Here is a 115,343-nt window from a genome sequence, read left to right as displayed (position 1 = left end):
CCGGCGCCATCAAGGCCACCGCCATGCAGGAAGACGACGTGGCCCTGTTCGCCGCCGAATACTTCATGCAAGCCTACCCGCAACAAATGAAAGAACGCTTCAAACGCGACGACCTGCCCGAAGAAGGCGTGCCCTTCCTGGAAACCATCGGCAAGCAGCGCGGCTGCCTGGGCAGTGGCGGCCACGTGGACTTCGACCGCGCCGCCACCCTGCTGATCAGCGAATACCGCGGCGGCAGACTCGGCCAGCTCACCCTGGAAACCCCGGCCATGGCGGAGAAAGAGCATGTGAAGGTGGCGGAGATTCGTAGGCTGAAAGAGGAAGAGAAGGAGGCGAAGAAGAAGGCCAGGAAGGCGGCGTATAAGGCGAAGGGGGATCAGGGAAAGTAACACATCCTTTTTTAGTCAGTGCCTTTGCCCTGGCGGACTCCGTAGCAGCCCCTCGGCCTGAATGGCAAGCCCGGCAACTAGGCTACTCAGCACATGCTGGAAATCCTATAATGGCAGAGTGAATCGCCACCATTTCGATATCACTCAACCACCCCAACCCTGGATTTGAATGCAGCGAGTTCTCCGCCTTCCATTAGCAGGCCGATCCCTTCTTCAGCCATTTCAAACCACTTATTCTCAAACTCGTTCTCATTGTTCACCGCTGAGAACGCTGTTTTCATACAGCGACGAAGGATGATTGGGTGCCAGTCATTTGGACCTCGCTCGACTTCCCAGTCCTTGACAGTTGTCATTCTATTCACCAGCTCGTGGAATTCAGCGCTTTCATAAAACCGCTTTTTTCTGCCCCACGCGCGATCAACATCCAGAATCACGGCGAAGCTGCCTGCCTCTCCAACAGGCTCTACACCATGATCCCAACCATTAAAGTAATAACCCGCGAAGAAGCTAGGACGCGCCGGTTTCAGCCAGTTGACACCATAACGGCCTTCTACAAAGCCGGGGCGGTTCGTTCCTCTCAGGTAACATTGTTCCGTTGTGTCGCCAGTTTCCAGCCCACCGACCAGCCATTCCCAGTCTTTATCCAGAGCCTTTTTGTGAATGGTATCGAGAAAAGCGAACAGATCTGCGGAAGGATAAGGTAGAGATTTCGCCACTTCCGCCAGATTGGCGGTCGCAACTGCCATATTGCTCTGACGATTACCTCGACCGCTCATACCGAGGAGAACCTTACCCTCTTCTGATATCTCGCTTTCCACATTGACGGCAAGCCCATGCTGACTGCCAGGACTTTCAATCCTGATGGTCGTTCTCTGGATCGTTTCTGTTTTGATGATGGGAGCAGAAAACCAGATCAACGAGGCAGGGGCATCGTCTTGCTGATAGGGGCATACTTCAAGCACCCGGATAGAAAAGTCCGTTGTACTGCTTTGGCTTACTGAGGCCACCCATGTCGCCAATCCCTCTGGCGCCCGGTCACAGGCAATAATGTAATGCAACTGACCATACTGAAGCTGACGGCGGATCTTTGCCGTCAGAGATGATAAATATTCGCTTTTCGGAAAAACCTCACGGACAAGCTGATCAAGGGTCTCTGCGGAAGAATTCGGACCTCGCAGCATCCGGACCTGCTTATCCTCATCCAAGGTGGTAACCGTAGCGCCATAATCAATGATTTGCGAAATCACTTTCCTATCTTGAAGCTCTGGATTGCCGAACCTTTTGACCTCGACGACCCCTACATCCCCCGTATCTGTGAGGAACATAATGTCAGGATACTTCTGTGTACCCGTGATCGCTCTAGCACTTGCCTGGCGAACAATGTGTACATTTCGATAAAAAATGCCTGCATCGTCCAGACATAGTAGATCAGGGTTGGCAACTAACGTGGCTTCCAGCGCACTTTCCTTCATGCCAATATCCTGAAGATTCCTTCGACACCAAGTCAATGGTGGCAGCCCCTCTCGGGTCTGAATCAGTTTTTCTCGCATTACTTCCCTCGTCCTTGAAATTGTTTTCTTAATTCATGCTTATCCCTGGCCTTCATTTCGCCTTCTTTCTCCCCCGCTTCACCGGTTTGGCCGCTGCGCGTTCTGCTTTAATCTTTTCCAGCAGAGCTTCGGCGCTTTTTTCGCCGCTGATCAGGCCCGGGTTGTCCTTGCGCCATTGTTCGGTGAGTTCGCCACGGAAAGCCTTGGCGAGGATGGATTGGGCGAGGTTATTGACCCGCTCCAGGGCGTTGTTGACCTGGGTTTCGATGGTTTCGGCGTAGGCGAAGAGTTGGTCTACGCGGTGGACTATTTCGGTTTGTTCCTGCTTAGGAGGCACAGGAATTGCGTAATCCCTACATATTTCAAGTGTCAAATTAAACTGACCAGCAGTCGCCTTTGCCTTTGATTTTGTTTCTTCCAAAAGTAGGTGATCTCTTAAACATAAAGAAAGATAACCAGATGAAACACCACAAACCGGCCTAAATATACTGATGGCTTGGTTCAAATTCCATTCTGGATAAGTATCAGGAAGAATAGACACCTTCCCCAAAGGGGGGCCGACTATATTCATCAGAACATCGCCAGGGTATGCCCTAGAGCGCTTCAATAATGTTTTGTGGGTTTCCTCTGAAACAAAAGTAGGCTCTATAGAAAAGTCCAAATAGCCATTGAATGTGAGATTGTAAACTTTCACAAATGGAACCTTGTCGGATTCACTCATTAGCCCTTTTTTTGGGGTTGTTCCCTTGGTAATAAGGTCACAAATTTCTTCTGCTCTATACCAACCCCAAGTCGATGAAATACTATATGGAGCTTCCTTTTCTTCGAATCTATGAATATCTAAATACTTCTTATCATGAAGATTGAAATAGCTCTCTCTCTCCATTTTTATTTCTCTCTCAGTAACGGCCTCGCACTGATGAAATGACCTCCACTCCTCCGTCAACTTCCCGCTCACGGCGGCGGCGAGGACGGATTGGCGGAAGCGTTTGAGGATTTTCGGGATGCGTTCAAGGCGGGCTTTGGTGCTTTCCACCTGGGCCAGCAGGGTGTCGAGTTTTTCGGCGATGGCTTTTTGTTCGGCTAGGGGCGGGAGAGGAAGTATAATATTCGACAGCTTCTTCGCATTAACATTTTGCACTGCATTTCCTGCCGACATCGACGCAAGCTGAAGCCAGTAATAGGGTGACTCAAGAAATCGCTTAAGAAATTTTTCGGATAATTTCTCAGATGGTTGAAATCTGATCAGGTATGATGCAAAAACTGACCCTTTTGGGGGATCAGTCAGCAAACTGCTAAAGCCAATGGAGCCAGCACGGGATATCACAATATCTCTATGTTCAAGCTGGTATTTGAGCACATCCTCTGGATCATTTTCACAGAAAGGGACATTTGACCAATTTATCTCCCCTTTCGTTATGTCGGTCGTCCGCAAAAACTTCACTGCACCCTGCAAACTCGATTTAGTCGTATATCCGTATTGAGGTTTACTACAAACTTCGCCTAACTCGGCTCCACACCATGAACCTGGGCAATCAGAGAGATCCATTACTTAACCTCACCCAAAACTTCATTTATAAGAGTCAGAAATTTATCCGCCTCTTCCCCAGCCCCCAACTCCCGCATCAACCCATCCAACTCACCCAACGCCTGCACCAACTCCCCCATAGCCTCCCCCGCCAGCACGCTCGGCTCCGGCAGATTCGCCGCATCCACACTGTCGCTATCTTTCAGCCAGGCAATATCCAGCGAGTCACCTTTGTGGTCGGCGATCCATTCGCGGGAGAAGCAGCGCCAGCGGCTTTTGATGAGTTGTTCGTCGGCGTCCTGGTTTTCTTCGGCTTTTTTTGCATCGGCGCTTAGATCAATTTCTTCGGCGTTGAAGCTGTATTCGCCTTCGGTGCGGTTTTGTGGGTGGAAGGAAGGATGAGCGGCTTGCGCCGCTTCCCCCTCTCCCCGGCCCTCTCCCGCAAGGGGAGAGGGGGAAAACACGGCTTCGAAGGGTTTGAGGTGTTTTTCGCCGAAGGGGGTGCGCTTGCCGAAGCTGGGCATGTTGGTTCTGAGGTCGTAGACCCAGACATTTTCGGTGCAGTTTTCTTCTTGCAGTTTGTCTTTGGCGCTGCCCTTGGTGAAGAACAGGACGTTGGTTTTGACGCCCTGGGCGTAAAAGATGCCGGTGGGCAGGCGCAGGATGGTGTGCAGGTTGCATTTGTTCATCAGGTCGCGGCGCACCTCGGTACCGACGCCAGCTTCGAACAGCACGTTGTCCGGCAGCACCACGGCGGCGCGGCCACCGGGTTTGAGGTTGCGGTAGATGTGCTGCAGGAAGGCGAGCTGCTTGTTGCTGGTCTTGTAGGTGAGGTCATCTCGGGTGATGGAGGCTTCGCCGCCCTTGGCGGTGCCGAAGGGGGGATTGGCGAGGATGATGTCGGCCTTGTCGAGACTCTGACCGACCATACCCAGGGCATTACCCAGGTGAACCACGCCCTCTTTGTCGCCTTCCATGCCGTGGAGCAGGCAGTTCATGAGCGCCAGGCGGCGGGTGGAAGGCACCAGTTCTACGCCGATAAAGGCTTTGTTCTTTTGAAACCTGGCATCCTTGGCGCTGAGATCGAGATAGTCATCGGTCTGGGCGCGCATGTACTGGTCGGCGGCTACCAGGAAGCCGGCGGTGCCGGCGGACGGGTCCTGAATGGTTTCGCCGATTTGCGGGCGGATGCAGCGCACCATGGAATCGATCAGCGCACGCGGAGTGAAGTACTGCCCGGCGCCGGATTTGGTTTCGTTAGCGTTCTTTTCCAGCAGGCCTTCGTAGAGATCGCCGAGGCCATCTTTCTGGGCGCTGAACCAGTCGATCTGGTCCAGGGTCTTGATCATCTGCTCCAGATGGCGCGGTTCGCGCAGGCGGGTCTGGGCGTCGGCGTAAATGGCGCTGATGAGCGGGTCTTCGTGGACCGGCTTGCCGTCGTTGTCCTTGCCGGTGGAAAGGCTGAGCAGGATGCGCTTGTAGTCATTCAGCAGGTTGATGCCGGATTTTTCGTTGAGGTCGGTCCAGCGGCAGCCTTGCGGCAGCGGGTGGTTTTTCAGGGTGCCCGCTTCGGTGTTTTCGTGAACCATTTTGATAAACAGCAGCAACACCAGCTCGGTAACGTAGTCGGAGTAGTTGATGCCGTCGTCGCGGAGGACGTCGCAGAGGTTCCAGAGTTTCTGGACGATATCGTTATTGGTCATGAAGGTGTTTCCGTTATTCCATGGTCGTTATGCGTGCTCGATGAGCAGTTCGCACAGCGGCTGGTTGATGTAGTAGTTGGCGCGACCAATCTTTTCCTTGTGCAGGAAGCCATGGTCGACCAGAAGATCCAGGTAGCGGGTGGCGGTAATGCGGGTAACACCCAGGTCGCTCATTACGAAGTCGATTTTGGTATAGGGGTGATTGAACAGGTTGTTGAGCAGCTCCTGCCGGTAGATCTTGGGCAGCTCTTCACGCATGCGGTGCTTGTAGTGCTGCATGAGCTGCTTGATCTGATTAATCAACTGGATGGTGGTCTGGGAGGTTTGCGCGACGCCTTCCAGCATGTAGAGCAACCAGGGCTCCCAGTTGCCGGTATCCCGCACGGCCTGTAGCTGGGCGTAGTAATCACCCTTGTTGCGGATAATGTAACGGCTGAGATAAAGCACCGGCAGATCCAGCAGCCCCTTGGCTACCAGATAGAGAATATTGAGGATGCGCCCGGTGCGGCCATTGCCATCGTAGAAGGGGTGGATGCTTTCAAACTGGTGGTGAATGACCGCCATTTTCACCAGCTCATCGGCATCACAGCAGGCGTCATCGTTGATGTATTCCACCAGGTTGTTCATGAGTGCATCGATGTCGTTGGCATCCTGGGGCGGGGTATAGACCACGTCCCCGGTCTGGGCATTTTTCAGCTCGGTGCCCGGCAGTTTACGAAAGCCTGCCTTGTTGCGCTCCAGCTGTTGCTGCACGGCGATGATGTCGTGAAGACGCAGCAGCCGTTGGGTACGTGCGACCCGGAAGCCTTCCTGCAGGGCAAAGGCGTAGTCCTGCACTTCCTTGGCGGCGGGGTTGGTGACCGCTTCTGCAAACAGGTTGGCCTTGTAGAGCTCGTCGTGGGTGGTGACGATGTTCTCGATTTCGGAGCTGTCCTTGGCCTCTTGCAGGGTGAGGGTGTTGATCAGGATGGCTTCGTTGGGGATGGTGGCAGCTACCCCTTTGAGTTCGGCCAGATAACGGTGCGCCTCTGCGGTTTTCTTGAGCACGGCGCGAGTTTCAAAGCGCTCGATATCCTCAAGAGGCAGCGGGGTGACGGTGGTCATGGGTGGTGCTCCGTTTCGGCCGTTTTCTATAGGTATCGCGATATCAGGTATAGGAAACCGCAATTTGCTATACATATTCGCATAGTTATATATAGAAAATTCGCTTTTTTATATATATCAGCCTGCATCCTGGGGTGGCCAGATCGCCTCCCCCAGCTCATCCAGCACCGTATCCAGCTGATTTTCCAGTACTTTATCCAGCATTTTGACGCCGCCCTGCTCGCCGAAGCGCTGGTTGACAAAGTCCCGGTCGATGATGACTTCGTGGACCAGTTGCTTGGCCAGACGCTCCAGCCATTTGAGCTGGTTGGGGGCCCAGCTGTGCTGGGCGTAGATGCGGTCCATGGCTTCTGTGACACGCTGCTCGAAGGGCTTGAGAGCTTCGCCCAGAGCGGCGCGGCGGATGTGGCCGACAATGCTGGCGGCGATGTCCTTGTTGGTCTGGTTGCGCACGGCGCTTTGCAGCTTGGCTTCGGTGTAGCCGTTGTTGTCCAGTAGCAGGCGCACTTCCTTGAGTTGCTCGCGGGTGAGGTCGCGGGGCTTGTTGACCACCACGGCCAGGGCGGTGGAATCATTGAGCTGGTGCTTGATGAACTGGTTGAAGCTGTCCAGGTAGTCTTCCGGGCGCTGGTACTTGCCGTAGCTCTGGGTGCGGTCTTTCAGTTCATCGTCGTGATCAGAGATCAGCGGCATGCGTTCGCTGCCGAGCAGCACTTTGACTTCCGCCAACTGGTCGATCAGGCCGCCATGCTGCTGCAGGAAGGCAGCGGCCTGTTTGGGGCCGAGATCGTGCAGCTGTTTGTGGAGAGTTTTCGGCTCCACACCCCACAGCTGCTCCAGTTCGCTGAGCTTGGTTTTGACCTGGGGGTTGGTGTCCGCCTTTTGTCCGGCCTTGCGCAGCACCTGCATGAGTTTTTGGCTGAGCTGGCTGAGCACCACGTCGGCATGGCTTTCGTCCTGCTGTTCCCCGGGGGCGTTAAGGGCCTGCTCCAGGGTATCCGGGTTGGCCAGTTCGTTGACCAGCTGCTCCAGGGTGATGTTCGGGTCTTTCACCAGGGGCTTCATGGTGTTCACGTCATCCAGGGCGGCGTAGATATCCACCGGATCGTAGATGCGGAATACGGTCTTGCCGATGTCGTCGCAGCGGCGGGTGGCGCGGCCGATCATCTGTTCATAGAGGATGCGCGAGCGCACCCGACGCAGGAATACCAGGTTGCAGATAGCGGGTACGTCAATGCCGGTGGTGAGCAGGTCTACCGTAATAGCGATGCTGGGGTAGCGCTCGTTCTTGTACTGGCTGATCAACTGGGACACTTTGTCGCTCTGCCCGGTGATCTTGGCGACGGCGGCCTGGTTGTAAGTGCCGTTGTAGAGCGCTTTAAAGGCATCATCAAGCAGGCGTTTGACCATGTCGGCGTGGCGATCAGTGGCGCAGAAGATCATGGTCTTTTCGTCGCCGAAGGGATCCAGTTCTTTCACCAGTTGTTCGCAGATCACCCGGTTGAAGTTCTCGTTGATGACCTGCTTGTTGAAGGTGTCGACCTCGAAACTCACTTCGTCTTCCAGCTCGGCGGTTTCCACGGCGCCGCTCCGGGTGTTGATGACGGACACTTTTGTACCCTTGTCGAACTTGATGCCTTCTTGGGTGAGCTGGGTTTCATAGCGAATGGGCGGCTCGTGGTCGATAAGCCAGTCGTCGGCTACGGCTTCCCGGTAGGAATAGGTGTAGACCGGTTTGCCAAAAATGTCGCTGGTGTGTTTGGCCGGGGTGGCGGTGAGGCCGACTTTGACGGCATCAAAGTAATCCAGCACCCGGCGGTAGCTGGACAGATACTGGCTGGCATCGCGGGTGGCCAGTTCGCCCTCGGTCATTTCCTGGTCCAGGGTGTACCCCCGGTGGGCTTCGTCGACGATGATGCAATCATAGGCATCCACCGGCGGCGGCGTGTCGCTCATGAACACGCGTTTGACCATGGCCTGCACGGTGGCCACTTGCACACGAGTTTCCGCTTCAGCAGCCATGTCGCCCAGCTCGGCCACGTTATAGATTTTGGACAGTGTCTGGTTCTGTTCCAGGGGGGCTTCATTGAAGGCATCAATGGCCTGCTGGCCTAGCGCTGAGCGATCCACCAGAAAGAGAATGCGCTTGAAACGTTCCGCTTTCAGGAAGCGATACATCAAGCCAATAACGGTGCGGGTTTTACCGGTGCCGGTGGCCATGGCCAGCAGAGCCCGTCGGATGTCCCGTGACAGGGCGTCTTCCACCGCATGGATAGCTTTTACCTGGTAGTCGCGCAGTTTCAGGTAGCCGAAGGGTTCGCTTTGCAGCGCCTGCTCGGCTTTTTCCTTGCTGCGTTTGAGCTGATCCAGCAGGCCTCCCGGGGTGTGGAATTTGGGTAGTGCGCGCTTGGTGTTGCTGGGTGCGCGGACATCCCGAAACCAGGTGCCGGACTGCTCTGCCAGCTGCGGCACATAGGGGCGACCATTACAGGAATAGACAAAGGGCACGTTGTAGTGCGCGTCATTATCATCGGGCCAAGCGATGGTACGCCCTGCCAGCTCGAAGGCGGGCACTAACGGTGCCGCAATCTGAAAGCCCTTACTGTAACGTTCTGCCTGGCGGATCTTGCCCGCCACATTGGTGTTTTCCTTTTTTGCTTCGACCACGGCGATGGGGGTAAGGCCTGCGAACAGCACATAGTCAGCGCGGCCTTTCTTGCCCCCATAGGTGGTGGGCCATTCTGCGATGGCCCGGTTATGGCCTTTCTCCGGTCGGGCACCTTTCTGGTAGGTGAGTTCTTCGCTGTCGGCTTCCCAGCCTTCTTCCTGTAGCTGGTTATCGATGAGTACGCGGGTCAGGGCTTCATCCAGCACGATTTCCTTGCTGGCGGCCTGGGTCTGGGTGGCCACGTACTGCATCTGGCTGGAGGCCGCTTTCTCGCCCTGCTCTTTCAACTGCTGCTGCAGGGTCTGGATGGTTTTTTCGTAATCTTGCTGTTGCTGCTTTAGCGCGGCTTCATGGTCTTCTGCCTGTTTGGCCAGAGCGCGAGACTCTTCATCCATTGCCAGCGCCAAGGCTTCATATTCCGCTTTTTCTTTTTCAATCAAGTCATTGAGCTGCTGACTGGAATCCAGGCTGACGTTGGCTTCCTGCAGCTCATGCTGGAGTTTTTCGATTTCTACCTGTAGTTGACGCTGCTGGGTACTGGGGTCTTCGGGGGGCGTGAAGGGGCCTGGTTTGAAACCGGCTCCCGCCTTGCCGAAAGCACGGTGGAACCAGATGGCCAAGGCGCGGGCCACTTTCAGTCCATCCATGGCTTCGCGGTGCTGGGTGCGGAACTGGTGGGTGGCCTTGTTACCCTCGATACGCAGGGTGTGGAACAACTCTCGTACCACCGGCTCGAAGCGCAGCTCGCGATTCAAGCGATAGAGCAGGTCCGCCTGGGAGGTCTGTTCATCAAAGTCGACACCGGCACGTGCTGCAAGGTGCTGGGTGATTGCTTCGGCAAACTGCCGTAGTTTGATCAAGGTGGTATTTGGGTCGCTGGCAAAGGCCCGCTCCGCCGACGCTGCTAGCTCGACAAAAAGCGGGTCGTGCTCCAGCAGGAAGTCGAAATTGCTCGAGGTGGTTTCCTGTTTCAATGTTTTCCCCACATCCTTTCAGGTGCCGACGATACCCATGCGATATCAGCCACCCTCCTGGCAGCCTGAAGTTTATTCATATTTGTTGTAAACCTTATCACAGGCATGCAGCCTTGCCAGCTATCCCCCACCCTTCTTGCACAACCTGGCTGATGAGATGCACAGCGGATCTCTCTTGATCATCAGCTAAACGGTGCTCAGTAGCAGGTATTGATATCTTTGCCTCGGGCTAGCTGAAAACACACAATCCCTGCAGCCAAGCTTGGCTAATGCAATTCTGGTTATTCCTGACGCGGGTAAGTCAGCCGCCACTTCTCTCCTCCCCTCGTTACTCCCAGGAAACTGTGACTCCACGCCACGCCGGCTTTGGCGGGGTATCATATAGTGAAGGTATAACGTCATTCACAGGGATGGGTTAATCATGAAACTCCAGCATCACCAAAACCGCCTGGCGCTGGTAGCGGCAGCCTGCCTGCTTTTGCTTAGTGCCTGTGGTGGCTCGTCCGGTTCGGATTCACCCGCCCCGGCGACAACGACACCACCCAATAGCAGCACCGATGCCGAATGGAATAACAGCAACTGGAATGAAGGAGAATGGCAATGAGCATTTCACGAATGGCAGTCACTCTAACAGGCTCGCTGGCTCTGTTGTCACTCACCCTGGCTGCACCTTTGTCTGCCGCTGAGGTAAGCGGGCTGACCACCTTTGTGCCCAATACGCCCGCACTGGCAGAAGAGGTGAACGGCAATTTCGACTCAGTAAAGTCGGCCGTGGATGATAATGATCAGCGGATTACCGACCTGGAGGCGAAGGTGGTTGATGGCGCGGTGTCGTTGTCGGCGTTTGCCTTTTCGGAGTGGACCGCCAGCACTAACCCCAGTTCTGCATGCCAGATGGCTCGGCTGGTCACCTATGCTTATTTTGATCTCTTCTGGGCCAAGTCAGTCGGCTGCAAAATGACAGCCCCCCTTCATTTCCCGCAAGGCGCTACCGTGACCGGAATGTCATGTTTGGTCGATGACAGTATTTATGGCACGACCGAAGACACCTTTTTCTCCAACGTATCCTTGCGACGCCTGGACCTGACCACGGCGGATCTGGATGTGATCTACCATATTCCTCAGAGCTCCACCAACGCTGGCCGGCAAACCATGACGGGAACAGCCAACACCCCCACCGCAACGGATCTGGTGATCGACAATACCCAATTTGCCTATACCTTGATGGTGAGTGCCGATTTTGCCGGGGATGTGGCTGCAGGGAACAACCTGCTGCTGCACGGCTGCAAGGTCGAGTACAGCATGCCGTAAGGCGCGATACATGCAGGCAGATGGCCCTAGACTGATTGCCGCTAGATGCGCCAGAAAGCCAGCCAAGCATCGCAAAACGACAGGCACAAAAAAGCCCGGCTGTTTCCAGCCGGGCTTTTTTGACTCTCGATTGGTCGGGAGGATTCGAACCTCCGACCCCTGCGCCCCATGCAAGTGCGCTACCAGGCTGCAGGAAAGACGGGACACCCTCCAGCCGCCGCTCTTAACTCCTGCTTCGGAACCGCATTACCTCGCTGCATTGCGACTCTACAGAGAAGGCAGCCAGCATGAGAGACGCCTCACTCGTACGGTGGGATCTCATTACTGTCGCTGGTCATTAATTGCACTAGGCGCGGGTTGATAAAAAGCTTTTCGTTTCCGGATGCTTTCTCCTGGAGAACCCCGATCCCGGCCAGTTGCTTCAGATAGCTGGAGGCAGTCTGTCGTTTGGCGATCTCTTTTTCTACCAGGTTACCGATTCGGCAATACGGTTGCTCAAACAGTGTTTGCACCAGCTCATGGCTGTAAATCTTTGGCAACTGCTGCCTGACAAAATCTTCTGTCTGAGTGAGTAGCTCTCGCATGGCCGCAATCTTTGCACAGGTCCAAGAAGCCACCTCCTCTACCCCCTTGAGCATGAAGATGATCCACTCCTGCCAGTCACCGGTGCGGGTGACGTGGGTGAGCAGTCGATAATAGTCATTCTTGTGGTGAACGATATAACGGCTCAAGTAGAGGATAGGCAAGGTTAGCAGCTCCTGGTCGATCAGGTAGAGCACATTCACTATGCGCCCGGTTCGACCATTGCCGTCATGGAAGGGGTGAATGGCTTCGAACTGATAGTGGCTAACGGCCATCTTGATGAGTGGGTCTGTGCCATCGTGGGTGTTGAGATAGCTCTCCCAGTTGGTGAGAAGATTACGAATAACGTCTTCCCCTGATGGCGGGGTGTAAATCGTCTCTCCCGAGGCCTGGTTGCCAATAATAGTGCCGGGTACTTTACGGACATCCATCTCTCCCCCTTTGAGGGTGCTACAGACTTGCACGGCGGTATTGGTGCAAAGTGGTTTGCGTCGGAGTAGCTCAAACCCTTCGTACAGTGCCGTCCGATAGCGGAGTGCTTCCTTGGTTGCCGGATCCGCCCCTTGATCTTCCTGCGCAAACTGGAACAGCTTGTCGGTGGTGGTGACGATATTCTCTATTTCAGAGCTGTCTTTTGCCTCCAGAAGAGGCAGCAAGTTAATCAGCAGGGACTGATTTGGGATCAGCTTTCCGGCCTGATTGAGCTCTGCCAGGGCAGCTCGGGCCGGGATACAGGCCTTGAGGATCGCCAGGGTTTCCGTGGCATCGTTTGCGGGCGGAAGCGCGGGCAGCTGGTTGTAGGGTTCGTCCGGGCGCCAATCCATGTACACATTCCTCTAATTTTTCGACATAGGCTGCTCTGTTAAGCAGCCTATGTCGATAGAATCGACATAGCAAGCTCGCAATGTCGAATTAATCATGAAATTTCGACATAAAAGCCCGGTATGTCGATTGAATCGATATCTGCAAAGCGATTAGCTGGCGCAAATTCCACGACAGACCGGGACCTTTGCTTGCGCATTTCTTAACGAAAGCCGGGGCCTTTGCGGCCAGTTTTGAGATTTTGCGGGTGAAATAGTGAGGTTTTCTTGAACGTGGGCGTTTCGCACCTCGAGAGGTGTTATTCGCTGCGCTCACCCTTTGGGCCGCACGGAACGACGTGCGTTACTTCGCTACGCCCCGTTCCTGGCGCAGGATTAGCTTTTCGTGGAACCGCCAGATTTCAGGCACAAAAAAGCCCGGCTGTTGCCAGCCGGGCTTTTTTGTATCTCGATTGGTCGGGACGGGAGGATTCGAACCTCCTACCCCTTGCACCCCATAAGTGTAAAGCACTGTCCGCCTACGTCCACAGAAATCCACTTTATATTTATTTTCAATTAGTTATAGAAACGCGATTAATTGTATTGTCCTACAAAGTCCACTAAAATCCGCCGGAAGCGATTGAGAAACGGCAACCGAACGGCAACCAGAGCGAAACGATAGTACCATTATGTCCAAAATCCTCACCGACAAGCAGCTTGCCATTAAGGTTGAAAAAGTTGCCTGGATCACTGAAGCCTCCCCTCGTGGTCACGGACGTCTATCGGTCCGCCTCCGCCCAACCGGCGGACCACTATTCTACTTTCGCTATTCCGACGAGGACGGCAAACGCCAATACATTCCTCTGGGGGCCTACTCCCGCACAGGGACTAACGGTTTAACCCTGAAAACGGCCCGCGCCAAAGCCAACGAACTCTCCCAGCTGTATCTCACAGGAATCAAGAACCTCACTGAACACCTCGATGCTGAACGCGATGCTGAGAAGGCGATTCGTGAAGCGGAAGTTCGCCGCCTGGAGCAAGAAGCGGCACAAAAAGCGGCCGAGGCCGCTGCACTGGCTTCTCGACAGACCGTTTCCCAGCTCTTCGAGCGCTGGATGGAGATTGACGTGTCGCACCGGAAGGACAAGGGAGCAGAAGTCCGGCGCATGTTCGAGAAAGATGTACTCCCCCTCATTGGCCAGGTCTTCGTCGCAGACATCCGTAAAGGGCATATCACTCAGGTTACCGACGCCATGGCGGCACGGGGAGTCACCCGCATGGTGAAAGTGGTTTTCAGTCTGATGCGACAAATGTTCCGCTTTGCCGTGGATCGGGACATTATTGAATTCGATCCGACAAGCAGCATCCGCAAGGCCAAAATTGGCGGCAAGGAAACGGAAAGAGATCGGGTACTGTCCGAAGACGAAATCTTGCAACTCAAGCAGGCCATACCCAACGCCAATTTGCTGTTCAGCACGCAGTACGCCATCTGGATAGCCCTATCTACATGCTGCCGCATCGGGGAGCTACTCGCGGCTCGTTGGGAGCACCTGGACTTTGATAAGGACACCTGGCTCATTCCCAGAGAGAACAGCAAGAACGGCAAGCCTCACAACATCCATTTATCCCCGTTTAGCAAACACTATTTCCTGAAGTTACGGGAAATCCATGGCAACACCCCGTGGTGCTACCCCAATAGAGAAGGCACCGGGGCTCTGTGCTCGAAAACGGTCACAAAGCAGCTGTCTGACCGCCAGCGTCCCTCCAGCCAGGGCACCATGAGCAACCGCAGCAGCAAAGCACAATCCTTGATTCTGCCGGGTGGGAAATGGACGCCTCACGATCTACGCCGGACTGGGGCCACCATGATGACGGCACTTGGCGTTATTCCAGAGGTGGCTGAGCGCTGCCTCAATCACACGGAAGAAAATCGCATCAAACGCACCTACCAAAGGCACAGCTACACCAGTGAGTGCATCGATGCCTGGCGTCGACTTGGAGAAAAGCTGGAAGAAATCACGAATCAGCCCACCAGCGAGGAGGCTGACAGCCAATCCTGCTCCTTGCAAATGCCATGATCTGTAGTAATTCAGACTTGATCTGACAGTTACCGGTTTTTGGGTATACGGATTTAATGGTTGATGGGGCACCTTCACCCCATCAATCTGATACCACCCTCAGATGGTTGATAGATCGACTCCGTAGTTGAGTTCCTCTGCGAAGTCCGGCAGTCCGTAACCGATGGTTTTCTTGTAGAAAGGAGAGACCTTCGCAGTCGGTGCCTTCTTCTTGTGCTTCGTGGTGTAGAGCATTCGTGCCCGCATCACCTCGAAGGAGTAACCGCGCCCTTCACGGTTCTTGTCCTTGCCCAGTCGGTTGATGGACTCCGTGTAAGCGTTGGTGACGGGCATGTCCGTCTCGAAGTAGGTCATGATCTCTTCGCGCCAGTTTCCCACTGCCCTGACCAGATCGCTCCAGACTTCCTTTTGGCCCTTCGGGATGGTGGCTATCCACTCGTCCAGGGCGGCTTCTGCCTGGAGCCGTGTGGTGGCGTCCCAGATGCCGTAGAAGCGCTCCTTGTGCTCGTAGGCGGCCAGCAGTTGCGGGAACGCGCCTGTCCAGGTCTCCATGATGAGGCGCTCCCGGTCTGAGACTTCGTGAGCGCGTTTCAGCAGGATTTTCCGGTCTCCCTTGAGAGTCCGGCTCTGGGACGGTTTCAGCTCCTTTCTGAGGCCCTTGCGCACTCTCTCTAGGGCATCGTTGGCCATGCGCACCACATGGAACTTATCGACCACGATACGGGCCTGGGGCAGCACAGCCTTGACCGCTGCCCGGTAGGGGTTCCACATGTCCATGCTGACGATCTCGACCTTCTGCCGGTCTTTCAGCTTCATCAGGTAGTTGGTCACCACGTCCTGGCGGCGGGTGGCCAGCAGGTCGAGCAGGGTTCGCTCCTCAATGTTGGTCAGAATGCAGCGGTAGCGCTTGTTCAGGTATAGCTCGTCAATGCCCAGGATGCGGGGCGTCTCGAAGCGGTGCCAGCGCCCCAGGAACTCGGCGCGGGCGTTGAAGATGTCGCGCACCGTCTTCTCGTCCAGGCCGGTCTGTGCCGCCACAAAGGTGTAGGGGTGGTTGAAGGATTCCTTCTCCACGTACTCATGCAGCCGCAGTGTCATACGGAATCCGTCCACCATCTCCGGTAGCTGGGGCCTGAATGTTGTCTTGCAGGCCCGGCAGGTGTATCGGCGGCGGACCACCCAGAGAGTGACCCGCTTGCCGTGGATGGGCAGATCACGATAGGGAGCGTCACGCTTGCCGAACCGTACGAACTCACCCTGCACGCCGCATTCCTCGCAGGCGATGGGATCGGGCACGTCCACCTGGAAGTGCATTTCGTCGTCGGTTGATTTGCAGCCCAGTACTTGGTATTGCGGCAGGTGAAGGATGTTGTCGGGAAGTTCGGTCATGGTGTTGTATAGGCGTAGGTGTCAGTCAGATCCATCCGGCTCGGCATTGGTGTTTGCTTTTTTACCCAACAAGCTGCTGGAAACGAAAAGTAAGGCACCGAGGACAATTGCAATATCAGCCAGGTTGAAGGCCGGCCAATGCCAGTCTCGCCAATAGAAATCAAAGGAATCCACAACATAGCCGCGAAAGACCCGGTCAATCAGGTTGCCCATGGCGCCACCGAGGATAAGACTGTAAGCGATGGCTTCTCCTTTATGACGATTTTCAAGGATCAGCTTGATCAGAAAAATCGAGACCACTACCGCGATTCCGATAAAAAAGTAGCGCTGCCAGCCTCCACCATTCGCAAAAAGACTGAATGCGGCACCGGTGTTCCATAGGTGCACCCAGTTAAAGAACGGGGTCACCGAAACATACTCGCCATAGGCCATTGATTGCTGCACCAGCCACTTTACAGCCTGATCAGACGCTGCCAGCAGGCCCGATATGGACAATAGGGCATACGGCGAGAGCTTTTTGCCAATAATGAGCATTATTTAACCCTTCAACGCCAAAATGCGTCTGGCACCGTTAAGTACAATGCCCCCCGCGATGGTGCCGATAATCAGATCCGGATAATTGGAACCGGTCCACGCGACCAGGGCGCCGGCGGTGATGACCCCCAGGTTGATCACCACGTCGTTGGCCGAGAATATCCAGCTTGCCTTCATGTGCGCCCCGCCTTCCCGATGTTTGGATATGAGCAGCAGACAACTGGTATTGGCAATCAATGCGACGAATGCGATAGCCATCATCACCAGCGATTCAGGCTCACTACCGAATACAAAGCGTCTCACCACCTCTACGAGCACGCCCACAGCCAAGATCAGTTGCAGTACACCAGCAAGATGCGCGGCACGTACCTGCATTTTCACGCTATGTCCAACCGCATAAAGGGCAAGCCCGTACACCGCCGCATCGGCAAAATTGTCCAGGGATTCTCCAATCAGGCCGGTGGACTGGGCGATCAGACCGGCAGTCATTTCCACCACGAACAGAAGTGCATTGATGCCGAGCAACCAGCGCAGGGTCCCGGATTCTTGCTTAGCAGAAGCTGCCGAAAACTCGGCGGCCTTGATGGTCTCCGGATTTGCAGCGACGGTTTCCTGAAGCGAGGCGCCTAGCCCCAAGGTCTTCAGTTTCGAGGTGACGGGCTCGACCTCGCCGTCATGCACGACCTTCAGCCGGCGGTTCGACAAGTCGAAGGACAGCGCCCGAATCTCCTCAAAGCCGTTCAGGGCTAGGCGAATCATTCGTTCTTCTGATGGACAGTCCATCTTCGGCACGGCATAAACACTGATCCATCTCCCTGGCGCCTCGGAGGAGGCCTGTATATCGGTATCCGCTGCGGACGTTGCATCACCGCCACAGGCGCCACCACAGGATTTGCTCATGATACGACTCCACTTGAACAATGTTGTGGTACCATTTAAAACTATAAAGCTACTATAAGGTCAATAGAGTAAAGAATCCGTTGGGGAGGAGGCTGATGCGCATTGGTCAGTTGGCGCAGTTGGTAGGGGTCGAAACACAGACGATCCGCTTCTATGAACAGCAGGGCTTGTTGCCGCCGCCAGATCGGCAGGACAACGGTTACCGTGTCTATACCGAGAAGCATGGTGAGGGGCTGGCCTTCATCCGTCGCTGCAGAATCCTGGGCCTGTCACTGGCTGAGATTCACGAACTACAGAGCTATCAGGACGACCCTCATCAGCCTTGTACCGCCGTCAACGCCTTGCTCGATTATCACATCTCTCATGTGCGGTCGCAGATAACCGCTCTGCAAGCGCTTGAGAAACAACTCGTTTCACTGAGAGCGAGTTGCAACGATGACCGGGAAGTTGAGGCGTGTGGGGTTCTTGCTGGAATTAGCGAAGGAAACATGCACCAGCAGTAGGTGAAGCATCAACCAGATAATCCGATGAGATGCCGGTCTGTCTCACTCTCATGCAAAGGTAAGATCAACCATTTAATCCGCTTACCCCGGTTTTTCAGAAGGTGTCTGTCAGGTCAGGTTCAGCCTACGAACTTTTCCTTCCAGATCGATTTTCCATCCAGCAAGGTGGCTAGCGGGGTTCTGCCACAGCACTTCTTGCCCTGATGGGTGCGTTCATTGTTGTAGTAATCCAGCCATACGTCCAGATCTTCCTGCAGCGCTTCCAGGCTGTCGTAAATCTTCCGGCGTAATGCCGGCTGATAGAACTCCTGCAGAATGGTTTTGTGGAAGCGCTCACAGATGCCATTGGTCTGCGGGTGCCGTGCTTTCGTGCGTGTATGCTCGATTTCGTTCAGTGCCAAATACAACTGGTAATCGTGCTGCTCCACTTTGCCACAGTATTCCGTACCACGGTCGGTAAGGATGCGCAGTACAGGCAGCTCATGGGATGCGTAAAACGGCAGCACACGATCATTGAGCAGGTCGGCAGCCGTGATCGGTGTCTTGGTCGTGTACAGCTTGCAGTGCGCCACCTTGGCGTAAGTGTCCACGTAGGTCTGCTGATATACTCGGCCAACGCCTTTGAACGTACCCACATAGAAGGTGTCCTGTGAGCCCAGATAGCCCGGATGGGCGGTGTCGATCTCACCACAGGCCTCGTCATCTTGCTTCTTGCGCTCAAGTGCCTGCACCTGGGATTCCGTGAGAATCAGCCCTTCCTCTGCCACCTTGGCTTCCAGGGCCTTCAAACGCAGTTTGAAGTTGGCCAGGTCATGGCGCAGCCAGATACTGCGTACGCCACTCGCAGAGACAAAGACCCCACGCTTGCGAAGCTCGTTGGAGACCCTGACTTGCCCGTGAGCAGGCTCTTCAAGCGCATATTGGGTCACGGCCTCTTCCACATGAGGCTCTACGCGATTCTTGGGATTGGGAGTGCGGCGGGTTTTCTCCAGAAGGGCATCAACACCGCCTTCTTCTACTGCTTCCTTGTAGCGGTAGAACGTGTCTCTGGATACGCCCATCATCTTGCAGGCCTTGGCCACGTTGCCAAGCTCATCGGCCAAATTCAGCAAGCCAACCTTGTGTCGGATAATGCGATCATTACTATGAAGCATGAGGGTTACCTTTTGGTTCTGGTTTCAGGTTTAGGCACCTTCATCAGAACCGGTAACCCTCTCTTTTTCAACGAGATGTGTCAGATTTGGTCTGAACTAATACACATGATCCGGCCAGATAAAGCGCTTACTCAAACCAGGAACTCACTTCTTCCAGTGCGATCAATGCCGTGTTGAATTCGATACTCTCCGTATCACTGGCGTAGGACATGGCATCGACGAATCGGCCATATTCATCAAGATATTCGTCATCACCTTCAAGACACGTTATCGCTGCTTGAACTGACGCAAGAAGGGTTGCCTGAGTATCACGTCGCTTTGTCCGCTGATCCTCCTCAAAGGAAGCTTCCACGGTCTCAATGAACATACCCTGAGCATCGCGAACCACCGGCATCAAGGCGGCAATATCATGAAGGTGCCTGACCATGGCAGGATCATCACCCGCTGCCGACCGGTCACGCTTCAACACACGCCAGGTCAATGCGCTTAGCTTATCCGCTGCGGTCTCAACCGGGGACAAGCACAAGATTTCCGCTTCGGGGGCTTCTCCCGCAAACTGCGCCACAAATGACTGAATCTGTCGAAGCTGAGCGTCCAACCTCGGCTGAGTAAAGCTGAACTCAATCTGCAAACCGGTCCGCAACGCCGGATTGCCACCATAATTTTGCGGGTAATCCAGCTCAAACTTCACATAGTTACTGGCGCGGGCCACCTGAGACCGGTCCAGCACAAACAAATCCGCACTTTCAACCGCATCCAGCATGCCTTCGCGGTACGCCCTGCGAACCTTCTTCATCTGGTTGCCAGTCCCCGACTGAAGTGCCAGGCAACGAAAATCCAGGTCCTCGGAAAAACGCTGTATCAAGCCGTAGCCTTTTGACAGGCTGGTGCCGCCAGCAAAGATAGTACGGAAACCATCGCTTTGGTGGCCCGCAATCGATTTCAGAGCCTGAACGGAGTACCAGTCCTTCTCAACAAAAGCAGGGCTGATTGCCAACTCCGCCGCTATTTCATTAACTATCTCGGGATCAGGAAACATACTGGTACTTGATGGACTTGCCATCGTAAGCCATTTTCCGGGAAACACGCCCCTTCACTGCAATCACCCGCCCCGTCGGCACCTGAGTGGAACGCTTACTGTTATAGCGACCCTGCGCGTTCTCAGGCACCACCTCTACATGCAGCTTTTGCGTCAACGCTTCCTTCGCCAGTTCCGGGAGCGGTTTTACAGGTATGACCTTGTTGGTAAGCGAAGAGCGCTTGGCCTTGGCATACAACCCACGACCAAACTTGACCAGCACCTCTTCTGCCACCAGTTCGCGCAAGGCACGGCCCACCTGGTCACGGTCTGACAAATCGTTGAAGTCGCCAGGAACAAACACCGCACTACGACTTCGCCCGATCCGGTATTTCACTTTGCTTTTCAATGAATTGAGGGCCATTTCAAGCCTCCTCACCATAGAGACATTCCCAAATACACGACATTATACCACAAGACCAAAAACATATTTTCATTTATAAATCAATATTTTATATAGATACGCCCAATATTCGCGAAACCCGCCTGCACCCCACAGAGCCCTCGAAACGAACCGTATCAAACCATTTGTGAACGCCAATGCGCTATTTGTCGCCCGCCATTAAGTCCCTCCCGGATTCCAGATTTTTTCAGGCATATATCACCTCCATGAAGCCAGGAAGGAATGGCCTTCCTCGCCCCATTTCATGGAGGTTTCATGATCATTCAATGTCCGTCCTGCCGGTCCATCCGCGTTGTCGCCCTGCAGAATGGCCGCAAGGTAGGTGGCTCTGTCGGCACGGTTGCCGGTGCCGCCAGTGGAATCACCATGGCCACTAACGGGGCTCGTGTCGGTGCGACTGTCGGCCTGGCTTTCGGTCCTGCCGGATCTGCCATCGGCGGTATCGCCGGTGCAGTGCTTGGTGGACTGGCGGGAGGTGTGGCCGGCGGTGAGGCCGGTGCAGCCCTGGGCGCCAAGCTCGACGATACCTATCTCGACAACCTGGAATGCCTGGATTGCGGACACAGCTTCCGCCTCGATGCCGAGTAAGTCCCACTCTCCCCTTACCACTCACACACCCCTGAAGCCCGCCCAGTGCGGGCTTCTTTATGTCCCTTTGGAGGTCTGAATGGATATTCCCACTTTCGTAAAGAACGAGCAGGGCCTGTACCACGTACAGGGCTGCGTGAAGCCCGAGGAGATTGTCAGTACGGCGGCCACCATACTGCTGGATGACCTGACGAGCCGGGAGGCGCTCACTGCGCCCACCGATGTCGCCCAGTTCCTACAGCTGGCGCTGGCCCAGGAGAAGAACGAAGTCTTCTCCGCCATCTTCCTCAACAACAAACACAAGGTGATCAGTTTCGAGACCCTGTTCACCGGCACCATTGATGGCGCGGCGGTGTATCCCCGCGTGGTCGTACAGCACGCCTTAGCGTGCAATGCCGCCGCCGTGATCTTTGCCCACAACCACCCCTCCGGCTGCTGTGAGCCCTCACGGGCAGATCAGCAAATTACCAAGCGCCTGTCTGATGCCCTCGCACTGATTGATGTGCGGGTGCTCGACCACTTTGTGGTGTCCCGTTCCGAGTGGGTCAGCCTGGCCGAACGCGGCATGGTTTAACCCCTTCCTTTCTCATCACCCTCTCATTATTCATTGGAGATTCACCATGGCACATCTTGTCGAAAACATGGCCTATGTGGGCCGCACACCTTGGCACGGGCTGGGCAATCAGCTGGCCAGCCAACAACCACTGGACGTCTGGAGGCGCGAAGCCGGCATGGACTGGGATATCCGTGAAACCCAGGTTCGCTTTATCAGTAGCGAAGCCGGTGCTCTCGGACAGATCTCGTCCTTCCCTGATCAAAAGGTGCTGTTCCGTTCCGACACTCAGGCACCACTGTCGGTAGTGAGTAACCGCTTCAAGGTGGTTCAGCCACGTGAAGTATTGGAGTTCTACCGGGATCTCACCGAGAAGTCTGGCTTTGAGCTGGAGACGGCTGGCATCCTTAAAGGGGGCCGCAAGCTGTGGGCGCTGGCGCGTACCGGGCAGTCCGGCACCCTGGCAGGCAATGATCAAACCAACGGCTACGTGCTGTTGGCCACCGCCTGTGACGGCACCCTGGCAACCACAGCGCAGTTCACCAGTATCCGGGTGGTGTGCAACAACACTCTCGCCGTCGCGCTGAATGGCAACACGCATGCAGTGAAGGTCCGCCACAACACCACCTTCGATCCGCAGGCCGTGAAGAAGCAGCTGGGGATTTCCGTCTCTGCCTGGGATGACTTCATGTATCGCCTGAAGGCCCTCAGTGAGCGCCGCATCACCCGCAAGACCGCCGAAAAGGTCATGCAGACCATCTTCACCGATACCGGCCATCAGCCACCGGGTATGCCGGCGAAGGCCAACGAACAGGCCATGAAGAAAGCCATGGCTCTGTATGACGGTGCCGGTCGCGGGTCGGATCTGACATCCGCAAAGAACACGGCCTACGGCCTGCTCAATGCGGTCACCGAGTTCGTGGACCATGAGCGGCGTGCCCGCAGCACCGACAACCGGCTGGACTCGGCCTGGTTCGGCAAGGGTGCCCAGATCAAGCAACGCGCTCTGGAGCAAACGTCCCTGCTGGTCGCCTGATCCAGGCCTGATCACTTCCCCCTCCCTTTCTCTCTACACCCTTTCAAAAGAAATCTGGAGAACACCATGAATCTGAAATGGCTCTACCGCCTGTGGGCGGTATGGGACTGTCGCCCTATGCCTGCCGAACTGGCATCGGTATGGGGCGCGTTCCTGCACGAAGGCTTGATGTGCCACCCCGGCGATCCTGGCCGGCCGCGCCGGATACTAGACGCCTGGGACAGTGGCTGTATCGAGCTGATCATCGCGTCATGCCAATACCTGGACCCGCTTTGGCAGACGGTCTCCCACATCTGGTATCAGCCCCGTGGCCGACCTGGCATTTTCGAGTACGAAGTGGTCAGTGAGTTAGGCGAGTGGCTCGGTGAGCAACTGCTCACTACCGGCCACCTCCCCAGCGACAAGGAGGCTGAACGTTATATCGAAGCGTTGGTGAATGACTTCTTCGAGATTGGCGAGGAAGCCTCCTCCTCTTCAAGTCGCGCCGCATGATGTCATTCAGGCATCACTCGCAATTACCTATTTCCCCTTACCTTTAGCCCCGGCCACTACGCCGGGGCTTTTCTTTGTCTGGAGTATTCTCATGGCACAACCGAAAAGCACCACACCTGGCCAGCGCCCTGCGCTACGCCTGGTCTCTACCAAAAGCATGAACCGGGAGGACTGGCTGAAGATCCGCAAGCAGGGCATTGGCGCCAGTGATGCGGCTGCCGCTGTGGGCATCAGCCCGTACCAATCCCCCCTCGAGCTGTGGATGATCAAGACCGGGCGGGATGGCCTGCTCCCCGCCCCCGATCCCGATGACATTCAATCGCCGCTCTACTGGGGCACCCTGCTGGAACCTAAGGTGGCGGAGGCCTACGCCAAGATCAGCGGCAACAAGGTACGGCGGGTGAATGCCGTGCTGCAGCACCCGGATGGTGACAAGCCCTGGATGCTAGCCAACCTGGATTACGCCGTGGTTGGTAATGACGACGTTCAGATACTGGAATGCAAGACCACCGGCCAGCACGGCGCCAAGCTATGGGCGGACGGTGTTCCAGAGTACATCCAGTGCCAAGTACAGCATCAGCTGGCGGTTACCGGCAAGCAGGCTGCCGATGTGGCCGTGCTGATTTGCGGTCAGGAGCTGCAGATTCACCGCATCGAACGGGATGAAGCACTGATTGCTCACCTGTACGAGCTGGAGCGGGAGTTCTGGCAGTTGGTGGAAGCGGACACTCCACCGGACCCGGATGGCTCCGACTCTGCCGGCAAGGCCCTGCAAGGGCTCTATCCTCGCGATGAAGGCGAAACCCTAGATCTCACGGCTAACCCAGCCATGGAAGGCGACTTCAATGAACTGCTGGATCTGCGTGACACCCTTGCCCGACTGACCGAGCGGGAATCCACCCTTAAACAACGCATCCAGCAGTCCATGGGGCTGGCCAGCAAGGCTACCTTCACTGTTGGCTCCGTGACCTGGAAGCGCAGCAAGGACTCCACCGCCCTGGACACCAAAGCCCTGCTGCAGGATCAGCCTGACCTGCTCAAACACTACCCAAAGCACAGGGCGGGCAGTCGCCGGTTCCTTGTGCGCCCCAACACCTAGCCAACCCCCAAGCAGCATAACAGCCGGGCCAAGCCCGGCTGAGTACATGCATCTGCTATTCATCAGGAGAATCCCATGATTAAAGGACTCGCGATTACCCCACCCGTCATTGGCCGCATCAGCATCGGTCGCGTAGTGGAAAAGAACGGCAAGCGTCTGCCGGAGAAAGACGACCAATTCACCATCACCACCCAGATCCAGACCCGGGACGGCTGGTTGCCGCACCCGCTGGACGAAGCCCTGCGCCAGGAAGTACAGGGTAAGAAGCTACGAAGCATTCCCGTCACCCTGCCCTTCAATGACCCGGATCTGAACCTGCGAGCGGAGTACACCTTCTTCGAGCGCAAGAGCGGCAGAGCGCTATGTGCAGGTGATGGGGAAGCCTGCCGGCGTCATACCGAGAACGGCCTGGAATCCCTGCCCTGCCCATCACCGGATATGTGCGACTACGGTAGCCATGGGCTGTGCAAGCCCTATGGTCGTCTCTATGTCTGTATCGGAGATGACGATGAACTGGGCTGCTTCGTTTTCCGCACCACCGGCTACAACAGTATCCGTACCCTAGCTGCTCGGCTGCGCTACTTCCACGCCATCAGCGGCGGCAATCTGGCCACCCTGCCCCTGGAACTGAAGCTGCGGGGGAAGAGCACCACCCAGAGCCACCGAGCACCAATCTACTATGTGGATCTGACGCTGAGAGCCGATCAATCCATGAAAGAGGCTGTCACTCATGCCAGGGAAGAGGCCCAGGTTCAGGTAAATCTGGGAATCAATCAGGCAGAGTTGGACAAGGTTGCTCAGGCCGGGCTGATGAATGCGCAGTTCGAGTATTCAGAGGATGAGGGGTTGCAGGTTACGGAAGAGTTTTATCGCAATGATGCCAACCAAGACCCCAGTGCGTCGAAGCAATCATCCGGCCTGAAAGAGGCCCTTTCGGTAAAAGTGAGCGGGGGCGAATAACCCCCGCCTCAACTACCGATAGCGCAGCACCGCCGCTTCCAGCTCAGCCTCTATCTCGTCACGGAATGATGCTGGGCAAGCACGGCGACCTTGGCACCAAAGCCGAGAATCCACCATTTCAGTTCTTCCGTATGCTCAACATCTACCGTCATTTTAATAGCCCCTCGTCATACTGAGCCAGTTTTTGACTCTGATTCAGGGGGGCTAGATTGATAACCAAGGCACTGCGGACCGTATCCCACTCATCTTCTGAAAAGTTCCTATTCAACAAATTTACCAGCAGCTCCTCTTGTCGAGGTTGACCAAAAGCCAAACGGTAGAGCGACAAAATTTTGAGAGCTTCATCCAACCGGGCCTCTTCTCGGCTCATAGGCATCATTGGAACCAGTCGCTCAATTTGCGTGGCCCCTGAAGGAATATGCCAATACGGCGTCAGGTCACTAGTCCGGTTTTTTGAGACATGGTCAATTGCTGAAAACAGGTGTTCCCAATAATCTCCGCTATCACTTGCCTGATCCAGGTCTAAGCCGTGATATTCCTCATATTCAGTAGCCCGGCGACGAACCACCAATGACTTATAACGGTTGACCCGTCCTTCCCTTTGCTCAATATCAATCGGATTTGACGGCAGGTTCCAATGAACCACTCGGCTGCAATACCAGTGAAAATCCAGGCCTTCCTGACCGATCGACGTAGAATTCAACATGAACGGTTTGAATGGCGAATTAAAACCGTCTCGGATGTGCTCAACGCGAACCTGCTGCTTGTCATCGGTAGCGCTCTGAATGCCCAACGGAACAGCAAAATGGCATCGCAGTGAGGCGTTCAGAGTGGTGAAATGACGCTGACCACCGGCGTGGCCCAAGTACTGAAAAGTCACGGATGAAGTCTGAAAGCCCATCACGCCTGCAAACCGTTCTGCTGCCTCGATAGCGGACAGACCGCTGCCCTTCAACAGGTGCCCATATTCATCGATCATGGCCTGAAAACCACCGCAAGCACCGTAGTTCAGGATTTTGCGAGACTTCCAGATACTGCTGAGTTGAGAGGCGTTCTTTAGTCGTCTTCCTGATTGCTTTTCGAGGACGGCAATAGACTCCGGCTTGTTGAAGAGGGTGAGCACACCGAAAGCGACGCCAACGGCAGCCTTTAATTGCTCCGATGGCCCTATATCCCAGAGCCCTGAGAACATGCGAAGCGCACATACTCCAGGCCCTGAGACCGAAAGCAGAGCTAGATAATCAGCCAGATCGTTGGGCATTTTACCCAGCATCTTATGCCCACTCAGAAGCTGCTTCAGGCTGTCCGCAATCTCATCTAGATGTTTCCGCCGACCTACATCCTTTGAGCTTTCCTTCTCTTTCTCCAGCCAATCTTGCCAGTGTTTCAGTTCACCGCTGTAACCACTGACATGATCCAGCAACATACCGGCATACGCATACCAATTATGATCCTCATGGCCCTCAGACTCATATTGGTGCAAACTTTTCAGTCTATCCCCAAATTGCACAATCCGCTGGGCCAGAAGCTCTTCCAGCGCCCTATCACTGCGAGCTAATGTCTCAGCCGCCAACACCCGCGAAGGATAAATCAGTGACCACCCTGTTAGCGCGTTCTTACCCTCAAGGCGAATGAGTGGAACACTCCGTTTCTTATCCTCGACAAAATATTTTGAGCGACCGCCCTTTCTTTTCTGGAGACGTCTCTCCATTTCGTAGGATAGCAATCCACTCAATGCCCGCGGAACCATTGCCCAGGACGAGAACAGCAGAGTTTTGGTGAAGTTCCGATTGGCTTCAAATGCGCCCCGTAAGGGGTAATGGGGAGAGCTTGGGGGAATCCACAACAATTCCTCTACCCTGTCATCGAAGATCCGCTTTACGAGCCCGCGGACTTTTGCGTTCGGTGCCTCTTCTAAGAGGTTCAGTCGAAAATTAGCAATACGTTCCCGGGGCAACCAACTCACAGTGGATTTTCCGAGAGCGGACCGGACCTTGGAGTTCTTTAGATTCCGCTCCAGTCTGTCTCTAAACGAATAGCCACCAAGAAAAGACAACGCCCAGGGAGCCGATTTATAGAACTCCATGAGTTGATGACCGTGCCTTGCCTGGGACACCTCATCGACGGTGTCCGCCAGCCCGGTCATTGACGCAAAGGATTTGATATCGCTTTGGCTGAAGTACTCAGCGCAATCCAAGCGTTCCGATCTAAATACCGAATCAACGTTTTCACCAATCTGTCCCCGCTCGGTACGGGCGATGAAATCCGAAAGGGCTAGTTCAACTCTTTGCTTTTCAGCATCCGAGAGATCCTCTACTGAAAACGAATCATCCCGGAGACGCAGTATCGTCGCTAAAAGATCCTTTCTGGCAAGCTCATACTCGGAAAGCCGTTGCTGATCCGAATTCATCAAAAAGGTCAGCAGGTGGCGTAGCTCTTCTTGATGAGATGCTTCAACTTCATCATCTTCTATGCGACTCAGCGCTTTAAAGGGCGTCGCAGACAACAGCAGGATTTTTCCAGGATTATCGCGCTTGAACACCTCTTGTGCGATAAGGGCGTTTTCTGAATCCTCGGACATGTCCAGGAGGGAATCAAAACGCTGAAATTCATCCAGAATGAATAGATCTGCGTGAATGTGTCGAGCACAGGTTTTCGCCAGCTTGGTCCGCAGTTCCGAGCGCAACTGGTAAAACGAAGCTGAACTGACGTCTACTGTAGCTCCGGCTATACCACTAAAAAGCTCGTTCCAGGTTCCCCCTGAGTCATCCGTTAGACATCCAGACAACCGACGACCAATGGCCTCCAACACATTAATGTAAGAACAACCGGCAAGACCAAGCCAGTCTGCAAGATCCTCCGAAAGCGAGGCCTCAGCTTCAAGATCACTTAGAAATTCATCAACAAGATCTTGGTCCAGCTCGAACGAGCTTTTAAACCTGCGTTTCTGTTCATCCCATGTGCAGTGTTTGACTTTGCTACGCATCAGTCGGTCCAATACCGACGACCATGGCCTCAAAGCGTCGTGGCTCATCAAACACCGAAAGAGGATCTGCCGCTCCCAAACGTTACCATCACTGTTTGTGAGCGAGAACGAGGTGGAGGGGGTCAGTGAACAGACCTCAAGCAACTGGCCATTGGCTCCGTGCCTTTCTTTGGCTGCCAACTCCACCAAACGACCGAACGACGGCTCTCTGACATATTTCTTGGCAAGATTGTCGCTGAACACCGCCAGCTTTTTACGATTTTCGTTTGCCAGAGCCAGGTTGGAACAAATGTAGGTCACGCGAAAAGGTTGCAGGGGCTGTTCGGAATCGTCAGATTCCAGGTTGTGATTTATCTGCCGGCGAAGCATCTGAGCGATGACACCCTTCGCGACAATGGTTTTGCCCAAACCGACTTCGTCAGCAACAAGAACCCGCTCGCTGTGTCCCGCTGAAAAGAAATTTTCAATCACACGTTCTACCGAAGCCTGCTGAAAGTCCTTCAGTCCGGCCAGTGTTTTGTCGATTTGCTCAAAAACCTCACGCATAAAAACCGCCAGTCCTAGCGCTTTTTGGGGGCGAAATGGTGCCACAGTTGATCAAACCGTTCCGGAATGGGCACAGACGTCCCTTCAAGCCGATCGATCATCTTTTGAATTCTCTCAAGCACCTCCGTGTCCCGAGCAGCGGCAAGCATCAACTGCTCAAAAATCGGGGAGTCACCGAACAAGGTGGCCAAGGCTCCCGCCTGACCACTGGCGCCATCAAAGCTAAACCAATCGTTTTTGTCCGGATGTCTTTGCAGGAGAAGACGAATGTAATTCAGAAATTTATCTTCCGTATCCACCAGATGCTCGATAATCCGCCGCTCGCGGTCCGTGCCCGTAGGTAAACGTAGGTCGGTCTGAATAACCAAATGCTCGGTTTCAGCGCTTGCCTGCGAAGTGATTTTCACGGCCAGGAACGCGCTGATCTGGTTTAGATTCAAGTTGTTCCAGCAGATGACGCTGTCGAGAAATCGATTGGACCCACTCAGTGGCAAAAGGCCCACCTCCACCGATAGCCCCTCTGGCAGTTTCGGCATATCATCTATGGAAAGCTCTAACTTAAAAAGTGTGGGATCGCTCTCTGCTTCCCTGGCGGACAATGTCCAATTCGCTTTGATCAGATCAAACGAAAGAACGCGAAACAAATCTCGCTCGCTTTCGCCCTCACTGGCTGGTCGCTCTTCAAACTCGTGCTCCACAAACAGCCCGTTGCCAGGATTATCTTTATCAATCCACTGCTCCAACAACGCGGCCGGCCCAATCAAAGGGCTTTTCCCTGTCAGCCTGACCATTAGCTCAGTATTGCGCGGGTTGGCGCCTGCATTGCCCAGGGCCGCAGCTGTCGCATTTGCAGACCCAAGATGCCAGTGACAGGTTTGCCCTCGCTCCACGACGATCAGTTTTGCGTGAAGATTCTGCCTACCGGTCCCCATCTCCAGACGTTCTTCACCATCAACGACATCCGTATTGATGGAAAAACAGGACCACCCCTCAAGCTTCTCCGGCCCTATCTCATCAAGCTCTTCACCCCGGCTGAATAACCAGTGATTACCCTCTGGCGCTCTTTGAGCCAACTCATCCAAAGCTCCCACGCCACCTACGGAATCCTTCAGAAATGGCGAAACGACCAATATTGAGTCATTAGGGATCAGCATATCCAGTGGCTGGCCATACCTGGGACCACCCGCAAGAATTCTAGGATCTCTAAAATTCTCAGGTGGATGCCAATTGATCCTGCCAAGCTCCTTTCTAATAACCTTGCCAGGCTCAAAGGAAGGAACCTGGAGCAGTAGATCTCTCACCAACTCATCCCACCCCTGGTGGGCGCTGTCAATTGATTCGCGAGAAACCTCACCGTCCAAAGACAAGGCAAGGTCCCAACTTCGATCAAATGTGAGGTTTCGGGAAAGCACGATCAAGCGATAGCGAACCGGACGTTTGGGGGCGGTGTATCGCAGGAGCCAAAACTTCGGATGGAAAGAGGAATAAGCCACATTCCCTGGCATTACCGGCTGAAGCCAGGGCTCTAGCAAAGCAAACAAGCGATTATAGGTGCCTGGTAGCTTTATTTTTCCGGCCTGATAGAACACCTTTAAACGGCCATTCAGCTGACCAACGGCCTCCAAGAGTGCCAGGCGCTCGCCCTGAATTTCGCCTTCCAAGGTATCATGGAAACATAGCGCGACCGGGACGGACAGGAGAGCATCCAGGTCGAGCGTGTAGGTTGCGGCGATGGCAGAATCGAGCTCATACCCCTCGGGAGGCCGCAGCTCCCAGCCATAATCCACTCTTTCGGCTTTGGGGTTCAGCATTCAGCACCCTGGACAATGTCCGCCATGATGATTCGAGCTGTATCCCAACGATAGGACAGCCCACTCATTCCTTGCCACTCTGGCGCTAAACCTGGGTTCTTGAAGAGAATCGAACGACGGCCTTTGTTTCTCTTAGCGCGGCTTTCAACCAGCCTATCCAGACTGCTGACAGGCTGATTCTGAAAAATAGCCTCATGCCACTGCCGCAGAAACTCACGTGAATTCAAATTGATCCGGGCGCCGCCAGCGGTGGCAGCATGCAACCAGTCATCCACACTGGAAGCCGAAAACAGATTTCGATCCCTGATTTCCTCAAGCCATTCGGAAAAAAGCTCCTCACGCTCAGCCACCAACTCATCGTTACCGGATTTCCTCGCAATCAGTGCATTGAACCGGATATGCGCTCCGTATATCGCATCACTGAACTCATTCGCCAGCTCAAGAGTGTGCCTACATTGAGGAGAGACTTCGGCTCTACCCTTCGTCCACGCAACAACCTCGGGGAACGCCAGAGAAGTAGCGGTATCTTCAGCCAGTTCCGGTGCCAAACCATGAATCAGGAACTGGGAGACAACGCTGTTTCGAATGGCAGGGGTATGAGTCAGCTTATCAATGAGAAATCGCGCCTCGGACTCAGATAAATGGATCGCAAGATCCTCCATCCAACCTGACTCAAAGACATCCAGATGTACCACGGAGCGATGCGATATCGCGTCAGAGTCATCGTCCTCATGTCCTGAGGCACGGGACGCCGATTGCGCTTGATTTATCTCCCTGGAAAACTCAGCAAGAGATTTTGCGGTATTCACAACCCCGAACTGGCGGAGACCATTCCAATAAACAGACGAGGGCTTTCGGGCTACGCCCTGTTCACTTTCAACCATTTCCGCGCCGATGATGCCACTCTCAGCCGATCCATGACGCTCCACCAAAACCTTGGCGACCTCGTTTTCCTGCGACTCCAGGTAATCCCTGAGTGATGTCCGGCGTTGAGTCCTGGCATCCAGCTCCATGTAGTCGCGGATAATTCGGGGCACTGTGATGAAATATTTGGCCCGCGTTTGAATGGTCGAGAAGCCGGGAAACAGAAGGTCAGCAAAGGCGTCGCGTATCTGGCCTATTCCTAACTCATCCAAAGTTCCCGACTCCTGCAACATCGCAAGAACCTGCGACACTTTTTCCCTGTCAGTGGATGAAAAATCTACCCAGCCAATACTGCTCATAGCGGTCCCAAATCCCGAGGAGCCCCAGCCTCGGTGTATTCCCCAAGTGCTCCCGCCATCAGAGAATTGACTCGGGCCAAGTCTTGGGCGCTCTGAGAGAAAAATCCAATCGGAACTGGCGCTGGGTATCTCCTTGAGTCTGTGAAGTGATAGAGAACTACAACGAACTTGTCTTTCAAAAGCAGAATCTCGACCGAAGAGAGAAGCTCCGACTCAACAAAGCCAAAGAGCCTTTTTCCGGCCTCCGCATTCTCGCGCCGGGCAATGCTCTTCGCACGCTTGTCCCGATCATCCGGTAATGGCACATAAACCTTGAAACCATTTATGCCAGATTTGTGCTTTGAGAACAGTTCATAAACCTCAGAAAGCGCCTGTCCATGCCGTTCACATTTACCCCACAGTTCGTGGCAAGAAGGCGCCAACCAAATAAATTCGGCTTTCTCAGTCTTCTCTGACATCAGGGCTGATTTCAGCTTTTCGAAAATATCCTGCCAATTGCGCTTCAGCTGCAAAGAACCATACAGGCGCCGCCTCTCAGATTCCGTGCCATGACCCTGCAGTTCATCAATGGCCAGCGATGCCAACCTGCTCGCGTTCAACCCCTCATCCTGAATCAGCCTAAGGGTGAACTCATCTTCAAGCAGATCGGCGACTTTCGAAATTTGATTGATATTGTTGGAGCCGCAGGCAGAACTGAGCGCCTCGGTCCTGGCTCGAATATAAGTCTCAGATTCGGGCAGGCCATCTCGGTCCTCAAACTCGAACTGATAAGTTGCAGCATTTAGCGACAGGACTTCCGGAACCTTCTCCACAAAGTCCTTTCTTTTGCTGCAGTCACTGAATTTGTAAATTTCAGGCGTACCTCCTTGAGGCGCTCCTTTCACCAGATGACCTTTCTTGTAAATGTCGTGAATATTCCTCTGGAAGGATTCTTTTGCAAGCCTCTGAGATTCAGCGACTTGTTCCTGGTCAACTTTCAGCCTCAAGGTTCGACTATCTCGGCCAGACTTGGAATTGTTTCCGAGGTAACTGAAGGTCAAAAGGTCAAAGCAAAAAGGTTTCCGATAATTCGCGATCGATTCGCGCATTGGCGAGGTATCGGTATCAGCGAATAGAGCATGCCCTTTAGCTGTAAGGCCGAGTTTTCCATCTTTCCGATACTCCACTTCTCCGGAACTAAAGAAGCCCGTAAGCGCATGATCAAGCTCTTTGCGTGAGAACCCAAAAAAGTGCGCAACCTCCTGTGGAAGGAAATCCGCCACGTGGAGCAGTTTGAGTAAAAAATCGGGAACGAAAGGCAGACTGCCCCGCTCTACGAGAGAATACTCAATCATATAAAGCTGAGATGGCACGGCGACATCAAGCTCGAAAAGAGGGATATTACCAGTGGACATTTATTTGCCTCCTTTCTGTTTGGACGCGGGAAGAATATTGAAACTTCCCTCACCCTGACGATCGCGAATGTAAGCTGCTACCTTTCCAAGGCCATAGTGACTGTTCTTGCCACTCCAGACTCTCATGTCCCCGACAATAACCAGCCTTTCCATTGCCCGAGACATAGCAACGTTGACGCGGTTGTCTGACCTCAGGAACCCCGGTGTTCTCTCGGGATCTGACCTGATCAAAGACAGAATGATGATACGGTTTTCCTTCCCCTGGTAACTATCAACGGTGTCTATTTTTACTGTCTCCCTGAAATCATCACGCCAGTTCTGGGCCGCAAACTTTCTTTTCAGGAAGCGCTTCTGCTCTGAATACATGCAGATCACACCAATCGTCGGTTCTTTTTCATCTGAGACCGTATCGAGCAACCCTTTACAGAAAACATCGTCGCTCTCAATCTTCTTCAAAAGACTGATGATTTCGTCAGCTTCCGCTTCATTAAACTTACTCTTGTTCCCCTTAGAGTACGCTTTCTCGCCGAGCACACCGGTGTCCAGCCAGGTCACCTCACTTTTTATCGGTAAAGGCGCGCGGGAAAAGCATTCGGGTATGCGACGGTCACCTGTTTCTAGCCTTCCTCCATAGAAGACAGTGGAAACCAAGCCGCCAATCGCTTTATTCATCCGATACTGCATAGTGAGGGTAGCGCCAATGCGTTTCCCATAAGACGACTCAAAGGAACGTTCGAAGTCGCTACGCATGATAAAGTCCAGCTCGTCAGACTTGGGTGCAACACCGAATTCCCGGGCAATACCAAGCTTGTGATCATCCTGATAAGTGGGTGGCAGCTGTCGATGGTCGCCTACTAACAGAATGCGTTTCCCAACTTGCATGGCAACCGCCAATTCACTGGAAGACGAGCGCGCTGCTTCATCAATGATGACCCAATCAAAAGGTGTTTTGTTCAAAGCCAGATGGCTCTGCCCCATCCCGACGCATGTACCGCACACCAAGGTACGAGAACGAACCAGAAACTCATCATAGTTGGAGCTTTTGCTCTCCAAGCGCTCCAGCATCTCTTCAGAAACCCGTATCAATGAGAGACATCGCCTGAGCTCATGAGGCCTTGCTCCGAATTCATTGCAGACGGATTCGTGCAGCTCCAGCAGAAGTTTCTGATATCCCCCTTCCTCGGGAAGGGGTTTGGAGAACAGCTCCTCCAAGGCCCCGGAAAGGATAGAACGGTAGGCCTCGCGCTCGGTCTTCATATCCCTCTGCATCTTGGAATCTAATTCCGTCGACTCCAGATCTTTATCCAGCCTTTCAATCTCATTGATAGGATGCCGGATGCGCTTCTCAACGATCAGCAACTTCTCAATAAAATCCGGATTTACCTGAAGGGATCTGGCTAATGAGGTCAATCGATGAGTCTGTTCTGCCTCAAATAGGGCTTTCCTCTGATTCACCAACGCGCTGGAATAAACATCTTTCAGGCCATCGGAAACCGCTTGATCACTGTTGCTGAAACGGACAACGTCCAGATCAGTATCAAGCTTCCGGCAATGAGACCTTATTCGCTCTACCGCGGTGTTTACCGCCTCGTGAGATTGAGAAACCAACAAAATATTGCTCACATTTTCCCGGCTGACCAGGTAGTGGCAAAACGCTGCAATGAACTCTGTCTTCCCAGTCCCTGGGGGACCTTGCAGAAGACCCACAGGGCCATAAGTGATCAGTTTCTTGAAAGCTTCTTTCTGAGCTGTGTTGAGACCAATCACTTTGCCCGCTTCTCGGTCCTCTCGCTGGTATAGCTCGAAATCTTTGTCTGACGGTTCCTCCGAGAGTTTTACGGGCTCCCTGTCGGAGTTTTCCTCAAAATAAGCGGTGAGATCGGGAATGACCGATAGCTGATCGAGCACGCGTGTAACAGCTCTTTTCCTCCGATCGAGTGACGTTTTATTCTGGGTACTCATCAGATAAAGCGTTTCGTCCGGCTTTACGGATCGAGTCTTGGCCTTATTCTCAACAACAATTTCTTTCCCCGAGCTCTTACGAACATCGACGTAGCCAAGATAGGAGGTCTTGTCGTCATTTTTTCGAACCAGCCGAACCTCATCATCCTTATCAAAGCTTTCGAGAACAGCTCCCTCTGATGAGTAAGGAATACGTATGGATGAGTGATCTCTGGTTGGGGAGGGCTCATCAGAAACCTCTATGGACGGCAGTCCTTCAGTCTCCGTATCGATGATGGTTTTCCATAAACGATTAACTGGGATATCACGCTTTCGAACCTTGTGCGAGGCTTCGCGCGGCTCCTCCTCATGTCCCTGGGAGAAGTCCTGTTTCTCAGTTTCCGTTGTTTTAACACCAGGCTGTGTGGCGGCGCCATGTTCCTCACGAGTTTGATTTTCAATGGACGACTGCTGTACGTCGTCCACTAACGCGAGGAAATCCCCATTACCAGCAAAAAATTGGTTGAGCCCCGAGCAGTCATCGTGACCGTTCTGAGTGAGTTCTAACGCACAATCAATTCTGTACTGGGCACTATTTCTATCCCGCCCCCAAATCTCGTCCTGCTTGTTCAAGAACAACACGCGTCCAAATTTCCGCTCTGAAGGATCGTAGGTGCAGAGAAAATTTCCTCCAATGCCGCTGAATTTTACCGTCAGCATCCGTGACCGCTTACGGTCAGGCTCTACGGTCACCAACAACTCCCCATTATCTGGCAGTATCGTTAGCGGCTCGCTTACCCTTGATGTTTTAATAGAAATTATGGTCCGCTGAACCTTGGGCTCTCTTTCCCTTTGGATCGCGTCGATAAATCGATCAAGAGAAATAAATCCTGCCTGGCTCTCTTGCTCCAGATTGATCAGATCCCGAAGGCTTTGAAGGTCGTCTTCACTGCCGACATCCCACTCCATACCAAGCAATTCTGCGGACATACGCATGACAGCGAAGTTGTCACGCTCATACGGAGACGCATGTTCCCAAGCCGGGCTATACCGAGAGTTTTTTGTCTCGTCCGAATCGATTGCCAGGTCTGGGAAGTCGAAAAGATAAATAAACGCTGAATCTTCAGGCTCTGCAGGCAGCACGACTTTCACGTTATCTGGGTGCAAATCACCATGAGCGATGTCTTGTTCATGTAGGAACGAGATTTGATCACAAAGCCTCTCAATCACTTGGAAGCGCACGTCTTGGTCCAAGTCTGTCAGTTCTGACCAGTGAACTCCCTCAATCAATTGCGAGACCACGAAAGGCTCATCGCGCTTTGCGAGTCCGAACTCATCAATCTTGGGAATGAAGCCCAGTTTTAACTTTTGAAGCCGCTCTACAGTCGTGAGAAATGCAAGGAGCCTTGGTCCGGATCCCAGGTCATCCCCACCAAGATCAAAACCTGGCCATGTCTTTACAACATCGGAGCCTGAGCGATAAACCTCCTTGAGGGGATTATCAACATATTCCTCCTCCATTGGATACACTCGCTCAACACGGAGCGCAGGCTGTCGAAACCTGTCCAACGTACTGTCGTCAAACCTGAAGATTTCGGCATTAGACGGCTGACCTTGGTTCAAAGCGCCGAGTAAGCTTCCAGCATCCGCGTAGCGCTCACTCGGCATCTTCTGAATCGCTCGCAAAATTACAGGGGCATACCATTCTTCACAGTGTTGCACGTCGCCAACAACCCTCTCTAATAGGCTACTGTCAGCCTTGTGAGGAATGTTTTGGGCTTTAACCAAATGCCAGAGCAGTATCCCGAGAGCAAACACATCACGGGTATAAGGAGTAGCTAATTCAATGTCGGAGCCGCTATCCTCAGGTAACTCGATAGCCCCAATGCTCAATTCCTTCCGCTGCTCCCCCACTGTGCCGGCCGGCTGGTAATAGGCTGCGACAAAGTTCGAAAGTGTTATTGCGTTCGACGGGGACAACCAAACACTGTGATCGCCTACGTCCCTGTGGGCGACCTTCGCGCCATGCATCCTCGCAAACTGAGAGACGAGAACCTTGCCTACGTTCAGCCGCTCCTGGATTGAGTAGCCAACTACATGGCTGTTGATAAAAGCATTGAAACGCAAGTGGCCGGTTGGTAGCTCGAACCTCTCGCAAAATTGGCGGGTCATATCATCCTGCGAAGGATTAGACATCGGGCGGAGACAGTTCTTATACAGTTCGGGTTCGATTAGACGAATCTGAGTCAGAACCTCCTGTTCTCTAGAGATTATTCTGTATCGACCTTGAGGTGTTTTAGGTTGGTTGCCGGAGAGCTTGTTAAAATCCCAAAGGCGAAGCAGTCCTCGATCGGACTTGTTCTGGTCATTCACTGCCTCGTACTCGGTGTACGCACCCGCTGGATGGGAGAAGATTTTCTCCTTAGCCCGATAGCCATCCACCACAAGGTCACACTCTTGAACATTGGATTCATCAAAGAGCTGATCAAATACGCCAAGGTAATTATTAAGGCCCTGTTGATCAGGATGAGGACGAAACGTTTTGTTGAATCGTTTCTCATCCGCGAGTTTCAGGAAATCATCCAGTGATAGAACAAAGTCTTTTTCGTTATCTGAAATTCCGGAGAAATCGCAGTTACCGGACATAACAACCCGGTATTCGATTCGCGGCACCTTTTTCCCGGGCAGTTGATGGCGAATTCGATCAATTTTGTTTTTCAGGAGAAAGAACTTGTTTCTTGTTGTGCTGACGGGAGAGCGGCCCCTATCATTTCCATTCTGAAGCCAGCGGTCGCCCAAGCTTGTTATGGTTCCGTGCCATTGTTTCAGCTCGACAACGAGGATGTTCTTGTGAGTAATAATAACCAGATCAAACTCACCGTCCTTGCCTTTGGAGTCTGAAAACCTAAACCCCGCGTAGCCCTTCCAGGGCCAAATCCCGGGCTGAGGCTTGCTTCCTACCAAACTGCTGAGCTGTTGTGCCATGGCAGTTTGGTTTTGTTTTGATTTTCGCTCGGCCATCGACGGTGGTGCACTCTTCTCATCAAATGCCGCCTCCATTTTGCTGATGGCATTCAATTCGTGAATGAGGAGACCTCCGTCCCAAAGCTTGACCTCCATTTACTACTCCCGCTCCTACGGCATTGCCGCACTTCATAAAAAGACCGGTCAAGGAGCCCTGAAAAAGGTTTCCTTACCATCCAGATAGAAAAACTCGTCAACCCAACACTTCTACAAACTCAGCAATTGCCAAAACCTGGCTCTCCTCATCGAGCTCAAGAGTCGTCCGATTCCCTTTAGCGCGGAGTTTGGCAAGAAAAATAAACGCGTGACTGGAAAACGCTGCAACATAATCGAAGTAACTGTGGTCGATAACGCAGGTAAGTGGACCTGAATGTTTGATTAATCGGTACTGCGCAGCACTCTCCCCTGAGTACTGCGTTCATTTTATATAAAACCCTTTATTTTTCGAAAGAAATATCTCAGTCCAGCCAATACTCAAACCGATCACCTAAAATAATAAACCTTCTTTACTGCCTCAAATCATCTAAGAATTCTGAAGCTGAAGATGCACTGGATATCAGCAAGTGATCCCTAGCCCTTGTACACGCGACATAAAGCAAATGCCTCTCGGTCTCGTATACCTCTTCTAGATCTGCATTGTCAGTAATCGATTCGATACGTTGCTGGGAAGGAATCACTTCGTCATCACAGGCCATAACAACGACAGCTCTAAACTCTAACCCTTTAGCTAGGTGCATAGTGCTAACTGTTACTTTCCCCGTAACCGTCTCCATCTTTTCGTCCAGAACCTTATAAGGGAGGCCGGCCGATTCTACGGCTCGCCTTGCACGATGAAGCTCTAATTCGGAACGAACAAACACCCCTATCTCGTGAGCACTTACATCATCTTCAGCCAAGGATCCTAACCACTGACCCACAAAACTGATTTCTTCGTCTTCGGAATTGAACACACGAACATCTGGGTCTGGCCCGTTGAACACTGACACCGTACCCCTTCTATCATCAACATTTCCATCAATATCAGTCACTTCTGGGCCAAGAAGTTGATCTGCTTGTTTTCTAATCTGATGGGATGTCCGGTAATTAATTCTTAGTGTATGAGATCGCCCTCGAATATCCACGCCCAGCGATTTCCAGGAAAATGGCGCCTGAAAAATACGCTGCCCCAGATCACCCGCGAAAAACAAACTATTTTGGCGGTCAGCACCAAGAGCAGCTAGAAATCGTAGCTGGGCCACACTAATATCCTGAGCTTCATCAACTACAGCCACATCGTATGGCGGGTGAGCACGGGAAGAAACCTTATTAGCGAGCTCACTAAAGAGCTGCGACCGAGTGATAAAACCATGCTTATTAAGGTGATTTTTTACGCCAGCGAAAACCTGCCACAAAAGCTTACGTTGCGCCTCAGGAAGGCGGGTTCTACGGCCAAGACGCTTAATTTTCAGATATTCTTCAAGAGAATCAACTTGCCAAGCATCAACGACTTCCTCCCATTCACCCAGCAAGAAACGCTGACCAAACTTCAACCCCTCAATGCCTGCACTATGCTCAACAAGCAAGCCTTTAATTTCTTTTCTATCAGCAATTCTTGCAGAACCGAAATGAGAGCCATACAAACGCTCCCCGACAGCATCAAGAGCAGCAACTTCCAGCCTTTCTCCCAGCCTGGGTTCATTGCTAACCAAGCAGCGTAATTTATTTTGCAATGCATTAGCCAGTGTATCGGAGAATGTTGTCAACAGTACTCGATACTCAGGATTCTGCTTCGCCAGATTAACTGCCCGATGTAAGGCAACAATAGTTTTTCCCGTGCCTGCAGAGCCCGACACCCGGGCCGGACCGTTATACTCCCTCTCAGCAATTTGTCTCTGTGCTGGATGCAGAAAAACTGTCCATTTATCCCACGGGAACTCTAATGCTCTCGCCAACTCATCCGCATCAGTCATAACGCGGAAGCGACGCTGGGCATCAGGATGCTCAAAGGGATCGCCACCTTCAGCAGCAATTACCGGAAGCACCGGTTTTCCGCCTGTCGCTAATTCCAGCAAGGCTTCTGAAGCTTCACCAGGCAAATGATCTGCAATCTGCAGAAGACTATCCTCATCAGCTGAGCGCACATCGTCTAGCCAGTCTTCAGGGACACCGTAGGAAAGTAATGTACTGTCCTCAATTCCAGCAAATACTGGCTGCTTATCTACAGTTACAGCATCCTTTTGAACATAGTTTGGAATCACAACCTCGTGTACGGTTTCACGGATCTCGACCAGCTGCGCTGCACCTGTTTTGGGGTGTGTTTGCAACTTACGGCGCTCAGCCCATTGATATGCCTTGTCATGATGATCGACATAACACAAAAGCAGGCTATTAGCCGTTTTATGCACAATCAGGCGGATATCACGACTCACTCGTACCGACCAAAAATTGGGATCTTTAGCCCTATCCAGCTTATGAAAGCTCATACCTGGGCTGGCCGGATTCATTTGCAAATCAAAAGCTGTAGTTTTTACCTGCTTTTGCTCTTCGCCTGTCAGCCTAGCCAGACTGTTCGTAAACGTATCAGCGATACGAAAGTTCATTAGCTCGTCACCTCAATCGGTACAGCAACTTGATTGGCCACTGCTGTATAGAGATCAACATCGACTTCGGGAGCGCTAATAGAAACGACCAATGCATAACGTACAGGATCGTTGTAGCGCTCTTGCGCCGGCCGAGTCTTCCACCACCCCAATGCAGGATAAATTGCCATAACACCACGGCTGGCCAGATCTGCCGCTGTGCCCTGCCATATATCAGAATGTAACGAGCCTTTATGTCGCCCCTGTTTCCCAATTACCCAGCCAGGATCATTCCCCCCTGTTCGAGTCTGTTCTTCTTCATCCCTGGCCGCAGCATTAATGCGAGCACGAAAATCGGACTCAGACTCAAGGGCTCGCTTCACCTCAAACCGTAACCCGTGCGATTCGTAACGGTAACGAGACGTTACCCCCCGAGCAGAGGGGTTTGGCTCAATGAAGTAAGACAGCGTGACCCGCATTTCAACAGGTGTTTCCCCCAGCGCTTGCAGCTCCTCCAAAGGCCAAGGGAAACGATGTAGATTCATATCCCTCAACTTCGGCTCCTTTCCCTTTTCACGAGCAAAAGGGTTCAATGTGCTTTCGCAAACCATTGTCAGGGAATTTGTAACGCTCCAAAGCGCACGATTTAGGCTGGGCATTCCGAAACCGCAGTGGCGGACCAAATTACCCATTTGGGCTTTCGTTGGCTGACCTGCAGGAGACAAGAATGCTTGCCGCATTGCAGGTGTCCATTCTGCAGAATGCACAATCAATGCTCGAATGGTCTCAGGCCATAGGGTTGGGTATTCGGCCATTAGTTGCGCAGCCATCTTCGCCGCCAGGGCACAGGCTGCACTCGTCGCATTAGTCGTAGTAAACAAGCAATCTGCAGGCTTAAAATTTGTTGTCAGCAAGCTGAGGCTCGGCATCCACGAGGCGCCCAGAGCATTTGTGGCCGCATTTCCTCCCTCAAACACCACATCCGGTTTCAGCGGCCAGTGTGCTTGCCAGGTCTGCGAAGTCGTACTGAAGGGACTCAGCCCTCCGTGAGGCGCAATCGGCTGGTAATCCTGGGCATCAGGCTCAGTAATGTTCACTAACTCAGTAGCCGCACCAACGGTAAGCGCATTCCAGGCTTGAGCGGGATCATGTATGCCATCCGTGCTGTTGCTGTCGGGATACTCAGCCCATGCATTAGGGTCAGTGACATTACCTGCCGAGAGCACAAATAATCGCGGCGTCTCACCTTGACCTTCCGCATCAGATGCCAATCGATCAATCGTGGCTGACCATGCAGAAGGACGGCCACGATCACGATTATCCCGTGCCGTCACAGCCATGCTGAAAACTCGTGAACGTCGAGGCTCGACAATTTCTGGGCGCGCGACAGCCTCTAAAGTCATGTACCCATGATGTTTAGGGTCGGCCCCGTTTGCGCCATTTTCGGGGATCAGTTTGACTGACTCTAGTCTATGCCCCACATGTATCGGATTCGCAGAGGCTAGCTGTACAGTCAAGTCACCGATCAGGGCCAGCCCAGCCATACCAGTACCATGTCCATCGCCATCATCTAACCCCCAAGCTGGTTCCACACTATGGAGATCAGCATTATCAAGTGCCATTTCAAGCAATGGATGCCCGTGATTCACACCAGTATCGAACAAGCAGACATGTGGTACGTCATCACCTACGCTTGGTAGTGTCAGCCTGCTGAGCATTTCATCTAGCCAGGCTGGCTGCTCACCCGGAGGCAAAGAATCAAAGAAATCGGCAGTTTCCTTAGCGCGGCGAAGCTCAGCGATACTATTCAGCGCCATAACTGATTGTTTCATCTGCCCAACGGAGCCATAGGCCACAAGCACCGTGCGCTCAGGGAATTGCAACTCACCAGCTGGAATCCGGAACCCCAGCTCCCCAGCAATCTGGCGGAACTGCTGTAACACCCCTGCCCGATCGCCTCGCACAGGAAGCCACACTTCCCACCAGATATTTTCATCATCTGAATGCGGCAAAGAACTAGGATCATCAGTCCACAAGGCCTCAAGGCTCGCCATGCGAATTTCCGAAATAGCGTTAAGCAGCTTGCTATTCTTGGGACCACTCTTTTTGTCTTTGGATTCATCCAGGTAATCGGCAATCAGGTTCTCAAAGCGCGCCAGCTTACCTTCAGGAACAAAGACAGTCGCATAGGTACGAGCGCTCTCATCGTCATGGCGCACATTGCGCAATTCGATGCCTGAGCGCTCCCGAGCAAGGGACTCAAAAGCCAGCTCGATATCAGGAAAACTCCCAAACTCGATCTGTAGACCGAACCCTTCCTCCAATCCGACTTTCTGCTGCTCAATTTTTGCCGCTTCGACTTGGGGAGCTAACTGTCTAACCTGGTTTAACAATGCAGCGCCATGCGTCTGCCTGTCTTGCACAGGCAGAGCTCCCCCTCCACCACCGCGTGGCGGAGAGGAAAAAGGCTCTGTTTTGCCATTATTCTGAAGAAGAAAATGTCGCTTGCGATCCCCGCCGTTCTCTGCCATCTAACATCCTTATTATGACTACTTTTTTATTCGAAGGCGTTCCACCTGGCTATGCCGCTCTTGCAACGCGTAGCCGATATCCTTTTCAGCGATAGTCGCCCTATCTTCAATCAAGGCAGATTTCATCGCCTCATCTGAGGCGCGGGTGATCTCGGCATAACTTAACCCCATTGCTTTGCTCGCCAAACGCTTCCAAGAAACTCCCTTGGCAGCCATACGGCCGAGACGAGCTTTCAACACACTCGCAATATGTTCCTCGTCGGGCAATTCGTAATGAAGAAGATCATCAAAACGACGAAACAAGGCGTTATCGAGAATATCAGGATGATTAGTGGCCCCAACGATTAGGCTATGGGATGCATCCTGCTCAATCATTTGCAGAAAGCTATTTAAAATGCGTCGGATCTCACCAACGTCATTCGCCAAACCTCTCTGAGAGCCGATTGAGTCAAATTCATCAAAAAAGTAAACGCCGCGGGCTTGCTCGGTGGATTCAAATATTTGCCGCAGCTTCGCCGCCGTCTCCCCCATAAATTTGGTCATCAAACCATCAAGGCGAACCTGGAACAGCGGCAAACCCAGCTCCCCCGCCAAAACCGATGCTGTCATGGTTTTACCCGTACCAGGCGGCCCCATGAGCAACAGTTTTCGCCGGGGCTGCAGGCCATGGGCGAGAATATTAGCTGCATGGCGCTGCTCACGGATGATACGGCTAAGCTGCTGATCAAGCTCATCACTTAAGACCATATCGCCCAAACGGGATTTCGGGTAGCTAACCGATAACAGATTAGCCAGCTCGCCACGAGGACGGCCGATAGGCACCGGCTTGTCTATGCCCGACTCAGCCCCCCTTCGCAGCTTGGCCTGATCGACAAGAGTCCGTAACTCTTTCGCCAGCTTTCCGTGGCCGACCTTCGCCTCATGGGCTGCGAGCTGCATGGCCACCGAATAAAAACGCTCGTCATCACCGTCCAGGTGCGACTTCAACAGCGCTTTGAGTTGCTCAGCACTGGCCATGGTGGTTTCTCCTAGCGGTGAATACAGCCATCATACTCTAAACACCTTCATTACCTCATCCCCCAAGTGATTAATCACTTTCACGGCAATCCGCCCGGAATGGGGCTTTTTAAAGGGCCTAGAGATATCACTGTTAAGTGTCTCCCAAGCCTCAGTATTGATTTCGACCTTGAGTGTCGTCTTGAGAGATTTGTAGGGATCATTAGCACCTAGGAAATAGGCCTGGCGAACGAAAAAAGACTCCTCGTTGTAGTCGGTATCGATAAACCAGCAGGCAATACCGTCGGCAGAGTCGCTGATGACTTCGCCGGTTTGCGGTTTGAATATGTCGACGCCGTTGACTTTGACTTGGATTTGATTGTTTTCAGCATCCAGAATATCAATATCCGGCTCACCGAAGATAACGAAAAGGTTGCCTTTGCCAGTGTTCTTGAGGTCATCCGCCATATGCAGATCAGCGTTCATGCGGGCTTTGAGCACAGGAATGCGGCCAAGTTTTTCGAATTCTGTGGTGTGTGCTTCGTAGTTGAAAGCACAGGCAATCAGGACATCGAAGTCGGCGTCGGCGGCTTCGCGGGCCGCCTGAACTAGGTCCGGGCGGGAGACCGTGCCGAATTCCGGACCGATGAAGATCGCCGCGCGTTTCTCTGCGCCGCCCTCCTCTCCGCCGTCGAAGTACCTGCCTTCAGCGCACACCAGCTCTCCAGGCCAAGGACTGAGGGCGGTAAAGTCAATTTTGTCGTCTTTATGGGCTTGTTGCACCCCGGAGGTTTTGAGGTTTTCAAGAATTATCTGAACGAAATCTCGGCCATCAGAGTAGCCACCGTCATGTTCGGCTACATCATTGGGATCGATAAGCTCATCATTCTCATCTACGCCTAATACGCGGTGCGGCGAGAGACTCTCCACCGTAAAAGGGCCAGCAACACGGACTTTCTTCTTGTCCTCGTAGGGCTTGTCGTAGAGGAATTCATGGTCGGCTTTGGCGGCGATGGAAGCATCGATTTCCTGCTGGCGAGCGATGCGGGCTCTCCACCAGTCGGCGTGGAGCTTCTTGGCGGACTCCGGCCAATCTTCATCCGCCTCACGAGGAATCTCCCAGTCTTCCCACTTCTGGCTCAGGGCTTGATTCAACTGCTCGCGCAAAGGTTCCACTGTTTCTTGAAACTTATCCCAGATCACGTCGATTTCAGCATTATTGACGATAGATTTAAGAGTGATATGCGGCACACGCTCATAGACAAAACCGTGATTGATATGCCCACGCGCGGGCTGACTGGAAAGAGTGCTGCGGGTAATTTCAGCTTCCTTTAATTGCCCTTCTGCACTATCTGCGAGAAGATAATAGGGATAGCGAGCCCCCATAATACGGCCGCGAGCCAAAGCCAGGGAAACCCGGGAAGTATCGATAGTAACCCAGCGCCGGCCCCATTTTTCCGAAACCGCCGCAGTGGTTCCCGAACCACAGGTAGGATCAAGAATTAGATCACCAGGATCTGAAGCCATCATAATGCATCTTTCTACAACTCTCGTAGAAGTTTGAACAACATATAGTTTTCCAGACACACCGGTATCATCCCAGAAGTTGGCAATATGAGTTCCAGGAAAATCCTCCAGATATCGACGATACCTTAAGGTTTTATCTCCTTGCTTAATTCGGTCAGCCTTTCTGAGCCGTGACAAGCCTGACGCATTGGTTTTCCAATTCGTCCTTTTAAATACTTTACCCTGAAAATCAAAAGCAACCGTAGTAGCATCACTTGAACTATCGGAATTTAATGATGTTAATTGATAAAAACGCGCCCCTGATTTCTCAAGGCTTTTCAATGACTGTAGATCTTCCTTTTCTGACTTTACCAATGACCTTTCCGTTAAGTCATCAAATCTTACCTGATCATAGCGCATCCCTGTTCCATGTCCCTCTCCTATCATTTTTCTACTAATTAACCCTCTGTATTTCATTGAGTTTAGTGACTTGGCGAACCAAATTATGTAATCGAAAACAGAATCTATGTACTTCGCACCCATCCCCCCTGTCTTCTTGACACAAATCAGTGATACAAAGTTCTCTTCTCCAAAAACCTCCTCCAACAGTGCTCGTACACGATGTACATTTTCGTCCCCAATTTGTACAAAAATTGATCCTGAATCGGTCAAAAGGTCGCGAGCAACGGTTATCCTATCGCGCAAATAAGTCAGGTATGAGTGGATGCCATCACGCCAAGTATCTCGGAAAGCTTTGACCTGCTCGGGCTCACGTGTGATGTGTTCCGATTTCCCGTCTGTAACTTTATTAGTGGTGGTAGACCACTGAAAGTTAGAATTAAATTTAATGCCATAGGGAGGATCAAAATAGATACACTGCACCTTACCGCGCAGTCCTTCCCGCTCCGCCAAGCTAGCCATAACCTGCAATGAATCACCGAGGATCATGCGGTTGGTCCAGTGCGCATCGTGTTGGTAGAACTCAGTTTTGGCCCCCTCGTCGGGCAGGCCATTAAAGTCTGCAAAGAGGTCCGCCATGGCACCGGCTTGCTCGGCTTCTTCCTCTTTCTCAGCGGCTTCAGTTCGGCGACGCAGATCGTCGATCAGCACCTTGGGATGAACCTTTTCCTGGATATAGAGCGGCGGCGCATTGACCACCAGGTCCGACCAGTCCTGTTGGTCTTTGCCGCGCCAGACGAGCTGGGGATCCAAATCCCTGTTGCGGCTTTCCTTTTCCTCTTCCAGCACTTCGCTGCCGCGCGGGTAGTTCACTTTTACAGGCGCCTGGTCATCTTTTTTCATCACGGACTGGTATTCCGCCGTGGGGATATTCTTTCGCGTTGCGTCATCATGAGTGAGAGCTTCAATGCTCTTGGGTGTTTTAGGTTTTCTCGCCATGTTATTTGTCCTGCTCACTTGATGCTGCCGAAGCGGCAGTGATCATCTTATTAAATTCAGCTTCAACCTTGTCAGCGAAGTCATCCTGCATCTGGAAAACGTCTGTGAATTCAGAAAAATCCCAGCGGCCATAGACATCAAGGTTGTTAACACCAGGAACCCAATAGGCATCCATCGTAGACTTTTTCTCTTTGGCATCTTCACCACGATAGCCCTTAATCTCGACAACCAAATTCAAAGGGTCTTTCACACCACCCCCATCATCGACCTGAACGATGAAATCTGGCCTATATTTTCGGTTTTCCGAGGCGTAGCGATAAGGCACCTCTAGCCCTAAGTTATGGTTTTTCACATAAGACATGACTTTCGGGTGAGCTTCCGCCACACGACAAAATTCAGCTTCCCAATCACTATCGAGAATCACCCAATTGAGCTGGCAACGACGGCCGTCGGTTTCATAACGCTCCGTCTTTGAGGTTGTGAAGTTAACATTGGCGGTAGTGCCTGTGGGATTGTAGGGGTCCAGCACGGCCTTGATTGGCCGCTTACCTTGCTCTGCTCGAGTAATGGCAGCAGTAATACGGTCGCAGGCTACATCAGCTAATGCCTGGTACATGAGCAAACCTGGGTAGGTATCCCCCTTACACACAAGGCAAGAATCCAGCCACTGCTTGGTTATTCGCTTAAGTTGCCCGAAAAGGTGCAGCTTGGGCTCCTCCCCAGGATCACGCCATTTGGTGTAAAGAAGCCGCTGAGTCAGATGAAACAGCAAGGTAGATGGGCGCATGTCGCGGATATGCTCCAGGCTTAAATCCACCGCTTCACCAATAATTCCAGAGTTCTTTGTAATTGATGGGCCAACAATCGCCGGAGTGAGCTCAAATACCGAGTCATTATTAAACTGAGCCATCAAGCGATCTTCTGGCAGCTCAACCCGATAACCCGCTACACGAGGAAACTGGATTTCCAAGTCCTCGCGTTCCGGCAATACTGCTTTCACCTGTATGGTTTCTCGTGGCGGCTGTGGAGGAGCAATCACTGGCTTAGCAGTGAAATCGAATGGAATGCCGAGCACATCGGCATACTCCACACCAAAGAAACCCTCTTCGTTTAGGTCGTAGGACTGGCGCCGCAGTGCACGGCCGATCACTTGCTCACACAACAACTGGGTGCCAAAAGCACGCACCCCTAGCACGTGCGTGACGGTATTCGCGTCCCACCCTTCAGTAAGCATTGAAACCGAGACCACACAACGGACGGATTCACCCAATTGCCCTTGCTTGCCTACGGTATTCATCACCTCGCGCAGCAAGGTCGCATCATCAATGTCCTTGCCAGAACGAATCTGATTGGCCAGATCGCCACCGCGTTCTAGGGCTTCACGCTTGAAGCGTTCAATTTCATCGCTGGCCAGATTTCGAAAGTTTTTGTCCAGGGCATCGCCTGACTCAAGCTGCTCACTATCGATCAGCAGTGTATTAGGTCGAGCGAGAGGGGTGTCATGCTCATCATAGTTACGGAATAACTCCAAGCGACCATTTACAACATTAGATGAGCCATCTTCATTTTCACGGATAAACCCTGAAATGTAATCGTATACCAGCTTTGACGTAGCGGTATTGTTACAAACCACGATGAAGCAAGGAGGAACCTTGATACCAGCCTGCTTCCAAAGTTCATACGTTTTTTCGTAGTGGCCGTAGAGGGCCTGCAGAGCGGTTTGCAGCTCGACAGGGATACTGAGTGGATCGAGCAGAGCCCCTTTACCTCGCCCTTTCTTGGGCATTTTTTTACCAATGTGCTCCCAAAGATTCCGAAACATTGGCATTTCATTGCCGGGGATATTCTCGGCCACAGGAACACGAGGGAGCTTGACGATGCCACATTCGATGGCGTCCATCAGCGAGAAATCGCTCATAGTCCAGGGAAACAACGTCCCCTCGACATAACCAGATCCGCTAAGAAAAAACGGTGTTGCAGAAAGATCAAAAACCCGGCTAACACCCAGTTTACGGTTAATTGCCTCAATACCACTTATCCATAAACGCGCTGCTTCTTTGTTCTTTTCAGCTTCTTTTTTTTCGTCTCCCTTTAATGGATCCTCATCGTTGCTGTCGGGCTTCTCTCGATAGCAGTGGTGGGCTTCGTCATTGATTACGAGGATGTTTTTCAGCCCCATCAACTCCGGCATCACCCGCTGCAGCATCTGCCCTTCGGTTTCCAAAGTATCGAGCTCTTCCCCACCTCTTCCCTGCAGCAACAGACGGCCACCTTTGGAAAGTTCCATGCGCTCGCGTAACTTAAAGGCATGGTAGTTGGTAATCACTATCTTGGCTTTTCCCAAATCCTCCATCATGTCAGTGGGCACAAGCTCACGGCTTTTGTAGTAACTCTCTGGATCGTTGGGAAGTAGTACTCGTAGACGATCTCGAATAGTGATACCTGGCGCCACCAACAGAAAGCCACGAGTAAACTTTTTACTATTAGGTTTACGTACAGCATTTACTGTTTGCCAGGCGATAAGCATGGCCATTACTGTGGTTTTACCAGCCCCTGTAGCAAGTTTAAGCGCCAAACGCATCAATTCGGGATTGGCCTCCCTGTTGGCGTTTTCCAAATGCTCAAGAAACCTCTGGCCAGCTTTGCCTATTTGGGGAGCGACTTCCGTTAGCCAGATAGCCGTTTCGACAGCTTCGACCTGACAAAAGAAAGGCCGAATACCGGAAAAATCATGATGCCTCCAGTGCTGGAGAAGGCGAGCGGTTTCAGGAGTTACCCGCCAATCGGCGGGGTTAGGGATACGCCGCCACTTATCGACTTCTACACGGACAGCGTTAATCACTGCCGTGTGATCGTATTGCTGCTCTTCTGATGACAGGCCCAGGCCTTCGTCAAAAGCCATGGCAGCCTGCTCGCCCGACCCCTTACGTTTTTTGGGCTTTGGAATAGGGGTAATAAATTCCGCCCTACGGCGCTTTTCGATTATTTGCTGGGTTGGCTGACCAGATTTATCCAGCTCCCAGTGTCGTCCGGGATAATCATAGGGAGAGTTGAGAATTGGCTTCTCAAAGAAAGCGTCCGTCATTTTGTTATCTGTCCTGTATTCTGCTTGTCCTGGCTTCAGACTCCGGGTGCTCCAGAGACCCAATGTTGTCTTACAACGAGAAACGCGTTGTGTCGCGTCTACTATTGCCTATCGACCTTCTGCGCCTCGATCCAGTGGACAATATCTTCCTGCCTGAACCGCCAGCTCCCTCCAACTTTGAAACCAGGCAACTTACCCTCTGCTGCCAACCGATAAGCCGTTTTCTCTGCCACCTTCAGGTAGCTGGCAACCTCCTTCAAGGTCCATATTTCATCGGCCATGCTTTCACTTCTCCATACTGAAGAGGTGAGAATAGGGGAAAATTGGGGAATCGTGTACCCCAATGGGCATCACAACCGAAGTCCCTCAACATCCCTCGCCACCACCCCCAGATCCCGCCAGTTATCCGGGTGACAGGTAAACAGCAGGATTTGATGGCGCTGGGCGGCGTCGTAGAGCACGCGCTTCATGGCCTTGAGGCGCTCGGCATCGCTGTGGACCAGGGCATCATCCAGGATGATCAGGGTTGGCTTGTTGGCTTCCTGCAGGAGATCGGCATAGGCCAGCCGGCTGATCAGGGCCATTTGTTCCCTTGCGCCGAAACTCAACTCATTAAACTGCCCACGCTCTTCCCCACCGTGGCCCTGGCGGACCAAGACTTCCGGGATGAGGTTTTCATCCACATTGAGGGAGGCTTCCGGGAACAGGAGGCGCAAGTAGTGATTCAGGTGTTTTTGCAGGGGCGCCTGGAGTTGGCGCGTCAGCTCCAGGCGGTGCGCAGTCAGGCTGGCAAGCAGCAGGTCCAGGGCATTGGCGCGGCGTTCCAGCTCGCGTTTGCGGCGGGCAGCCCGGTCCAGGACGGTTTCCAATTCTGCGCTTTGCTCTTCCATGCCTTCTGCGCCGGCGGATTCAAGGCGAGCCTGAATCTGAATTAGCTCTCGCTGACGTTCATCTTCCTGCTTTTCTGCAGCATCTGCACTTTGAGTGAGACGCCTCACGTCCTGCTCAAGCGCTTCCGGGTTGGCCTCATTGATCTGCGCTTCCCGCTTTTCAATCTGGTCGCTCAGGTGGCGCTCTTTCGTTCGCAGTTCCGTCAGCTGTTCGCCCGCCTGCTTTTCGCGCTGTTTGCGATCTGCGACCTGCAGGTCATTGCTGAGTCGATCCCATTCTTGCCGGGCACGATTTTGGGCCTGCTCCGCCAGCAGCAGGTCACTCTTCAGTGTTTGATGGGCTTCTTCTGCCTCCTCAAGCACCTCTTTGGCTGATTCCAGCTGAGCCTCGGCCCGGGAGGGTGACAGGCTACTCTCGTCTTGTTCAGGCAAGGCCTGAATTTGAGGGACGAGCGCATCTTTACGCGCCTGCTTCAGCTGCAGCCGATCAGAGAGTGATTCCAGCCCTTCCGGCGCCAGCTCCTTGAGAAGAGATTCATCTTGCTGGATAGCTTGTTCCAGTGTCTGCAGCTGCTTGAGTCGCTCTTCGGCCTCAGCGAGGGAGGCAACTTGCAAGCGAGACAGCAGACTCTCCTGCTCATCCGTCAGGCTCTGCTTGGCTCTGGCGATCTCGGCCACATCCTCACCGCCCGGCAGCACGCGCAGGGTGCCAATCCCTTTAATGGCCACTTCACCGGGCTCGATCAGCAAATGCTCGCTCTTCCCTGCCTGGCTCTTCCCGTCCAGAGTGACGCTGTGGTCATCGGTCAGGTCGAATTCCAGCCGGGTTGCCACGGCATCCTGCTGAATGGCCAGACGGTCCAGTTCAGCGACGACTTCCTTTAGACGCTGAATGGTTTGCGGGTCAATCTGACTGGATTGCTGCTTTTGACGGTTTTCCAAAAGCGAAGCATGCAGCGCTTTTGTCCTTTCGAGTTTGCTCTTGTCATTAACCAGTTCGCCCTCAATGCCTTCCAGCTCGCGGACCAGATCCGCCCGTTGCTGGTGCTGCTGGGCCAGCTTTAAGGCCTTGCGAGCGGCCTCGTGGGCCCGCTTTGCCTCTTCGAGAGCCGCTTCACTGGCGGGCTTGCGTTCCTCAAGGTTCGCTTGCTGTTGCTCTGCGACTTCCTTCTCTTGCTGCCGCCGCTCCAGATCCTGCTGCTGGCTCTGGAACCCGGCCAGCAAATCGAGGGTGGCCTGGATACTGGTTTGGCAGTCTTTAAACGCCTGCTGGTCCCGATCCTGCTCTTTCTGCCAGGAAGCGACCTCATTCAATCGGGCTTCTGCTTCTTTGGCTTGCTGACGGTAGCTCTCCCAAAGGCGCTCTGTTTCGGCCTGGGACTGCTCTTCTCTCAGCTGGCCCAGCCGATCTACCTGCTGGCGGTATTGCTGGATGCGATCCTGCAGTGCGTCAAACTGCTCCTGCAACGTGTCCGCGTCGGCAATGGCTTTGGCATAGTTGCCCGTGGCTTTGCCGGTTGTGGTCAGCAGCTTGGCTCTCTCTGCTGTCACCTGGTTGATCAGCTCATCGCCCGTGCTGCTGGTGACTTCGCCCAGGTTACCGCCAAGGGCGGCTTTCAGGTGCTGGCCGGCATGCTCTACCGGGGCCTGGATTTCCTGGCCGGCGCCTTGCTCAACCCACAGCAGACCAGGGATTCCCCAGTGCTGCTGCTTGCTTGCCCCTTTCGCTGCGAATTCATAGCCCAGCAGACTGGAAAGCTTTTCTTCGGCGTCATCGCCACTATAGGGCGCACCATCTACGGTCAGGTCACAGCGCTTCTTTTTGAGGAAGCTCTTCACCAGTTTCCAAGACTGCTCCTCCCATTCGAAGTCCAGCTCCACGGTGGGCACGGCTGCCGAGTCACCCCAGGGCTGCAGATCCTCCACGCTGGAGGATTTATGGCGCTCGAAGAAGGCAGCACGAATGGCACGCACCAGGGTGCTTTTGCCGGATTCATTGGGGCCGGTAAACAGGTTGATACCGGGCTCAAGGCCCTTAATTTCCACGGGTTTACGGAACTGGCGGAGCTGTTCGACCTTGAGGCGTAGCAGCTTCATGCATCACCTCCCTGGGCCTGTTTCTCCAGCAACATGGAGGCGAGGATGGCCATGGCATCTCTGGCCACTTCACCGCCCTCACCCTCCTGCTGGTCACGGAGTTCGGCAATCACGTCTCCCACATAGCCATCGGCATGAAGGGCGGCGATATCGTCTTCCGTGGGCTGTAAGCTCAGGCCTGAAAGGTCATAACCCAGGCTGCGGAAACGGGCTTCCGCTACTGACAGGGCGCGCTCCAGCTGCTGTTTGCCCAGCAGGCTGATTTCGCCCTCCAAACGGAGTTCGACCACAGCCTGTTCAGGCTGCCCCTCAATCCTGGCTATCAACTGCTCCAGATCGGATGAGACTGCCAGTCGCTCTTTCATCTGGATCCAGGGATGCTGACCGATCGACCGAATTTCTACCTGAGGCTCTGCGCCAACCTCAGGGATCTGGACCAGCAATACATTGCCGGGGTCATTCCCTTTAAAGCGATCTTGCTCTGGAGTGCCGCTATACCAGGTGCGAGAATTGATCTGTTTGGTACCGTGCCAGTCACCTAAAGCAAGAAAATCCAACTTTGCTGATTGATAACGCTCCGGGGAAATCGGATTGGTGGCATTCTCGTCTTCCGCCAAAATGCCTTGCACACTCCCGTGCGCCAAGCCGATACGCAACAAGCCGTCTGTCGTCTCGGCATGATCAAACCACTCCGTCAGATCAGACATGGTATGCCGCTGAGTCAGAGGCGCCGGCAAAATGGCAAAGCCAGCGTCACCGAATTCCATCACCTCAGCCGTGAGGGCCAAGTGGGCATTGGCGGGAACCGCCTCCAGCCGCTGCGCACGCGTCCAGACGCTTTCGGCCAGAGCCGCATCGTGGTTGCCGGAAATAAGAATCCAGGGGCCAGAATAAGCGGCCATGGCATTGAACAGCCGGCGAATGGTGCGATCTGAAACCGTCTGGGCATCAAATACATCCCCCGCCACCAGGACGGCATCGACAGTTTCTTCGGTCGCCAAACCCGCGATGCGTTCAATGACGGAAATACGAGCCTCGGCCAACGCCACCGCATCATCCGGTGCAAAGCTGGCGTACTGGCGGCCTATCTGCCAGTCAGCGGTGTGAAGAAATCGAGGCATTGTGGTTCCTGTTGTAAATTCTGCTTAGCAGCCGATGATTATGCCCAGCGATCTCTAAGTGTCGCGATTTTGGCATCACCGCGAAGCGGTCTGCCATCTGGGCCACACAATGCAACGGAGCCTTCAGGCAACCCGAACAACTCTTCAATAGTTGACCGGATGGTATCTACGCGAGCATTGGAGCGAGCAGCCCTTACGCGACCGACTGTCGTTGATGACACGCCAGTGTCGTCGCGTTTATCTACCTGGACTTCCTGATCACGGCCATCTCCAAACAGCTCATCTTCAAGCAGGATGTCGACGTCATCCAAATCTTTATCTGGCACCTCACCGATGCTGATCCAGGTGTTCAATTCATCGGGAATCCATAGGTTACCATCTTCAATATGCATTTCAGGCTGGGTCATATCCGACCGAATGGAGTCAGAGAACTTTGCTCTGGATCCCGGCACTTTGTTCAATTCTTCCAGCAACAGCTCAAGCAGCTTGTCATTGCCTTTCACGCCAATAAAGGCCGACCAGGTGGGCTCATGGAAATTGACACTTTCTGTACAGTACGAATATACGGTGAGCACACCTGAGTAGCCTGTTGCAAGCAACGCCTCTGCCGCCTGCTTCAAATACCGGTAGTAGCCGTGGTCCAGACTATCCTGGTCCACCTCAATGGTTGCCATTGTCCCGGTCTGAAAAGACAGGTTTTCCTTGGGGATACTCGTCGTCATCCTGGCCTCGCTTTGTTGTTTTAGTTGTTTGATGGAATGACCGGATAACTCGCCTAGCCCCAAAGGGTATTCGGGCTATCCATCATAATTTCGATCACCACTGACACCAGTTCGCCCATGATATTCACACTGTCGCGTATCTGGTCGCGGTTGACGCTGCTGTTACAGGTGGCGCCGCCGAATTCCATGAATCCAGTACATCCTAGGCACATTGATTACTCAACAGCTCGTTTATGCCGCCAACATGCGCTCAAGTTCTGCATCAATATATTCATCTACTGCATCGGGATCCAAACTGCCCTGCTGATACCAACACCGCAATTCCTTTAAAGCTAGTGTGCCAAACCTAGCCCAAGCGATGATATTACTTCTCAGCATGAACTGAATTATATCCCCTCCCGATTTCAGCGTTGCATCAGTAGCATCCACAAGACATAGAGATCCATGGGCCACCAAAAGCATTCGCCTCAGCTCAGGATTGGAGGCTGAGGGAAGGCAGTTAGACCATGGTTCCTCATGGTAGAACTTTCTTTTTGCCACCCAACCAATTCGGGTAATTAGCTCTGCGATAAGCACCGGTATTGATAAAGCCATCCCATGCCTAAAATCATAACCCTGCTCAAAAACCTGAACGGACACTTTGGCAAAGGTTTGCTTGTGCTGACCAAACTCACCAAAATCCATAAATTGAAGCAATGAGAAAAAGGGGATGGGTATTCCAGATCCTCTCTCTATTGCACCTGAAGACCCCGCCAAATCTGAAAATAAATGTCCAAGCCAATTAACAAAACCAGAAAACACTTTTGCCAAAAAGTTTCCACCTTTAAGCTCAAAGGTGTCAGTGTCGATAGAAATCAACCTCCCCTCATCGACAAAATGTGCAGTGCTGGTGAATTGATCCAAAAGCGAGAAAAACAAGCCCACAAGATCCGGGGAGTGCGCAAGATTTTTGATATGGTGATTCTTGGTGCTCATTTTGAATAGGCCATCGACATCGCCACCGTGCCGATGATCATAATTAACCTTATATTTTCTTTCCAGAAAACCTATAGCACTAGCTACAGAGTCTTTACCTTCTCTTGGCCCCTTCCACCCATTAATTTTTGCAAACCTCTCAACAGATTTATTTGCCATATCGTCAGTAAAAGATGTCAGCCCCCCCTTTCCAGGAACACCAACAAAAAGCACATCAACAATGCCAGCCAGCAAACCTGCCGTTCCTGCGATCATATAATCATATTTATCGCAGGATGGAGACTTATAAGAAAACTCTTCTTTGATTCTTCTCTCTAGCTCCAACTCCTGGGATTGACTCATCAACCCCTTGTATGGGTTAGAAATATCCACCCCATTAACAAGGGCATAAGCCTCCACTTTATCTAAATACAACTCCCACGAATCAGAATCACCTAAATCGATAGCTTCAATCTCAGGAATAGCACTGATAGCAACATCATTTTCCAACTGACAACCAAAGAAAACTTGCTCAGAAATTTCCGAATCGAAATTATTCACAACAATATCAGGCCTAGCCAGCATATTTTCAGCATCAGCAATAAGGTCATCAAGCAGGGATTCATTACCTTCCATATTCGCTGAAAGATTAGCAACCTCTTCTCCGACCACTGAAAAATGCCGCGAGGCTTTCTCAACCTGGTGCTTTTGTGCCTTTAGCGCCTTTGCCTTACCAATATGAGGGTCATGCTTGCTCACCAAACAGCCCCTTTCCAAATTTTTTCATCTTCCCGGCCGCCGACGTTGCGGCTCCTTTTAGAATCTTACCGGCATGAAAATATCCTATTGCCTCAAAGGCTTTTGAAAGGTTTTCCAAATCCTTTCTCTCGATATCGCTCTTAATTACCAGCTTTCGAAACTCCTTCTTCTCACCCTCAACCTCCTTAACAAACATCCTCTCTTCATAAAAACCAAGAATATAATCATACAAATACTTTTTTGACGGCTCGCCAGTCAAAGAACGCAACTTATCAACATCAATAATTTTTGCACAATGTATTTTCTCTATCCCCCCTTGGGCGCTGTTTGATTTTTCTGACAGAACAGCCCCCGCACTAGTCAGCTGTGACATAAGACCGACCAAATGCTTAATCTTTCTGTCTTGCACACCGTGTTGCGCCAGCAATTCATTCAGTTTTCTGGTAATGAAATTTGCATCCTCCACCAGCATTGAAATGGTTTTCTGGGTTTGCTTAACGACTTCCGTTAGCATCATTTCTCTTCGTTTAGACTTCGATATTTCATCTGCGCCTGTGAGTTTTCTGATCCCCGCATATGCTCCAACTCCGATAAGCACTGCCACCCCTATACCAGTAGCCATACTAGAAAGCCCCAGAACACCGCCCAAACCCAGCGTTGCAAGCCCTGACGTCAAGCCTGCCGCCGACATGCCGACCACTGAGCCTGAAAGATACACCGCCGCCAACGGCACACCCACCGCCGCCGCTTTAGCAGACAGGGCTTTCATGGCTGCGGCAAGTTCGTCATCAGTAACATTTTCACTAAGCATCTTTCGATCATTCTCGATCGCCATTGATGCCAACTCCAGCTCTTCATCCGAGACCTTGATTAGCCCCCTAACTTTCTCCAGAAAAGCAAAATCACTAATCCCTTTCCCTCCAGTACAAAAATGAAGATTAAGCAAATCCTTCGCCAACGAAATATGCACAGAATGCACCTGCCCAGATGGCAACCCCTCATCCATTTCTTTAAAAAGACTATCCAAAGGTGAAATATTATCTATTGATGCCATGTAGGATCTAAGCTCGAATCTGCTTTTTTCGGACAGCTCAAGCCTGGTTATCAACAATAAAATCTCTGCGAACTCAACCTCATCGACCATGCCATCATCATCAAAGGCCATGTTGACAATAATCTTGAGGTACGAAACCTTCACATTTTCGCCCATTTCACTCATGGGCACCATTTGCTTTTCTTCTTCGTAAACATCGAAAGTTTCAACAAGATGTGACAACACCGCCTTTAACTTTACATAGTCACAACTAATAAGGTTTCCTATATATAGTGCATCGCCTTTATGGGAAATAGAGATCTGAAACTTTTGTTTGCGCCCCTCCTCCTTCTCGACATTTATCAGATCCACTTTATTAATATCACTGTATTTAATGTGAACAGGATCCGAGAAAGCCGCCTTGTAAACTATCTTCTCCCCGGTAAAGAAAACACCCTCCTTACCGCTTCCCATAAGCGTATTATCGATAATACCTACAACATTATTAGGCTCACCTTCATACTCAAATGCTCTAATAGCATTGTTAAGCTTTTTTTCTTCTATATTCGGAGCCACATAAATCCGTGCCTCAGACAATTCAGGCAGGTTTTCTCTCAAATATGCGTTCACATTCCCCATGGGTTCCTTTCTCCTTTTCAATTCGCTTTGTTTTTTTAAAATCTGCCTTTCACCTTTGGGGCGCCACCCTTAAGCAGAAACCCAAAATAGACTGGGACATTCATTCTTCCCTACACCACCGGATAACTCGCTTCCCCCCAAAGGGTATTCGGGCTATCCATCATGATCTCTATTACCGCCGTTACCAGTTCGCCCATGATATTCACACAGTCGCGGATCTGGTCGCGGTTGACGCTGCTGTTCCAAGTGGCGCCGCCGTGGACCAGCTGGTTGCGCAGGGTGTAGATGCGGCTGAGGACGATGGCCAGCAGGCGCGGGGTGTCCTGCTGGGCCAGGGCGTGGTTGGCGGCTTTTTTCGCGGATTCAAAGCTTTGCCTCCACTGGTCTTCGGTTTTCTGGCCTTTCTGGTGATCCCAGAAGCAGGAAAACACGTAGCGGTTATCCAGCAGTACGCGGATGGCGTTAGGGTAAGCGTTCCACACCAGCTTGTTCAGGCGGTGGTTGCTGTCCAGTGACTGGAGCTTTTCCAGGAAGGCATTAAAGGTGCGCTGTTCGCCAAGACCTTCGCGGTCGTCGATGTCGGTGGCGTAGGCGGCGTTGAAGGCGATCCACAGGAAGATGAAACGGCTGTCCGGGTCGTTTTCCTGTTCGGCACGGTGGAGCCAGCTGAGGGCACGGTGGACACGCAGGCTCAAGTTATCGGGATAGCTGTCCCGCTCTTGGCGTTGCCGAGCTTTGAGTGTGCTGTAGTTTATCCCCATGTTTCTTCCTTTCCCCTGAATGACATCATTTTGATGTCAATTCGGCCATCCTGGCACACTGTGAAGCTTGTTCATTTTTGTTGTGAACACTATCACATTCTGCCGAGGGGTCTAGTGCCTTTTGGTACTTTTTCATGAGCAAGTACGTCCGGTTGCAGGATCGCCTGCAGGCAGGCTCCTACGGGTGCTTCGCGGCTAACCAAGCGAAGCGCAGGAACGTCGAAGACGGCCCCGAAGGGGTGAGCCCAGCGAATAACCGCCGCTCCTACAAGTCAGCATTCAGCCTCAAACTGGCGAGCATCCTGTTCCAGGGGAGCCTGGTGGTAGCCAAACTTCATCACCTGTTCGAGATACACTTCCATGAAGGCGCCGATGGAACCGAGCATTTCGTATTGGTGGATGTGGCGGAATTCATGGCTGTAGAGCCGGGTGGATTCATAGCCTTTGACGATGTAGAGGGCATGGCCAAGGGTGAGCCCCATGACCTGGCCACTTAGCATGCCGACGCTTTTCGCCAAGCTGAAGACTACCGGATCTTCCTGGAAGGGAATGTTGTCCACCAGCATGACGCGGATACGCTCAGGCTCTGCCACACCGACGCTTCTGGCCAGTTCCATGCCCTCTTCATTGAGCTCGGAGCCCTGCTCCTGAATCAGGTCGTGATGTTTCTTTGCCCACAGAACAACCAGGGGGAGATAGGCGTTTAGATCTTTCATACTCTCTCCTCACTGCCGGCCGATGTGGTTCATCAACGTCTGCGCTTCGCGCACCAGGTCTGGTTTAACACTGCCAAAGACCAGCTCGCATGCAGTGAAAGGGTCAGATGTGGTTTTACCGGTACGGTACAGGTCAAGAAATACCCCCGGGCTGACTTTTCCCAGCGGGATGGTTTCGCCAAGTTGCCCAGCCATGCTCAGCTGACAGGTACGGCAGTACACCAATATTCGCCCTGCACTCGCAGCTTCCTGATAGGGGATGGTCACCAGACTCAGGCCTTCGCGATTTCCGCAGCAGGAACAGTTCACCATGTAGCATCATCCTTGTTGGTTAAGGCCGGCAGCGCGTCTTGGATGGCCTTACGATTTCCTTTAACAATGCAGACAGCGTATTTATCCAATATCGTCATGTCGATACTGACTACATGAACATGTCGCCTTTCGGCATGTGTCGCTTTTTCGCTCACGTTTGTATGAGTCAGGAGCTATCTGTGTCCCGCCCATGCTCCCTCAGTAACCACGGGGTCCGGATCATTGGCCAGTGATGGCGCCCAATCCACGCCCCTCCACTTTTCTGCCCTGGGATCAAAGGGGTTTGCGGAGTCCTGCCGTGGCCTCTTTCTGTTGTACATAAAGAAAGTGGTTTTCGTACTCATGAGACGAACGTAAAGCACCGAAGCTTCAGCAGTGTTCATCCGGTACTGCTCGTTAAAGATCAACGTTTCTCCATCCACGGGAGCACCCTCCCAGAATATCCACCAGTCGTACTTGTAGTGTGCAGGCACCGGGTGAATATTGTTGCCGTACATCCACCAGCACAACGCCACATTGCTCATCTGCTCATACCGCTCAATGTCAGAAAACCTGACGACCCAGCGCGGCAAACCCTCGCGACCTAACATGCCCCATCCCCATTACCCTCCCCTCCTTGCGCGGGACAGACCGGACCACTTCGGCCCGGAACGGCCTTGACGCCATTAACCAGCTTATAAGGGCAAGTTGATTCAGTGGCATTGCCGGACAAACAGGATCGACAGGTTGTCCGGCACCCCCACCTCAATCACCGCTTGCCGCCACCGGTCGACCTGATCCGCTGCTGACAGGCCTGCTTGATGCAACTCGCGGATCTTCCCATCGCCGATGGCATCATGCAGGCCATCGCTGCAGAGCAGCAGGCCGGCGCCTTTATCGAATTCTGCCTCCTGAAAATGCAGCGCAAAGCTGTACTCTTCGGCATCGGCCGTCAGACAATGCGCCAGCCCCTGATACATCTGGGCGTATTCGACGCCTTCTTCGGGAATGACTTCTCCGCTGGCAATCAGCGCATTGAGGATGGTGTGATCCTCGCTTAGCTGACGGCATTCACCCTCAGGGCTGAAGAGATAGGCGCGGCTATCGCCCACGTTGACGATCTCGCAGCGGTTCTCCGTGACTCTGGCGGCCACCAGGGTTGTTGACGAGCCATGGGTGTCACCGCCAGCATATTTGTCTGCCAACTGATCCTGTATTTTGCGAACCTGCTTACCGGTCAGGCGTTCGTGGCTTCCAAAGCGTGACAAGGCCTCAACGACAAACCGGCTGGCCCGTGCGGGCCGGGTACTGGCCGCCACGCCGTCGGCCACGGCCAGTAACACGGGCGCTTCGCCAGTGTGACTGCGAACCTGGACATTACGGGTTTGCAGGATGGACTGCCCGGTCCAGATGGCGTCTTGCTGCTGACGTGAGGCGCCGCCGCTGTGCTGGGTGTAGGCGATATCTAACATGGGCTCTCCATCACAGTGGAATCATGGGAATGCATGGCGACAACGTCACTGAACTTAATGCAGCGACGCCATGAACCCAATGGGTTGCGAAGGCTGTTTTTTATAGCGCAGACAGTCGCGCAGCATATCGACCAGGCAACCCACATCCGGCGGCTCCCTGAGCACCCGGATGCGACGATAGATGGCTGCGAAGTCACCCGGTGTGAGCAGGTCCATGCCTTCCAGCATTTCCCGCTGAGCCTTTTGGCTTGGCAGTTTGATGCCGTAGGCATTCGCCAAATCCTTGAGCAACAGCAGAACGCCGTCCGCATCCAGGCAATCAAAGCGCACGACAAAGTCGAAGCGGCGCATGGCGGCCTCATCCACCCGCTCCAGCAGGTTGCTAGTGGCGACGAAGATGCCATTGAATTGCTCCAGGGACGCCAGGAACTGGTTGACCTGAGAAACTTCCCAGCTACGCTGCGCGTTATGGCGGCTGCCGATGAAGCTGTCAGCCTCATCGATTAACAATACAGCGCCTTCCCGCTCGGCCTGCTCGAAGGCATGGGCGATTTTCTTTTCCGTTTGCCCCACATACATGCCCAGCAGATCTGATGCCTGGCGAACCATCAGCGGGCGCTGGATACGCTCGGCCAGCTCCCGACCCCAGGCTGTCTTGCCGGTACCCGGTGCTCCATGCAGACAAAACCGAACCGGCACCTCCGGGTTGATCTGATCGATGAGACTGGCCACGTCTTCACTTGCGCGCAGGCACTCCCCTCGCCAGGGCAGCCCCTTGTGCTTTTCCACTTTTAAACGCTCTGGTACCCCCATGGCCTCGAAACGGGCATTGAGGTTATGGGTGACCAGGCTTTCTGTATCCCACTTGCCGTCGGCAGCCAGACGGGAGAAGCACATGCTGCTATGCAGCACTGCGGGGGACAGAGATTCCAGCTTGATTACTTGTTCCAGGAAAACTTCAGAGACATGCTCACCGGCCATTGCCTCACGGACCAACCGTTCGCGCTGGGACGGCCCCGGGTTATCCATGTGCAGTACATGGGTGAAGCGGCGCAGGAAGGCCGGGTCCATATCCACCCGGTTGGAAATCCAGATGGTGGGTCGAGGATTGTTCTCCAGCACACGTGTCATGCTGGATTTTTCTGTTTGGCGCCGGGATGGCATAAAGATACTGAACTGACTGTCGCAGAGACAATCCTCGGCTTCATCAAACACCACCAAGGTGCGGCGGTCGTGTGCGATGGCTCTCTGGCAGCCGTTATAGCGCCCCATGCGTCCTTTCACGGAGAGTGCGTCACCGTCACGATCTTCTTCCGGCACAAACGCCATACTCATCTGCAGCGATTCACCAATCACTTTCGCCAGCTCGCTTTTCCCGGTTCCCGGTGGGCCATAGAAAAGCACATTGATGCCCTTTACTCCCTCCTGTACGGAGCGGGTCAGAAGGCGGGAGAGTATCGAGACTTCATCTTTCAACTCCGCATAGTCCTGCAGACCAAGATTGGCCTTGTCCGCTTCCCGATAAAACAAACTAATCAGGTGCGCGTCGGACGCATCCGGAACGTGCAGACTTTCGTGAAGTTCGTCCTCGATTTCGATCATGCAAGAAAGGTCCTTGCCGCGAAATCCTGACGCCATATTGACTCTAATTAACTGGGTGGTCCTTAGCACACCACTCGGTTTCAATGCGGCCTGGACATCCTTCTCCGGGATGTCAACGATACGCGCCAGGAGACTGGTTAACTGCCGCAAGGAGCCGCCTTTCACCAGGCAGCAAGCATTGTTCAGCAGTTCACTCGAATCCTTGTAACAAGCAAACACCAGTAGCCGACGCTCCGCTTCCGTCAACGACAGTCGCTGCCCCAGCTTGACCACGTTCTGATAGAGGTCCTCATCCGCCAGTAGTGCTTCCAGCGGCTGCTCACCAATTACCCTTTCCAGAGCCTGAGGCGGACGACGCAAACGGGCCTCACGGGAGGGAAGAAAGCCGAGCAGCTCAAGAATCTCATCGTTCTCAAATCGCTTCTCATGCCGACACCGGCCAACACTCCATGCCGAGGAATACAAGAGGATCCGGGCAACCCAGTGACGAATCAGCGAGGCGCTTTCCATGGCCCCAGCCTGCGTTGCGGAACCATTATCCATTTTGACATCCATCCCCTTCCTCCTGACTCTGACAATTTCACTCTCTCTATAATAACCGCCAGTCACGTCAGTTTTTGTCGCAGCCTAAACAATAATGGAAGAAAGCATATGGACCGGGACAGTCATGAAAAAGGAAAAAGCGATACAGGCCCTTCAACGGAGCACGAGCCTGACAGACAGTATCTGTAACAACGCCATCATGGCTGCTTGCGCACTGGAGCAGCGTTATTCCGGCCATGCGCCGCCGTGGCAAACAGACTATCCGCCCTTTGAGTTCTGCATGGATATGGATGCCCTGAGAGAGACCGTACTCACCCATAGCGGACGGTTTATTGACGTTGCAGGCTGGTTAACTACTCATGACTTCAGGCCTCTGGATGAGATTGCTGCTATCAGGCATGAGGAGAAAGATATGCCAGAGCACAAGCAAAGCAGTCCGCTTTACCTCCTTGCCATTGAAATGCGAAATCCCTAGGTGGTTGTTGCCGAGGCTCAGCTGGATATTGAAGAAAACCAAGGAGAAGACATGCGGTCTTTCCTCGGGTATCTACTCTATCAATGACCTTCCATCTTCCCGTTTCAGGATCAGCTATTGGATAGCACTCTTTTATCTATCAAGGCTCTGCAAAACAACCTTGACCATCACGCCAGTGGGTGACCCGAAGAAATCGATGAGATAGAAAAACTTCCGGAGCCAACACCCTGGAGAAACAGCTGCTAGCCATCAAGCAGTACCCTTTTAGCCTATAAGGAAATTCGCTACGGGTAATGACTCGCTGCTCTTTTTAGCTCCTGAGAGATATCCTTTCTGATTTTGGCGGGTTTCAGCACTTCTACATTGGCACCCAACCCTAGGATCCACCACTTCAGCTCTTCAGTATTCTGTACCTGCACACGCAGCTCCGTTACACTAGGCTCGATTTTCTTCAAAATCTGGGTTTCATTGACCGGGGTTTCGTACAGGTGATCGGCAGCCCGTCCATAGAGTCGCATCACCAGATTGATGCTATCACCATAGGGAAGATTCATATTCCCTTCCTGTAGGTAGGCATCCAGATCGAATGTCGAGGCACCTTCAACCTCATTATCGAGAACATGTACTTTGCGTAACCGGTGCAGCGCAAGGTGACGGTAATCCTTGTAGTTCCAGAAGCGCACCACCAGGTAGCGCACGGCGCCTCGGTCCACCAGGGCATAGGGATGCACCAAATGAGGCTCATCCTTATCCTTGTACCAGATATTCATCTGCCGATTACGGTACAGGGCGTCATAGACCTGATCCGCAATGCCTGCTGACACTCGGGCCGGCTCCAAATGAAAACCTCGGGGGACATACGCCACCTTGTCCGACCAGTAGCGCTTTCCCATGGGGCGATGGCGCTCAAACCATTTCCTTGCCTCGTTGAATACTGGCTCCAGCTTGTCCAGCACGTCCTTGGCCATAAGTGGCGTCAGGTAGCGCGCCACCAAATCCCAAGTCGCTGCCATCTGTGCGTCCATGCCCGGAATGGACAGGTTTTGTTTCTGAGCAACTGACCAACCATAAGGCATTGCTTTGTCATCACACTGAACCAGCGCCCCAAAAGCCTGGGATTCAGACAACTCCTTGAGATAGCGCTCAATGGAGCGACGTGTAATGTCATGCCCTTCACTGGTTAACCGCTGGTGGATCTCATTGCTGGTGATCTTATGCGGCGACCTTGGCAAGGCCTGCAGCAAGGCAATCACACGGTAGGTCTTATTACTAATGCTGGCGTTTCCTGCCATGTCCAACTCCATGCTGTTGTCATTCTAATTTTTCAGATTATTACGACAGAAACTGACGCCCCTATCAAGATAATTGAAACACCGGACAGGAACCCGGACATCAAATCGATAAGCAGGAGTTTTCACCATGGGGAACAAGTTTTTTCGGATTGTGGGGGTTGCCAGCTACATCCTCGCAGCACTGGCACTGGCCGTGGCTGTTTTCGCCACTATTGCCAGCGGTAGCGCGTGGCTGACGGGTGTAGACGAAGATATACAGCAGCCAGAGATCGGCATGGAGGGCTATCGAGAACACGTTAATCCCGTGGCTAAAAGTGACGAATCAGTGGGTCTCGGTGAGATCGACATAAAGAACCGGGAGGAGGAGAGCAGCGCCATTCAGGAACGCATCAATAACCTGGCCGTGCTGATCAATAAATATGCACGCCTGACCAGACAGAGAAGCGCGAACAAGGAAGGTCTAGATAACTGGCTGCGTTCCCAGGCGGGCAACCTGTCCCATCAAGATTATCTGCGCTTTCTGGATAGTCTGGTCGAAAGCTTTGAGGTTGACCTAGTCAATCCCGCTGAGGATGAAGACTCTTCATTGCTCGTTACTAACATCCCCGGGCTGGAGAACGCCGACACCACCCACATTAACTGGGATAAATACCTGGAATGGTTTACCTGGGAGTACATTACTCGCTACCAAAGCGAACTGGCGCGCATTGAGCAAGAAAAGCTGGGGCAAGCTCAGGCCAAGGCAGGCTCCATTGCCACCTTGATCATTGCCGGAAGCGCCTTCGCCATATTTGTGTTTGCGACGGTGATACTGCTTCTTGTTCGGATTGAGAGTAACACTCGGGATTAGAAGGGCAAATCCCGTCCAAATCGGATGGGATTCCAATGAACAATCGATAGCCGCTAAAGGGATAGCCGAGGGCCGCAACATTTTTATAGGGCATCTTCTCTTCCAAAAGAAAAACAATCGCCTTGCCTTGGTAAGAAAAATCACGCATGAAGAACCATGCTTAATGAATACAGCGATTAAAAAAACGCCCCACTGATTTACGAAATTATAAAACCTCGACAACCAACATAACTCCCTTCAATATAATAAACAAAACCACTAAGAATCAGCATTACGGGAAAATCTAATAAATGGCTAAGTGTAAATATTGTGGATTAAATACAACAGCAGGTGGCTCTTGCTCTAAAAGCCCTAGTAAATATCACGTTGTTGAAGTTCCCGGAAGCTGCATATACTGCGGGAATAGAGTGGGCGCTGGTGGATCGTGCTCTAAAAGCCCGCATCGCTATCATGAAGTTGATGTCGGCCCGAAGAAGTGCATATATTGTGGCGGTTCAGTCAGCGCAGGAGGCGCTTGCCTTAAAAGCCCATCAAAACACCATGTACTTGGACGTTAAAGTAAAGATCTCTAGTACCGTAGATACGAACCGTATCCCATTTTAATAGTGCATACTCGTCTGCCGCCGCAACTGGCGGCTAGAAATCGCAAAACCGCCGTTTATACATGGCGATAACAAATATCGGGAGTGTCAGGGGGGCACTCTTCAACTTGAAGCTGCGTTAAATATAAGCAACGCCATTACACTCCAAGTCATCATCCACACCATCCACCACCCACACTTCCAGCATCTCAGAGAGAAAACCTGCGACAGCATCTTGCATGTTAGACTTTATCGGATTGCCCAAGGATTCTTTGATCTCAAAATGGAGAAAATACCCACAACTGCTAAATCGCGTCAGCAAAGTACCATTTTCACCTGCCCATACTTCCGCTTCCGCGAGTGAATTTTCTTCAGCCGCTCTCGTTCCAACGCCAGGCATCACCCAAGGAGAAAGCTCCTGATCGACATCAAAAGGGTCGATGGGAAAAAGCTTAAAATTTCTGGTAGTCATTTCCACCACTCTAATTTAAACGAATACATCACAACCTTTACTCAACCTCTCCACTTTCAGGTCGAGGCCTCTCTCACTTGAGAATAGCAATATCAATTACTCAACGTTATTCCTCATCGCCTACCATCAACCCCTCTTATCCCACCACTTCCGAGACCCGAGGCGGATCAATGGCAAAGCCATCACCTTCCCAAGTGGCTTCCGATTCTGTCAGCCGGTAACTGTCACCCTGGTTCCAGGTTCTGGCAACGATTTCCTCGATAACATCGGCAATATAAACGCGCGCCCCTATGCTCAAGGCAGGCGGGATCAAGTAGGCAGCCAGCGGCGAGGGATGTCGGTCTCTGTCGTGCCAAATCGTTACCACCACACTCTCGTCTGATTCACTACCTGCAATGCCTGTCGATAGTCTGAAATCCGTATAACTCTGAACATACTTCTGCTCCGTTGAGCAGATTATACCGAACTTGGATTTCACCTTGCCTTGAGGTTCAGTGGAAACAAATAGTGGGCGATAGCCCCTTCTGACGCCATCTTCCAGGGCCGCCAAGGACCGAGCTGTCTGTACGATGGGCAGCCCCCGACGGCTGACACCCTCATAGCCGCAGGCCCGGCTATCTTCTTCAGCTTCCGCGTTGACGACTGTCAGCTCGGGGTGATTCAGACGCAGATGTATACAGGCTTGCTTATCCACTTCACAGACGGCCTGTATCTGCGCTTCGGTGTAGCTATTCACGTCAATAACGCATTTCTGGCATGAACCGCAGTATTTTTTTCTTGCGGGCACAGGCTCCGGTGGCTGCAAGCCCCTCTCTTCGAGCTGGGCCCAGGAATACCATTCTCCTCCCAACTCCAGACCTGGCGGGTTTTGCCCGATGCTCTGCGCCCAGTCCTCGGCCCAGGGCATCAGCTGGTCCCACTTTTTGGATAGCGGGCACGATATCTCTTTGATGAGTTCGCCAGCATCGGTTTCCAGGCGTTGCGTTTTAGGGTCATATCGCATCATTCGTTCCTTCGCGCCTTATCGTCTTGAACCCGTGTTAGCGGGACACCCAGATGTAGTTATCTTTTGTCAGGGGGCGCTCATCCCAGCGGTAAGCCACCAACTTGCCCTGTCGGGCGCTAACCACGCTGTAATCCAAGCAGGCAATGTTGTCTGCCAGTGGCTCAGGCGTACCAGTGAGCCAGTAGTGCCCAACGAATACCGGCTTGTGGTTGTCATAACCGGGCAGAATGTCGGCGGGCACTGGCTGATGCGGAATTCTCTCAATGACATCTGGCGGCACGATAGCCAGATCGCGATAGGTATAGGACCCTTGCACCCACCACTGGGTGCGGATATTGGTGCGAGGGTTGTTGTCTTTGTCGTGAAACCGCATGCCATCCGGCAAGGGTATCTCCAGTCCTTTTAGCACGGTCTCGACAGCCTCGTAGACCGGATGCCCTTTCTCGCAGGCCTGTCGCCAGGCCTCAGGCTTAAGTCGTTGCTGCTCATCCAATGCCGGCTGAAGGGCTTCCAGCTGGTCTGGATGCCAGCAGGCGTGGACCGCCCTAAACCCGGGAAGCTCGATATACAACGGCAGAGTCTTGAACCAGGCGATGATGTCCGCATGGAGCGGGGAGCCTTCCCCTACCTGAGAGAGAAATTCCTGGTGCTGTTTGCGGTTTTTATCGCTATGGGGACGGAGATACTCTCCTGGCTTGGCAGGGTCCGCAGAGGCATAGGCAGCGGCATTGAATTCATGATTCCCCATGATGGCCAGCGCCTGGCCTGCTTCCACCATGGAGCGGGCTATCTGTACGACCTCAATCTGCTCCGGCCCACGATCTACAAAGTCACCCAAAAACAGGACTTTACGCTCTTGATGGCGCCATACGCCCTGCAACTCCCGATAACCCAGCTTGGTGAGAAGGTGTCGCAAGGGTTCGGCGTACCCGTGTATATCCCCAATAATGTCGTACATATCACCTCTTATTTTTTCCATTATCACTGGCTGACCACTGCCTAGTGCCACCGCTTCTGCTAGGAACAGGCCCTTCGCACTCCCCAATAATTTCTCCAGTAACTCCCAGTAAATAGGCCCAGTCTCTCGAATGGAAGAACCAGTATTGCTGCACCCGCCCCCATACCGGCAAATCTCCACCTGTACTTTCCATGTGCTCGCGGATGCGCTGGCCCGCCCGAGCGATCTGCTCATGCAACGGCAAACGCCAGAATGTGGGCTCGAAATCAAGATACCGGAACTGCTCAAGGGCGGCTAACGCGAACAACGGCTGGTTTTTACGGGTAAAGCCGGTATCAACCCAAAGATAGGGTTTGAATGCTGCTACCTGGCATTCATGCTCTCTGAGAATGGCAGCAATCTCTACATCGACAAGCGCTTCGTCCACTCCCAGTGCAGAACATAACGCGCGCAAGAATTCCTCATCGCTATAGCGTAAATCGTAGGCACCATCATTCAGCCCCAGGTGTCTGTCAGCCAACACCTTGTCTAACCGCGCCAGGTTGCGCTCTGTCGGCTGGGGATAGCCCATACTCTTCAATATGTCGACACGATTGCATTCCGACATACGAAGGGAGAGCGATCTTCGCAACTTTCCTATCATGCCAATGCCTCCCGTAAGGCACGCTCCGCAAGCTCCAGGCTCATGGATGCGGCTAACTCTTCACCAAAATACTCGGCAAATACTTGCCTGATCGCTGAATGCAGGGCGATCCCCTCTCCTAAAAGCTTATCGAGCGCACCGGCAATACCATCATATTCATCAAAGCAATCATTTTCCTTGCAGCAGGTGTGCATGGGATCCGTTTTATACAAGGCCTGTGATAGACGCTTCCAGCGCTCAATCGTCTCCATTTAGTCTCCTTTTCCCGGACAGGCTTCAGTGGACAGCAGCTCAGCACCCGTCCTTCCTTGATCATCTGGCCAGAGACGCTGGGCTGACTATTGGCAAGCATGGGACTTGTAACTGCCCCCAGGCACCGCCATTGCGGCGGAGCGAAAACCAAGGCTATGGCGCTCAAGGAGTTTCGTGGTGCGACTCGCGGGATTTCATTTTTTGTTCCCGCGCCCTTATGACCCTGGCCTGCCGCAGTATCTGGTTGGCGCTCAAGCTATCGAGCCCGGTACGCACTTGTTCTGCCGCTGCGGCCAGTTCCTCTGGGCTGGTAGCCGCCACATATTCCTGGCCAATTTGACTGAACGCCACCAGCATCAGGGCCTCGTTGAATTGGCTGTGCAGATCCTCCGGCAGAGACGCTCTTACTTGGTCGATCGTTTGCACAAGGCTCTCTTCGCTCGTACCGTCAATCCTTGGCCCGGCACAGCCAGCGAGCCATAGTGTCGCCATCATGAACAGCAGCCTGACGCATCCTTTCATCCTTTTCCCTTTCTATGCTCTTGGGTAACGCTTCCTTGCCACACCGCATCATTATTGCCGCTGCGGATCCACCAACACATTGCCTTCAACTTCGTACCAATCCCGACCATAGACGAAGGGGATATAGAACCACTTGCGGGTGATGACACCATCCACCAACGCCACACCGCCGGGCTGACTCTCAATGGCGTTGTCCATGGCATTCTTTGCGTCGGGATACAGGCCAGTGGGGATCAAGCTGATAATGTGGATGCTGTCCTCCCCCTTCGCCCTCGTACTTACGCGCTCATAATCCCCCATCCGTGACAGCTCAACATTCTTCGAAGAAATCACGGTAAAATCTGTCAACCGTGTTGCGCAGCCAGTCAGCATTAGTAGCGCCACGACGGGCACAAAAGCGCTAGGTATTGTCTTCATCCTGTCATTCCCCCATCACCCAGTGTTGAAATAAAAAACAGCATCCTTGCTGTAAAGGCCCATCCCTACTGGTTTACAGATGCCACAAAACAGCCACACCTTGTATTCACCAGATTACGCCTTATTATCTACATGACAATACTGGCGACTCGTACACGTCGCCTTTTGGCATATATCGCTTTTTGGAGCACATCCATGGCAAGGGTTGCGGGCAAAAACGCAGCGGATTGGCCGCTGCGCTGGGATCTGTTATTGCGCTACAGACTGATCGAGGTGATCGCCCTCTGGGAGGGGAGACTGACGACCAACCATCTTCAGCGGGCATTCGGTATTGGCAGGCAGCAGGCTAGCAAGGACATTAACCACTATCTTGCTGAATATGCGCCTGGCAACCTGGAATACGACCGCTCCCTGAAGGGGTACAAGCCCGCCAGCACCTTCAAGCCAGTATTCACACGGGGCGTAGCGGATGAATACCTGCAGATGATGCATTCTCGGGAGGATCTCAGTTGTGCCTTTGAGGCCCTGGATGTGCGCGAGCTCAATACCGAAGTGCTGCTTCCTCCTTCTCGTGACCTACGCCCCAGTGTGCTGCGCCCGATTCTCCAGGCCTGCCGCGATAAACTACGCGTGGAAATCCAGTACGCTTCCTTGAGCAACCCGGAGCCGGAATCCCGCATCATTCAACCTCACACCGTGGTGCACAATGGCATGCGCTGGCATGCCCGGGCCTGGTGCGAGAAGAGTAGCGGCTACCGGGATTTCGTATTAAGCCGAATTCAGGATGATCCCGAATTCATCATTCAAAGCGAGCACCACACTGAGCAGGATGATCATGCGTGGCAAGAACGACTCACTCTGCACGTCACCCCGGACCCTCGCCTCTCTGTGGCTCAACAGGACGTGGTTGCGCGGGATTACGACATGACCGATGGAGCGCTGACTATTGAGTGTCGGGCTGCCATGGCCAATTACATTGTGCAACTGCTTAGACTGGATGGATCGCGGCACCGAGGTCCCGAGGCCCAGCAGGTGGTACTGGCCAACGAGGATGAGGTTAAAGGTTGGCTGTGGGGGGCCGGCTAACCGCCAGCCCGCATGCCCTCCTCCTCTAACCGCTGATCCCGCCTGGCAATCTGCTCAATCACCCACTCCTCCACTTCGTCCAGAACCCAGCCCGACGAACGTCCTCCCAGGCTGACCGGTTTCGGGAACGAGCCCTCTTGGGCGTATTTGTAGATGGATGACCGGCCCAAGCCTGTAGTTTCCATGACTTCTTTCAATCGAATGATTCTCATGAGATATCTCCTTCTGCTCATGAGATGAGCCATGGCTGTAAAAAACGGCCACGCAGCTTTCTAGCTAACCTCCCCGGCTATACAGGATATTTCGGCACCCTTGACCAAACTCCTTACTCTCTGCCTTGGCTAGGTAACTCAATCGGTTGAACAGCCCGGCCTCCGTAGCTTCGAACCCCACCCCACTCCGCCTTAAGCGATACACCCCGCCAACAGGGAAATGAACCAGCCCAACAGCCTCACCCATAGTCCATCCCAAAGCTCTAGCCCAGGCAGTCACAATCTTCTTTGCCAGGCTGTCTGCTTGCTCCGCCCTTGGATCTCCAGGTACATCAGGATCAAAGCTCGCGCCTCCACTCCCCCTGCCAGCCGGCATCGCACCTAACCCGCGATAACTCTCGCCATGCAAGAACAGACAAACGTGATAATGGGCCTGCTTGCCAACAACTCGCTCCCTCACAACCACATACTCAATTTTAACTGTTGGAGCCCAGCGACTCTTGCGTCTTCGGCGCTCCATATCGATATTTACCTGAGACTGCAATGACTTAATGAACGAAGGAACCCAACTTCCGCCCCGGACATAACCGTTGGCAGGCAACATTAAATCCACCCTCACAGCCATAGTGCTTGCCTGACTATGGATAGCTCGCTGCATGGTCTGGTGGATACGCTCCAGGTATGGAATGAATAACGGCCCTCTCTGTAGTTGAACCTCATATCCGTTCCAGGGGCCTGAGTGGTGGTAGGTAAGGTTAGTATTGCCTGGGTGACGACGTCTCATTGCTAACTCCTTGAATGTAATGAATCCATAGGAATTAGCTGGTGTGTATTTCTTAACCAGAGATGACTATGTAGGTCTTATCTATCAATTACTTACTGGTATTTTGATCATACTTGTATGTGATATGAATCAGAGGGTAGAGAACCCTCTTAAACCCCTTCTATCAATACTATTACCGGGACCGAAAAGCAGCCCAAGTCGCAACAGTCCTGAGACCCTGTTTCAAATCCACTCCCAAGTTAGGCCACATTCTGACGGCCAAAGCACTTTGCCATCGCACCGAACATCACAGACTTACTCACCCGCAGCCCCCCCTGCATCCTCCCCCGGTCCATCTCCTCTGACTACATGGGGAAATCTCTATCGGCCATCGATCAATCGCTCCAGCACTGACAAGCCCTATTGAATTGACAACTTTCCTAAAAACACCACCGCAAAACTTCATAACTTATTGTTTTTGATGAAAATTCAATATTTAAAAACTTACAAATAACTATTTAACACTTCATAAATACTTTGTTTATACTACATAAATAGCTCTTAAATACCCCATGAATACCATAAGAAGGACCTCCTCCATGCCCCTAAACAAAGGAAAGCCACTCGATCAGCTTCAATCCAGCCCTCGCTCCAAACAGTGGCTGCATAAATTCATTGCCCAAACCCCTGAGCTCCGCTCAACGCTCCATCGCGCACCAGACGGAACACACTTCAAGTTAGACGGACTTAGCGACTCAGATGCTGAGGAAATATTGGAGGTTCGGAACAACAGCTTGCTACCTGAGCCCCAAGTTTCATGGATAATAGATGGCTCACAAAGACAGCTGATCTGGACCCAACTAGCCCTTGAAAAGGAAACAATAGGGGTTCACCCCTTCGTCACCATTCCCGCTGAAGAGCGATCTAATGCGTTGCTACTAATGCTAGACATCTGGCCTGAATCGCTCACGACAAAGAAGGATTTAATCTCTCGAATCAAGGAAAACTGGGTCAATCATCGACTTAAGGATAAGCAGCTCTCCTGGCTTGACCCCAAAAATCAGAAACAACTGGCCTGGGCAATGGACTACTTGGAGCAGCACCGCATGGCACTTCCAATATCGGTGGCAAAACCCGCAACACCAAAGGAAGAATACGACTATGTAGTGGCTGCTTTGGACAAAACCACACAGCTCCACCCTTCCGATCACAAGCTATTTCTTACCGCAATGCGAAAGGCTTGGAGCCAGTACAAGTACAGACATTCAGGCAAAGCCAAAAAGCCGCTTTATCTGTTCATTGAAGAAGAAGCAAAGGAGAAGCTGGATCAAATAGCGAAACAGCAAAAACGATCAAGGCATGACATTGTTGAAGACTGGATTCTGCAAGCCTTCAAGAAAGATGGCCTCTAGCCAACCATTGAGCAAAAGGCTATGCCGGAACGGCAACCAGAACAGGCAGCAGTGGAGAAACGGCAACCAAACGGCAACCAAAACAGTGGAATGCCCAAAAACGAAAAAGGCCGATCATTACTGATCGGCCTAAGTCGTTGTTTCTATTGGTCGGGACGGAAGGATTCGAACCTTCGACCCCTTGCACCCCATGCAAGTGCGCTACCAGGCTGCGCTACGCCCCGAGATGTGCTTGGCAGGCAGAGCTACCAAAGCGGCGGCAATCATAGCGGATTTGGTGGGGGGATGGAACCGATAAAGTGCTGTTTGGTTAGGGTTTGAGCGATGGGGGAATTGTCGGGTTTGTCGCGAGCAGGTTCGCGCCTCGAGAGGCGTACTCGCTGCGCTCACCCTCCGGGCCGCCCTGCGGGCGTTACTCCGCTTATCTACGTTCCTACAGAGGATGGGTGCTTTGTAGAGGGCTGTTCATCATGCAAGCATGATTTCCCACAGTGGCCGGGGTTATCAGTTGGTTACGGAGGGCATGAAAAAGCCCCGGGAGCTAGGCTGCCGGGGCTTTTTCGCCATCGGAGATGGCGGGGAGCGGTTGGTGCTGAATCAGGAGGCTTTCAGGACGTCGAGGACCTCTTCCATTTCCACGATCATCTGCTTGATGATCTGGTGGTACTGGGTGGCCTGTTCCACGTTGTTGGCGCCGGTGAGCTGCTGACGGGCACCGCCGATGGTGAAGCCCTGATCGTAGAGCAGGCTGCGGATTTGGCGGATCATCAGCACGTCTTGGCGCTGGTAATAGCGACGGTTGCCACGGCGCTTGACCGGCTTGAGCTGGGGGAATTCCTGCTCCCAGTAGCGCAGTACGTGCGGTTTTACGTCACATAGGTCGCTGACTTCACCAATGGTGAAATAACGCTTCCCTGGAATCGCCGGCAATTCGTCGTTATGACTTGGTTCCAGCATAGTCCTCAACCCGTTGTTTTAATTTTTGTCCTGGACGGAAGGTGACAACCCGGCGGGCGGTGATGGGAATTTCCTCACCGGTTTTCGGGTTGCGTCCTGGCCGTTCACTCTTGTCCCTGAGATCGAAATTGCCGAAGCCGGAGAGTTTCACGGGCACGTTGTTTTCCAGCGAATGGCGGATTTCTTCGAAGAACATCTCCACCATTTCTTTCGCTTCACGTTTGTTCAGGCCAAGCTCTTCGAACAAACGCTCGGCCATGTCCGCTTTGGTCAGCGCTCCCATCAATAGCTCCCTAACCCTTCCTTAATCAGTCCCTTAAGGCGGCGTTAAACTGTTGTTTTAACTGGGATACTACGGCATCCACCAGGTCGTTTACCTCTTGATCCTTAAGAGTGCGTGAACGGTCCTGGAAGGTCAAGCCCAAAGCGAGGCTTTTGCGATTTTCCCCGATGCTATCACCTTGATATATATCAAAAATCCGCACCCCTGTGAGACGTTCGTCACAGGCGTCACGGACCGCCGCGACCAGCTCACCGGCCGGGACGCTGTCTTCCACCACGAAGGCCAGGTCGCGACGCATGCGTGGCTGGTCGGAGACGCCGGCAAAGTGCGGCAGTACGCCGTCCAGCAGCGGGGCCAGGGCCAGTTCGAAAGCGTACAGCTGTGCGGGCAGATCCAGATCCGCGGCCAGGCGCGGGTGGATGCGACCCAGGTAGCCGACCACTTCGCCGTCACGCTTGAGCGCAGCAGTCTGGCCCGGGTGCAGGGCCGGGTGCTCGCCGGGGGCGAAGCTGAAGGCATCGGCGTCGGACAGGGTCAGCAGGGCTTCCACGTCGCCTTTCAGGTCGAAGAAGTCCACCGGGCGCTTGCCTTCCCAGTTCTGCGGCTGGGCGCTGCCGTAGAGCAGGCCGGCGATCATGGGGGTCTGCTCCAGCCCCTGCTCAGTCGGCACGAAGCGCAGGCCGGTTTCGAACAGGCGCAGGCGGTCGGCCTGGCGGTTCAGGTTGTGGCGGGCGGTGCTGAACAGGCCGGCCAGCAAGGTGGTGCGCATGACGCCCAGGTCCGTGGAGATGGGGTTGAGCAGCGGCAGCGGCTCCACCCGTGGTTCCACCTGCTTGAGCAGGCCCGGCTCCACGAAGGTGTAAGTGATCGCTTCCAGGTAGCCGCGATCGATCAGGGCGTCGCCCAGGCGGCGCTGGTTGACGGTCTGCTCGGCGACAGGTTCGCCGGAGGGGGAACCGGCGGGCACGCGGCTGGGCAGCTTCTCATAGCCGTAGATACGCGCCAGTTCCTCGATCAGGTCGGCTTCGATGGCCATGTCGAAGCGCCAGCTGGGGGCCAGTACCATCCATTCCTTGCCGCTTTCCTGGGTGGACACTTCCATGCCCAGGCGGCTGAGGATGTCTTCCACCTGTTCGGCGGGCAGGCCCATGCCGAGCAGGCCTTCGATGCGGTCTGCACGCAGGGTGATTTCTGCCTGGCCCGGCAGTTGTGCTTCGTCCACGGCTTCGCTGACCGGGCCCGGCTGACCTCCGGCGATCTCCAGGATCAGGGCGGTGGCGCGCTCGATGGCCTCGTTCTGCAGCTGCGGGTCCACGCCCCGCTCGAAGCGGTGGGAGGAATCCGTGTGCAGGCCGTAGGAACGGGCCTTGCCGGCAATGGCCAGGGGCGCGAAGAAGGCGCATTCCAGGAAGATGTCCTGGGTGTCGCTGGTGACGGAGGACGGCTTGCCGCCCATGACACCGGCCAGGGCCAGGGCCTGGCTGTCGTCGGCGATCACCAGGGTGTCGTCGCGCAGGGTCAGTTCCTGGTCGTCCAGGGTGAGCAGTTTTTCTTCGGCGTTGGCGTTGCGCACGGTGATGCCGCCGTTTAGCTTGGCCAGATCGAAGGCATGCAGGGGCTGGCCCAGTTCCAGCAGCACGTAGTTGGTCACGTCGACAATGGGATCAATGGTGCGCAGGCCGGCGCGGCGCAGGCGCTCGATCATCCACAGCGGGCTGTCGGCATTGACGTTGACGCCCTTGATCACGCGGCCCAGGTAACGGGGGCAGCCCTGGCTGTTTGCCAGGTTCACGGTGAGGGTGTCGTCGATGGCCGGGGCCACCTTGTCGATGGCCGCATTGATCAGCGGGCTCTGGTTCATCACCCCCACTTCGCGGGCGATGCCGCGCAGGCTCAGGCAGTCTGCCCGGTTGGGGGTCAGGTCCACTTCGATGACAGCATCATCAAGCTGCAGGTACTTGCGGAAGTCGGTGCCCACCGGAGCGTCGTCCGGCAGTTCCATCAGGCCATCAATAAGATCTTCCAGGCCCAGCTCGGAAGCGCCGCACAGCATGCCGGACGATTCCACGCCACGCAGCTTGGCTTGCTTGATCTTGAAGTCGCCGGGCAGGACGGCGCCCACCTGCGCGAAAGGGATTTTCAGGCCGGGGCGCACGTTGGCCGCACCGCACACCACCTGGGTGGTATCGGCGCCATTGCTGACCTGGCAGACGCGCAGTTTGTCTGCATCCGGGTGCGGCTCGCAGCTTTCCACCTGGCCGACGACCACGCCGGTGAAGGCCGGGGCCGCCGGTTCCACGGCATCCACTTCCAGGCCGGCCATGGTCAGTTGCTGCACCAGGGTGTCGGTATCGATGGCGGGGTTGACCCATTCCCGCAACCAGGCTTCGTTAAAACGCATTGTCGAATTCCTTTAAATCATGGGAGTTTCTGTTTGGCCGCCGGGGGAGTTCGCCTTGTGAACAAGGCTCCAACGGCAGCCTGACGGTACAGAAACGCCTTAACCGAACTGGGACAGGAAGCGGGTGTCGTTTTCGAAGAACAACCGCAGGTCGTTGACGCCATAACGCAGCATGGTGAGGCGTTCCACGCCCATGCCGAAGGCAAAACCACTGTATTCGTTAGCATCTACGCCACCGTGCTCCAGCACGGACGGGTGCACCATGCCGCAGCCCATGACTTCCAGCCAGCCGGTGTGGGAACACACCCGACAGCCTTCGCCACCACAGCTGACGCAGCCCACATCCACTTCGGCGCTGGGCTCGGTGAACGGGAAATAGCTGGGGCGGAAACGCACCGGCAGGTCTTCCACTTCGAACACGAATTTGAGGAATTCCGCCACGGTGCCGCGCAGGTCGGCAAAGGTCACGCCCTTGTCCACCAGCAGGCCTTCCACCTGGTGGAACATGGGGGTGTGGGTCAGGTCGGAATCGCAACGGTACACCCGGCCCGGGGCAATGATGCGGAACGGGGGCTTGCCCTGCTCCATCACCCGCACCTGCACCGGCGAGGTATGCGTGCGCAGCAGGCGGCCATCACCGAAATAGAAGGTGTCGTGCATGGCTCGCGCCGGGTGGTGAGACGGAATATTCAGGGCTTCGAAGTTATGGAAGTCGTCTTCCACTTCCGGGCCTTCGGAAATATCGAAACCCAGGCGGAGAAAGAAGTCCTCAATGCGGCGACGCATGCGGGTGACCGGGTGCAGGTTGCCGGGCAACTCGCCCCGGCCCGGCAGGGTCACATCCACGGTTTCGCTGGCCAGCTGCTCGGCCAGGGCTGCTTCTTCCATGGCATGCTTGCGGGTGGCGATGGCATCCTGCACTTTCTGTTTGCCTTCGTTGATCACCGCACCGGCCTGGGGGCGCTCTTCCGCGCTCAACTTGCCAAGGCCCTTCATCAGGGCGCTGATCTCGCCTTTCTTACCCAGGTACTTCACCCGTACATCGTCCAGGGCCCGGATATCGCCAGCCTGTTCGACATCTGCCAGGGCAGCGTCCACCAGGGCGTTGAGATTTTCCATTTAAGACTCCGCAGTCTTTAAATCAGCTGCGAGCGTCTAGCTGCTAGCTGCTACGCGACTCCCGATTCGTGCCAACCGAAAAGCCCCAAACCCGCGCCGTAAACTCGTGGGCGCGGGGAAAGCATTCTCGTTTGGCTGCGATCCCAACCGCGTAGCAGCTAGTAGCTCACAGCTCGTAGCTACTCGTTTTTCAAACAAAAACGGGGGAAGAGCGCGAGCTCTTCCCCCGTTGAGTATGCTGCTCTGTCAGAGACAGAACAGTGAATCAGGCGGTGAGACTCGCTTTGGCTTTTTCGGCCAAAGCGCTAAAGGTTGCCTGATCGCGGACAGCGATGTCCGCCAGTACTTTACGGTCTACTTCGATGGACGCTTTCTTCAGGCCATCGATCAGACGGCTGTAGGACAGGCCGTTCAGACGCGCAGCGGCGTTGATACGAACAATCCACAGACGACGGAACTGACGCTTACGAACCTTACGGTCGCGGTAGGCGTACTGACCGGCTTTGGTAACGGCCTGAACCGCTACACGGAATACACGGCTGCGGGCACCGTAGTAGCCTTTAGCCTGCTTGAGAATTTTCTTGTGCCGACGACGGGCCTGCACACCACGCTTTACTCGTGCCATTTTTCAGATCTCCAAAAACCGTATCAGTTATGCGTAGGGCATCATGCGTTTAACCAGAGCTACATCAGAATCATGTACCTCGGTTTTCGGACGCAGCTGACGAATAGTCTTGGCAGACTTCTTGGTCAGGATGTGGTTTTTGAATGCCTGCTTGCGCTTGAAACCGGAGGCGGTTTTTTTGAAACGCTTGGCAGCCCCACGATTTGTCTTGATTTTAGGCATGGTACCTTCTCAAGTTGGTTAGTTAGTTCAACAACCGGTTACGGCTGTTTCTTCTTTTTGCCCGGGCTGAGCACCATGATCATCTGGCGCCCTTCCATGTTCGGACGTTGCTCAACAGAACCGTACTCTTCCAGGTCCTTCTCGATACGTGCGAGAAGATCCCGGCCCAGTTCCTGGTGAGCCATCTCCCGACCGCGGAAACGGACGGTGATTTTCGCTTTGTCGCCGGCCTCGAGGAAACGAATGAGGTTACGCAGTTTCACCTCATAGTCACCAATGTCGGTGCCGGGACGGAATTTGATTTCCTTGACCTGGGTCTGACGCTGTTTCTTGCGCCCTTCCTTGGCCTTCTGTTTGGCTTCGAACAGATGCTTGCCGTAATCCATGATTCGACAAACCGGCGGTTCCGCACCAGGGGAGATTTCCACCAAATCCATCTGCTTTCCGGTGGCTTTCTCCAGCGCTTCCTGCAGGGTCACAATACCGACCTGCTCACCGTCTACATCAATCAACCGAACATCGGTTGCCTGGATTTGCTGATTTATATTGGCGCGCTGCTCGCGGCCTTTGCCTCCACGCTTAATGTCGTGAACCTCCAATCTGTTATCGAAAACGAGGCAGGATGCCTCACCGCCTCAGTAAATAGGCGCGCATTGTATGCCACCACAACGGGCACAACAACCCCGACCCCAGCGGCCGGCGTGCGCAACTGACTGAAACGGAATGAATTCTGGCCGGTTGAGAGACTCCTCTCACTCCAGGCAACCGCACAAGCAGGGCCTGAATTCCGGCAAGGGAGCGTATTTTAAGCAAATCTGGACACTTTTCAAGCAGTGAATCCTGCCAAATCCCCCTGCGAGGCGCTATTCCGCCTGGGCGGCGTTGCCGTGCCACACCCCGCGAAAGGGGAAATGGGCCACTTGCCCGCCCCACTTGCTTCGGGGGTCATTGGATCGCCCTCCCCCTATTCGATATATTTGAACCTGTTAACAATTTCAGGGGCAACGCGCTCTGCCTGGGGGAAGGGACAGGGGAATGTCAGCAGCCGATCAAAGTCATCTTAGCCATCTGGCGCGGACGGATAACGACCCGCCCGGCGCCGAACAGCTGGAACCTGACGACACCCAGGCGGATATACTGGATAGCCTGGTCACCAGCCTCTACAGCTGTGTTGAGCACAAGGACGGCTTCGACCTCTTTCTGCGTAACATCCGCGACACCTTTGACCTGGTCAGCTGTTGTCTGGCGGTGATACAGAAAGAGCCGCACCTGAAAGGGCTTTATGGCTGGGCGGTGGGCTATCCGCCCGGCATCGTCCCGCTGATGCTCAAGACCGGCCTGGTGTTCAAGGACAAGGCCATCGCCCGGGCACTGGAAACCGGCCCTAACGCCCTGTTCAGTTACGCCGATGGGGACCCGGAGAGCAACTTTCTGGCAGATATGCCCACCTTCTCCCGCACCTGGATACGCGCTGCCGGCATTATCGACAGTGCTACCATCGCGTTCACCAACAAATACCAGCAGCACGTGGTACTGGTATTCAACCGCCATAAAGACAGTGGCGTGTTCAGCAAGCCGGAAATGGCGATGCTCTCGCGACTGAAGAAACACGCCGAGATTGCCCTCGATTTGTACGAGCGACTGCACCGCTCGGAGCAGAGCTTCAAGGACCTGCAAAGCAGTATCGCCGTATTAAAGCAGCCTGTTGCTGTCTTTTCGCCGGTCTCGCTCCTGGTCAGTGCCAGCCCGGCCTTTGTGGAGATCGGCAGACGCTACAAGGTATTCACCATCAATCAGGACAGCCGGGAAATCGCCTTCAAGGATCAGCAATTTGGCAAGGATTTCTACACCCAGCTGATGCTGTTCATTACCGGCAAGACCGGCGCCCTGGACGATAGTGACACCCTTTACCTGCAAACCAGCGCCCTGCCTCTGCGGATCTCCATCACCCCGGTACACAACCGACAAAGCAACAACAGCAATGTGCTGGTGGAAATTTTCGATCCCAATGTCTGCCGCACCCCCAGCATTGCCGAAATTCGCAAGGTCATCAGCGCCACCGAAGCCGAGGCCCGCGTCTGCCTGTGCCTGCTCAAGGGAGCGAGCACCGCCGAAACTGCCGAGCAACTGCAATTGGCCATCAGCACCATTCGCACCAACATCAAATCATTGCTGCAGAAGAACAACTTCAGCCGACAGGTAGACCTGATCACGCACCTGATGCGGATTTGCTCTTAAGCTTTTCGGTACCCATAAAAAAGGCGGCCATAGGGCCGCCTTTTTTATTCTGCGTGGTTTATTCCCACTCAATCGTCGCCGGTGGCTTGGACGAAATATCGTAGGTCACCCGGCTGATGCCCGGGATTTCGTTGATGATCCGGCTGGAGACCAGCTCCAGGAACTCGTAGGGCAGGTGTGCCCAGCGGGCGGTCATGAAGTCGATGGTTTCCACGGCACGCAGGGCCACCACGTATTCGTAGCGACGGGCATCGCCTACCACGCCCACCGACTTGACCGGCAGGAACACGGCAAAGGCCTGGCTGGTCTTGTGGTACAGCCCGGCAGCGCGCAGCTCTTCGATGAAGATATGGTCCGCCAGACGCAGGGTGTCGGCATATTCCTTCTTCACTTCACCAAGAATACGCACGCCCAGCCCCGGCCCCGGGAAGGGGTGACGGTAGACCATGTCGTAGGGCAGTCCCAGTTCCAGGCCGATCTTGCGCACTTCATCCTTGAACAACTCACGCAGGGGCTCGACCAGCTTAAGCTTCATGTCTTCCGGCAGGCCGCCCACGTTGTGGTGGCTCTTGATCACGTGGGCCTTGCCGGTCTTGCTGGCGGCAGACTCGATCACGTCCGGGTAGATGGTGCCCTGGGCCAGCCAGTTGGCGTTTTTCAGCTTGCTGGCCTGGTCATCGAAGATATCGATGAAGGTGTTGCCGATGATCTTGCGCTTCAGCTCCGGATCCGCCTCGCCGGCCAGTTTGCCGAGGAAGTTGTCTTCCGCGTCCACCCGGATCACTTTCACGCCCATGTTGTCGGCGAACATTTCCATGACCTGGTCGCCTTCCTGGTGACGCAGCAGACCGTTGTCCACGAACACACAGGTGAGCTGGTCGCCGATGGCCTTGTGCAGCAGCGCCGCCACCACGGAGGAATCCACCCCGCCGGACAGGCCCAGGATCACCTCGTCGGTGCCGACCTGCTCGCGGATGGTGTCGATGGCATCGCTGATGATGTTGCTCGGCGTCCACAGGGCTTCGCAGTCACACAGCTCGCGCACGAAGCGCTCCAGCAGGCGGCCGCCCTGGAGGGTGTGGGTCACTTCCGGGTGGAACTGGATGCCGTAGAAGCGTTTTTCGTCGTTGGCCATGCCGGCGATGGGGCAGCTGCCGGTGGTGGCGGTCGCCACGAAACCCGCCGGCATCTCGCCGACACGATCACCGTGGCTCATCCACACATCCAGGTATTCCTTGCCCTGCTCTTCATGGTCGACGATGCCGTCCAGCAGGCCGTTCTTTTCCGCCTTGGCGACCCGGGCATAGCCGAATTCGTGCTTTTCACCGGCAATCACCTTGCCGCCCAGCTGCTCGGCCATGGTCTGCATGCCGTAGCAGATACCCAGCACCGGGATGCCGGCCTCGAATACTGCCTCGGGGGCACGGGGCGTTTCGGCGGCGGTGACCGACTCCGGGCCACCGGAAAGAATGATGCCCTTGGGCGCAAACTCGCGGATTTCCTCGGCGGTCATGTCGAAGGCACGGATTTCACAGTACACGCCGATTTCCCGCACCCGGCGGGCGATCAGCTGGGTGTATTGGGAACCGAAGTCCAGAATCAGGATGCGCTGGGCATGGATATCTTGCATGGCTCGCTTTCCGCTGGCGCCTGGCTGGCAGGCTGTAAATACAAGGGCCGGCTACGCCGGCCCTGAATCGTTATCGCTGTCACTAGTGTGGCGGGCTTCAGCCTACCGGGTAGTTCGGCGCTTCCTTGGTGATTGTCACGTCATGAACATGGGATTCTTTCATGCCCGCGTTGGTGACTTTCACGAATTCCGGCTTGGTGCGCATCTCTTCGATGGTGGCACAGCCGGTGTAGCCCATGGAGGCGCGCAGGCCGCCCATCAGCTGGTGAACGATGGCGCTCATGGGGCCCTTGTAGGGAACCCGGCCTTCGATACCTTCCGGCACCAGCTTCTCGATGCCGGCAGCGGCATCCTGGAAGTAGCGGTCGGAAGAACCGGTAGAGCCGGACATGGCCCCCATGGAGCCCATGCCCCGATAAGCCTTGTAGTAGCTACCCTGGAACAGCTCCACGTCACCCGGCGCCTCTTCGGTGCCGGCCAGCAAGGAACCGATCATGATGGCGCTGGCGCCGGCGGCCACGGCCTTGGCGATGTCACCGGAGAAACGGATGCCACCATCGGCAATCAACGGTACGCCGGTGCCTTTCAGGGCTTCCGCCACATCGGAGATGGCCGTGATCTGCGGCACGCCGATACCGGCCACGATGCGGGTGGTACAAATGGAACCCGGACCGATACCGACTTTCACGGCATCCGCACCGGCGGCAACCAGATCCTTGGCAGCAGCGGCGGTGGCAATATTGCCGCCGATCACCTGCACCTCGGGGAAGTGTTTCTTCACCCAGGCCACCCGGTCAATCACGCCCTGGGAATGGCCGTGGGCGGTATCCACCACGATCACGTCAACACCGGCTTCCACCAGTGCGGCCACGCGCTCGTCAGTACCGGCACCGGTGCCGACGGCGGCGCCCACGCGCAGACGACCCTGAGAGTCTTTGCAGGCGTTGGGATATTTGGCGGCTTTCTCGATATCTTTCACGGTGATCATGCCGCGCAATTCACCGCTGCCGTTCACTACCACGACTTTTTCGATGCGATGCTTGTGCAGCAGCGCCTGAACTTCATCCGCGCCAGCGCCTTCCTGCACGGTCACCAGCCGGTCCTTGCCGGTCATGATGTCCTTCACACACTGGTCGTAATTGGTGATGAAGCGGGTGTCACGGCTGGTGACAATGCCCACTACCTGATCGCCTTTCACCACCGGCACACCGGAAATGTTATTGGCTTCGGTAATGCGCAGCAGCTCGGCCACGGTGGTTTCCGGGCTGACGGTGATGGGATCTTTCACCACACCGGATTCGTATTTCTTTACCATGCGCACGTTACGCGCCTGGTCGGCTGTATCCATGCTTTTGTGAAGGATACCGATGCCCCCTTCCTGTGCCATGGTGATGGCCAGGCGGTGCTCGGTAACCGTATCCATGGCTGCGGACGCCAACGGAATATTCAGAGCAATGTCCCGAGTCAGTTTCGATTTCAGGGACACGTCCTTGGGCAGCACATTGGAATGGGCGGGAACAAGCAAAACGTCGTCAAACGTTAGTGCCTCTTGCGCAATTCTGAGCATATTGCACCGTAGGAAGTGAGGGGGGCCCCTGGCGGAATCCGCCGGGCGGAGCGGCCAAGCACCCCGTTAAATTAGGCGGGCGATTATACGTCAAGGGCGGTCGGTCACACAATCACCGCTGGCTCACGGCAAAAAAACTCGCTACCCTCCCGCGATGACATTTTCATCCCGCGCTGAACCGCTGTCCATCAGTCAACTGAACCTGGAAGCCCAGGGCCTGCTGGAAGGTTCCTTCCCGCTGATCTGGCTACAGGGCGAACTGTCCAACTTTTCCCGCCCGGCTTCCGGTCACTGGTATTTCAGCCTGAAAGACTCACGTGCCCAGATTAATGGGGCCATGTTTCGAAATCGCAACAGGCTGCTCGACTTTAATCCCCAGAACGGACAACAGGTGCTGATCCGCGCCAAAGTCACCCTCTATGTCCCCCGGGGCAACTTCCAGATTGTCGTGGAACACATGGAGCCGGCGGGTCAGGGGGCACTCAAGGCCCAGTTCGACGCTCTCAAGGCCCAGCTGCAGGCGGAAGGCCTGTTCGCCCAGGAGCGCAAGCGCGCCCTGCCCGCCTGGCCCACCCAGATCGGTGTGATCACCTCCCCCAGTGGCGCCGCCATCCGCGATATTCTGCAGGTCCTCAAGCGCCGCTGCCCGTCCATTCCGGTGGTGATCTACCCGGCGGCGGTACAGGGTGCCGATGCACCGGCACAACTGCGTCAGGCGCTGGATGTGGCGATTGCCCGGGACGAATGCGACGTGCTGATCATCGGCCGTGGCGGCGGCTCCCTGGAGGATCTCTGGGCGTTCAACGATGAAGCCCTGACCCGTGCCGTGGCCGCCTGCCCGATTCCCATTGTCTCGGCGGTGGGCCACGAAGTGGATACCGGACTCACCGACTTTGCCGCCGACCTGCGAGCGCCGACTCCGTCCGCCGCCGCCGAATTGGTGAGCCCGGACCTGTCGGTGGTCACGCAACGGCTGGGTGGCCTGCATCGACGCCTGCGCTGGGTGATGGCCCAGCAGCTGCGGGCACCGCAGGAACGTCTGCGTCATCTCAGCCAGCGCTTGCGCTCGCCGCGCCAGTCCCTGGAACAAAGCAGCCAACGGCTGGATGAATTGCAGGGCCGTCTGCAGCGCCATATGCAGCAGCGCCTGGCGCTGGTGCAAAGCCGCCTGCGCCCCAACCAGCAACGGCTGGCCCGGCTATCGCCGGAACGTCTCATGGCGGACCGCCAGCAACGGCTACAGACTCTGGAAAAGCGCCTGCCACAGCCCTTGCTCCGGCTGATCCAGCAGCAGCAGGTGCAACTGGGCAATCTGGGCAAACGGCTGCACACCGCCAGCCCTCTGGAGACCCTGGGTCGTGGCTACAGCATTACCTTCAAGGGGGAAGAGGCGGTGCGTTCGGTCAGCCAGTTACAGGCCGGCGATACCCTGACCACCCGTCTGGCAGACGGCGAAGTCAGCGCCCGTGTTGAGCGTGTTCAGGCGTCAGATAAGGGCTCAGCACCCGAGTAAGCTGCTGACGGCGGAAGGGCTTGGCCAGGTGGGCATTCATGCCCGCCACCATGCACCGGTCGCGCTCTTCGTCCATGGCATTGGCGGTGAGCGCCACCACCGGGATTGGCGCCCGACCCCGCTCCCGTTCCCATTGCCGTAACTCACGAGTGGCCTCCAGGCCATCCATCACCGGCATCTGCACATCCATGAGAATGCAGTCAAAATCCCGCTGACGCACTTTTTCCAGGGCTTCGCGCCCGTTGGTGGCGGTCACCACGGTGACCCCCATGTGCTCCAGCAGCCGCCGCGCCACCAGCAGATTCACGTCGTTGTCTTCCACCAGCAGTACCAGCCCGAAAAGCAGGCCGCCAACACGGTCTTCTTCCTCGGCGGGTACCGCCAGCGGCGCCGGCGCCTGGCTGCGATAAAGCAAACGCAAGGACAGGATAAAGGTGCTACCGCCGCCTTCATCGCTGCTCACTGTCAGAGTGCCGCCGAGCATTTCACTGAGACGGCGGGCGATGGCCAGCCCCAGACCGGTGCCGCCAAAGCGACGGGAGGTGGACGAGTCGATCTGCGAAAAGGCTTTGAACAAATCGCTCTGGCGATGCTGGGGAATACCGATGCCGGTGTCGCGCACCGCCAGGGTCAGGTCCAGCCAGTCATCACGAACCTGGGCGGTGGTGATCCGCAGGACCACGCCCCCTTCCTGGGTGAATTTCACTGCATTGGAGATCAGGTTGTTAAGCACCTGGCGCAGCCGGGTGGGATCACTGCGCACCATTTTGCCAACCAACTCCCCGGCATTTTCCAGGCGCAGGTACAGGCCCTTGCTTTCTGCCATGTAGCGAAAGGTGGCCACACAGTTTTCCAGCAGCGGCAGCAATTCAAAAAACACCGGGTCCAGATCCATGCGACCGGCTTCGATGCGGGAAAAATCGAGAATGTCGTTAATCACGTCCAGCAGGTGGCCGGTGGATTCCAGCGCCGCCAGAGTGTACTCGTGCTGCTCTTCGCTCTGCGGGGTTTCTTCGAGCAGTTGCAGCATGCCCAGCACTCCGTTCATGGGAGTGCGCAGCTCGTGACTCATCATGGCCAGAAAATCACTCTTGGCCTGGCTGGCGGACTGCGCCTGACGGTGAGCGTGGCGCAATTTGTCGATGGCGCTTTGTTGCTCCCGATGAGCCCCTTCCAGACTACTGGCCAGCTCGTTGATATCGTCCTGCAGTTCGGCCAGTTCCCCGCGCAGATGACTGCGGCCGCGGACCCGATAATCGCCATTGCGCAGGGTGCGTAACAGGCCGGACAGGTAGCCCAGTGGCGAGGCAATCTGGCGAGCCAGGTAATGGGCGATCCACAGGCCGATGATGGTAGCGAACAGGGCCGGCAACAGGCTGGCCAGAAGGATTTCTTTCTGCCGTGCCAACAACCGGGCGCTGGACATGCCCAACACCACTTCACCGATTCGTTCCGGCTGGCCTGCGCTCTCGGCCCCTTCCAGCAAATCGCCATCAGACACCGGCTGGCGATAGATGCCGGAGTGGAACTCCAGCACGTCGCTGTGATCCTGCCGCTGGCCACGCCCCTCGTAGAGCAACACCTTGCCCTCACCGTCGTGGAAGACCACGTATTGCAGATCTGCCTGCTGCATGGCCAGGCGTGCCTGGCGGCGCAGATCATCATAGTTCCCCGCCAGTACCCCATACTCCGACGAGGAGGCAATCTGCTGGGCCAGGTAGCTGCCCAAATCGCGCAGATCCCGATCCGCATCCTCGAAGCGCTGCCAGGTAAGCGCCACCAGCAACAGCAACAGCATGATCAGGGCCGGAATCAACCCGAGAAGCTGCAGCTGCTTGCGAATGCCCGCCCCTTTTTTCATGGTTTCTTTCATGGAGTGACCTCCAAGGCTTCACGCAGGGAGTCGATGTCGTGAAACACCATGTCGAAGCTGCTGGCCACATGTTCGTTAACGGCAACGGTCGGGGTATGTACAAACCCGGAGCGGCGCAGGCGCTTGCTGCTGTGAAAGAATTGCAGGTGGACCAGGGTCTCGGCCACCAGATCTGAGCCACTGGCGTACAAGCTGGCCGCACTGCCTGCCTGTACATAGGCCCGGTCCGGGCCAAACACCGGCCGCCGCAGTCGGTAACTGGTCAGCAGCACCAACTTGGCTGTGCCCGGCCCAAACAACTGCCCATCCACCGGCAGCAGCAGGGCGTCGAACCGGGCCAGACTTTCGCGCAGGCGATCCCCCAGTTCATCCACCGACGAGACCGGCAAGGCGGTCAGCCCCAGCCGGCCTTGATAATCCTGCACCATACCGGGTGTCCAGGCGCTTTGTGGGCCGACAATCACTCCCACGCGGCGCGCCAGGGGCATCATGATCTCCAGCATGGCCAGCTGATCGTGCAATGCCACACCGGCCCAGATCCCCTCGCACTGACAGCGCTTGCGCTGGGCCAGGGTTACCACAGACCGGCTCACGTAGACGCCCAGTAATGGCTTGTGCAGTTTCTGCGCACGCCGGAACGCCTGATCGCCAATGGCGATCAGCAGCTCTGCCTGTTTGGGATCGGCCACCTGAGTAATCGGTGGTATGGCGGCAACATCCAGGGCCTGCATAAAACTGTCGCGGAAGGGGCCATCCTCGGCAAACACATGCACCGGCAGCGGGGTCTGGGCACACAGGGACGGCGCCAGCCAGGCCAGCCACAACAACAGGATGAGGCGTCCCTGCCGTTTCATTCCTCTATATCCTCACCGCCAGACCCAACCAGAAACGGTCTTCCTGATAGCGATTTTCCTCGAAGACCGCCGGTTCCTTGTTCAGAGCATGCTGTACCACGCCCTTCCATTCCAGTTCCGTGTCGACCACCCGGTGGCGAAAACGCACTTGCAGGTCCAGGCGCTCGAACACATTGTCGTTGTAATCGTCAGCCAGGTAATAGGCGCTGGACAGCCCCCAATGCTGGCTCAACTGCCAGGCCCACAGGGCGCTGGCACTGTCACGGGCCGCCAGGCGGCCTTCGGTCTTCTTGTTGACGCGGGTATGGATGTGGGCCCCGGTGAGGCGCAGCAAGTGATCCACACCGGGCCGCCAGCTCAGCTGGGCCTCAGTACCCTGGTGATCCACCCGGCCTTCGTTGTTGGGTTCGAACTCGAAGGGGTTGAGGGCATGACTGAGCAGGTCGGTGAGCTCTTCCTGAAAATAGCGCACATCGAGTTCCAGGCCGGGGAACTGCCCGTAATAACCCAGTTCCCAGGAGCGGATGCGCTCAGGCTTGAGGGTGCCGGGACTGGTCTGGGTAATAAAGAAATTGGCCGGCGCCCAGCCCAACAGGGCCTCGGTATTGTCGGAAAAAGGGGGAGACAATTCCCGGGCACGGATATTGGTGTGCGCCTGGTCTTCGTAGATATCCGGAGTGCGCAGGGCCTTGGAAAATACATAGCGCAAGCTGTGCCCCGGCGCCGCCCGCCAGTTGAGCCCCAGACGGGGGCTGAAATGCTGGCCGGAGATGCTGTCACGTTCCCAGTAGCCGCCCAGATTCAGGGTCACCGGGCGCAGCAGATCCACGGCCAGATTGCCAAAGGCACGGTAGCTGACATTGTCGTAGGTACCGGACAGATAGCTGTCGGAGCTGACCCGGTCATGGCGCAGATTCAGACCGCTGACCAGCCGCACCCGGTCACCCATTTGCAGGGTGTCCTGGATTTCCAGGTCGTAACGCTCTTCCTCGATATCCAACGCGCTGGCAGCACAGAAAGGTGCATTGACGGACTGCAGGGTGGCATAGCGGTTGGCAAAATCCGGATCACTTTGTGCCGCCGCGAAGGTGGCGCCGGCATCCCGGCCATTTTCCAGATAAAGCTCACGCAACTCCTGGGAAAACAGTACGCCGCCACCCGGTCCAAGCTGTCCGGTCAGAGGGTCCAGATAGCAGACTGAGAAATCTGTTACATCACGGGTGTACTGGCCGTAGCCGGTAATCTGCAATTGGTGGTGCTGATCAAAGGCATGCTGCCATTGCAGGGAGGCAAAGGCGCGCTGGCCTTTTTGTACCGGGTCCTGCTGGTAGATGCCGATATCCTGCACCCCGCCTTCCTGTTGTCGCTCCAGGCGGTTCTGGCTGCCGCCAGCCTGCATGATCAGGGTATTACGCGCGTCCAGCTCGCGGACCCATTCGCCATTGAGGGTTTCAACCCGTTTGGCGTCATTGAGCCGGCTACCTTCAAAGGGTTCGTCGTAGCCGTCATCGGCGCGGCGTGACAGGGAGGCCCGCCAGGCACCTGCGTCGGTGCGACCTGCGGCCGAGGCATAGCCATCGCGGATGGCGTTGTTGCCGCCCTGCACCGCCAGGGTGTGCTTGCTGATATCGCGGGGGTCACGGGTAATGATGTTGATGACCGCCGTAAACGCGTTGGCACCGTAGGCGGCGGCGGCCGGGCCACGGGTGACTTCGATGCGCTCCACATCGCGGATATCCACCGGCATGTCATTCCAGTTCACCCGCGCCAGACCGGGCTGATACTGGCTGCGGCCGTCCAGCAACACCAGCATGCGGCGCGAATCGCGAGCCTGGGTGCCGTGGTAGGCCACCGTGGGCACATTGCCATCCACTTTGATCGCCGACATGCCCGGCACCAGCCGCAGCACCTCGTAGAGTTCACGGGCGCCGCTGGCTTCGATCAAATTACGGTCGATCACGGTGACACTGGCGGGCGCTTCGGACTGGGGCTGGCTGACCCGGGCGGGCGTCAGCACCATGGCCGGCTCATCGGCCAGCGGCATCATCGGCTCCATGGCCTGCACGCCCTGCGCACAGGCCAGCCCCAGCAGGCCTTGCCCCCAGTGTTTGCCCCACGATCCCCGACGTTTGATGTGGCCCCCTCCCCCGCAGCGGGGTTACTTCTTGAAGCGTTTGATCATTCGCTTGCGCTTGTGCACCTGGCGATCCGTCAGTGTGTTCTTGCGCCCTTCAAAGGGATTGGAACCGGATTTGAATTCCAGCCGGATGGGCGTGCCGTCCAGTTTCAACACTTCCCGGAAACGGTTTTCCAGAAAGCGTTTGTAGCTGATCGGCAACGATTCGGTGCGGTTGCCATGCAAGATGATGGTAGGCGGATTGTTGCCGCCCAGGTGCGCGTAACGCAGCTTGGCGCGGAAACGGCCATTACGCGGCGGCGGGTGGCCGGCGGTAATACTTTCCATGATCCGCGTCATCTCGTTGGTACCGACCTTGATAAAGGCGGAATCCCAGGCTTTTTCGATCATGCCCCACAAGTCGCCCACCCCGGTGCCATGCAGCGCGGAGATGAACTTGATCTTCACCCAGGGGGCGAATTCCAGGCGGCGCCCCAGTTCCACGCGCACCCGTTCCTTGTGGTCCGCATCCAGACCATCCCACTTGTTCACGGCGATCATCAGGGCGCGACCACTGTCGAGCACATAGCCCAGCAGATGCAGATCCTGGTCGGTGATGCCTTCACGGGCATCAATCACCAGCACCACCACCTGGGCCGCATCCACCGCCTGCAGCGCCTTGATCACGGAGAATTTTTCCACCATTTCCGCGACCTTGCCACGGCGGCGTACCCCGGCGGTATCGATCAGGGTATACGCCTTCTCCATGCGCTCGAAGGGGATCTCAATGGAATCGCGGGTGGTGCCGGCGTGATCGAACACCACCACACGCTCTTCCCCCAGCATGCGGTTGATCAGGGTGGATTTGCCCACATTGGGGCGCCCCAGCACGGCCACACGAATGCTGCCGTCACTGGTATCCACCGGCTCACCCTGTTCATCGTAATAGGGTTCCAGATCCGGAAATGCCGCCAGAACGATTTCGATCATGCTGCGCACGCCACGACCATGGGCAGCCGCGATGGGCAGCACGTCGCTGAGGCCCAGGGCATAGAAATCCGCCATGGCGGTATCCGGGTCGATGCCGTCGGTCTTGTTCACCACCAGATAGGTGGGCTTGGGCAGCTTGCGCAGCTCCATGGCAATCTGCTCGTCGGCAGCGGTCAGGCCGGCGCGACCATCCACCATGAACAATACCAGGTCCGCCTCACCCACCGCCGTCAGCGACTGCTCTGTCATCGGCTCGTCGATGCCATCGTCATTTTCCCCGATGCCGCCGGTATCCACGACGGTGTACAGGTAGTCACCCAGCCTGCCGTCACCGTACTTGCGGTCACGGGTGAGGCCCGGGTAATCCGCTACCAGGGCGTCACGGGTACGGGTGAGTCGGTTAAACAGGGTGGATTTGCCCACATTGGGCCGCCCCACCAGGGCGATGACCGGTTTCATAGTTGTCTCTGCAAGGATGTCTGGGCGCTATGGTAACGCAATTCGGTGATAGAGGCGGAGAGAAGAAAAAAGGGAATACGGGGGCAGGCACCAAGGGGGTGATCGCGTGACCACCCCTCAGCGAGGATTAACGTTCTTTCAGTTGGTAAGCGGCCAGTTTGCCATCGTAGCTGAGCACATAGAGGACACCATCGTAGCTCACGGCGGTGCCGGCAAAGCCGTCCCAATCGTGACGTTTGCGGGCGACGATGCTGCCATCATCCACATCCAGCCAGTGCAGGTAGCCTTCGAAGTCGCCGATCACCACGTGATTGCCCTGTACGGCGGTACCGGTAAGACGGCGACCATAAAGCTTTTCCTGCTTCCACAGAACCGTACCACTACGCATATCCAGGGCGCGGACCAGGCCTTTGTCGTCAGCCACGAACAGGCTGCCATTGCTGGCACTGATGATCTGGGCGCTGGACAATTCCTTTTCCCAGTAGGGGCGACCGTTTTCCTGGTCCACCACTGCCGCCTTGCCCTGGAAGGTCACCGCGAACACACCACCGCCTTCCACGATCAGGTTGCTGTCCACATCCACCAGACGATCCAGTTCGGAGCGACCGGTGGGTTCGGCGATACGTTGCTCCCACAGCGGGACACCGTTCTCCAAATCCAGCGCCGCCAGCTTGGCGTTGGCGAAACCGGCGTAGACTTTGCCGTTATCCAGGGTTGGCTGTGCCAGGCCACGCAGGGTCAGGGTCGGCACCGGGGTCTCGTAGTCCCAAAGCTGTTCGCCGCTTTCCACATCCAGGGCAGTCACATGGCCGTCCTGGGTCTGGAATACAGCAACATTGCCGTCACTGGCGGGAATCGCCAGGGCTTCGCCGGAAAGCTTGGTGCGCCAGAGGGTCTCGCCAGTTTCCATGGACAGGGCCACGGCCATCCCCTCGCGGGTACCGTATAGCACCATGCCGTAGCCGGCATAAAAGCCACCGGCAATACGGTCATCGGTTTTCACCCGCCATTGGCGTTTGCCCTTGTCGCGGCTGACCGCATAGACATCACCAAACACATCGCCGGCAAAGACCTGTTGCTCGGTCACCGCTGGGCGCAGGGACAACTGGCTGTCCTCCACCCCGTTGCCCACGCCCTCTTTCCAGAGCCGCTTGACCTTGTAGCTGGACTCGAATTTCGGCAGGTCGTTGGGCTCAATGGCATTGGGGTTGGAGCTACAGCCGGCCAGCACAAGGCTGGCCAGCATCACGGGGAAGAGGAAATATTTCATTTAATTAGCGCTTTTCAGGTCGTCCAGTTTCATCTGCACACGGTCTTTTTCACCACCGTCCTGCAGGACATCCAGGGCCTGTGTGTAAAGATCACGGGCCTGTTCTGCCTCGCCCTGGGCCTTGGCCAGATCGCCTCTCAGCTCCAGCGCCATGCCGTTAAAGGCCGCCGGAAAACGTTTGCCGAGCTGGGCATCGGCCTGGTCCCACGCCTGCTGCTGCAGGAATACCCGGGCCAGACGCAAGCTGGCGGTGTAGCTCAGCTCATCGGTGGCACCATCATCGGCCACCGGCTGCAGGAAGCTCACGGCCTTGTCGTAGTCCGCGTTCTGCACAGCCAGGTTGGCCTTGGCCAGGCGGGCATAATCCGCATAGGCGCTGCCGGAAAAGTCCTCCATGAGGAGCTCGGCCTTGTCATTGATGACCGCCGCATCCATGGGGTTGGCAGACATGGCTTCCACCATGACCTGGTAGTGAGCTGAGGCCTCGGACGCCTGCTCACCCTGATGGCCCTGCCATTGACGCCAGCCAATCAGCGCAGCCACCGCCAGCACTACAGTAATCACTGCAGCGGTACCGTTTTCCTGCCACCAGGCCTTGATGCGTTCGACCTGTTCTTCTTCGTCGCGGATGTAATCGACCACCCTGCTCTCCTTTCGTTTTTATTGCCAGGAAGTGTTCTTCCTGGCGCTTGGGTATTTCGTTTGTTCCGGCGCACAAATCAACGCCGGGGGTAGCAAGCTACAAGCTGCCAATTTATTCCAGAAACGATATCAGGGCGTTGGTGACATCGCCCTGTGCAACCTGCTGCTGCTCACCCTGGCCGCGCAACGGCTTCACCGTGACAACCCCACTGGCCAGTTCATCTTCGCCCATGATCAGGGCGACGGCCGCACCGCTGCGGTCTGCCTTTTTCATCTGGCTTTTAAAACTGCCGCCACCGCAATGGAGCTGAATGCCACGACCGGGCATGGCATCGCGCAGTTGCTCGGCCAGCGCCATGGCAGGTGTCAGCGCATCGCCCATGGCCATCACATAGACGTCCACAGCGGCTGACAGTTCCGGTTTTTCCTGCTCGATCAGCAGAATCAGCCGTTCCACGCCCATGGCAAAGCCCACCCCGGGGGTTGGTTTGCCGCCCAGTTGCTCTACCAGGCCATCATAGCGACCGCCGGCACAGACGGTGCCCTGGGCGCCGAGGGCGTCGGTGGTCCACTCGAACACGGTCTTGCCGTAGTAGTCCAGGCCGCGCACCAGGTAGGGGTTCACTTTATAAGCAATGCCGTTGGCATCGAGCAAGGCTTTCAGGCCATCAAAATGCTCGCGGGCGTCTTCATTGAGGTAATCGGCCAGCTGTGGGGCATCCTTGAGCACCTCGCGGGTGCCCGGGTCCTTGCTGTCCAGCACCCGCAGGGGGCTGCGTTCGAGGCGTTTCTGCGAATCCTCGTCGAGCTGTTCAAAGTGGGTCTTGAGATAATCCACCAGGGCGTCGCGGTAACGGGCCCGGTCTTCGCTGTCACCCAGGGAATTGAGCTCCAGGGTGACCTTGCCGGCCAGGCCCAGGGCTTTCCAGAGGCGGGCGGTGAGCAGAATCACTTCCGCATCGATGTCCGGGCCGGTGATGCCGAAGACTTCCACGCCAATCTGGTGAAACTGACGATAGCGGCCAGCCTGGGGGCGCTCATGGCGAAACATGGGGCCGGTGTACCAGAGCCGCTGGGTCTGGTTATACAACATGCCGTGCTGCTCGCAGGCGCGTACGCAGCTGGCGGTACCCTCCGGGCGCAGCGTCAAGCTGTCGCCGTTACGATCATCGAAGGTGTACATCTCTTTTTCGACGATATCGGTCACTTCGCCGATGCTGCGCTTGAACAGATCGGTCTGCTCCACCACGGGCATACGGATTTCCTGGTAGCCATAGCTGGCCAGCACACCGCGCACCTTGTCTTCCAGCCACTGCCAGAGACCCGTCTGTTCCGGCAGGATGTCGTTCATCCCGCGGATGGAGGTGATTTTCTTGCTCACAGAATGTCCTTGCTACTGATCAGCCGGACGCAATTCGCGGTCGAACGACCGCTCCCACAACCTGGTTTTCTACCGTGGGAGCGGTCGTTCGACCGCGATGTCTGCCCGGCTATTTATCATTCGCTTCTGGCAATAATGCCTTTAGCTTCATCGTCGCGCTGTTTCTTCACCTTGGCCCGCACCATGCGTTCCAGTTCATCGACCAGATCATCAGCGGTGATGTGATGGCTCTTTTCACCGTCACGGTAGGCAAGATTGTTCGGTGTGCCCCCGGTAAGGCCCACATCCACTTCACGGGCTTCGCCGGGACCGTTGACCAGGCAGCCAATTACCGCCAGGTCTACGGACTCGTTGATATCTTCCAGGCGCGCTTCCAGCTCGTTGACCGTCTTGATCACGTCGAAGTTCTGCCGGGAGCAGCTCGGGCAGGCGATGATGTTCACGCCTTTCTTGCGCAGGTTGAGGCTTTTCAGAATATCGAAGCCCACGCGCACTTCCTCCACCGGATCGGCAGCCAGGGAAATGCGGATGGTGTCGCCAATGCCTTCCATCAGCAGCGCGCCCAGCGCTACAGCGGATTTCACCGTGCCGGAGCGGAAGGTACCCGCTTCGGTCACACCCAGGTGCAACGGCTGTTCCAGCTGGGCAGACAATTTGCGGTAGGCCTGCAGGGTCATGAAGACATTGGAGGCCTTCACACTGACTTTGAAGTCCTGAAAATCATAGCGGTCGAGAATGTCCGCATGGCGCATGGCAGATTCCACCAGCGCATCAGACGTGGGCTCACCGTATTTTCGCTGCAGCTCCTTTTCCAGGGAGCCGGCGTTAACGCCAATACGAATCGGGATGCCCTTGTCCTTGGCGCACTGGATCACCGCCTTGATACGGTCTTCGCGGCCGATGTTGCCGGGATTGATACGCAGGCAATCCACGCCACGCTCTGCGACCGCCAGGGCAATCTTGTAGTCATAGTGGATATCCGCCACCAGCGGCACATCCACCTGCTGACGAATCTTTCCGAAGGCGTCGGCGGCGTCCATGCTGGGGACCGAGACGCGCACGATATCCACACCGGCATCCTGCAGGCGGCGAATCTGGCCAACCGTGGCGTCCACGTCGCAGGTTTCGGTATTGGTCATGCTTTGCACGGAGATGGGGGCATCGCCGCCCACCGGGACGTTGCCGACAAAAATCTGCCGGGTCTTGCGGCGCTGGATTTTGACTTCCGGTTCCATGGTGTTTCTACCCTCGCGAATCAGGGAATGGAGACTCGCACAACTGTACCGGGGGAATTCGTCGGCAAGGTGACAACCTCGCCATTGAGGATCAGTTCATCAACGGCACCGGCATCGCCCAGCGTGAGACTGAACGGCGCTTTGCCATCCAGTTGCAGCGAGGCGCCGCCCTGTTGTTCGCCCTGGCGCAAGGTGCGGCCAGTGGCGTCCTTGACGCTGATCCAGCAGTTGCCGGAAAACGCCATCAGCAGGCGATCCAGGCCGTTTTCGGCCAGCATGCTCGGGGCCGGCTCGTCGCTGCTCTCTACACTCTCGGCGCTGTCACCGTCTGCCGCCGCCCCGGTATCTTCAGGCTGGGCGTCGTTGGCAGTGTCGTCAAGGGACTGGGGGGACAGCTGGTCACCGGCGCCCTGCTCTGGCGCCTGTGCCGGCTCACCGGGAAAAGGGCCAGTTTCGCCGCCGACCTCTTCATCAGCCTGCAGAGAAGCACGCTCTTCAGGCGCATTCATGCCGGAGGTAGACAGAGGCGCCAGCGCTTCGTCTTCAGGCCACAGCCAGATCAGCAGCGCTACCACAACCAGCAGGGCCACCACTGCCAGCAACGGCTTGCGCCACACGGACGGCGGCGGCGCCATTTTCGGCAGATCCAGCGGCTTGTCGAACGCATCGTCATTCACCATCTGCTGGAAGGTGTTGGCGATTTCATCCGCCGGCAGGCCCAGCAGCTTGGCATAATTCTTCAGGTAACCCTTAACGAAGGTTGCCTCAGGCAAACGCTCGTAGTCATCCGCTTCCAGGGCTACCAGGTAGCTCTGGGAGAGATGCATCTTCTTCGCCGCTTCGGCAGGGGTCCACCCCAGTGCCTCACGGGCTTTGCGACAACGTTCACCCGGTAGCACGACCATGTTATCGCTCATTTCCCGCTCTCCTGAGAGGCTTTCCAATTCTGCCACTCGCGGTATTCTCCGGAGCGGCGATAGATATTTTCCAGTGCCAGCTCATAGCTGGACTGCTGATCGTCATAACCCAACTCACTGGCCAGACGGATGCCGAGCCACAGGGACCGGGCACTCTGTCGACCACTACGCTGGAGATATTGCTGGTAGTAATCCCAGGCAAGTCGCATGCGCTCCTGCCGCTGATACAATTCGGCCAGTTCCAGATTCGGCGTTACGGCCCTGGGGTCGAGACGAATCGCTTTGACAAAGGCCTTTTGCGCGGCCTCATCATTGCCCAGCTGGCGATAACACCGGCCCATGTTGGCCCAGGCACTACCCCGGCCCTGGTAGGACGGATCGTTGGCAGCGCGCTCGAATTTTTCCAGTGCGTCCTGGTAAGCACCGCGACTGTAAAGCATGGTGCCGTAATTATTCAGCGTCGGGGCGTAATTGCGATCGGCCCGTAACGCTTTCTTGTAATGGAATTCTTCCCGCTCGGGGTCATTTTCGTATTTGTACAGCAGCGCCATGGCGTTGTGCGCCACCGCGCTATCATCGTTGTGAGCAAGAGCCCGGGAGAAATGCCGACGAGCCTCGGAAGGGTCACCTTGTTGGAGATATTGCAGGCCAGCAGCCACACGGCTGGTCACCGCATCCTCCACATTCACTTCCCGTTGCCCCGATTCCACCGTCACACACCCGGTGGCCAACAGGCTTGCGATTAGCAAGCCCGGAAAAACCCGAAAAAAACGTCTCATTGCGCTTGCGCTGTGTTGTTATCGGTTTGTTCGGAGCGGTGGAAAATGGATTGCTTCCAGCGCTCACTGCGCCGGGTCCGATCTTGCACCTGCCCCACCAGCTGACCACAGGCGGCATCAATATCGTCACCGCGCGTTGTCCTTACGGTAGTCAGCAATCCATTGTCATTCAGGTACTTATGAAACTCCAGAATATCGCTTTTCCGTGACCGTTCATAACCGGCATGAGGAAAAGGATTGAACGGGATCAGATTGACCTTCACCGGAATACCATTGAGCAGCTTGACCAGCTGACGGGCATGCTCCGGTTTGTCGTTCACATCACGCAGCATCACATATTCCATGGTAATGGTTTTATGACGATGGGTGATGTTGTCGCTGTAGCGCTTGCAAGCCGCCATCAGCTCTTTGAGCGGATACTTGCGGTTCAGCGGCACCAGCTCGTTACGCAGCTCGTCATTGGGTGCGTGCAGACTCACGGCCAGCGACACATCCAGATCCTGGCTGAGCTGGTCCATCCTCGGGATATGACCGGAGGTAGAGAGGGTAATGCGCTTCTTGCCGATACCGTAACCCAGGTCATCTTTCATGATGCGCATGGCGGTGAGCACATTGTCATAATTGAGCATGGGTTCGCCCATGCCCATCATCACCACATTGGTGATGGGGTGTTCGCCAAGATTGCGACGGGGACCAAAGGCACGGCTGGCCTGCCATACCTGGCCGATGATCTCGGCACTGGTCATGTCGCGCTGGAAACCCTGCTTGCCGGTGGAACAGAAGCTGCAATCCACGGCACAGCCTACCTGGGACGACACGCACAGAGTGCCGCGGCGACCATCAGGGATAAAAACGGTTTCCACAGAACCACCACCGCTCAGTTCGAACACCCATTTGCGGGTGCCGTCACGGCTGATGCTTTCATGAGCCACATCCGGGCCACGGATTTCCGCCACCTCGGAGAGTTTCTGGCGCAATGCCTTGCCCACATCGGTCATTTGCTCGAAGGAATCCGCCTGATGGTGGTGAATCCACTTGAGTATCTGCTGGGCACGGAACTTCTTCTCGCCCATTTCCAGGAAGAATTCTTCCATTTGCGGACGGGAAAGACCGAGCAGATTGACCTTCTGTTGGGTTGTCATAGCATTCTCCAGTCAGACTGTTTAGTCAGCCTGTATACAAGTCTGCCACGGCAGGCGCCGTGGCAGACAGTGCACCAGCTATTTTAGCGGGTGCGCGGGCAGAGTTCTTCGTCAGAGAAGAAGTAAGCCACTTCACGGGCAGCAGACTCGGCAGAGTCAGAGCCGTGTGCCGCATTTTCGTCAATGGTCTGAGCGAAATCGGCACGAATGGTTCCAGCTTCCGCGTCCTTCGGGTTGGTAGCACCCATCAGATCACGGTTCTTGGCCACGGCGTCTTCGCCTTCCAGAACCTGCACGATCACCGGACCGCTGGTCATGAAGGACACCAGATCCTTGAAGAAGGGGCGCTCCTTGTGCTCAGCGTAGAAACCACCAGCCTGCTCGTCGCTCAGGTGTACCATTTTCATGGCAACCACTTTCAGGTCGGCCTTCTCGAAACGGGATACGATGTCGCCAATTACGTTCTTGGCCACGGCATCAGGCTTGATGATAGAGAGGGTGCGCTCAACAGCCATCAGTCAGTTCACTCCAGAATTTACGTTAAATGGTCCCCGGGAACCCAAAACAAGCTCCCCCAGGCAGAGAAGGGGCAATCCGGCAACCTTGCGAACGCAAGAACCACAGCCACCCCTTTGGAACCGGCGGATTATACGCAAGCAGGGTGAATTATGATACCGTTGCCGCCCCGCCACGGGCCTGCCGCCCTGCCGCCACCGGGAGCCGGCCGAAAGCCCGCCTCTATAAGGTCGATGGTCGACAGCGCTCACGAATGGCGTATAATACCTGACTAAATTACTCTGGTATTCAACATCAGGCCCTGACCTATGAGCCAAGCTGAACTGGACAAACTGATTCGCTCCAACTACGAGGCCGGTTTCTCCACCACGGTGGACACCGAAACCCTGCCCCCCGGGCTGAGCGAGGAAGTCATCCGATTCCTGTCCGCCAAGAAAGAAGAGCCGGAATGGATGCTCGAATGGCGCCTGGACAGCTACCGCAAATGGCAGGAAATGCCCTCCCCTGGCTGGGCCCACCTGCACCACGATCCTATCGACTTCAACAAGGTGTCCTACTATTCCAAGCCCAAGAGCCTGGATGACGCCCCGAAGAGTCTCGATGAGGTGGACCCGGAGCTGCTCGCCACCTATGAAAAACTGGGCATCCCTCTGCATGAGCAGGAAATGCTCGCCGGCGTTGCCGTGGATGTGGTGTTCGACTCCTCCTCCGTCTTTACCACCTTCAAAGAGAAGCTATGGGAAGCCGGGGTGATCTTCTGCTCCATCTCCGAGGCGATCCAGAATCACCCGGAGCTGATCAAGAAATACCTGGGGAGCGTGGTACCCAAGGGCGACAACTTCTATGCCGCGCTGAACAGTGCCGTGTTCTCTGATGGTTCCTTCGTCTATATCCCCAAGGGCGTGCGCTGCCCCATGGAGCTGTCCACCTACTTCCGTATCAACGAAGCCAACACCGGCCAGTTCGAGCGCACCCTGATCATCGCCGACGAAGGCAGCCATGTGAGCTACCTGGAAGGCTGCACCGCGCCCCAGCGGGACGAGAACCAGCTGCACGCGGCCGTGGTGGAGCTGGTCGCCCTGCCCGGCGCCGAGATCAAGTACTCCACGGTGCAGAACTGGTACCCGGGCGACGAAAACGGCAAAGGTGGCATCTACAACTTCGTCACCAAGCGCGGCGTCGCTCACGACAACAGCAAGATCAGCTGGACCCAGGTGGAAACCGGCTCCGCCATCACCTGGAAGTATCCGTCCGTGATCCTGCGTGGCGACAACAGCATCGGTGAATTCTACTCCGTGGCCCTGACCCGCCACATGCAGCAGGCGGACACCGGCACCAAGATGATCCACCTGGGCAAGAACACCAAGAGCACAATTATTTCCAAGGGCATCTCCGCCGGCCGCAGCAGCAACAGCTACCGCGGCCTGGTCCGGATCAGCCCACGGGCAGAAAACGCCCGCAACTTCACCCAGTGCGACTCCCTGCTGCTGGGCGATACCTGCGGCGCGCACACCTTCCCGTACATCGAGTCGAAAAACCCCTCGGCCACCATCGAACACGAGGCCACCACCTCCAAGGTGAGTGACGACCAGATGTTCCTGTGCCGCCAGCGCGGTATCGACCCGGAAAAAGCGGTCTCCATGATCGTGAACGGCTTCTGTAAAGAGGTGTTCAAGGAACTGCCCATGGAGTTCGCCGTGGAAGCGGGCAAGTTGCTGGAAGTGAGCCTGGAAGGAGCTGTGGGCTAAGGCCCACCCCTGAAAATGACACCGTAGGAGCCATGCTCGCATGGCGAACCATCGCGACACCTTCGCCATGCAAGCATAGCTCCTACAACACCCTGATTAACCGGGGCTGGAACACAGCCCAACCGAAAGGCGCATCAAAACATGCTGGAAATTCGTGATCTGCACGCCACCGTGGCGGACAAGCCGATTCTCAAAGGCCTGAACCTGACCGTTAAACCGGGCGAGGTGCACGCCATCATGGGCCCCAATGGCTCCGGCAAATCCACCCTGGCAAATGTGCTCGCCGGTCGTGACAACTATGCAATCACTGGCGGTGAAGCCCTGTTCGAAGGCAAGAGCCTGGCAGACCTGGAACCGGAAGAGCGCGCCCAGGCAGGCCTGTTCCTGGCCTTCCAGTACCCGGTGGAAATCCCCGGCGTCTCCAACATGGAATTTCTCAAGGCCGCACTGGAATCCGTGCGCACCGCCCAGGGCAAGGAAGAGTGGGACTCGGTCACCCTGCTCCGCCAGGCCCGCGCCGCCTGCAAACAGGTCAACCTGGATGCCAGCTTCCTCAAACGCGGCGTCAACGAAGGCTTTTCCGGCGGTGAGAAGAAGCGCAACGAAATCATGCAGATGCTGCTGATGGAGCCGAAACTGGCGCTGCTCGACGAAACCGATTCCGGGCTCGACATCGATGCCCTGCAAACCGTGGCCAAGGGCGTCAACTCCCTGCGCAGCCCGGAGCGCGGCATCGTGCTCGTGACCCACTATCAGCGTCTGCTGGACTACATCGTGCCGGACTTTGTGCACGTACTGTCCAACGGCCAGATCATCAAATCCGGTGGCAAGGAACTGGCCCTGGAGCTGGAGAAGAAAGGCTACGGCTGGCTCACAGGAGAAGAGGAGTCCGCATGACACTCTCTGCAAGCGACCTCGCCATTGACCTGAAAACCCAGGCCCTGGCCAACGCCCGCCGCCACGGTAGTGACGGCGATGCGCTGGCTGACCTGGAGGCTGCCAGCTTCCCGGAACGCAAAACCGAACGCTGGAAGTACACCTCGTTGCAGGCCCTGGCCGATGGCCACCTGAACGCGGTCGCCAACGGCGAGATCAGCCAGCCCCTGCCGGCACTGAGCGAGTTTGTGGTCACCATCAATAATGGCCAGCTGCAGGGCAGCACCCTGCCCGCCGGCGTCAATCTGCATCACGACGCGCCTGAGGTAAACGGCCTGCAGACCCCCTTTGCCGCCTATAACGGTGCCGTGTGCGGGCAGCCGGTAGTGCTGGAAGTGGCCGCCAATACCCGTATCGAGCAACCGATCCATGTGCAGATCCAGAGCGCCAGCGAGACACCGGCCCACTGCAACCCGCGGGTGATCGTCAAGCTCAATGCCGGCGCCGAGGCCACCGTGATCGAGCACTATCACGCCGAAGGCCAGGCGCTGACCAATGCAGTCACCGCCCTGATCACCGCCGACAACGCCACTCTGACCCACTACCGGTTGCAGGGCGAACAGGCCAATACCCTGCACATCGGCACCCTGATCATCGACCAGCAGGGCGTCGGCAAGGTAGACAGCTACCAACTGATGACCGGCAACCGTCTGCGCCGCAACGACGTGCGCGCGCTGGTGAACAAGAGCGGTGCCGAGCTGAACATGAAAGGCATCTTCGTGGTCCGCGACCAGAGCCACGTGGACAACCAGCTGTGCGTGGAACACGCGGTGCCCAACTGCCAGTCCGATCAGAACTTCAGAGGCCTGGCCGGTGAAAGCGGCAAGGCGGTCTTCAATGGCCGCATCCACATTCACCCCTTCGCCAGCGGCACCAATGCAGAGCTGTCCAACAAGAACCTGCTGCTCAACGCCGGTGCCGAGATCAACACCAAGCCGGAGCTGGAAATTTACAACGATGACGTGAAGTGTGCCCATGGCACCACCGTCGGCCAGCTGGATGCCGGCCAGCAGTTTTACCTGCAATCGCGCGGCATCCCCGCTGCCGAAGCCAAGCGCATGCTGAGCCTGGGCTTCGTTAACGAATTGCTGATGGCCCTGCCCGACGCGGCAGTGACCGAGTGGGCCCAGCCCTGGCTGGAAGCGGAACTGACCCATGCCAGCCCGGCAGGAGACGCCGCGTAATGACGTTTGATGTGGCAGCCCTTCGCGCGCAGTTCCCGATCCTGGATCAACAGGTCAACGGCAAGCCGCTGGTGTATCTGGATAACGGTGCGACCACCCAGAAACCGGAAGCGGTGCTGAACGTGCTGGAGCACTACTACCGCACGGTGAACTCCAATGTGCACCGCGGCGCCCATCATCTCAGCGACCTGGCTACCGGCCAGTTCGAGGGCGCCCGCGAGACCGTGGCCCGCTTCCTGAACGCCAGCCGCGACGAAATCCTGTGGACCAAGGGCACTACCGAGTCCATCAACATCGTTGCCCACTGCATCGGCCGTGAACGCCTTCAGCCCGGCGACGAGGTGCTGATCAGCACCAGCGAACACCACGCCAATATCGTGCCCTGGCAGCAGGTTTGCCTGGCCACCGGCGCCACCTTGAAAGTAATCCCGCTACGCGAGGATTGCAGTCTGGATCAGGACGCCTTCGACCAGCTGCTCACCGAGCGCACCAAAATCTTCGCCATCGGCCATGCCAGCAATGCCCTGGGCACCCTGAACCCGGTGCAGGAAATGGTCGCCAAGGCCCGTGAGGCAGGCGCCATTACCGTGATTGACGGCGCCCAGGCCGTGGCCCACTTCCCCGTGGACGTGCAGGCCCTGGACGTGGATTTCTACGCCTTCTCCGGCCACAAGCTGTTCGGTCCCACCGGCATCGGCGTCCTTTACGGCCGTCGCGAATTGCTGGAGGCCATGCCGCCCTACCAGACCGGTGGCGAAATGATCGAAACGGTGAGCTTCGAAAAGAGCACCTGGAACCAGTTGCCCTACAAATTCGAAGCCGGCACCCCCAACATTGCCGGGGCTATCGGCCTGGCGGCTGCCATCGACTGGTTCAATCAGCAGGACCGCGAGGCACTGCAAGCCCATGAAGATTCTCTTTTGGTCCACGCCACCAAACAGGCAGAGGCTTTCGATGGCTTGAAAATCATCGGCACCGCCGCCAATAAGGTCAGTGTGCTGTCCTTCCTGCTGGAAGGCGCTCACCCGGCGGATGTAGGCATGCTGCTGGATAAACAGGGTGTGGCGGTTCGCACCGGCCATCACTGCACCATGCCGCTGATGGACACCATGGGCATTCCAGGCACAGTCAGGGCTTCGTTCTCCATTTATAATACCCTTGATGAGGTGGATCGCCTGTTCGAGGCGCTGGAGAAGGTGAAGACCTTTCTCTGAGCCCGGCACACACCTCACCGTAGGAGCGTCGCTTGAGACGCGCACCCTGCTCTCGACAGGCCGTGCCAAGTACGATTCGCGTCTAAAGCGACGCTCCTGCGGCAATATCAACCATGCGCTAATGCAAGGTAGGTAATTTCATGACAGTTCAGACATTCCAACCTGGCCAGGTCACCCTTAACCTGACCGAGGCTGCCAACAAACAGGCCCTGCGGGAAATCCAGCGAGCCAGTGCCAGCGGCATCCGTCTGGATCTGGACGAATCCGGCTGCTCCGGGTTTATGTACACCCTGGACTTTGTGGAACAACCCAAAGACGGCGACAAGCTTTTCGAGATCGACGGCGTCAACCTGTATGTGCCGGAAAAGTGGCTGCCCATGCTCAACGGCCTGGTCATCGACTACGTCACCGAAGGCGTCAACAGCCTGTTCAAGTTCCGCAATCCCAACGCCACCGGTGAGTGCGGCTGCGGCGAGAGCTTTACGGTAGACGAGGTCTGAGTTGGCGCAAGATCAGAGAACCGTCGTCGTCCAGCGTGATGTACCGGCCCGCAAGGTGCCGGACGGCACCCGCATCACCATCCCCAAGAACAGCTTCGTCAATCTGCGCCAGGCCCTGGGTGGCACCTACACGGTGACCATCAATGGCAACATGGCGCGCATCGACGGCACCGACGCGGACGCCATCGGCCAGGAACCCCTGGAGCTGAACTTTGCGCCGGCCAACGGCGACGGCAGCGTACGCCAGGAAGACCTGGACAACACCCTGCAGACCATCTTCGACCCGGAGATTCCGGTCAGCATCAAGGAGCTGGGTTTGGTCTACGGCTGCGATGTGATTCAGCGAGATGGCGAACAGGTAGTGCAGGTGCGCATGACCCTCACTGCCCCCAACTGCGGCATGGGCCCGGTACTGGTGGGCGATGTGGAAGACCGGCTCAGTAAAGTCCCCAACGTGGACAAGGTGGAAGTGGCCCTGGTGTTCGATCCGCCCTGGAGCCGCGATATGATGAGTGAAGAGGCTCAACTCGAGCTGGGAATGTTTTAAAGCAGCCGCTAGCTGCGAGCTTCTAGCTGCCAGGAAAGCCGGGTTAGCTCTTAGCTAGAAGCTAGCCGCTAGAAGCTATTTCGGAGTGCAAGCGACGTGTTCGATATCCACAGCATCACCCTTGGCGAAAAGATTACCGCTGAGGACATCAGTGAAGACCTGGAATTCCTGGATGACTGGGAAGAACGCTATCGCTATATCATCGATCTGGGCAAGCAACTGCCCGAGCTGCCCGATGAGCTGAAAACCGAAGACCGTTTTGTGCGCGGCTGCCAGAGCCAGGTGTGGCTGGAAACCCATTACGACAGCGACGCTGACACCCTTTACATGGCAGTGGATTCTGACGCCCTGATCGTAAAGGGCCTGGCCGCCATCGTACTGGCCGCCCTGAACCGCCAGTCCCCCCAGGCCATCCACGATTACGACATGGATGCCTTCTTCGACCGCATCGACCTGCTCAATCACCTCAGCCCCACTCGCGGCAACGGCCTGCGCGCCATGGTCGGCAAGATCAAACAACAGGCCCAGTCACTGACTGCCTAGCTCCCGCTACACAAAAAGCATTTTCACCACAGAGGACACAGAGAAAGGATGTTTATCCTCCGTGAACTCTGTGTCCTCTGTGGTAAATCGCTTTTGACTTGGTTCTGGAACTGTCGTCCGAGAAGACGGTACTACACCACGTCCGCCTTACACCGCCTCCAGCGCTTGTTGCGTCTTATTCGGCTGGATATGGAACACAAACCGCTGCTCCCCGCCCTCACCCGCTTCCGAGCCAAGCAGGCTGGCGGTTTCATTGAAATAGGCGGCAACCCCTTTCACCGAGCCATGAATCATCGCCGCCATATTGCGGTGGGAACGGTAGTGGATTTCCAGGGTATCGTCGCCGCGCTTGTGCACCTCGATATTCGGCGCCGTCGCAGCCGGGTCCTTCAGTCGCAGAATGCGCTCGTGAATCTGCTGCATGTTGAGCAGAAATGTCATCGCGTCCCAGCGGGCAGGAATCATCGGCTGGTACATGGTAATCAGCGGGCCGATCACCCACTCCCCAAAATCTGCCAGCAGGTCATCCCGGCGTAGCCCGGTAGCCGATTCAGCCGCTCGTAGCAGCGCTTCCATTTCCTCATCCGGATACAGCGCCACCGGCAGGTAGGTCTTGCCCTGCAATCCCGCCGTGGAGACCACTTCCCCCCAGGCGTCAGTGCCGATGAACTCATCCAGATACCGCTTGAAATTGGTCACGATCACGCCATGCATGTCACTACTCCCGAGCCGGCTCTCCCTGTTCCTTTATATGAGCAAGAGCTGTGCCGCATGCACGACCGTCCAACCAGCCCGCACCACCACTGGCCCGGCGAATGTCTACCCATTCACAGCCAGGTGACATAGCCGGTCACATTTTTCTGTTTTTGCGCGATTTGCAGCCCTGGCGGGCAAAGTATGGGAGGGCAGGCACCGTTGGAGCTTTGCTCGCAAGGCGAAGACGGTGGCACCAATCCGCCAGGAATTCGCCTTGCCAGCAAGGCTCCTGCAACGCCTAACAAATCGGAGAAATACGAAAAGCCGCCATCCGGAAATGGCGGCTGTCATTGCGAACCAGAAATCAGACCACGTCCCGCTGCGCCTGCTCAGCAGCGGTGATCCGCATGATGAACGTCCTGTGGGTACCCACCACCCGCTTCTCCTCCATCAGCGTCGCCTTCTGGCCATAATAATCGGCCACACCATACACACACCCCAGCGCCAGGTAGCTCATATCCCGATGGGATTGATACTCCACCTCCAGCAGCCCCGGGGAAATTTCCGACACATTGATATGCGGTGGCTTGGCGCTGGCATCTTTCATGCGCACCACCCGCTCGTGAATCCGGTCATCGATGTTTTTCAGGAAGGTTACCGCATCCCAGTCCTCGGGAATAAAGGAGCGGTACATTTTCATCAGTGGGGGAATCACCCAGGCACCGAAATCCTTGAGAATATCATCACGGCTTTGGCCGGTGACCTCCACCGCCGCCGCCAACAGATCATCCAGATCGCTGTCCGGGTACATGCTGATAGGAATAAAGGCCTTGCCGGGCAGCCCGGCCTTGTCACGCAGAGTGTCCCAGGCATCCTCGCCCAGTTTTTCCTCCACGTATTTTTTCAGATTGGAAATAATGACGCCGTGCATGGAGCCCCCTCCCATTCAGGTGTTTATCCACCATAGCAGGGAGGCACTACCGTACTGAAAACCGCTCGGAGTATAAAACCCGCCGCCGGTTCGGATTAACCCGCCACCTTTCTCAGTCGCTGGATGACCTCGGTCACGTTCTCGATCACCCGGTCGATATCCACTTCTGAGGTAAAGCGACCCACCGAGAAGCGGATGGAACCATGGGCCAGGGCATCCGGCACGCCCATGGCCTTGAGCACATAGGACGGCTCCAGGGACGCAGAGGTACAGGCAGAGCCGGAGGACACCGCCGCCTGATTCATGGCGGTCAACAGCATTTCACCATCCACCCCGGCAAAGGCCACATTGAGATGCCCCGGCAAGCGCGGCGCACCCTCACCATTGATGCTCACCCCGTCCAGCTGGCTGATGCCCTGCCACAAACGATCACGTAGCCCGGCAATACGCGGCCCTTCCTCATCCCGCAAACGGGCTGCCAGGGCAACCGCTTCGCCCATACCGACGATCTGGTGGGTCGCCAGGGTACCGGAGCGCATGCCCCGCTCGTGGCCGCCACCATGAATCTGGGCCGCCACCTTCACATCCGGCGAGCGGCGCACATATAACGCGCCAATGCCCTTCGGGCCATAAATCTTGTGCGCGCACACGGACAACAGATCCACCTGCAGGGTCTGCACATTCAGATCCAGCTTGCCCACACTCTGGGCCGCATCGGTATGGAACAACACGCCATTGTCGCGGCATAGGGCGCCGATAGCGGCGATATCGTTGATCACCCCGGTCTCGTTGTTGGCGTGCATCACACTCACCAGCACGGTGTCCTCACGGAGCGCCTCGGCCACGCGCTGCGGATCGATACGGCCATCCGCAGCGGGTTTCAGGTAGGTCACCGGGTGGCCCTGCTTTTCCAGCCAGCCACAGGCATCCAGTACCGCCTTGTGCTCGGTGGCACTGGTAATCACATGGCCACCACCACGGGCGTCGATCACGCCCTTGATGGCCAGGTTGTTGGCCTCAGTGGCACCGCTGGTCCAGACGATCTCCCGTGGGTCAGCCTGCAACAGATCCGCCACCTGGCGGCGGGCGGATTCCACCGCTTCCTCTGCCAACCAGCCATAAAGGTGGCTGCGCGAGGCCGGATTGGCGAATGTCCCTTCGGGACCGAGATGACGGACCATCACATCAACCACCGCCGGGTCTACCGGGGTAGTTGCCGCGTAGTCGAGATAGACGGCTTGGCTCATGGCGACTTGGCTTGTGGCGATTGAGGTTGGCGAACAACAGAGAGGAGATTATACCTGAATCCACACCGTCATCGTGGCTGCCGGGCAACGGGTGTGCTGTGCCGGCAAACGCTGACGATGAGGATTCAGAAGCAGCTTATACGCTACTGACGGGCAGGCGCTGATGCTGACGATCCTGACGCTGGGCCACCTGCTTCACTTCCTGGCGAGCCACCAGCTCCCCCAGGGAGATACCGCCCAGAAAGGCCTGTATCTGATCTGACAGATCACACCACAGGTGATGGGTCAGGCAGGTATCGCCTTCCTGGCAATCCCCGTGGCCGCCGCAACGGGTGGCATCCACAGACTCGTCCACCGCCGCGATCACCGCCGCCACATCAATATCCTCACTGGCCCGGCTGAGCTGGTAGCCCCCGCCCGGCCCGCGCACGCTGTTCACCAGGCCATTACGGCGCAACTTGGCGAACAACTGCTCCAGATAAGAGATGGATATACCCTGACGATCGGAAATATCCGCCAGCGACACCGGGCCCGAAGCCGCATGCAATGCCAGATCCAGCATCGCCGTCACCGCGTAGCGACCTTTTGTAGTCAACCGCATATCCACACCCTTATTGCGTGTATTTGACGTGAAGCGTAGTAATCCTGAGCAATTTGGTCAAGTATTAACGGATAACAATTAAGAATCATTTTCATTTGATGCGCAACTATGGCAGATATCCCCTTTCTCTGCCAACAACTGGTCAAACATTGCCCACAAAGGCACCCAGCGCTTGACACCCACCCCTCCCTCGCGGAAAATTCGCGACCTCAAATGGCAAGGTAGCTCAGCTGGTTAGAGCACAGCACTCATAATGCTGGGGTCGGCGGTTCAAGTCCGCCCCTTGCTACCAGATAAAGAAAAAGGGGCCTGACGGAAACGTCAGGCCCCTTTTTTGTTTGTGCTCTTCAAGTCCTACCCACGTCAGCGAGAAGACCAAAGTCTTCTGGCCCATTACGGCACGATTACGCTCGCGTTCTTAACGAACCCTAGAACCCGGAAATTACTCAAATATGAGTAAAAAGGGGCTAAATTAGTGGGTTTTACTCATATTTGAGTAGATACAAAGTTAACAGTCATCAAACCAACAGCAGCGAGCCCCAACACTACGCATCATCGTTTCGGAATGAATACGTGGATGGCTCGAGCCTGAAAAGAATATCGGACAACCGGATCTGGTACGTGAGACAGTCTCTTCCCAAGCTTTCACGCATTGCTCTGCACAAATTGGTGTACGCGATAATCTCCTGCTCTTTTTCAAGAGTCCCGCCTTGCAACCAGAAGCTCTCTAACGCCTCTACCACTGCTGCACCAGCGCACACACAGATACGCGCCTTTGCGTCGTTAAGAGCCGCTAACTCGGCGATCTCATCTTGAGTTATTCCTGAACGCCTAGCTGACACCAAGAGCGAAGTGGCTTTCAGAAAGTCCGTGTAAGCATCCAGGCGCATTTTTGCCAGCTCATCATTCCGGCTCTTTTTTTCGGATAGAACATGGCCAAACACGGCACCTATCAGTCCCGTAATAAGCGATAGAATTGCTGCAAGTGTAACTGTCATAGAGACCCGCCAAGTTGTGAAAATCTTGTTGTTTGCTGAAAACGCACGAATCAAGACCTGACCCCGAGCACTACGGTCCTTGCTATCAGATAAAGAGAAAAGGGTTAGAGAGCGACCTCTAACCCCTTTTTGTTTGTGGTTACCTACATTTCGCCCACAGGTTGCCCCACCAAGACCGCTTGCGACTCTTCAAAATCTCGTCTCTTAGCTCTAGAGGCATGTAATTTGGGAAATGTCCTTCGCGATACTTTAATTTTGCGATATCGATTAAACGCTCTTGGGATAATAAAAGCTTTTCCTCGCATTCAAGGACAAAAGCCTTCAACGTCTGAGCATAATTGATGCTTTCGTTGTAGATAAGATCCCCTAAACCATCCAGTATATCCGCCTTAGTTGCCTGCTTTTCGTGAAGACCAGATTTCAAGGCTGCCGGACGCATAACTTCAGAATAATGTGCAGACCTCAATTCTATTGTTTTGAGCATCTGAGCGAAGTTGTACTGATTAGTAGACAAGCTCAGCAAAACATCAGGGTCCTTGGACTCGATTAAAAAATCCAACTCGCCTGGGTCAATATCCATCGCAGGGGAATGGTAAATATTTATAGGCGGCATCATAAAAGCCATTGCAACGTCACTATTCATATAACCCTGAATACTTTTTCTCACAAGATTAACAGTATTCCTCATAACTCCGATCTTAAACAAAACCTTTCTTATGCTTTTAATTTCCCGCTCCCTATTTCTATATGAGTCGAGATAGAAATTAAAACGAAATGCGGTAAAAGCACCAACAAAAACCGAAAACACACTAACAAAAAAATCATGCATTGCCTGCTCCTTCCATCCTAAGGAGGAACCAAATACCCACAACAAAAAAAACAAAGCAACAAGACTTGTCACAGCGATAAAAACTCTTTTAATGCCAATTAAATATTTCATTCAAAAATCAAACCAATGAATTAGAAGAACATAGCGCAACAACATAAAGCACATAATCAGGACTAAGATGAAAATACCTAATTGTTATTGTGCTATTGCCATGACCTAGGGTTCGTTGCAGGAAAAGAATATCACCACCATTCATCATGTAATGACTTGCGAAACCATGGCGGAGAATGTGGGACATTTGCTGGGGGATCTGGAAGCCTGCTCGTTTATAAGCCGATCGAAAAGCATCGCGACAGGGGTTAAAGAGTCGCCCAGGAGCAGGATTGACTACAGCCTTTATCTGGCTCAATACGTTATCCGCGATGGGTGCCGCCCTACTCTTCCCGATTTTGGTATTCTCCCCTTCATATAGCGCTTTGGCCGGTAGCAGCTCTGTCCATCTCAGCTTTTTCGCCTCCCCCCATCTCGGCCAAGTCGTGATGTACTTTATTTGAGGTCGCTGACCGCTTCATAGGCGGATCAAACACAAGCACTGCTTAATAATAATTACGAGTCAGATACTAAGCTAGCTTGGAGACTATCCAAGAGAGGAGATATCTTATTGTAACTTTCCTTAAACTCATCCCTATCTAATAACCCAAGCTTGGTCATTGGCGATATAGTGTGGCCATCGTAATCAAAGCCATGCAAATCCACAGTACCTAAAATTAGCTGATATTCACTCGGCGTATTCCTAAAAATAAAATTGATTATTTTATTTCTATTTACGGCATCCTGATCTTGCTGATTTGGCGAATCAATAACCAGAGGAAAAATCGGCAGGGAGGTGAACTCTTTAGACGTAAAGAGAATAGCATAGTAATAAGCCAGCAAGGCTCGCGGTGTATCGCTACCTTGAGATTTAACTGATAATGGAATATCACTAAACCCTCCGGAATTAAGGGTGTGGACATTTAGCTTTATTAAAAACTGGTCAATAAGGGCATTAAACCTGCTAACAATTAAGTCTTTACGCTCCTTGTTGTTCAATTTTGACCGGTCAGACTCAAAGACTGATTTTTCCTCTTCAATTTCAAAAATCTGAGCTCTATAGTTGCTCTGACTACGGTTGAAAATTTCTTTAACCTGTTTGGAGCTTTCATTTTGAATAAGGTCTTTCAGACGAACCTTGCCTTTCTTCTCATTTAGCAGGGAAGTGATTTCACGGACTTTAGCAACTTGCAGGTTAAGTTGATTTTCCAGCTTAGCGACCTCCTTAGAAATTTTCTTTTTGTCTTCTAAGTAGTCAGAAAGAAGGCTGCGGCACGTGTCGACGTCTTCCAACAGAGCGAATCGTGAAACCATAGAATTTTCATAGGTCGCATTACAGGTGGGGCAAGTAATTTCACCATCAAGCTCATTTAGTGAATGCTCATAGTCTTTATTGATAGCCCGAATAGATTTACTAACTAGAGCAATCTCATTGTCGACAAATACTTCTTTATTCTTTTGCTTGACAAGATTCTTCCTGTACTCATTTTCCTTGTTTTTCAGAACCTCCAATTTCACAAGAAGTTGATCTATATCTTTCTTAAAAGCTTTAATATCAATATCGAAAAAAGATTTAGGAATATGTTTTTCTACAGCGCTCCTGGCGGACTTAAGAACCCCTGATTCATTTTTAA

At 55.0% G+C, this 115,343-nt stretch carries 98 protein-coding genes and 3 tRNA genes (2 of these 101 cut by a window edge); 25 read left to right on the top strand and 76 right to left on the bottom strand.

Annotated elements, in window-relative coordinates; genetic code table 11:
- A protein-coding gene (ylqF, locus tag ACMG4N_RS07740; RefSeq protein WP_414433242.1) for a ribosome biogenesis GTPase YlqF crosses the window boundary here: on the top strand, nucleotides 1-389 show its final stretch. Its footprint begins 556 nt before the window's first position; only the last 389 of its 945 coding nucleotides appear in the window; the start codon falls outside the window, past its left edge; it ends in the stop codon at nucleotides 387-389.
- A gap of 140 nt (nucleotides 390-529) precedes the next feature.
- Here ylqF and ACMG4N_RS07735 read toward each other — a convergent pair whose 3' ends face one another.
- From ACMG4N_RS07735 to hsdR, 5 genes are all read right to left on the bottom strand, one after another.
- A complete protein-coding gene (locus ACMG4N_RS07735; protein WP_414433241.1) occupies nucleotides 530-1,861 on the bottom strand; it encodes a hypothetical protein in 1,332 nt (443 codons plus the stop codon).
- Between the two features lie 130 nt (nucleotides 1,862-1,991).
- A complete protein-coding gene (locus ACMG4N_RS07730; protein ID WP_414433240.1) occupies nucleotides 1,992-3,488 on the bottom strand; it encodes a restriction endonuclease subunit S in 1,497 nt (498 codons plus the stop codon).
- Nucleotides 3,488-5,170 (bottom strand): N-6 DNA methylase, encoded by a 1,683-nt coding sequence (locus ACMG4N_RS07725; protein WP_414433239.1) that lies wholly within the window; start codon nucleotides 5,168-5,170, stop codon nucleotides 3,488-3,490. Before ACMG4N_RS07725 ends, ACMG4N_RS07730 begins: the two co-directional genes overlap by 1 nt.
- Before the next feature lie 27 nt (nucleotides 5,171-5,197).
- Nucleotides 5,198-6,274 carry a Fic family protein gene (locus ACMG4N_RS07720; protein ID WP_414433238.1) on the bottom strand — a complete coding sequence of 359 codons (1,077 nt, stop codon included), beginning with the start codon at nucleotides 6,272-6,274 and terminating at the stop codon, nucleotides 5,198-5,200.
- Nucleotides 6,275-6,391: 117 nt separating this feature from the next.
- Nucleotides 6,392-9,928, bottom strand: coding sequence for a type I restriction-modification system endonuclease (gene hsdR, locus ACMG4N_RS07715; RefSeq protein ID WP_414433237.1), 3,537 nt, complete (start codon nucleotides 9,926-9,928; stop codon nucleotides 6,392-6,394).
- 409 nt (nucleotides 9,929-10,337) lie between these two features.
- On the opposite strand from hsdR, the gene ACMG4N_RS07710 reads away from it, so the two are divergent.
- Both ACMG4N_RS07710 and ACMG4N_RS07705 read left to right on the top strand, forming a co-directional pair.
- The gene (locus ACMG4N_RS07710; protein ID WP_414433236.1) at nucleotides 10,338-10,520 is read left to right on the top strand and encodes a hypothetical protein; all 183 of its coding nucleotides are present in this window, start codon (nucleotides 10,338-10,340) and stop codon (nucleotides 10,518-10,520) included.
- A complete protein-coding gene (locus ACMG4N_RS07705; RefSeq protein ID WP_414433235.1) occupies nucleotides 10,517-11,227 on the top strand; it encodes a hypothetical protein in 711 nt (236 codons plus the stop codon). Before ACMG4N_RS07710 ends, ACMG4N_RS07705 begins: the two co-directional genes overlap by 4 nt.
- Nucleotides 11,228-11,526: 299 nt before the next feature.
- Here the strand turns inward: ACMG4N_RS07705 and fic are convergent, their stop codons facing one another.
- Both fic and ACMG4N_RS07695 read right to left on the bottom strand, forming a co-directional pair.
- Nucleotides 11,527-12,633 (bottom strand): protein adenylyltransferase Fic, encoded by a 1,107-nt coding sequence (gene fic, locus ACMG4N_RS07700; RefSeq protein ID WP_414433234.1) that lies wholly within the window; start codon nucleotides 12,631-12,633, stop codon nucleotides 11,527-11,529.
- A gap of 450 nt (nucleotides 12,634-13,083) precedes the next feature.
- Nucleotides 13,084-13,158 (bottom strand) — tRNA-OTHER (locus ACMG4N_RS07695).
- Nucleotides 13,159-13,298: 140 nt separating this feature from the next.
- Here ACMG4N_RS07695 and ACMG4N_RS07690 point away from each other — a divergent pair.
- Nucleotides 13,299-14,687 carry a tyrosine-type recombinase/integrase gene (locus tag ACMG4N_RS07690; RefSeq protein ID WP_008929764.1) on the top strand — a complete coding sequence of 463 codons (1,389 nt, stop codon included), beginning with the start codon at nucleotides 13,299-13,301 and terminating at the stop codon, nucleotides 14,685-14,687.
- Nucleotides 14,688-14,786: 99 nt separating this feature from the next.
- On the opposite strand, the gene ACMG4N_RS07685 is transcribed toward ACMG4N_RS07690, so the two are convergent.
- From ACMG4N_RS07685 to ACMG4N_RS07675, 3 genes are read right to left on the bottom strand one after another with little or no spacing between them, the layout of a single operon-like run.
- Entirely contained in the window at nucleotides 14,787-16,076 is a 1,290-nt protein-coding gene (locus ACMG4N_RS07685) for an ISL3-like element ISPpu12 family transposase (protein ID WP_414433233.1), read from the bottom strand.
- A gap of 21 nt (nucleotides 16,077-16,097) precedes the next feature.
- A complete protein-coding gene (gene lspA, locus ACMG4N_RS07680; RefSeq protein ID WP_004863699.1) occupies nucleotides 16,098-16,610 on the bottom strand; it encodes a signal peptidase II in 513 nt (170 codons plus the stop codon).
- Nucleotides 16,611-16,613: 3 nt separating this feature from the next.
- Nucleotides 16,614-17,510 (bottom strand): cation transporter, encoded by an 897-nt coding sequence (locus ACMG4N_RS07675; protein ID WP_414433232.1) that lies wholly within the window; start codon nucleotides 17,508-17,510, stop codon nucleotides 16,614-16,616.
- Nucleotides 17,511-17,605: 95 nt separating this feature from the next.
- Between ACMG4N_RS07675 and cadR the strand changes: the two genes are divergently transcribed.
- Nucleotides 17,606-18,013 (top strand): Cd(II)/Pb(II)-responsive transcriptional regulator, encoded by a 408-nt coding sequence (cadR, locus tag ACMG4N_RS07670; protein ID WP_414433231.1) that lies wholly within the window; start codon nucleotides 17,606-17,608, stop codon nucleotides 18,011-18,013.
- Nucleotides 18,014-18,132: 119 nt separating this feature from the next.
- Here the strand turns inward: cadR and ACMG4N_RS07665 are convergent, their stop codons facing one another.
- From ACMG4N_RS07665 to ACMG4N_RS07655, 3 genes are all read right to left on the bottom strand, one after another.
- On the bottom strand, nucleotides 18,133-19,167 hold the full coding sequence (locus ACMG4N_RS07665) for an IS481 family transposase (protein ID WP_349385694.1): 1,035 nt from the start codon (nucleotides 19,165-19,167) through the stop codon (nucleotides 18,133-18,135).
- A 127-nt stretch (nucleotides 19,168-19,294) separates the two neighbouring features.
- A complete protein-coding gene (locus tag ACMG4N_RS07660) occupies nucleotides 19,295-20,206 on the bottom strand; it encodes a nucleotidyl transferase AbiEii/AbiGii toxin family protein (protein WP_349385695.1) in 912 nt (303 codons plus the stop codon).
- The gene (locus ACMG4N_RS07655) at nucleotides 20,196-20,609 is read right to left on the bottom strand and encodes a DUF6088 family protein (protein ID WP_349385696.1); all 414 of its coding nucleotides are present in this window, start codon (nucleotides 20,607-20,609) and stop codon (nucleotides 20,196-20,198) included. The genes ACMG4N_RS07660 and ACMG4N_RS07655 overlap by 11 nt, the downstream gene beginning before the upstream one ends.
- Nucleotides 20,610-20,903: 294 nt before the next feature.
- On the opposite strand from ACMG4N_RS07655, the gene ACMG4N_RS07650 reads away from it, so the two are divergent.
- The 6 genes from ACMG4N_RS07650 to ACMG4N_RS07625 all read left to right on the top strand — a co-directional run bounded on the left by ACMG4N_RS07650 (nucleotide 20,904) and on the right by ACMG4N_RS07625 (nucleotide 25,376).
- Nucleotides 20,904-21,236: a hypothetical protein gene (locus ACMG4N_RS07650; RefSeq protein ID WP_063520451.1), complete on the top strand. Its 333-nt coding sequence runs from the start codon at nucleotides 20,904-20,906 to the stop codon at nucleotides 21,234-21,236.
- Between the two features lie 79 nt (nucleotides 21,237-21,315).
- The gene (radC, locus tag ACMG4N_RS07645; RefSeq protein WP_414433230.1) at nucleotides 21,316-21,810 is read left to right on the top strand and encodes a RadC family protein; all 495 of its coding nucleotides are present in this window, start codon (nucleotides 21,316-21,318) and stop codon (nucleotides 21,808-21,810) included.
- Nucleotides 21,811-21,856: 46 nt separating this feature from the next.
- The gene (locus ACMG4N_RS07640) at nucleotides 21,857-22,825 is read left to right on the top strand and encodes a DUF932 domain-containing protein (protein WP_414433229.1); all 969 of its coding nucleotides are present in this window, start codon (nucleotides 21,857-21,859) and stop codon (nucleotides 22,823-22,825) included.
- A gap of 66 nt (nucleotides 22,826-22,891) precedes the next feature.
- Nucleotides 22,892-23,317, top strand: a complete 426-nt coding sequence (locus tag ACMG4N_RS07635) for a hypothetical protein (protein ID WP_349382736.1) — start codon at nucleotides 22,892-22,894, stop codon at nucleotides 23,315-23,317.
- A 91-nt stretch (nucleotides 23,318-23,408) separates the two neighbouring features.
- Nucleotides 23,409-24,416, top strand: coding sequence for a YqaJ viral recombinase family protein (locus ACMG4N_RS07630; RefSeq protein ID WP_300469830.1), 1,008 nt, complete (start codon nucleotides 23,409-23,411; stop codon nucleotides 24,414-24,416).
- Nucleotides 24,417-24,491: 75 nt separating this feature from the next.
- Nucleotides 24,492-25,376: a hydrolase or metal-binding protein gene (locus ACMG4N_RS07625; RefSeq protein WP_414433228.1), complete on the top strand. Its 885-nt coding sequence runs from the start codon at nucleotides 24,492-24,494 to the stop codon at nucleotides 25,374-25,376.
- Nucleotides 25,377-25,524: 148 nt separating this feature from the next.
- Here the strand turns inward: ACMG4N_RS07625 and ACMG4N_RS07620 are convergent, their stop codons facing one another.
- The 23 genes from ACMG4N_RS07620 to ACMG4N_RS07510 form a co-directional block, all read right to left on the bottom strand.
- Nucleotides 25,525-28,908: a DEAD/DEAH box helicase gene (locus tag ACMG4N_RS07620; protein ID WP_414433227.1), complete on the bottom strand. Its 3,384-nt coding sequence runs from the start codon at nucleotides 28,906-28,908 to the stop codon at nucleotides 25,525-25,527.
- Between the two features lie 14 nt (nucleotides 28,909-28,922).
- Complete coding sequence (locus ACMG4N_RS07615; protein WP_414433226.1) at nucleotides 28,923-30,719, bottom strand: phospholipase D family protein; 1,797 nt, start codon at nucleotides 30,717-30,719, stop codon at nucleotides 28,923-28,925.
- Nucleotides 30,713-31,942, bottom strand: coding sequence for a DUF6361 family protein (locus tag ACMG4N_RS07610; RefSeq protein ID WP_414433225.1), 1,230 nt, complete (start codon nucleotides 31,940-31,942; stop codon nucleotides 30,713-30,715). The genes ACMG4N_RS07615 and ACMG4N_RS07610 overlap by 7 nt, the downstream gene beginning before the upstream one ends.
- Nucleotides 31,939-33,336 carry a hypothetical protein gene (locus tag ACMG4N_RS07605; protein WP_414433224.1) on the bottom strand — a complete coding sequence of 466 codons (1,398 nt, stop codon included), beginning with the start codon at nucleotides 33,334-33,336 and terminating at the stop codon, nucleotides 31,939-31,941. Before ACMG4N_RS07605 ends, ACMG4N_RS07610 begins: the two co-directional genes overlap by 4 nt.
- Nucleotides 33,337-38,397, bottom strand: coding sequence for an AAA domain-containing protein (locus ACMG4N_RS07600; RefSeq protein ID WP_414433223.1), 5,061 nt, complete (start codon nucleotides 38,395-38,397; stop codon nucleotides 33,337-33,339).
- A 410-nt stretch (nucleotides 38,398-38,807) separates the two neighbouring features.
- On the bottom strand, nucleotides 38,808-40,880 hold the full coding sequence (locus ACMG4N_RS07595; protein WP_414433222.1) for a 3'-5' exonuclease: 2,073 nt from the start codon (nucleotides 40,878-40,880) through the stop codon (nucleotides 38,808-38,810).
- Complete coding sequence (locus ACMG4N_RS07590) at nucleotides 40,880-43,390, bottom strand: S8 family peptidase (RefSeq protein WP_414433221.1); 2,511 nt, start codon at nucleotides 43,388-43,390, stop codon at nucleotides 40,880-40,882. Before ACMG4N_RS07590 ends, ACMG4N_RS07595 begins: the two co-directional genes overlap by 1 nt.
- A gap of 18 nt (nucleotides 43,391-43,408) precedes the next feature.
- Nucleotides 43,409-44,407, bottom strand: coding sequence for an AAA family ATPase (locus tag ACMG4N_RS07585; protein ID WP_414433220.1), 999 nt, complete (start codon nucleotides 44,405-44,407; stop codon nucleotides 43,409-43,411).
- A gap of 30 nt (nucleotides 44,408-44,437) precedes the next feature.
- A complete protein-coding gene (locus tag ACMG4N_RS07580) occupies nucleotides 44,438-47,290 on the bottom strand; it encodes a site-specific DNA-methyltransferase (protein WP_414433219.1) in 2,853 nt (950 codons plus the stop codon).
- 1 nt (nucleotide 47,291) lies between these two features.
- Nucleotides 47,292-50,375, bottom strand: a complete 3,084-nt coding sequence (locus ACMG4N_RS07575) for a BPTD_3080 family restriction endonuclease (RefSeq protein ID WP_414433218.1) — start codon at nucleotides 50,373-50,375, stop codon at nucleotides 47,292-47,294.
- Nucleotides 50,376-50,476: 101 nt separating this feature from the next.
- Complete coding sequence (gene mads1 / locus ACMG4N_RS07570) at nucleotides 50,477-50,656, bottom strand: methylation-associated defense system helix-turn-helix domain-containing protein MAD1 (protein ID WP_414433217.1); 180 nt, start codon at nucleotides 50,654-50,656, stop codon at nucleotides 50,477-50,479.
- A 69-nt stretch (nucleotides 50,657-50,725) separates the two neighbouring features.
- On the bottom strand, nucleotides 50,726-53,362 hold the full coding sequence (locus ACMG4N_RS07565) for an AAA family ATPase (RefSeq protein ID WP_414433216.1): 2,637 nt from the start codon (nucleotides 53,360-53,362) through the stop codon (nucleotides 50,726-50,728).
- Nucleotides 53,359-54,483 (bottom strand): metallophosphoesterase family protein, encoded by a 1,125-nt coding sequence (locus ACMG4N_RS07560; protein WP_414433215.1) that lies wholly within the window; start codon nucleotides 54,481-54,483, stop codon nucleotides 53,359-53,361. The genes ACMG4N_RS07565 and ACMG4N_RS07560 overlap by 4 nt, the downstream gene beginning before the upstream one ends.
- Before the next feature lie 38 nt (nucleotides 54,484-54,521).
- Nucleotides 54,522-55,205 carry a hypothetical protein gene (locus ACMG4N_RS07555; protein WP_414433214.1) on the bottom strand — a complete coding sequence of 228 codons (684 nt, stop codon included), beginning with the start codon at nucleotides 55,203-55,205 and terminating at the stop codon, nucleotides 54,522-54,524.
- Between the two features lie 53 nt (nucleotides 55,206-55,258).
- A complete protein-coding gene (locus ACMG4N_RS07550; RefSeq protein ID WP_300348628.1) occupies nucleotides 55,259-55,393 on the bottom strand; it encodes a hypothetical protein in 135 nt (44 codons plus the stop codon).
- A 43-nt stretch (nucleotides 55,394-55,436) separates the two neighbouring features.
- Nucleotides 55,437-56,918: a hypothetical protein gene (locus tag ACMG4N_RS07545; RefSeq protein ID WP_300348631.1), complete on the bottom strand. Its 1,482-nt coding sequence runs from the start codon at nucleotides 56,916-56,918 to the stop codon at nucleotides 55,437-55,439.
- Nucleotides 56,905-58,590 (bottom strand): hypothetical protein, encoded by a 1,686-nt coding sequence (locus ACMG4N_RS07540; protein ID WP_414433213.1) that lies wholly within the window; start codon nucleotides 58,588-58,590, stop codon nucleotides 56,905-56,907. Before ACMG4N_RS07540 ends, ACMG4N_RS07545 begins: the two co-directional genes overlap by 14 nt.
- A gap of 110 nt (nucleotides 58,591-58,700) precedes the next feature.
- Nucleotides 58,701-59,351 carry a hypothetical protein gene (locus ACMG4N_RS07535; RefSeq protein WP_414433212.1) on the bottom strand — a complete coding sequence of 217 codons (651 nt, stop codon included), beginning with the start codon at nucleotides 59,349-59,351 and terminating at the stop codon, nucleotides 58,701-58,703.
- Between the two features lie 272 nt (nucleotides 59,352-59,623).
- Entirely contained in the window at nucleotides 59,624-60,067 is a 444-nt protein-coding gene (locus ACMG4N_RS07530; protein ID WP_414433211.1) for a hypothetical protein, read from the bottom strand.
- Nucleotides 60,068-60,076: 9 nt separating this feature from the next.
- Nucleotides 60,077-60,379 carry a hypothetical protein gene (locus ACMG4N_RS07525; protein WP_414433210.1) on the bottom strand — a complete coding sequence of 101 codons (303 nt, stop codon included), beginning with the start codon at nucleotides 60,377-60,379 and terminating at the stop codon, nucleotides 60,077-60,079.
- Nucleotides 60,380-60,552: 173 nt separating this feature from the next.
- Entirely contained in the window at nucleotides 60,553-60,969 is a 417-nt protein-coding gene (locus tag ACMG4N_RS07520) for a hypothetical protein (RefSeq protein ID WP_414433209.1), read from the bottom strand.
- Between the two features lie 102 nt (nucleotides 60,970-61,071).
- Nucleotides 61,072-61,830 (bottom strand): PP2C family protein-serine/threonine phosphatase, encoded by a 759-nt coding sequence (locus tag ACMG4N_RS07515; RefSeq protein WP_414433208.1) that lies wholly within the window; start codon nucleotides 61,828-61,830, stop codon nucleotides 61,072-61,074.
- A gap of 54 nt (nucleotides 61,831-61,884) precedes the next feature.
- Complete coding sequence (locus ACMG4N_RS07510) at nucleotides 61,885-63,987, bottom strand: AAA family ATPase (protein WP_414433207.1); 2,103 nt, start codon at nucleotides 63,985-63,987, stop codon at nucleotides 61,885-61,887.
- Between the two features lie 112 nt (nucleotides 63,988-64,099).
- Here ACMG4N_RS07510 and ACMG4N_RS07505 point away from each other — a divergent pair, with 112 nt between their 5' ends.
- Nucleotides 64,100-64,450 (top strand): hypothetical protein, encoded by a 351-nt coding sequence (locus tag ACMG4N_RS07505; protein WP_414433206.1) that lies wholly within the window; start codon nucleotides 64,100-64,102, stop codon nucleotides 64,448-64,450.
- Nucleotides 64,451-64,734: 284 nt separating this feature from the next.
- On the opposite strand, the gene ACMG4N_RS07500 is transcribed toward ACMG4N_RS07505, so the two are convergent.
- Entirely contained in the window at nucleotides 64,735-65,742 is a 1,008-nt protein-coding gene (locus ACMG4N_RS07500; RefSeq protein ID WP_414433205.1) for a helix-turn-helix transcriptional regulator, read from the bottom strand.
- A gap of 127 nt (nucleotides 65,743-65,869) precedes the next feature.
- On the opposite strand from ACMG4N_RS07500, the gene ACMG4N_RS07495 reads away from it, so the two are divergent.
- A complete protein-coding gene (locus tag ACMG4N_RS07495; RefSeq protein WP_414433204.1) occupies nucleotides 65,870-66,592 on the top strand; it encodes a hypothetical protein in 723 nt (240 codons plus the stop codon).
- 720 nt (nucleotides 66,593-67,312) lie between these two features.
- On the opposite strand, the gene ACMG4N_RS07490 is transcribed toward ACMG4N_RS07495, so the two are convergent.
- From ACMG4N_RS07490 to ACMG4N_RS07460, 7 genes are all read right to left on the bottom strand, one after another.
- Nucleotides 67,313-67,645, bottom strand: a complete 333-nt coding sequence (locus tag ACMG4N_RS07490; RefSeq protein ID WP_414433203.1) for a hypothetical protein — start codon at nucleotides 67,643-67,645, stop codon at nucleotides 67,313-67,315.
- Between the two features lie 136 nt (nucleotides 67,646-67,781).
- Nucleotides 67,782-68,651 (bottom strand): hypothetical protein, encoded by an 870-nt coding sequence (locus ACMG4N_RS07485; RefSeq protein WP_414433202.1) that lies wholly within the window; start codon nucleotides 68,649-68,651, stop codon nucleotides 67,782-67,784.
- A 34-nt stretch (nucleotides 68,652-68,685) separates the two neighbouring features.
- A complete protein-coding gene (locus tag ACMG4N_RS07480) occupies nucleotides 68,686-69,609 on the bottom strand; it encodes a metallophosphoesterase (protein ID WP_414433201.1) in 924 nt (307 codons plus the stop codon).
- A 1-nt stretch (nucleotide 69,610) separates the two neighbouring features.
- Nucleotides 69,611-70,252, bottom strand: a complete 642-nt coding sequence (locus tag ACMG4N_RS07475) for a hypothetical protein (RefSeq protein ID WP_414433200.1) — start codon at nucleotides 70,250-70,252, stop codon at nucleotides 69,611-69,613.
- Nucleotides 70,249-70,503 carry a hypothetical protein gene (locus tag ACMG4N_RS07470; RefSeq protein WP_300348666.1) on the bottom strand — a complete coding sequence of 85 codons (255 nt, stop codon included), beginning with the start codon at nucleotides 70,501-70,503 and terminating at the stop codon, nucleotides 70,249-70,251. Before ACMG4N_RS07470 ends, ACMG4N_RS07475 begins: the two co-directional genes overlap by 4 nt.
- Before the next feature lie 163 nt (nucleotides 70,504-70,666).
- A complete protein-coding gene (locus ACMG4N_RS07465) occupies nucleotides 70,667-71,026 on the bottom strand; it encodes a DUF6694 family lipoprotein (protein ID WP_363322832.1) in 360 nt (119 codons plus the stop codon).
- A gap of 51 nt (nucleotides 71,027-71,077) precedes the next feature.
- A complete protein-coding gene (locus ACMG4N_RS07460; protein WP_300348670.1) occupies nucleotides 71,078-71,443 on the bottom strand; it encodes a hypothetical protein in 366 nt (121 codons plus the stop codon).
- 195 nt (nucleotides 71,444-71,638) lie between these two features.
- Here ACMG4N_RS07460 and ACMG4N_RS07455 point away from each other — a divergent pair, with 195 nt between their 5' ends.
- Complete coding sequence (locus tag ACMG4N_RS07455; RefSeq protein ID WP_414433199.1) at nucleotides 71,639-72,529, top strand: helix-turn-helix transcriptional regulator; 891 nt, start codon at nucleotides 71,639-71,641, stop codon at nucleotides 72,527-72,529.
- Here the strand turns inward: ACMG4N_RS07455 and ACMG4N_RS07450 are convergent.
- Both ACMG4N_RS07450 and ACMG4N_RS07445 read right to left on the bottom strand, forming a co-directional pair.
- A complete protein-coding gene (locus ACMG4N_RS07450; RefSeq protein WP_414433198.1) occupies nucleotides 72,526-72,741 on the bottom strand; it encodes a helix-turn-helix transcriptional regulator in 216 nt (71 codons plus the stop codon). The two genes, ACMG4N_RS07455 and ACMG4N_RS07450, sit on opposite strands and share 4 nt — an antisense overlap.
- 64 nt (nucleotides 72,742-72,805) lie before the next feature.
- A complete protein-coding gene (locus ACMG4N_RS07445) occupies nucleotides 72,806-73,525 on the bottom strand; it encodes an inovirus-type Gp2 protein (protein ID WP_414433197.1) in 720 nt (239 codons plus the stop codon).
- Between the two features lie 578 nt (nucleotides 73,526-74,103).
- On the opposite strand from ACMG4N_RS07445, the gene ACMG4N_RS07440 reads away from it, so the two are divergent.
- Nucleotides 74,104-74,916: a ribbon-helix-helix protein, CopG family gene (locus ACMG4N_RS07440; protein WP_414433196.1), complete on the top strand. Its 813-nt coding sequence runs from the start codon at nucleotides 74,104-74,106 to the stop codon at nucleotides 74,914-74,916.
- A 147-nt stretch (nucleotides 74,917-75,063) separates the two neighbouring features.
- Here the strand turns inward: ACMG4N_RS07440 and ACMG4N_RS07435 are convergent.
- The 8 genes from ACMG4N_RS07435 to infC all read right to left on the bottom strand — a co-directional run bounded on the left by ACMG4N_RS07435 (nucleotide 75,064) and on the right by infC (nucleotide 81,107).
- A tRNA-Pro gene (locus ACMG4N_RS07435) sits at nucleotides 75,064-75,140 on the bottom strand.
- 373 nt (nucleotides 75,141-75,513) lie between these two features.
- Nucleotides 75,514-75,873 carry a MerR family transcriptional regulator gene (locus ACMG4N_RS07430; protein WP_297770726.1) on the bottom strand — a complete coding sequence of 120 codons (360 nt, stop codon included), beginning with the start codon at nucleotides 75,871-75,873 and terminating at the stop codon, nucleotides 75,514-75,516.
- A complete protein-coding gene (gene ihfA / locus ACMG4N_RS07425) occupies nucleotides 75,854-76,156 on the bottom strand; it encodes an integration host factor subunit alpha (protein ID WP_035249053.1) in 303 nt (100 codons plus the stop codon). The genes ACMG4N_RS07430 and ihfA overlap by 20 nt, the downstream gene beginning before the upstream one ends.
- A 25-nt stretch (nucleotides 76,157-76,181) precedes the next feature.
- A complete protein-coding gene (gene pheT / locus ACMG4N_RS07420) occupies nucleotides 76,182-78,557 on the bottom strand; it encodes a phenylalanine--tRNA ligase subunit beta (protein WP_414433195.1) in 2,376 nt (791 codons plus the stop codon).
- A gap of 99 nt (nucleotides 78,558-78,656) precedes the next feature.
- Nucleotides 78,657-79,676 carry a phenylalanine--tRNA ligase subunit alpha gene (gene pheS, locus ACMG4N_RS07415; RefSeq protein ID WP_297770720.1) on the bottom strand — a complete coding sequence of 340 codons (1,020 nt, stop codon included), beginning with the start codon at nucleotides 79,674-79,676 and terminating at the stop codon, nucleotides 78,657-78,659.
- Nucleotides 79,677-79,941: 265 nt separating this feature from the next.
- The gene (gene rplT, locus ACMG4N_RS07410; RefSeq protein WP_035249061.1) at nucleotides 79,942-80,301 is read right to left on the bottom strand and encodes a 50S ribosomal protein L20; all 360 of its coding nucleotides are present in this window, start codon (nucleotides 80,299-80,301) and stop codon (nucleotides 79,942-79,944) included.
- A gap of 27 nt (nucleotides 80,302-80,328) precedes the next feature.
- Nucleotides 80,329-80,523, bottom strand: coding sequence for a 50S ribosomal protein L35 (rpmI, locus tag ACMG4N_RS07405; RefSeq protein ID WP_035249063.1), 195 nt, complete (start codon nucleotides 80,521-80,523; stop codon nucleotides 80,329-80,331).
- Between the two features lie 38 nt (nucleotides 80,524-80,561).
- Nucleotides 80,562-81,107, bottom strand: coding sequence for a translation initiation factor IF-3 (gene infC, locus ACMG4N_RS07400; protein ID WP_035249272.1), 546 nt, complete (start codon nucleotides 81,105-81,107; stop codon nucleotides 80,562-80,564).
- Nucleotides 81,108-81,558: 451 nt separating this feature from the next.
- Between infC and ACMG4N_RS07395 the strand changes: the two genes are divergently transcribed.
- Entirely contained in the window at nucleotides 81,559-82,761 is a 1,203-nt protein-coding gene (locus tag ACMG4N_RS07395; RefSeq protein WP_414433194.1) for a helix-turn-helix transcriptional regulator, read from the top strand.
- A gap of 58 nt (nucleotides 82,762-82,819) precedes the next feature.
- Here ACMG4N_RS07395 and guaA read toward each other — a convergent pair whose 3' ends face one another.
- Entirely contained in the window at nucleotides 82,820-84,391 is a 1,572-nt protein-coding gene (gene guaA / locus ACMG4N_RS07390; RefSeq protein WP_297770712.1) for a glutamine-hydrolyzing GMP synthase, read from the bottom strand.
- Nucleotides 84,392-84,488: 97 nt separating this feature from the next.
- Nucleotides 84,489-85,958 carry an IMP dehydrogenase gene (gene guaB, locus ACMG4N_RS07385; RefSeq protein WP_414433193.1) on the bottom strand — a complete coding sequence of 490 codons (1,470 nt, stop codon included), beginning with the start codon at nucleotides 85,956-85,958 and terminating at the stop codon, nucleotides 84,489-84,491.
- Between the two features lie 154 nt (nucleotides 85,959-86,112).
- Between guaB and xseA the strand changes: the two genes are divergently transcribed.
- A complete protein-coding gene (xseA, locus tag ACMG4N_RS07380) occupies nucleotides 86,113-87,471 on the top strand; it encodes an exodeoxyribonuclease VII large subunit (protein ID WP_414433192.1) in 1,359 nt (452 codons plus the stop codon).
- On the opposite strand, the gene ACMG4N_RS07375 is transcribed toward xseA, so the two are convergent.
- The 12 genes from ACMG4N_RS07375 to ndk all read right to left on the bottom strand — a co-directional run bounded on the left by ACMG4N_RS07375 (nucleotide 87,416) and on the right by ndk (nucleotide 101,644).
- Nucleotides 87,416-89,344 carry an ATP-binding protein gene (locus ACMG4N_RS07375; RefSeq protein ID WP_414433191.1) on the bottom strand — a complete coding sequence of 643 codons (1,929 nt, stop codon included), beginning with the start codon at nucleotides 89,342-89,344 and terminating at the stop codon, nucleotides 87,416-87,418. The genes xseA and ACMG4N_RS07375 overlap by 56 nt on opposite strands.
- Nucleotides 89,341-90,198: a hypothetical protein gene (locus ACMG4N_RS07370; RefSeq protein ID WP_335626977.1), complete on the bottom strand. Its 858-nt coding sequence runs from the start codon at nucleotides 90,196-90,198 to the stop codon at nucleotides 89,341-89,343. Before ACMG4N_RS07370 ends, ACMG4N_RS07375 begins: the two co-directional genes overlap by 4 nt.
- Before the next feature lie 4 nt (nucleotides 90,199-90,202).
- On the bottom strand, nucleotides 90,203-92,254 hold the full coding sequence (locus ACMG4N_RS07365; protein ID WP_414433190.1) for a TonB-dependent receptor plug domain-containing protein: 2,052 nt from the start codon (nucleotides 92,252-92,254) through the stop codon (nucleotides 90,203-90,205).
- Between the two features lie 102 nt (nucleotides 92,255-92,356).
- Nucleotides 92,357-93,763 carry a ribosome biogenesis GTPase Der gene (der, locus tag ACMG4N_RS07360; RefSeq protein WP_297770694.1) on the bottom strand — a complete coding sequence of 469 codons (1,407 nt, stop codon included), beginning with the start codon at nucleotides 93,761-93,763 and terminating at the stop codon, nucleotides 92,357-92,359.
- 127 nt (nucleotides 93,764-93,890) lie between these two features.
- Nucleotides 93,891-95,033, bottom strand: coding sequence for an outer membrane protein assembly factor BamB (bamB, locus tag ACMG4N_RS07355; RefSeq protein ID WP_414433189.1), 1,143 nt, complete (start codon nucleotides 95,031-95,033; stop codon nucleotides 93,891-93,893).
- Nucleotides 95,034-95,675, bottom strand: a complete 642-nt coding sequence (locus tag ACMG4N_RS07350) for a tetratricopeptide repeat protein (protein ID WP_335626972.1) — start codon at nucleotides 95,673-95,675, stop codon at nucleotides 95,034-95,036.
- A gap of 112 nt (nucleotides 95,676-95,787) precedes the next feature.
- Entirely contained in the window at nucleotides 95,788-97,056 is a 1,269-nt protein-coding gene (gene hisS / locus ACMG4N_RS07345) for a histidine--tRNA ligase (protein ID WP_335626971.1), read from the bottom strand.
- Nucleotides 97,057-97,172: 116 nt separating this feature from the next.
- Nucleotides 97,173-98,291: a flavodoxin-dependent (E)-4-hydroxy-3-methylbut-2-enyl-diphosphate synthase gene (gene ispG / locus ACMG4N_RS07340; protein WP_297770682.1), complete on the bottom strand. Its 1,119-nt coding sequence runs from the start codon at nucleotides 98,289-98,291 to the stop codon at nucleotides 97,173-97,175.
- A 20-nt stretch (nucleotides 98,292-98,311) separates the two neighbouring features.
- The gene (locus ACMG4N_RS07335) at nucleotides 98,312-99,208 is read right to left on the bottom strand and encodes a helix-turn-helix domain-containing protein (RefSeq protein ID WP_414433188.1); all 897 of its coding nucleotides are present in this window, start codon (nucleotides 99,206-99,208) and stop codon (nucleotides 98,312-98,314) included.
- On the bottom strand, nucleotides 99,205-99,987 hold the full coding sequence (pilW, locus tag ACMG4N_RS07330) for a type IV pilus biogenesis/stability protein PilW (RefSeq protein ID WP_297770675.1): 783 nt from the start codon (nucleotides 99,985-99,987) through the stop codon (nucleotides 99,205-99,207). Before pilW ends, ACMG4N_RS07335 begins: the two co-directional genes overlap by 4 nt.
- Nucleotides 99,984-101,129, bottom strand: a complete 1,146-nt coding sequence (gene rlmN / locus ACMG4N_RS07325) for a 23S rRNA (adenine(2503)-C(2))-methyltransferase RlmN (RefSeq protein WP_297770672.1) — start codon at nucleotides 101,127-101,129, stop codon at nucleotides 99,984-99,986. Before rlmN ends, pilW begins: the two co-directional genes overlap by 4 nt.
- A gap of 83 nt (nucleotides 101,130-101,212) precedes the next feature.
- The gene (gene ndk / locus ACMG4N_RS07320; protein ID WP_297770668.1) at nucleotides 101,213-101,644 is read right to left on the bottom strand and encodes a nucleoside-diphosphate kinase; all 432 of its coding nucleotides are present in this window, start codon (nucleotides 101,642-101,644) and stop codon (nucleotides 101,213-101,215) included.
- 309 nt (nucleotides 101,645-101,953) lie between these two features.
- Here ndk and sufB point away from each other — a divergent pair, with 309 nt between their 5' ends.
- The 7 genes from sufB (at nucleotide 101,954) to ACMG4N_RS07285 (ending at nucleotide 108,317) form a co-directional block, all read left to right on the top strand.
- Nucleotides 101,954-103,393: a Fe-S cluster assembly protein SufB gene (gene sufB, locus ACMG4N_RS07315; protein WP_035249097.1), complete on the top strand. Its 1,440-nt coding sequence runs from the start codon at nucleotides 101,954-101,956 to the stop codon at nucleotides 103,391-103,393.
- Between the two features lie 141 nt (nucleotides 103,394-103,534).
- On the top strand, nucleotides 103,535-104,290 hold the full coding sequence (gene sufC / locus ACMG4N_RS07310) for a Fe-S cluster assembly ATPase SufC (protein ID WP_297770663.1): 756 nt from the start codon (nucleotides 103,535-103,537) through the stop codon (nucleotides 104,288-104,290).
- Nucleotides 104,287-105,513, top strand: coding sequence for a Fe-S cluster assembly protein SufD (sufD, locus tag ACMG4N_RS07305; protein WP_297770659.1), 1,227 nt, complete (start codon nucleotides 104,287-104,289; stop codon nucleotides 105,511-105,513). Before sufC ends, sufD begins: the two co-directional genes overlap by 4 nt.
- Nucleotides 105,513-106,727 carry an aminotransferase class V-fold PLP-dependent enzyme gene (locus ACMG4N_RS07300; RefSeq protein WP_414433187.1) on the top strand — a complete coding sequence of 405 codons (1,215 nt, stop codon included), beginning with the start codon at nucleotides 105,513-105,515 and terminating at the stop codon, nucleotides 106,725-106,727. The genes sufD and ACMG4N_RS07300 overlap by 1 nt, the downstream gene beginning before the upstream one ends.
- Nucleotides 106,728-106,867: 140 nt before the next feature.
- Nucleotides 106,868-107,227, top strand: coding sequence for a HesB/IscA family protein (locus tag ACMG4N_RS07295; RefSeq protein ID WP_414433186.1), 360 nt, complete (start codon nucleotides 106,868-106,870; stop codon nucleotides 107,225-107,227).
- Nucleotide 107,228: 1 nt separating this feature from the next.
- Nucleotides 107,229-107,774, top strand: a complete 546-nt coding sequence (sufT, locus tag ACMG4N_RS07290; RefSeq protein WP_414433185.1) for a putative Fe-S cluster assembly protein SufT — start codon at nucleotides 107,229-107,231, stop codon at nucleotides 107,772-107,774.
- Nucleotides 107,775-107,870: 96 nt separating this feature from the next.
- Complete coding sequence (locus tag ACMG4N_RS07285) at nucleotides 107,871-108,317, top strand: SufE family protein (RefSeq protein ID WP_297770648.1); 447 nt, start codon at nucleotides 107,871-107,873, stop codon at nucleotides 108,315-108,317.
- A gap of 147 nt (nucleotides 108,318-108,464) precedes the next feature.
- Here ACMG4N_RS07285 and ACMG4N_RS07280 read toward each other — a convergent pair whose 3' ends face one another.
- The 4 genes from ACMG4N_RS07280 to iscR all read right to left on the bottom strand — a co-directional run bounded on the left by ACMG4N_RS07280 (nucleotide 108,465) and on the right by iscR (nucleotide 111,792).
- Nucleotides 108,465-109,031 carry a heme NO-binding domain-containing protein gene (locus ACMG4N_RS07280; protein ID WP_297770645.1) on the bottom strand — a complete coding sequence of 189 codons (567 nt, stop codon included), beginning with the start codon at nucleotides 109,029-109,031 and terminating at the stop codon, nucleotides 108,465-108,467.
- Nucleotides 109,032-109,377: 346 nt separating this feature from the next.
- On the bottom strand, nucleotides 109,378-109,944 hold the full coding sequence (locus tag ACMG4N_RS07275) for a heme NO-binding domain-containing protein (RefSeq protein WP_414433184.1): 567 nt from the start codon (nucleotides 109,942-109,944) through the stop codon (nucleotides 109,378-109,380).
- 95 nt (nucleotides 109,945-110,039) lie between these two features.
- Nucleotides 110,040-111,191, bottom strand: a complete 1,152-nt coding sequence (locus tag ACMG4N_RS07270) for an IscS subfamily cysteine desulfurase (protein ID WP_414433183.1) — start codon at nucleotides 111,189-111,191, stop codon at nucleotides 110,040-110,042.
- Between the two features lie 136 nt (nucleotides 111,192-111,327).
- On the bottom strand, nucleotides 111,328-111,792 hold the full coding sequence (gene iscR / locus ACMG4N_RS07265; RefSeq protein WP_297770636.1) for a Fe-S cluster assembly transcriptional regulator IscR: 465 nt from the start codon (nucleotides 111,790-111,792) through the stop codon (nucleotides 111,328-111,330).
- Nucleotides 111,793-112,007: 215 nt separating this feature from the next.
- Between iscR and ACMG4N_RS07260 the strand changes: the two genes are divergently transcribed.
- Nucleotides 112,008-112,084 (top strand) — tRNA-Met (locus ACMG4N_RS07260).
- A gap of 253 nt (nucleotides 112,085-112,337) precedes the next feature.
- Here ACMG4N_RS07260 and ACMG4N_RS07255 read toward each other — a convergent pair.
- The 4 genes from ACMG4N_RS07255 to ACMG4N_RS07240 form a co-directional block, all read right to left on the bottom strand.
- A complete protein-coding gene (locus tag ACMG4N_RS07255) occupies nucleotides 112,338-112,790 on the bottom strand; it encodes a hypothetical protein (RefSeq protein ID WP_414433182.1) in 453 nt (150 codons plus the stop codon).
- 139 nt (nucleotides 112,791-112,929) lie between these two features.
- On the bottom strand, nucleotides 112,930-113,730 hold the full coding sequence (locus ACMG4N_RS07250) for a hypothetical protein (RefSeq protein ID WP_414433181.1): 801 nt from the start codon (nucleotides 113,728-113,730) through the stop codon (nucleotides 112,930-112,932).
- A gap of 7 nt (nucleotides 113,731-113,737) precedes the next feature.
- Nucleotides 113,738-114,160: a tyrosine-type recombinase/integrase gene (locus ACMG4N_RS07245; RefSeq protein WP_414433308.1), complete on the bottom strand. Its 423-nt coding sequence runs from the start codon at nucleotides 114,158-114,160 to the stop codon at nucleotides 113,738-113,740.
- Between the two features lie 65 nt (nucleotides 114,161-114,225).
- Nucleotides 114,226-115,343 carry the 3' portion of an AAA family ATPase gene (locus ACMG4N_RS07240; protein WP_414433180.1) on the bottom strand. Its footprint extends 598 nt past the window's final position, so the window shows 1,118 of its 1,716 coding nt (coding positions 599-1,716); the start codon falls outside the window, past its right edge; the stop codon is at nucleotides 114,226-114,228.

Origin of the sequence: Alcanivorax sp. IL2 (assembly GCF_047495475.1) — a bacterium.
Taxonomy (GTDB): domain Bacteria; phylum Pseudomonadota; class Gammaproteobacteria; order Pseudomonadales; family Alcanivoracaceae; genus Alcanivorax.
This window is presented reverse-complemented; position numbering and strand designations above follow the sequence as displayed.

Bases quoted from the DNA above. Each gene is read 5' to 3' on its own strand.
- ACMG4N_RS07735 (WP_414433241.1), bottom strand. From the start codon at position 1,861: ATGAAGGAAAGTGCGCTGGAAGCCACGTTAGTTGCCAACCCTGATCTA.
- ACMG4N_RS07730 (WP_414433240.1), bottom strand. From the start codon at position 3,488: ATGGATCTCTCTGATTGCCCAGGTTCATGGTGTGGAGCCGAGTTAGGC.
- ACMG4N_RS07725 (WP_414433239.1), bottom strand. From the start codon at position 5,170: ATGACCAATAACGATATCGTCCAGAAACTCTGGAACCTCTGCGACGTC.
- ACMG4N_RS07720 (WP_414433238.1), bottom strand. From the start codon at position 6,274: ATGACCACCGTCACCCCGCTGCCTCTTGAGGATATCGAGCGCTTTGAA.
- ACMG4N_RS07710 (WP_414433236.1), top strand. From the start codon at position 10,338: ATGAAACTCCAGCATCACCAAAACCGCCTGGCGCTGGTAGCGGCAGCC.
- ACMG4N_RS07705 (WP_414433235.1), top strand. From the start codon at position 10,517: ATGAGCATTTCACGAATGGCAGTCACTCTAACAGGCTCGCTGGCTCTG.
- fic (WP_414433234.1), bottom strand. From the start codon at position 12,633: ATGGATTGGCGCCCGGACGAACCCTACAACCAGCTGCCCGCGCTTCCG.
- ACMG4N_RS07690 (WP_008929764.1), top strand. From the start codon at position 13,299: ATGTCCAAAATCCTCACCGACAAGCAGCTTGCCATTAAGGTTGAAAAA.
- ACMG4N_RS07685 (WP_414433233.1), bottom strand. From the start codon at position 16,076: ATGACCGAACTTCCCGACAACATCCTTCACCTGCCGCAATACCAAGTA.
- lspA (WP_004863699.1), bottom strand. From the start codon at position 16,610: ATGCTCATTATTGGCAAAAAGCTCTCGCCGTATGCCCTATTGTCCATA.
- ACMG4N_RS07675 (WP_414433232.1), bottom strand. From the start codon at position 17,510: ATGAGCAAATCCTGTGGTGGCGCCTGTGGCGGTGATGCAACGTCCGCA.
- cadR (WP_414433231.1), top strand. From the start codon at position 17,606: ATGCGCATTGGTCAGTTGGCGCAGTTGGTAGGGGTCGAAACACAGACG.
- ACMG4N_RS07665 (WP_349385694.1), bottom strand. From the start codon at position 19,167: ATGCTTCATAGTAATGATCGCATTATCCGACACAAGGTTGGCTTGCTG.
- ACMG4N_RS07660 (WP_349385695.1), bottom strand. From the start codon at position 20,206: ATGTTTCCTGATCCCGAGATAGTTAATGAAATAGCGGCGGAGTTGGCA.
- ACMG4N_RS07655 (WP_349385696.1), bottom strand. From the start codon at position 20,609: ATGGCCCTCAATTCATTGAAAAGCAAAGTGAAATACCGGATCGGGCGA.
- ACMG4N_RS07650 (WP_063520451.1), top strand. From the start codon at position 20,904: ATGATCATTCAATGTCCGTCCTGCCGGTCCATCCGCGTTGTCGCCCTG.
- radC (WP_414433230.1), top strand. From the start codon at position 21,316: ATGGATATTCCCACTTTCGTAAAGAACGAGCAGGGCCTGTACCACGTA.
- ACMG4N_RS07640 (WP_414433229.1), top strand. From the start codon at position 21,857: ATGGCACATCTTGTCGAAAACATGGCCTATGTGGGCCGCACACCTTGG.
- ACMG4N_RS07635 (WP_349382736.1), top strand. From the start codon at position 22,892: ATGAATCTGAAATGGCTCTACCGCCTGTGGGCGGTATGGGACTGTCGC.
- ACMG4N_RS07630 (WP_300469830.1), top strand. From the start codon at position 23,409: ATGGCACAACCGAAAAGCACCACACCTGGCCAGCGCCCTGCGCTACGC.
- ACMG4N_RS07625 (WP_414433228.1), top strand. From the start codon at position 24,492: ATGATTAAAGGACTCGCGATTACCCCACCCGTCATTGGCCGCATCAGC.
- ACMG4N_RS07620 (WP_414433227.1), bottom strand. From the start codon at position 28,908: ATGCGTGAGGTTTTTGAGCAAATCGACAAAACACTGGCCGGACTGAAG.
- ACMG4N_RS07615 (WP_414433226.1), bottom strand. From the start codon at position 30,719: ATGCTGAACCCCAAAGCCGAAAGAGTGGATTATGGCTGGGAGCTGCGG.
- ACMG4N_RS07610 (WP_414433225.1), bottom strand. From the start codon at position 31,942: ATGAGCAGTATTGGCTGGGTAGATTTTTCATCCACTGACAGGGAAAAA.
- ACMG4N_RS07605 (WP_414433224.1), bottom strand. From the start codon at position 33,336: ATGTCCACTGGTAATATCCCTCTTTTCGAGCTTGATGTCGCCGTGCCA.
- ACMG4N_RS07600 (WP_414433223.1), bottom strand. From the start codon at position 38,397: ATGGAGGTCAAGCTTTGGGACGGAGGTCTCCTCATTCACGAATTGAAT.
- ACMG4N_RS07595 (WP_414433222.1), bottom strand. From the start codon at position 40,880: ATGAACTTTCGTATCGCTGATACGTTTACGAACAGTCTGGCTAGGCTG.
- ACMG4N_RS07590 (WP_414433221.1), bottom strand. From the start codon at position 43,390: ATGGCAGAGAACGGCGGGGATCGCAAGCGACATTTTCTTCTTCAGAAT.
- ACMG4N_RS07585 (WP_414433220.1), bottom strand. From the start codon at position 44,407: ATGGCCAGTGCTGAGCAACTCAAAGCGCTGTTGAAGTCGCACCTGGAC.
- ACMG4N_RS07580 (WP_414433219.1), bottom strand. From the start codon at position 47,290: ATGGCGAGAAAACCTAAAACACCCAAGAGCATTGAAGCTCTCACTCAT.
- ACMG4N_RS07575 (WP_414433218.1), bottom strand. From the start codon at position 50,375: ATGACGGACGCTTTCTTTGAGAAGCCAATTCTCAACTCTCCCTATGAT.
- mads1 (WP_414433217.1), bottom strand. From the start codon at position 50,656: ATGGCCGATGAAATATGGACCTTGAAGGAGGTTGCCAGCTACCTGAAG.
- ACMG4N_RS07565 (WP_414433216.1), bottom strand. From the start codon at position 53,362: ATGAAGCTGCTACGCCTCAAGGTCGAACAGCTCCGCCAGTTCCGTAAA.
- ACMG4N_RS07560 (WP_414433215.1), bottom strand. From the start codon at position 54,483: ATGCCTCGATTTCTTCACACCGCTGACTGGCAGATAGGCCGCCAGTAC.
- ACMG4N_RS07555 (WP_414433214.1), bottom strand. From the start codon at position 55,205: ATGACGACGAGTATCCCCAAGGAAAACCTGTCTTTTCAGACCGGGACA.
- ACMG4N_RS07550 (WP_300348628.1), bottom strand. From the start codon at position 55,393: ATGGAATTCGGCGGCGCCACCTGTAACAGCAGCGTCAACCGCGACCAG.
- ACMG4N_RS07540 (WP_414433213.1), bottom strand. From the start codon at position 58,590: ATGGGGAATGTGAACGCATATTTGAGAGAAAACCTGCCTGAATTGTCT.
- ACMG4N_RS07535 (WP_414433212.1), bottom strand. From the start codon at position 59,351: ATGGGGATAAACTACAGCACACTCAAAGCTCGGCAACGCCAAGAGCGG.
- ACMG4N_RS07530 (WP_414433211.1), bottom strand. From the start codon at position 60,067: ATGAAAGATCTAAACGCCTATCTCCCCCTGGTTGTTCTGTGGGCAAAG.
- ACMG4N_RS07525 (WP_414433210.1), bottom strand. From the start codon at position 60,379: ATGGTGAACTGTTCCTGCTGCGGAAATCGCGAAGGCCTGAGTCTGGTG.
- ACMG4N_RS07520 (WP_414433209.1), bottom strand. From the start codon at position 60,969: ATGTTAGGTCGCGAGGGTTTGCCGCGCTGGGTCGTCAGGTTTTCTGAC.
- ACMG4N_RS07515 (WP_414433208.1), bottom strand. From the start codon at position 61,830: ATGTTAGATATCGCCTACACCCAGCACAGCGGCGGCGCCTCACGTCAG.
- ACMG4N_RS07510 (WP_414433207.1), bottom strand. From the start codon at position 63,987: ATGGATGTCAAAATGGATAATGGTTCCGCAACGCAGGCTGGGGCCATG.
- ACMG4N_RS07505 (WP_414433206.1), top strand. From the start codon at position 64,100: ATGAAAAAGGAAAAAGCGATACAGGCCCTTCAACGGAGCACGAGCCTG.
- ACMG4N_RS07500 (WP_414433205.1), bottom strand. From the start codon at position 65,742: ATGGCAGGAAACGCCAGCATTAGTAATAAGACCTACCGTGTGATTGCC.
- ACMG4N_RS07495 (WP_414433204.1), top strand. From the start codon at position 65,870: ATGGGGAACAAGTTTTTTCGGATTGTGGGGGTTGCCAGCTACATCCTC.
- ACMG4N_RS07490 (WP_414433203.1), bottom strand. From the start codon at position 67,645: ATGACTACCAGAAATTTTAAGCTTTTTCCCATCGACCCTTTTGATGTC.
- ACMG4N_RS07485 (WP_414433202.1), bottom strand. From the start codon at position 68,651: ATGATGCGATATGACCCTAAAACGCAACGCCTGGAAACCGATGCTGGC.
- ACMG4N_RS07480 (WP_414433201.1), bottom strand. From the start codon at position 69,609: ATGTACGACATTATTGGGGATATACACGGGTACGCCGAACCCTTGCGA.
- ACMG4N_RS07475 (WP_414433200.1), bottom strand. From the start codon at position 70,252: ATGATAGGAAAGTTGCGAAGATCGCTCTCCCTTCGTATGTCGGAATGC.
- ACMG4N_RS07470 (WP_300348666.1), bottom strand. From the start codon at position 70,503: ATGGAGACGATTGAGCGCTGGAAGCGTCTATCACAGGCCTTGTATAAA.
- ACMG4N_RS07465 (WP_363322832.1), bottom strand. From the start codon at position 71,026: ATGAAAGGATGCGTCAGGCTGCTGTTCATGATGGCGACACTATGGCTC.
- ACMG4N_RS07460 (WP_300348670.1), bottom strand. From the start codon at position 71,443: ATGAAGACAATACCTAGCGCTTTTGTGCCCGTCGTGGCGCTACTAATG.
- ACMG4N_RS07455 (WP_414433199.1), top strand. From the start codon at position 71,639: ATGGCAAGGGTTGCGGGCAAAAACGCAGCGGATTGGCCGCTGCGCTGG.
- ACMG4N_RS07450 (WP_414433198.1), bottom strand. From the start codon at position 72,741: ATGAGAATCATTCGATTGAAAGAAGTCATGGAAACTACAGGCTTGGGC.
- ACMG4N_RS07445 (WP_414433197.1), bottom strand. From the start codon at position 73,525: ATGAGACGTCGTCACCCAGGCAATACTAACCTTACCTACCACCACTCA.
- ACMG4N_RS07440 (WP_414433196.1), top strand. From the start codon at position 74,104: ATGCCCCTAAACAAAGGAAAGCCACTCGATCAGCTTCAATCCAGCCCT.
- ACMG4N_RS07430 (WP_297770726.1), bottom strand. From the start codon at position 75,873: ATGCTGGAACCAAGTCATAACGACGAATTGCCGGCGATTCCAGGGAAG.
- ihfA (WP_035249053.1), bottom strand. From the start codon at position 76,156: ATGGGAGCGCTGACCAAAGCGGACATGGCCGAGCGTTTGTTCGAAGAG.
- pheT (WP_414433195.1), bottom strand. From the start codon at position 78,557: ATGCGTTTTAACGAAGCCTGGTTGCGGGAATGGGTCAACCCCGCCATC.
- pheS (WP_297770720.1), bottom strand. From the start codon at position 79,676: ATGGAAAATCTCAACGCCCTGGTGGACGCTGCCCTGGCAGATGTCGAA.
- rplT (WP_035249061.1), bottom strand. From the start codon at position 80,301: ATGGCACGAGTAAAGCGTGGTGTGCAGGCCCGTCGTCGGCACAAGAAA.
- rpmI (WP_035249063.1), bottom strand. From the start codon at position 80,523: ATGCCTAAAATCAAGACAAATCGTGGGGCTGCCAAGCGTTTCAAAAAA.
- ACMG4N_RS07395 (WP_414433194.1), top strand. From the start codon at position 81,559: ATGTCAGCAGCCGATCAAAGTCATCTTAGCCATCTGGCGCGGACGGAT.
- guaA (WP_297770712.1), bottom strand. From the start codon at position 84,391: ATGCAAGATATCCATGCCCAGCGCATCCTGATTCTGGACTTCGGTTCC.
- guaB (WP_414433193.1), bottom strand. From the start codon at position 85,958: ATGCTCAGAATTGCGCAAGAGGCACTAACGTTTGACGACGTTTTGCTT.
- xseA (WP_414433192.1), top strand. From the start codon at position 86,113: ATGACATTTTCATCCCGCGCTGAACCGCTGTCCATCAGTCAACTGAAC.
- ACMG4N_RS07375 (WP_414433191.1), bottom strand. From the start codon at position 89,344: ATGAAAGAAACCATGAAAAAAGGGGCGGGCATTCGCAAGCAGCTGCAG.
- ACMG4N_RS07370 (WP_335626977.1), bottom strand. From the start codon at position 90,198: ATGAAACGGCAGGGACGCCTCATCCTGTTGTTGTGGCTGGCCTGGCTG.
- ACMG4N_RS07365 (WP_414433190.1), bottom strand. From the start codon at position 92,254: ATGGAGCCGATGATGCCGCTGGCCGATGAGCCGGCCATGGTGCTGACG.
- der (WP_297770694.1), bottom strand. From the start codon at position 93,763: ATGAAACCGGTCATCGCCCTGGTGGGGCGGCCCAATGTGGGCAAATCC.
- bamB (WP_414433189.1), bottom strand. From the start codon at position 95,033: ATGAAATATTTCCTCTTCCCCGTGATGCTGGCCAGCCTTGTGCTGGCC.
- ispG (WP_297770682.1), bottom strand. From the start codon at position 98,291: ATGGAACCGGAAGTCAAAATCCAGCGCCGCAAGACCCGGCAGATTTTT.
- ACMG4N_RS07335 (WP_414433188.1), bottom strand. From the start codon at position 99,208: ATGAGCGATAACATGGTCGTGCTACCGGGTGAACGTTGTCGCAAAGCC.
- pilW (WP_297770675.1), bottom strand. From the start codon at position 99,987: ATGAGACGTTTTTTTCGGGTTTTTCCGGGCTTGCTAATCGCAAGCCTG.
- rlmN (WP_297770672.1), bottom strand. From the start codon at position 101,129: ATGACAACCCAACAGAAGGTCAATCTGCTCGGTCTTTCCCGTCCGCAA.
- ndk (WP_297770668.1), bottom strand. From the start codon at position 101,644: ATGGCTGTTGAGCGCACCCTCTCTATCATCAAGCCTGATGCCGTGGCC.
- sufB (WP_035249097.1), top strand. From the start codon at position 101,954: ATGAGCCAAGCTGAACTGGACAAACTGATTCGCTCCAACTACGAGGCC.
- sufC (WP_297770663.1), top strand. From the start codon at position 103,535: ATGCTGGAAATTCGTGATCTGCACGCCACCGTGGCGGACAAGCCGATT.
- sufD (WP_297770659.1), top strand. From the start codon at position 104,287: ATGACACTCTCTGCAAGCGACCTCGCCATTGACCTGAAAACCCAGGCC.
- ACMG4N_RS07300 (WP_414433187.1), top strand. From the start codon at position 105,513: ATGACGTTTGATGTGGCAGCCCTTCGCGCGCAGTTCCCGATCCTGGAT.
- ACMG4N_RS07295 (WP_414433186.1), top strand. From the start codon at position 106,868: ATGACAGTTCAGACATTCCAACCTGGCCAGGTCACCCTTAACCTGACC.
- ACMG4N_RS07280 (WP_297770645.1), bottom strand. From the start codon at position 109,031: ATGCATGGCGTGATCGTGACCAATTTCAAGCGGTATCTGGATGAGTTC.
- ACMG4N_RS07275 (WP_414433184.1), bottom strand. From the start codon at position 109,944: ATGCACGGCGTCATTATTTCCAATCTGAAAAAATACGTGGAGGAAAAA.
- ACMG4N_RS07270 (WP_414433183.1), bottom strand. From the start codon at position 111,191: ATGAGCCAAGCCGTCTATCTCGACTACGCGGCAACTACCCCGGTAGAC.
- iscR (WP_297770636.1), bottom strand. From the start codon at position 111,792: ATGCGGTTGACTACAAAAGGTCGCTACGCGGTGACGGCGATGCTGGAT.
- ACMG4N_RS07255 (WP_414433182.1), bottom strand. From the start codon at position 112,790: ATGACAGTTACACTTGCAGCAATTCTATCGCTTATTACGGGACTGATA.
- ACMG4N_RS07250 (WP_414433181.1), bottom strand. From the start codon at position 113,730: ATGAAATATTTAATTGGCATTAAAAGAGTTTTTATCGCTGTGACAAGT.